The organism is Paraburkholderia sp. BL18I3N2 (assembly GCF_003001875.1).
Lineage (GTDB): Bacteria > Pseudomonadota > Gammaproteobacteria > Burkholderiales > Burkholderiaceae > Paraburkholderia > Paraburkholderia phytofirmans.
In genome coordinates, this window is record NZ_PVNC01000005.1 from 56,826 (window position 1) to 172,168 (window position 115,343).

Below are 115,343 nucleotides of genomic sequence, written 5' to 3' on the forward strand. Positions count from 1 at the left end.
AGTCGGCCGGCCACCAGTCCTGCGAATCGGTCATCAGCGCGGCGAGATCCTTCTTTACCGCGGCCAGATCGAGGGTTTTGAAAGCCTCGGCGTAGTTGAAGCTGCCGTCCAGCGGGTCCGACTTGCTGGAGTGCTGGCTCAGCAGATCCAGCCGCAGTTGCTTGGGCCACCAGTCGCGGTTCGTCGTGCCGCCGCCGGCGGCATGGTTGAACGGGCACTTTGCTTCGCTTGACATGCGCTATCTCCTTGTGAGGACGTACCCACTATTCGTTCTGTTGCGGCGTCTGTCTTCTATGGCGCATTGCACGATCCCGCGCCGAGGGCAGCCGGAACATTACCTAGTGGGCTCTTGTGAGTGTACTGGGTGTACCGCTGCGATTACATGACGCACATGCTTTCCATCCGATACGCATGTCGTGGCATGCTTTTGGCGAGGAGAGTTCGCGTCGTCGGGCCTGCTGCTGCAACTCAAAATATAGGTGAGACTCACCATCAATAGAATGAGATTAAGGCAATGCCGCCGATAGTACACGCCTATGAAATGCCGCGTGCTTTCGCTGCCATAGCGTGTGCTGACTGGCCCCATTGCTGGGGCGGCCGAAGAGGGTGGCGTCGCGGTAGAGGAGAAAACAGAGCTGGGCGGTTGACCGAAAAGTCCACCAGGTATCAAAGGCGGCGGAAGGCGGCGCTTATCCGTTCAGTTCGGCGACAAGACGGGTCAGGCGGGCAATGCGATAGCTGAACAGCGGCGCGTGCGGACAGTTTTTCAGATGTTCGACGCGATCGCGCCAGTAGGTGGGCGGGAACGGTTCACGCGACGCGCAGGCGATCACCCGTTCCAGATGAACGAGTTCGCTTTCGAAAATGTGGTGGTGCATTGATTTGAATCCCCGTGAATGGCTAGTGTGGTCCGCTCACGGCGTCGCTAACGATCTGACGCCGCGTAGGGTTGCAAAAAGCAGATTCCGTTCACGCAGTGGATCTGCGTGGTCATGCAATGCAAGAGGCCGCTGGTCTGACGATCCAGAAAAAAATCTGTCGGGATGGCCGGCCGTGCAATGCCGCCGGCCGAGGATTCGAATGCCCCGCGAAGGATCGGTGAATGCGCCGCGCGTGACGCAGCCTGATAAAAAAAGCAAGCCGCCGCTGCTTGTCCCGCAAGGGAAGGCAACGACGGCCGCACCCCGTGACAGCTCGCCTGGTACATAGCCAGACGGAGTCCGCCATTTCGCCGTGAGGCATCGCGACGATCTTCTCTATGGAAGCATTCGGTCGCGATGCGTCGACACACGACAGTCACAGCTACAACAACAGCACAGCCCTCTCTCGGTCTGTTGCCAACGACACCGCGTCGTTGGACTCGATCCGCGCGTCAATCATGGTTCGGATCACTAACCGAACGGCCTCGGTAAATACACCGGGGCCAGGGTTCGGCTACGTCGGCGATTCAGCAGTAGTCAGCACGTCGCCGGACGTGGGTGTGTCGAACGCTTTGCAGCGCGTGATCTTGTTGGTCTCTCAGGTTCCCCCGGCTTGTCGGACGGATTTGCTACATGTTCCGGAAGCCGCCTGTCCAGCTTGCTTATTCAGGCGACATTTCGTCTCAATATTTAAGCAATGACCGTGCCAAGCCTTTAAACCGTAGTCAGGTGGGCATGCAGGCGACTTTTGGACTGGCGATTGGTCAGTCTCGTCCATGCCTTGCCTCAAGATTGGACGATTTCGTCCAATTGACCGTATTGAGCATGACGAGGGGGCGCTTTCGTCCACATGGGGACGAAAGCGATGAGGAGGCGGGGGAGGTGTGGCACCGGGAGAGCGGAGGGATCCGGCGCGGTATGCTTGCCGCGCCGGACCAGCACGACGTGAGAAGCGCCCTACGACTGCAGACTGACCTTGCTATAAGTCAGCCGGCTGGGACGTACCTTCATCCGCACGAGCGAGACGAGGAAGCTGAAGCCGGCCTGATTCGGATCGATCACCGGCACATAAGCGCCGAGCGCCTCGGTGAGCAGCGTGGACACGCGGCTCGCGACGTCCACGAAACCTGTGCAGCCGAGCAGAATGGCCTGCGCGCCGTCGTCCTTGATCGCCTTCAATGCCGCCTCGAAGGTGCGAACGACCACCACGTCGACGTTGTCGAGCTGCGAGACCGGGCAATCGATCGCGCGGATCGACGCGAAGTTGTCCTGGATGCCGTAGGTCTGCGGATGACCGCGCTGCATCGCCAGCGTGCTTTGCAGGATCGTGATGATCGAGAAGCGCTGGCTGAGCGCGAGCGCGGTGAAGGCCGCAGCGGGAAAGCCGCCGATGATCGGAATATCGATCACTTCGCGCGCGGCCTCGACGCCGCACATGTCGAAGTCGGTCAACCAGATGCCGTCGAAGCCGTCGTTGGCGATCGCCTGCGCGAGTTCGACCACCGGCATGCCGTTCTGCAGCCAGTTCGTGCGGTTCTCGATATCGGGATGCCCCGTGGCGATATTGCGGATCTCGACCTGCACGTCCGATGGCAAGACCGGCGCGATGGCCTTCATGATGCGGTCGTTGTAGGCCGACGTGGCGACGGGCACGAGCACGCAGATGCGGATAGGGGAGTTCAAAGGCGCAGTCAAGATGCGTCTCCCTTACGTGCGGACTGCAGCGAATGGAGCGTTTCAAGCGGCACATACGGCCCGAGATAGCCGAGCGTGTTCAGCAGCTGCATGAAGCTGTCGAGAATCAGGCCGGGCTTGCGCAACTCGGCTTCGGCACGCCAGGCGATCAGCGTCACGGGGCGCTTGCCGATCACCGGGTTCAACGAACCGTCGTCCTGGAGCAAATCGCCGTTGCTGAAGATCGCCTGACCTTCGCCGCCGACGAAATACGCGACGCTGTCCGGCGACAACACGATCGGCTGCGGATTGGCGCTGTCCCACGCGAGCAGCGACTCGTTCTGATACAGCACTGTATAGGTCCGCGCGCCGGCCTGAATATGCACCTTGCCGACGTCGAAGCCGCCGCTCGTATCGACCTCGGCCGAAACGAGTTCGCCGGGCTCCGAGATGGCGCGCGCGGCGAGTCCGCAATGCTCGGCGAGATAGCCGATCATCTGCTGCGCGCTGCCGATCCGGCCGGCTTGCAACGCGCGCCCGAGTTCCAGCGCGCGCGTCAAGGTGCCATGAATCGGTGTGGCGCGGCGGATCTCGGCCGGCTTCATCACCCACATCGCGAGGCCGCCGAACTGGCCGAACTCGGGATCGGCGACGACCGGACGCATCATCTGCTCGACGATCGCCGACACGTCGCGTTGATGGGTCGGGCCGCCCTGATTGCTGTTGCGCGGCGTCACGTCGAGTTCGACGCACAGGCCTCCCTGGCTCACGAGAAACGCCGGGCGCGGATCGATCTCGGCGGCCGCGAAGGTGAGCATCGGCAGCGAGGGCACGGCGCGGCCGGCGCCGTCGGCGTCGATCACCGCGAGGCCGAGCTTCGCCGCCACCAGCGCCGCCACCGTGAAGCCCAGCGCGCCGCTTTCCGGCGGCATCACGTAGGCGAGCTTCGTCGATTGCGACGCGAGCCGGGCCTGGACGTTCTGCACGGCCGTCACGGGGCCGAGCGGATACGTCGCGGAGTTGATCGCTTCAGGCGCGCCGAGGTAGGCGACCATGACGGCCGCGCCTTCGGTGGCCTCGTCGACCGACACGACCTTGACCGTGTCGGTGGGGTAATAGTCGCCGGTCACGAAATGCTCGGCGAGATGCCGCGCGGATTCGATCGTGCCGCCGCCGCCGCTACCGAAGAACGCTGCTCCCAATAGCAGCGGTTCCAGATCTTCCCGGCGTAATTCATATGCCATTTGCGATTCCTTTACTGTCGAGGTTGAAAGACGCATCCAGCTGAAGTTCGGCAAGCAGATTCGCGGCGCTGGTGACGCGAGTCGTCGGATCCGTGGTCAGCGAGCGCAGGCCGCGCTCGAGTGTGTCGATGGCTTCGGCGCTGCGGCCGGTGGAGCGCAGCAGATCGGCGAGATAGCGCGCGGCGTCCACACGCGCCGGCACCGAACCGAACGCGAGCGCGGTGGACAGCGCGGTGCGCAGACCGAGTTCGGCGGCGTTCACGTCACCGAGCGCCCACTGCGCGCGCGCCCGGGTCACCAGCAGTTCGCCCAGATAGACGCGCTCCTGGCGGGCGAGGGTCTCGTCGATCGCGGTGGCGAGAATCGCCTCGCAGAGCTTCGCGCGGCCGGCGCGCAGCAGCAGTTCGCCGTGCTGCCATGTCTTGAACGAATAAAACAGCGCACCGCCATTGCACACGACATGGTTGTCGTAGCCGTCGAGCATCACGGTTTCGGCTTCGTCGGAATGGCCGAGCGCGCTGAGGTGGCAGGCGCGCAGCACCTGGCCGACGCCGCGATAGAACGCGAAGCCGTTCGCGATCGACACCGATTCGAGTTCGCTCGCGAGATGGCCGAGCCGGTCCACGTCGTCGAACAGGCAGGCGAGCCACGCGGCGCCCTGCAGGTTGACGGCATGAGCGAGCGCATGCGTGCCCGGTTCGGATGCGCGCAGGATCAACATCTCCATGGCGCGCCGCGCCTGGCCGAATGCGCCGATCTGATACGCGGCCAGCCCCTCGAAAGTCAACGCGAGGCTGGCGAGATCGATTCCCTGCGAGCCCGTACGGGTGTCGTTGCGCCCCACGCCGAGCAGGTTGCCGCGCGCGAGACAGGCCAGCGCTTCCTCGCTGTCGCCGAGCCAGAAGAGGGTGTTGGTCATCGCGACGTGGGCTTCGTCGAGCGAGACCCGGTCGCCGCCGTTCTGTGCGCGCTCCAGCATGTTCTGCGCGGTGCCGCGCGCCTGCTTGAGTTGGAGCGTCGTCAGCTGCGTGGTCCAGATGCCGAACTGGATCGCGGCGATTTCGGCGGGCTCGCAGACGCCTTCGCCGATCGTCAGCGCGGCGGCGTAGCAGGCGGTGGCCTCCGCATAAAGCCAGCCGTGCACGCTGCGCAAGCTCATGCCGAGCAGCCGGTAGGCGTCGAACTGCAAACGGCGCACGGCCTCCTGTTCGTGAGGCGTCTGAAGCAGGTCGAGGCAGCGGCGCAACAGTGGAATCGCTTCCGCGAACTTCGACTCCTCGATCAGCGCGCTCGCGTGTTCGAGGCACTTGCGCGCTTCCCGGTGATGTTCCTCGCGCGACTTCAGGCGCCGCTCGATGGTCTTGCGCCCCACGCCGAGCATGGTGGCGGCCGCGCTCTTGTTGCCGCTGGTGCGCTCGAGCGCGCGGTCGATCAGCAGGTCTTCGGCGGCGGCGAGCTTGTCGCGGCCTTCGAGCTGCAACAGCATGTCGGCGAGACTCGCGCGCGACACCGGCCCGCTGGTTTCGTTGGCGAGAAACGGCTCGAGCGAGTCGACATCGATCAGCGTGTTTTCGGCGAGCACGCTCAACTGGCTGATCAGATTGCGCAATTGCCGGATATGGCCCGGCCACGAGTGCTGGCAAAGCCGCCGGATGGCGGCCGGCGAGAACTCGAGGCGGCGCGCGTGTTGCGCCGCGAAGTGGGTGACGAGCGCCGGGATGTCCTCGATGCGCTGCTCGAGTCCGGGGACGGCGAGCACGAACACCGCGAGGCGGTAGAACAGGTCCTCGCGGAATAGCCCTTCACGCGCGAGTTCGCGCAGGTCGCGATGGGTCGCGGCGACGACGCGCCCCGCGAAATGCAGACTGTTGGATGAGCCGATCGGACGGAAGGTCCGCGTTTCAAGCACGCGTAACAGTTTCGGTTGCAACGCGAGCGGCAGTTCGCCGATTTCATCGAGCAGCAGCGTACCCTTGCCGACCTGCTGAAAAAGTCCCTGGCGGTTTTCGGCCGCACCGGTGAACGCGCCTTTCACATGCCCGAACAGTTCGGCTTCGACGAGATTCTCGGGAATCGCGCCGCAGTTGACGTCGACGAACGGTTGATCCTGGCGCTGGCTGTGCGCATGCACCCGCCGCGCGACCAGTTCCTTGCCCGAACCCGTCGGGCCGAAGATGAGCAAAGGATGATCAGTCGGGGCGACCCGATCGATCATCCGGACCAGTTGGCGAAACGCCGGGGCGCCGCCCACGAAGGCGCCCGAATCAGCCTTGTCGTGGGCAAACGGAACGACAGGGGGGTAACTCATTGCAAAGCACGCTCCACTTGAACCGCGCGTGGCGCCACGCGGAAATTGCCGTCGAAAGGACGGAGCGGACGGTCATGCATGGATCGCGTTTCCGGTGAAGTCTTCCGGATGCGTTGCTGTGACCGTCCGCCGCAAGAAGAGACAGAGTATGACGGCTTGTTGCCGATCTTGCCCTTTTCCAAATTAATCGTCGCAACCGCGCATTTGCGGATTTCGCCGCAATGTGTTGCGAGCCGTGCAGCGCTGTCCGGCGGGAGGCTGATGAAAGCTTGCGGCGCTGCCGCCGGTTCGGCGGCAGGCGGGGTAGATGGCGTGTAAGGGCAAGGCACGAATGGGTATCTGTGCGACGGCAAAAACGCGCCTGGCGGTTGATGTTGCGTTACCCGGATAACGGCGTCCCAGTCATGTTTCTTGAATAAAAGTGGGCCTGCGGGTCAGGCCGCCGCGCCTCGCAGATCCCTGATGTGTTGATAGACGGTGGCGCGCCCCATTCCGAGTACGTTCGCCACGTAATTCGCGGCGCTTTTCCCTTTGAACGCGCCCTCGGCCCACAACGCTTCGACCAGTTCGCGGCGATGGTCGCGAGTCAGGGAGTTCAGCGCCAGCTGACGCTCCTGCAGCCAGCTGTGAAGGAACGTGTTGATGCGCTCCTGCCAGTCGTCCTTGAACAGTTCCTCGGGTTGCTTCACCACGCCGGCGCCGGAAATGACGCGGTCGATCACGTGCTTCACGTCCTCGAATACCGCGATGTTGTAGTTCACGCACATCACGCCGATGGCGGTCTCGGCGTCGTCGAACAGGACCGTGCTGACGCAGCGCATCCGCCTGCCGTCCCAGTTGATTTTTTCATAAGGGCCGACGGTGCCGGACTCGGCCGTATGATCCATTTCTTCCAGCGCCGACTCGTCGCCGAGCTCGCGCTTGGACAGGTTGTTGGCTATGTAAGCAACGGTCTGGCTTTGCAAGTCATGAATGACGATTTCGACGTACGGGAAAAACAACAGCGCGATGCCGTCGGCGACACGGCTGTATCGATCCAGAAGCAGCCGGCGGGCGGCCGTGGTCTTGGTCTTTCGCATAGGGAGGGATGAAGTTCCGGTTTTCGGAAAGTCCGCAGCGTGTTGCGTCATGGTGCTGCAGGTCCGTGTGTTATCCGCCATTTTGCCATGGGCGGGACCTCGATCCAGCCGCGCGCACTGTCATGCATCCCGCTGCGTCAGGTGCCTGAAGAGTTCGAACGCGATGGCCACGTCTTCGAGTCCCAGTCCGATTGAGCGGAAAAACGCGTGCTTCTGATAGGACGGCTTTTGCGCGACGCCCGACACCAGTTCCGGCAAATCGGCCACCACGTTTTCCGCGGACCAGCCGTGTCGCTCCGCGGCCAATCTCATTTCCCCCGCGCTGGCCGGCGTGGTCTGCCGGTAATCGCAGTAGACGTCCATGGCGGGAATCCATGAAGGCGGAATTTCGTGGGCGTTCGCAGCGTTGGTGCTGATCGACGTGATGAGCGCCGGCTTGCCGAGCATGCCTTCGAGCAGCACCGGCGTGCCCGATGAGGTACACAAGGCCACCACATCGGCATCGCGCACGCAATCTTCAAGCGCGGTGCAAACGGCGGTGCGCTCGTCGAGGGCCGCGAGCGTGGCGCGCTTCGCCGCGTTGTCCTTGAGGTCGGGCGAAAACACCTGAATCGAACGCCAAGGGCGGACTGACGCCAGGTGCCGGAGATGCGCCTGGCCCACCGCGCCCGAGCCGATGATCGCGAGCCTTCGCGCATCGGTCGCGGCGAGGTGCTCGACGGCTAGCGCCGTTGCGCCGGCCGTGCGTTCGACCGTAAGCAGGCCGGCATCGCACCACATCAATGGCTGTCCGGTTTCCATCGACATCAGCGCGGTCCACGCGGTAATGACCGGCCTGCTCGGCGTGACGATATACGGCGACAGTTTCGCGCCGAATACCCTGGCGCTCGCCATCACGCCGAGATAGGTAATGAAGTCCCCCGCGCCGCCTGGAAATAGCGTGAGCGTTTGAGGCGGCTGCACGGCGGCGTCGTTGCCAAGCGCGCGAAACATCTGCGTCAACGCCTCGCGCACGTCGAGATGAGGCAGGGCTTGGCGAACGGTTTCCTCATCGACGATCAACGGAACGGCTTTGTCTGTCTTGCTCATTGGACTGCTCTCCACAACGTTGCCGGCCTGCGGCGTGGAAGCAATTCTAAAGTCAAAATGTCCAGTCTGGACTGTTATTTTGAAAATTGCTTGCTTTTACCGGAGTCCAGAATAGACTGTTGATCCAGAGAAAGCGTGAGGCCGGGTCGCTCCGGTGCCATCAGCGCCGTCTCGAAGCTTTGCAGTCAGCCGTCGTCCGTGCCTTCAATTCGCGATGCCCTCACCACACAGGGAGCCACCATGCTTCAGAAGCTTTCACTTTCCATTTTCGTCGCTGCTGCGTTGCTCGGTTCGGTCGGCACCGCCAGCGCGGAGACTCAAAACACCTTGCGTTTCGGCATCGAAGCCGCGTATCCGCCGTTCGAAAGCAAGTCGCCGACCGGGCAACTGGAGGGCTTCGACGTCGACGTCGGCAACGCCGTCTGCGCGAAGATGGGCGTCAAATGCGAGTGGGTGGAGAATGCATTCGACGGGCTGATTCCCGCCTTGCAGGCCCGCAAGTTCGACGCGATCAATTCGGCCATGAACATCACCGAAAAGCGCAAGCAGACGATCGCTTTCACGCGGCCCATTTATGTCGTGCCGATCGTGATGGTCGCGAAGCGCGGTTCGGGATTGCTGCCTGACGTGAAGAGTCTGCAGGGCAAACGCGTGGGCGTGCTGCAGGCGTCGTCGCAGGAAGATTTTCTGAAGCGCCATTGGGCGAATGCCGGCGTATCGATCGTCTCTTATGCCGACCAGGATCAGGTGTACGCCGACCTCGTGGCCGGCCGCCTCGATGCCGCCGTTCAGGAAGCGCAGACTGTTCAGGACGGTTTCCTGAACAAGCCCGCGGGTCACGACTATGCGATTGCCGGCCAGCCGCTCAGCGATCCGGCGACGCTCGGTGAAGGCACCGGTTTCGGCTTGCGCAAGGGCGACCGCGCGCTGGCCGGGAAAATCGATGCCGCGCTCGACGCGCTGAAGAAAGACGGCGCGCTCAGTGCGCTTTCGCAAAAGTACTTCAAACGCGACATCATCGCCAAATAAGGCGTTGTCGAACCGGTGCGAGCGGATTCGCACCGGACCTGTGTGCGTGCTGTCGCATGCATGCTTCCGGTCCCGCCAGGGAAAGCAGAGCGAGTGTATGGATTTCGATGTAATCGTGCTGGGTGCGGGGATCGTCGGCGTGTCGTCCGCGCTGCACTTGCAGGATCGCGGCCGCCGGGTGGCGCTGGTCGACCGGCGTGGTCCGGGTGAAGAGACCAGTTTCGGCAACGCCGGGCTGATCGAAAGTTCGTCGGTCGTTCCGTACGCCTTTCCGCGCAATCTCGGCACGCTGTTGCGTTATGCGCGCAATCGCTCGACCGATCTTTACTGGGACTATCGGGCGCTGCCGTCTTTTGCCGGCTGGCTCGCGCGCTTCTGGTGGGAGTCGTCACCCGAACGGCTGATGGCGGCGGCGCACGATATGCTGCCTCTGATGCGGCACAGCGTTGCAGAGCACGATGTGCTGATCGCGCGTGCCGGCCTCGAACAGCTAGCGAGCGACAAAGGCTGGATCGAGGCGTTTCGCACGCCGGCGGAATTCTCGCGGCAAGCGGCGGCGGCCGAAGTAACGGCAAGTACCTATGGGTTGCGTGTGACGACGCTCGACGCGGCGGTACTGGCGGCGCGCGAGCCCGGCGTCGCAGAGGGATTCTGCGGAGCGTTGCATTGGCAGGATCCGAAGAGCATCGTCAACCCCGGTGCGTTGACGAACGGCTATGCACGTCTGTTCGAGGAGGGCGGCGGCGCGCTGTTGATCGGCGAGGCGACGACGGTGAACGCGGAAGGCGGCGCGTGGATCGTGCAGACCTCGTCGGGCAGGATCAGCGCGAAAGAGGTCGTTGTCGCGCTGGGCCCGTGGTCGGATCGGGTGGTCGCGTCGCTCGGATATCGCATTCCACTGCGGGCGAAACGCGGCTATCACATGCATTACCAACCCACGAAACCCATGCTGTCGATGCCGCTCGTCGACTCGCAGCAGGGTTACGTGGTGGCGCCGATGCAAGGCCGCTTGCGGCTCACGACAGGCGTCGAAATAGCCCGGCGCGAGGCGCCGCCGACAGGCGTGCAACTGGAGCGCGCGGAGCGTACTGCCAGACCGACCTTCGGTCTCGGCGCGCGGCTCGACGAACAGCCGTGGCTCGGCTTGCGGCCGTGCACGCCCGACATGCGGCCGGTCATCGGGCCGGCGCCGCGCCATCGAGGGCTCTGGTTCGCGTTTGGCCACAACCATCATGGCTTGACGCTTGGTCCGGTGACGGGCCGTTTGCTGGCGGAGATGATGACGGGCGCCCAGCCTTTTATCGATGCGCGTCCATTCCGTCCCGAGCGGTTCCGCTAGATGTTCACCAACGGATTCACTGATTGAATAACAAAGGAGAGTGAGATGAAGATCAAGGACTTCGGCGTCGAACGCTGGATGGATCTGTACGAAAACCGGTGTACGTACAACCTGGCGGAAACCTGCGTGGAATCGCTGACGGTCGATCAGTTGCTGACGCTCGCGAACAAACAGGACAGCATTCTCGACGAGCTGCGCGGGCTCAAGCTGACCTACGGCGCGATCGAAGGATCGGCCCGCTTACGCGAGGCGATCTCGGCCATGTACGCGCGCCAGTCGCCGGAAAACCTGATCGTGACGCACGGCGCCATCGGCGGCAACGCGCTGGTGTACGAAACCCTGGTCGAGCCTGGCGACACGGTGATCTCGGTTCTACCGACCTACCAGCAACACTATTCGATTCCAGAGAGCTACGGCGCCGACGTGCGGATTCTGAAGCTGCGCGAAGAGAACGGGTTTCTGCCTGATCTCGCCGAATTGCGCAGTCTCGTCAATGACAAAACCCGGCTCATCGCGATCAACAACCCCAACAATCCCACCGGTTCGCTGATGGACGAGGCGTTCCTCGCCGAGGTCGGCGAAATTGCGCGTTCGTGCGGAGCGTATGTGCTCTGCGACGAGGTGTATCGCGGCACGGACCAGGAAGGCAGCGGTTATACCGCTTCGATTGCGGATCTGTACGAGCGCGGCATCAGTACCGGCAGCATGTCCAAAACATACTCGCTCGCGGGTTTGCGGCTCGGCTGGATCGCCGGCCCGAAGGATCTGATTCGTGCCGTGGCGATTCATCGCGACTACAACACGATCAGCGTCGGCATGATCGACGATCATTTTGCTTCCATCGCGCTGGAAAATCGTGCGGCGATTCTGGCGCGCAACCACGACATCGTGCGGACCAATCTGGCGATCGTGGACGCATGGATCGCCAAAGAACCGTCGATGTCTTATATCAAGCCCAAGTCCGGAACCACGGCGTTGCTGAAGTACGACCTGCCGATGTCGTCGCTCGAATTCTGCATTGAACTGATTGAACAAACCGGCGTGATGCTGACGCCGGGCAGTGCGCTCGACATGGAGGGTTATGTGCGCCTCGGGTATGCCAACAACCGCGACGTGCTCGAAACAGGGCTTGCCAAAATTTCAGGATTTCTCGCGAGGCGTCGAGCCTGATTCATTGCCGAGCGGGGCGTGAGGGCACTTACTCCTCGCACTTCACGTCCTGTCTTCGCACGGAGATGATGACCGGATACGTTCCGTGTTCGAGTTCCACGCGCGCGACGACGGACATCGTCTCACTGTCGATGTCGTCGTACACGCTGACCTTTTCATGCCGCAGGCTCGTGAGTCCGGTACAGCCGGACGCACGACCTTCGTCGGAAACCTTGCATTGAATCGGGTTGTCCGCGAGGAAGCGATATCGGTCTCTTTCCGGTGTCGCCAGATATTCGCGAAAGCTCTGCGCCGACCCGCCGATACCGGTGACATACCCAATTGCGCACTGCAGTTTGGGCGTGTCGCTGCTCCCGGATGTCTGCGCGGTCGCGGCCGTGCTTGCGGCAGCGACGAGCGCCACGAGTGTCGATGCGAGGAGATATTTCATGGCGCGAATCAAGGTTGTCCGATCGAAGTGCTGGATTGTAATGGCATCTCCGCAAGCATGCTCCGCTAGACGTTGAACAGCTCGCTGCGCGCCGCGTCCAGAATCATCGCGACAGCCGGATGGCTGATCCGGCGCTCGATAGAAATCGCAAAGAATTCCTCGACGATGGAATTGATCTGCCCGACCGTCGTGAGTTTGTGCTCGGCCTGCAACTGGCTTTCCAGTACCGTGGGCGCGAACAGCAAGCCGCGGCCTTCGCGAGCGAACGCCATGGTCATTGCGCCGTCGTCGAATTCGCCGACGATGCGCGGCGAAATGGCATGGGACGCCAGCCAGTGGTCCAGCTTGCGGCGCACCGCCGATTCCGTACCGGGCAGCAGCACCGGCAACTGACCGAGCGACAACGGGAAGCGTTTCTTGCCGCCCTGGATCAGCGCTTGCGCGCCGAAGCAACTGAGCGTGGATCGGCCGAGCCGGTGATTGAATGCCTTGACATTGACGTCGGCGGGAATGGGAGCATCCGCGATGATCAGGTCGAGGCGGTGCAAGGCCAGTTGCGCGAGCAGCGCATGCAGCTTGCCCTCGTGGCAGATCATGCGCACCGATACGGACGGGCTTAGCGCCGGCTCCAGCAGCCGGTACGCGATCGCCTTCGGCACCGAATCCGCGATGCCGACGCGAAACCGCGTTTGCGGGCCCGCTTCGTTCTCGCGCCGCACGGCGCTTTCGAGCTCCGAGCCTAGCGAGAATATCTCGTCGGCGTAATCGAGCGCAAGGCGCCCCGCGTCGGTCAGTTCGAGCGTGCGGCCGCTTTTCCTGAACAGCTTCTTATCCAGCGCTTCTTCGAGCAGTTTGATCTGGCCGCTCAACGTTTGCGGCGAGATATGCAACTGCTCGCCCGCCCGAACGATGCCGCCCGCGTGCGCCGCGACCCAGAAGTAATGCAGATGCTTAAAGTTCACGATTGCCCCACAGATTACGCAATGCTACGGTTTTCTCGAAGTATCGCTATAAAAAATACGCATTTTACGTTATCTCACGTTCAGGTAGATTGAGGTCTCGCCCAAGGGTTCATGTGGGCGGTTAACGGTAGCTGACGGAGGTGGCAGATGGCATCGGTTGCACAATTCCTGCGTTCAAAAGCGTCCCAGACGGTATGGTCGACCCAGGCATCCACTTCGGTTTACGACGCGGTCGCGATCATGGCTCACCGGCGGGTGGGAGCGCTCATCGTCGTCCATGAGGGGCGGGTGGCCGGCATCGTCACGGAGCGCGACTACGCGCGCAAGATCGCGCTAATGCACCGCTCATCAAGGAATACGCCGGTGCGCGACATCATGTCGACGACCGTGCGCTATGTCGGCCCGGAGCAGACCACCGAGGAATGCATGGCGCTCATGACGGAGTACCGGATTCGCTATTTGCCTGTCATTACGGAAGGGCAGGTGATCGGCATGGTGTCGATCGGCGACCTGATCAAGAATTTGATTGCCGAGCAGGAAGACACGATCCGGCAGTTGGAGCATTACATCCATGGCAACAGTGTTCAGGTCGGCCACCGTGGCTTTCAAACGCACTCACCAGCCGGTTTTGCGACCTGAGAAAAATTACTGTTCGTAATGTGTTCGGCGCGACGAGGCAGAGCGCGCGAAGCGGACAGTCCCCTGACTTATCAAAGAGGCTTTTTATGTACACGCAAATCATCAATCAACTTCGACGTGCTGCCGGTGCGGTGACGCGCGGGACGGCGGTGCTCGGTCTGGCAGGGCTCCTTGCTCTCGGCGCCGTGGCTTCGAACGATGCCGAAGCGAAGCGCGTGGGCGGGAGCCAAAGCATCGGCAGACAGTCGCAAACGGCGTCGCCGTCCGGGCCGGCACAGCGCAGCCAGCAAGCTCAACCGGCGCAGCAGGCCGCACAGGCGCCGGCTGCCGCGGCGGGTAATCGCTGGATGGGTCCGCTCGCCGGGCTCGCCGCCGGACTCGGCATCGCGGCGTTGCTGTCATCGTTTGGCCTCGGCGAGGGACTCGCGCAATTGATGTCCAACGCGTTGCTGATCGGCGCGGTGATTCTCGCGGGCGTCATGCTGTTCCGCTTTATCGCCAATCGGCGTCGTCCGGATCTCGCTTATGGGAACGGCGCCGCGAACCGGCAGCAAAACGGCGGCACGCCGTTTCTGAATCAAATGGGGCAAGCGCGGCCTGAAACGACGAATTTTCGCGGCTGGCCGCGTGCCGCGATGGGATCGGCCGCGGTAGCGGACACCGTGAAGGCGCCCGAGCTTTCGTCCGGCCCGGATCAGGCGGCATTTCTCGTATCGGCGAAGGCGATGTTCATGCGGCTTCAAGGCGCATGGGACCGCAACGAGCAGGGTGACCTGTTCGAGTTGACGACGCCGGAGATGTTCGCGCGTCTCAAGCAGGATCTGGAAACACGGGGCCGCGAGCCTAGCCACACGGAGGTGCCGCAACTCGAAGCCGAGTTGCTCAGTACCGAAAGCAACGCGGACGAGACGCTGGTCAGCGTGCGCTTCTACGGTCAGATTCGGGAAGACGATGCACAGACCGCGCAGCCGTTCCAGGAAATCTGGAACCTGGTGAAGCAGGCACAGGGTGACCAGGCGTGGCGACTGGCCGGCATCCAGCAGATCGACTGATAGCGGCATGGTTGAAGCCGGCGCGAAGAAGCGCCGGCTTTTTGCCGCTCATGCATTCCATTTCCTGTTTCAAAGAGCGGCGAGGAATGACCCTGCGACCGGCATCATCCAGACACTGAGGCGCGGCTGCTATCGATTGCCGCGACGCAATCGATCTCGATGTCGAAGCGCCCAGGCCACGCCGGCACATTGACGAAAATCCGCGCAGGCGGGTTCGCTCCGAAGAAACGCGCATAGATCGCGTTCACGGCCGGAAACGCTTCAACCGACGTGCAGTACACGTTGCATTTGAGCACCTGATCGAGCGATGAACCCGCCGTCTCGACGCACAGCTTCAATTGTTCCAATACCCGTTCCGTCTGCAGTTCGATCGGCGCGTCCATCACTTCGCCGGTGCGTGGATCGAACGGCGGAAAACCGGACACATAGATCGTGTCGCCGTGGCGGGTGACGGCGGAAGTCGGCGCTTTCCAGCGTTCGAGCCAGCTCGAAAGCGGTTCGACACGAATGATTTCACGGCTCATGATTCACTCCATGCAGAAAGGGCCGAGCGGTTTTCAGCAGTAGTTGCATCGACTCGGCACATGATCGATCTCCTGGTCTAAGCGTGGCAGCGCGCTGTCGCCAAGCGACTTCGGTTTCGACGACCGGAAAATCGACCTCGGTATTGAACACGTTATTCACGAAGTTGGTCAGCATGAATTGCGCCGCGAGCGCGATGATTTCGACGATGTTCGCATCGCTGAAACCGGCTTCGCGCACGGCGTGCAGATCACTTTCGGTGACCTTGCCGCGCGTCTCTATCAGCGTCTTCGCGAACGCGACAGCCGCGGCGGTTTTGGGCGTATGTGGCGACGAAATTGCTAGTGAAACAGGCATGTGTCATCCGCGGGAAGTGAGGCAATCAACAGATGTTTGAGCATGGACGATGATTGTCGCAGGTTTCCGGTGAACGCAATCGTGTGGCGCAGGCGGCGCAGCTGCGCGTGGACTCGCCAGGCGGCCCGCGCAATGAACAAACGGACGCGGGACCGAACTAAGACAGACATCGCTTAACCTGGCGCGGGCGGCTTATTCAGCATCCCGAACGCACCGGTAATTTATGTACCGCTCATTGAACGAAGTGCCCGCGGCCTCCAGAAGCTGGCAAGGAGTGGCAAATGGAAAACAAACTTCATACCACGCAGAATCGGCTGCCCGGAGATGCCGACCACGCTCGTTTGCGACGCGCTCAAGGAGCCACGCTTCGCACGCTTCTGTTTGTGGTCTTGTCGTGCTTCCTGAGCACGGCGCTTCCGGCGCAACCGCCGGCATCCGCCGATACCGGCCCGGCAAGCGCGACGCCGGCCCCACGCCATCTCGATCGCTCCGGCAAGACGCGCAAGGGCAAGGCGTCGTACTACGGTCGGGCGTTTTATAAAAAAGAAATGGCCGACGGTATGCCGATGAATCCGCAGTCCAACGCCGCCGCGAGCAAGACGCTACCGCTTGGCACCAAGGCCCGGGTCACGAATCTGAAAAACGGTAATAGCGAGGTGGTCGAAATCAGGGACCGCGGCCCCTATGTCAAGGATCGAATCGTCGACCTGTCACCCAAAACTGCGGACAAGCTCGGGTTGAAGAAAGACGGCGTCGCGCCCGTCGAAGTCAAACCGGTGGAAGTTCCGCAGGCCGACGGTACCGTGAAGCCGGGCGCAGGCGCACAGGAAAGCGAACGCGGCAGGTCGTCAGGCTACGCGCAGGATAGTCATTCGTTGCGTTGAGTGGACGGCACAACGACAACGCACGCTTATCGTTGTTCGGCTCGTCACTCTGACCAACGAGCGTCGAAAGAATCACGGGTCCGTTATCTGAGGCGAGCACGATCTGTCCGCCGCGCCACTGCACATCGAGCCAAACAGCCAGTGGCACGCAATTCCATTGCATAGAATCAGGTTACGCGCAGAACGCTTTCGGGCAACCCGATCGCAGCCGCGTTCGCGATCGAGCTTGCGCGTAGACAACGCGATTTCGACTAATCGTCAGGAGAATCGTCATGGCGACCTATGTGGTGCTTGCACAATTCACCGATCAGGGCATACGCAACATCAAAAACAGTCCGCAGCGGGCTGGTCAGGCGGCGGAGTTGGCCAAGTCCTTCGGCTGTGAAATGAAACAGATCTTCTGGACAGTGGGCAAATACGACATCGTCACGGTCATCGACGCACCGGATGAACAGAGCTTCGCGGCATTCGGCTATGCGCTGGGATCGGCAGGCAATGTCCGCACGCAAACGCTGCGCGCGTTTACGAAGGACGAATGCAGCGCGATTATCGGCAAACTTCCATAAAACAGGCCCTCATCCGGCACGTGAGCCGGTCTCTTTCCGCGACTTTTTCTCAGGAGATCACAATGAACGCAAAAACAGGCGACAGTGAAGCCGTACGCGCATTCGTTCAAACGGCCGAGCAGGCTGGCGAGTTTGTCTGGGTGATAACGTTGGTCGACTTCGAAGCAAAAAAGGTCAAACGGTCGATGGTTTCGGACGACAGGTTCGCCATGCGCGCCGCGGCTCAGGACGCCGGCGACGCTTATCTGAAAGGGCTGACGGAAGACCGATAAAGAGGCGCGGGAGCGCCTTGTTATCGCTCAGTGACAGCCCCCGCCTGCGAGGCGAGGGTGACTATACTTAAAGAGGCCGCCTCTGATTCAGGTTCGCCGGCTTCAGGTGAGAGAGGCGCCGGGCAGGATTTCGACGCGAGCCGGGCCAGGTCGCGGGGGGAGAAACGTATGTTCAAGCATCTGCTGGTGCCGATCGACGGCTCGACGCTTTCCGAGGCCGCCATTCAGATGACGGTAACGCTCGCCGCGGAAAGCGGAGCCAAAGTCACGGGCCTCCATGTCATTCCGGAGTTTCATGTCCTCGCGTATGGCACGGAGATGATTGCCGACAACGAGGATCGCATCATTCAGACCGCGCGACAGCGCGCGGATGACTATCTTCGCGTCATCAAAAAAGCGGCCGCGCAGGCTGGCGTGGAGTGCAATACGGTCTCTGAAAGTCGCGCCCATCCTTATGAAGCGATTATCAGCGTTGCAGCGCAACAGAACTGCGATCTCATCGTCATGGCGTCGCACGGTCGAAGCGGCATGAGGGCGTTTTTGCTCGGCAGCGAAACCCAGAAGGTACTGACGCACAGTTCAATCCCGGTTCTCGTCGTGCGGCAGTCGGCGCCAGGCGGCGCGCATCCGGCGCACTAGCCAGCTTGACGGACGAGGAAGGGCGCCAGCGCGGAAGTACGCGAGTCAATTCAATCGGCATCCTCATGGTTAGGATCCCGCGTTGAACCTCACCCCTTGCGGGCGGCGGTTCGTTGCTGGCGCAAAATCCTCACGAAGTTCAGTACGGTCGGCGACTTCTCGCGCTGTCGATGGATCAACGCGATACCCGTCGACAGCGGATTGCCCCGCAGTCCGTGATACGACACGCTTTCAACCTGGATCTGCCGGATCGACGCGGGAACCACCGCAACGCCGAACCCCGCCGCCACGAGATTCGCCGCCGATGAGATCTGCGGCGACTCCATGCCGATCAAGGGCGCGAAGCCGGCTTCACGGCAGGCGCCGATGATCGAGTCGTGCAAATCCGGGCCGATGGGGCGCGGAAAGAGGATGAACGGATCGTCCGCAAGATCCGCCAGATCGACGCGCCGTCGCCGGTTCAAGCGATGGTTTGCCGGCAACACCGCCAACATGTCTTCGTCGACCAATGGTTCGACTATCAGATCCCGGCAGTTCAACGGCATGCGCACCAGCGCGGCATCGAGCTGCCGGTCGGCGACTTTATCCAGCAGCAGCGAACTGTTGCTCTCCTCGCAACTGATCGACACACGCTCATACGCGTGCCGATAGCGCTGCATCGTCATCGCGACCGCCGGATGAAACACCGTCGAACCCGCGAAGCCGAGCGAGAGGCGCCCGGTCTCGCCGCGTCCCGCGTTCTGCACTTCGACGAAGGCCTGCTGCGCGTCATCCACGATACGTTGCGCACGTTCGCGAAAGAGTCGTCCCGCCTCGGTCAGCTCGACGCGGCGTGGATGGCGGAGGAACAGCGAGGTGCCGATTTCCCGCTCGAGCTTCAGGATCTGCTGGCTCAAAGGCGGCTGCGCGATGCCCAGATGAGTCGCTGCGTCGGTGAAATGCAGGTGTTCGGCGACGGCGAGGAAGTAACGCAGTTGGCGAAATTCCATATGTTTTTCGTCTCCAAATAGCGTCTTCAAGATATTGGACTAATGACGGCACTGATTTTAACCTTCGTGTCAATCCGATGCGCGCAAAGGCCGCAGCCGACAACGCTGGACAAGGTCGCGGCTCGCATCGATACCTCACGAGGAGAATCCGATGTCAGCAGCGCACACACCGTTAGCCACCGCCCGCCCCAATGTGGCCCACACTTTGATCGCGGAGCTACGCAGCATCGTCGGCAGGAAACACACGCTGACCGATGACGCCGCGACCCGCAGCTTCCGGACCGGCTTTCGCTTTGGCGCGGGCAAGGCGCTCGCGGTGGTGCGCCCCGGTACGATCGTCGAGCAATGGAAAGTGCTGCAGGCGTGCGTCGCGGCGAACGTGATCGTGATCACGCAGGCATCGAACACGGGCCTCACGGGCGGCTCGACGCCCGACGGCGACGACTACGATCGCGACATCGTGATCGTCAGCACGAGCCGCATGAAGAAAGTGTTTGTGATCGACGGCGGCAAGCAGGTCGTCTGCCTGCCCGGCGCAACGCTCGATCAATTGGAAAGGACGCTGAAGCCCCTTGGCCGGGAACCGCATTCGGTGATTGGCTCGAGTTGCATCGGCGCGTCGGTGTTTGGCGGTGTCTGCAACAACTCGGGCGGTGCGCTGGTGCAGCGCGGCCCGGCGTATACGGAAATGGCGGCATTTGCGCAGGTCGATGAAACGGGCAAGCTGCAGTTCGTCAACCATCTCGGGATCCGGCTCGGCGAGACGCCCGAGGATATGCTAGGCCGGCTCGAACGCGGTGAGTTCTCGGATTCCGATGTCCAGCACAACGCGGGCGCCGGGTCGGACCACGGTTACGCGCGCCATGTGCGTGAGGTCGATGCCGATACGCCGGCGCGCTTTAATGCCGACCCGCAGCGCCTTCATGAAGCATCAGGCTCGGCCGGCAAGCTGATGGTGTTTGCCGTGAGACTCGACACGTTCCCGATCGAACAGAACGCCAAGGTGTTTTATATCGGCACGAACCAACCTGACGAGCTCACCGAGATCCGCCGCCACGCGCTGCACGACTTCAAATTCTTGCCGATCTCGGGCGAATATCTTCATCGGGATGCTTTCGACGTCGCCGAAGAGTACGGCAAGGACACCTTTCTGGCGATCAATTATCTTGGCACGTCGCGCCTGCCCGCGCTGTTCGGATTGAAGAGCCGTTGCGATGCGTTGTTCGATCGCCTCGGCTTTCTCCCTTCGCATTTCGCGGATCGCGTCATGCAGGCCGCGAGCCGCCTGTTCCCGAGCCATTTGCCGGTGCGGATGAAACAGTATCGCGACAAATACGAGCACCACCTGATGCTGAAGGTCGCAGCCGAAAGCGTCGGCGAAACCCGTGCGTTCCTCTCCGCGTACTTTGGGAACGCCACGGGTGCTTATTTCGAATGCACCGATGAAGAGGGCAGAAAAGCGTTCCTGCATCGCTTCGCTGCCGCCGGTGCCGCGGTTCGCTATCGTGCCGTGCATACCCGCGAGGTGGAGAATATCGTCGCACTCGACATCGCATTGCGCCGCAACGATCGCGACTGGATCGAGACGTTGCCGCCCGAGATCGAGGAAACGATTGCCATCAAGCTGTACTACGGCCACTTCCTGTGCCATGTGTTCCACCAGGATTACATCGTCAGGAAGGGCAACGACTGCCTGGAGGTCGAACATAAAATGTGGACACTGCTGGACCGCCGCGGCGCCGAATATCCGGCGGAACATAACGTCGGCCATCTTTACCACGCGAAGCCGCAGCTTGCAGCGTTCTATCGGCAACTGGATCCTTGCAACTGCTTCAATCCGGGGATCGGGCAGACGTCGAAGTTCAGAAATTATCGGGAAACGGCGGTTTAGCTGAACACGGTTACTGCGAACTGCCCACGCCACTTAGCGACCGTTAAAGCAGCCGCAAGCCTCCGTCGCATTCGATGACAGCACCGGTCATGAAGGTGTTCTCCATCAGAAACTGAAGCACGTGCGCCACGTCTTCCGCGTGGCCGACGCGTCCCACCGGCAGCGTTTCCGCTTGCTGGCGGAACAGATCCGTCTTGACGCCGGCGGGGAACTTGTCCCACCACGCGGTATCGATCACGCCTGGCGAAACGGCGTTCACGCGCCGTGGCGCGAGTTCGCGCGCGAGCGTGCCGATCATGCTTTCCAGTGCGCCGTTGATCGCACCCAGGCCAGCGGTGCCGGGATTGGCGATGCGTGCGGAAATGGCGGTGACGAGTGTCAAGCTGCCGTCGCGACGGAGGGCCGGCAGGCCGGCCTGCGCCGCTTCGAGCTGCGGCCAGAGCTTGGCCTCGAAGCCGCGACGCAGCGCAGTCAGATCGAGCTCGTCGAAGCGGCCGCCGCCCTCGCCGCCGGAGAGCGTCAGCACCAGATGATCAACGGCGCCCACGCGAGCGAAGAAACGGTCGAGCGCGGCGCGGTCGTTGCAGTCGAGCGCTTCGCCGGCAACCTGCCCACGTCCTTCGATGCCCGCGAGTGCCTTGTCAAGTTTGCGCTGGTCACGACCGACCGCGACGACGTTCGCGCCGGCCGCGGCCAGACGCGAAACCGTCGCGAGGCCGATGCCCGACGAACCGCCCAGCACCACGACTTTCTGATTTTGCCATTCCATATCGCTGCTCCTGTAGATGAGGGGGGAGCAGGCCGAGCCGGCCATCCCATCGCACGTTGCGGCGCTCCCATGGCGATAGAATGCGTGTCAGACGCATATCATTCAAATCGTTCATTACGATGACCAACATCATTGAAAATGATTTCAGGCATTTCGACCTGAACCTGCTGCTGACGTTTCGCGCGCTGTTCGAGGAGCGTAGCGTCACCCGGGCGGCGCAACGGCTCTTTCTCGGCCAGCCGGCGGTAAGCGGGGCGCTCAAACGGTTGCGCGAGGCGTTCGGCGACGATCTGTTCGTGCGCACTTCGCGCGGCATCGCGCCTACCTCGCGCGCGCTCGAACTGGCGCGGCAGATCGAGCCATTTCTGCAATCGCTGCATCAGGTGCTCACGCAGCCACCCGTGTTCGACCCGGCGAGCGCGCAGCGCGTGTTCCGCATCGGCTTGAGCGATTCATTGGAGGTCCTGATGATGCCGGAAATCATGGATCGTCTGACCGCCGCGGCTCCCGGCGTGAAGCTGATCGCGCGGCCCACCGATTCGACGCGTGCGGCCGCGATGCTCGACGAAGGGGAAATCGAACTCGCGGTCGGCGTGTTCCCCGAATGCGTGCAATGGCAGCGGCGCCGGCCGCTGTTTCAATGGCGCTTTGTGAGTGTCTACAATCCGCGCCTCATCAAGACCCGCCGCAAACGTCTGACGATGGAGGAATTCCTGCAACATCGGCACGTGCTGACTTCGTTTAGCGCCGGCCTGCAGGGCTTTATCGACGAGCGGCTGGCAATGGAGGGGCTCAAGCGCGATGTAGTGTTCTCCAGCGCGAATTTCGCCACGAGTCCGTTTATCGTCCAGCGCACGCCTGCGATTGCCACGGTGCCGGACTTCATTGGCCGCGTCTGGCGCGACGCGCTGGATCTGGCGATGAGTCCGCTGCCATTCGACGTGCCGGGCTACGAGGTCTCGCTGATGTGGTCCGCCGCGCGCGACCAGGATCCGGGGCTCGCATGGCTAGCCGACGTGTTCGCGCAGGCGTTCGAAGAGAAGCGGAAAAGACGCGGCAGTCAGTGACGAATCCCGCGGCAAACGATGCCCACATCTGAGGATGGCCAACTCAGCGCAGTTTTATACGGTCGATTCGAGCGTGTCTGCCTGAGCTTTGACTGGAGCGCGCCACGCATCTTCCCGTCCTGAATCAAACGGCACATTCACACCTGTTATGCGAACTCGAAGCGCTTCGATCCATAGGCATCGGCTGCACGGCGCGGAAGTCGAGAATGTCTGCGGCGAGCACCTCTGCTCCGAGCGCCTTCAGCCTCTCCGACCGTTCGTCTTCCTTGCGAACCAGCGCCCGAACGTCGAAGCCTCTGGCCAGGAGAAGTTGCGTTGCGATACTGCCTGTTTGTCCGGTGGCACCGGAGATAAGAATCTTCGGGTTCATAGCAATGTCCTTCGGTTTGTCTGGATTGCGTCAGCGGTCAAAAGACGCCGGCGCGCATAAATCCAATGGCGCCGTCGATGAAAATGGGTTTCATCAACGGCACCTTCCGAACTTACTTGCCGTGAAGCAGCATGCCGAGCGGCTTGAGGGGGCCAACCGGCAGATACTCGAAGTCGAGATAACCAGCCGAGGCGAGCGGCATGGCGGCCACGGTCGCCTTTGCATCGTCCAGTGATTCGACGTTCATCAGGAAGACAACGCCGGGGTTTTCGTCGATGAAGTAGAACTGCTCGATCTTGCCTTCGAGGTAGAGATTCAGTGTGTGGGGGACTTCCTTCGGCATGATCTGTTGCCGGACGTCATCCGTAATTGGCTTTACGCCCTTTCCGATCGCAAACACTTTCATTCCAATCTCCTTGTCTGTCATGAATTGACAAGGGAAAGTCTAGCGACGGGAAGCGCGAAAGCGTACAGTCGTAAATGCCAACTTTATGGTCATTCACGCCATGCACCTTGTTGTACTTGCTCTTGATGGGGTCTTCGATACAGGATTCACTGCGTTGCTAGACGCACTCCGTATCGCGAATAGCTTTTCCGCACAGGAGGGAAAGCCGTTGCCTTTTGAAATAACCGTTGTGGGCGTGCGAAGAAAGGTGCGAACCAATGGGGGGCTGGTCATCCCGGTCGAAAATATCGCGCCGATGCTAAAGCCGGATTGGGTGGTCGTGCCCGCCCTGGGAACCTCAACCCCGGAGCTTCTCGTACCTGCGCTAGCGCGGCCCGACGTGAAGCAGGCCGTTGCGCATCTTCGGAAGTGGAATGCGATGGGCGCCAGGATCGCCACGTCGTGTATTGGTGTATTCCTGTTGGCAGAGACTGGCCTTCTCGATCACCGTGAAGCGACAACGACCTGGTGGCTTGCTCCACTGTTCCGGCAACGCTATCCCGAAGTGCAGCTTGAAGAATCCCGGATGCTCGTGCCGACCGACATTGGCGTCACAGCGGGCGCTGCAATGGGACACCTCGATCTTGCGCTTTGGCTCATCCGCAAGGTCAGCCCTGAGTTGGCAATTGTCGTCTCGCGTTACCTGCTGGCCGATCTCCGATCGTCACAGGCGCAATACATAATCCCTAACCATCTGGCGCATGCCGATCCGCTTGTGCTGCGGTTCGAGAGGTGGGCGAGGGAGCGTCTGAAGGACGGTTTTGCATTACAGGATGCCGCTGCTGCACTGGGGACCAGTGCCCGCTCTTTACAGCGGCGCTGCCAGACCATATTGGGTAAGTCACCCCTATCGTATTTCCAGGACTTACGCGTTGAACATGCACAATCGCTTCTGCACGGCGGTCTCGATCTCGAAGCTGCGGCCGCCGAAGTAGGCTATTCCGACGGAGCCACATTGAGCACTTTATTGCGCCGGCGAACTGGGCGCGGCGTTCGAGAGCTTCGCGCCGGCCTGCGCTGAGAGATCGAGGCGGCGATTCGTGCGGCCGGGCGGGCCGTCCTCTGCCGGACGGCGACTGGCGGCATGCGGACCCGTTCCAGACGCGCGGAGCTTCGCCGATCCAACGGCAGCATCCGGGGACCACCGGCCATCCGGGTGTCGTCGCCCCGGCCGGGAGCCCGACGCCGTGGGCCGTTCCCAATGATGACGAGGCAGAGCCAGTGCGGGCCCGCAATCGGGCACGGCTGCCATGAGCTTCGCGCGGCCGGTCGACTTGTCGGCATTGGGATTGGTGATGACACGCGATGAGCATCGGGAGCGAGATGCTCACTTGCGGCGGACATACCGAAGGCGGGAGTTCGTCTGTACGGTAGCGAACGCTTGAAAAAGCTCGCTTCGCCTACCATCGTACGTGACAGTTCTTCACATGTCCCCCGGGAGCAATGATGGGAAACACGCTGAGCACGGATCAACAGGAGCCTGGCGCTAACAACACGCGCCAGCGCGAACCATCCCCTGAACGGCTACTCCAACTGGGCATGGGATTCTGGGCGTCCAAGACCCTATTGTCCGCAGTCGAACTCGGTGTGTTTTCGCGCCTCGCGACCGGTCCTCAGGACGCCGCGCAGCTCGCCGAGGCACTGGAACTGCATCCGAGACCGGCCCTTGATTTTCTTGACGCACTGGTCGCACTGAATCTGCTGGAACGCGAAGATGGGAAATACAGCAATACGCCAGACGCCGAGTTTTTTCTGGACGCGGCCAAGCCCAGCTACGTAGGTGGATTGCTGGAAATGGCCAACGCGCGGCTATATCCGTTCTGGGGTTCTCTGACGGAAGCCCTTCGCACGGGGCAGCCACAGAACGAGGCAAAAGCGGGTGGCAATCTTTTCGACGCGATGTATGGTGACGAACACAAACTACGGGGTTTCCTGCGGGCGATGAGCGGGGTCAGCCTGGGCGCGGCGAAGGCGATTGCGCAACAATTTCCCTGGCAGAACTACAGCACCTTCATTGATATCGGCGCGGCCCAGGGTGCGCTACCGGTGCAGGTCGCGCTCGCGCATCCCCACCTGCGCGGCGGCGGGTTCGATCTGCCGGTAGTGCGCCCTGTATTTGAAGAATACGTAACGTCGCATCGCCTGCAGGAACGGCTGCATTTCTATCCGGGCGACTTCTTCAAGGATCCCTGTCCGGCTGCCGATGTGCTCGTGATGGGACACATTCTCCACGACTGGGACCTCGCGCAGAAGCTCGAGCTCCTCGCGAAGTGCTACGCCGCGCTACCTGCCGGAGGCTGCCTGATCGTCTACGACGCGGTAATCGACGATGACCGCAGGCGCAACGCCTTTGGCTTGCTGATGAGCCTCAACATGCTTATCGAGACACCTGGCGGATTCGACTATACCGGCGCGCAATGTCGTGAATGGATGCAGAAAGTCGGGTTCACACAGGTACGCGTCGAGCCGCTCACCGGTCCCGATTCAATGGTGATTGGAACCAGGTAGAAACTCGCCGGGAAATCCGCAGGCATTCTCACCGGCGGGAACTGACGACACGGTACTGGTTTGGCGCGGCTGGTGCGTTGCGCGATATGCCGTCGTTTGCAACGTCGAATGTTCGACGCGGAGCAGCGGCTCGAATGGCCACGCGACTGCGATCTCGAACGACCGCTCCTGGCCGCCTAGGGACTGACGAACAGGAAAGCCACACAAGCTACGCGCACGTGCGCTTCTCCAAAGGTCGCCGCCCGCGCCCCAGTTCGGAGTTCCGCGCGAGTCGCCTGTCCAGCAGATACATTCCTCTCACCTGCATGCACAACGCAATGCACACTGAGGCCGATCTCACGCAGCCGCTTCGCTCTACTACAGCGTTGCAGTTGTGCCGGCTCAAAAAAAACACCCCGAATCGTCAGACAGGTGTCCAACTTTTCGGGGTGCAATTCAAACACCTATGGCGCTTTTTTGCGTCATCTACAACGCGCGTCGCACGTCGTAGCTAGTCATCACGATTTACATCGTGACAGTATCCGCCAGGTCCTTGAAGTCTTCGATCTGGTCGAAGTTCATGTATTGGTAGATCTTGTCACCGCTGGCGGTCAGCACGCCCATGTCGGCCATGTATTCCTCTTTGGTCGGAATCTTGCCCAGCCGCGAGCAGATTGCCGCCAGTTCGGCCGAGCCGAGGTACACGTTCGTGTTCTTGCCCAGACGGTTCGGGAAGTTACGGGTCGATGTGGACATGACCGTCGCGCCTTCGCGCACCTGTGCCTGGTTGCCCATGCACAGCGAGCAGCCCGGCATTTCGGTACGCGCACCGGCCGTGCCGAACACGCCGTAGTGGCCTTCTTCGGTCAGTTGCTTCTGATCCATCTTGGTGGGTGGCGCGACCCACAGCTTGACCGGAATGTCGCGCTTGCCTTCCAGCAGCTTCGACGCCGCGCGGAAGTGACCGATGTTCGTCATGCACGAGCCGATGAACACTTCGTCGATCTTCGCACCGGCCACGTCGGACAGCGTCTTCACGTCGTCCGGGTCGTTCGGGCAGGCGACGATCGGTTCATGGATGTCGGCGAGGTCGATCTCGATCACGGCCGCGTACTCGGCGTCCGCATCCGGCGACAGCAGTTGCGGGTCGGCGAGCCATGCTTCCATGGCCTTGATGCGGCGCTGCAGGCTGCGCGGGTCCTGGTAGCCCTGCGCGATCATCCACTTGAGCAGCGTGACGTTGCTGTTCAGGTACTCGATGATCGGTTCCTTGTTCAGGTGCACCGTGCAGCCGGCAGCCGAACGCTCGGCGGATGCATCCGACAGTTCGAATGCCTGCTCGACCTTCAGATCCGGCAGGCCTTCGATTTCGAGCACGCGGCCCGAGAAAATGTTCTTCTTGCCTTGCTTGGCGACCGTCAGCGTGCCTTGCTTGATCGCGTACAGCGGGATCGCGTTGACGAGGTCACGCAGCGTGACGCCCGGCTGCATCTTGCCCTTGAAGCGAACCAGCACCGATTCCGGCATATCCAGCGGCATCGTGCCGGTGGCCGCGGCAAATGCGACCAGCCCTGAACCCGCCGGGAAGCTGATGCCGATCGGGAAGCGCGTGTGCGAGTCGCCGCCGGTGCCGACGGTGTCGGGCAGCAGCATGCGGTTCAACCACGAGTGGATCACGCCGTCGCCAGGACGCAGCGCAATGCCGCCACGATTGCTGATGAAGTCCGGCAGCGTGCGGTGCGTCTTCACGTCCACCGACTTCGGATACGCGGCGGTGTGGCAGAACGACTGCATGACGAGGTCGGCGGAGAAGCCGAGGCACGCGAGGTCTTTCAGTTCGTCGCGCGTCATCGGGCCGGTGGTGTCCTGCGAGCCGACCGAGGTCATCTTCGGTTCGCAGTAGGTGCCCGGGCGCACGCCCTGGCCTTCCGGCAGCCCGCACGCACGGCCGACCATCTTCTGCGCGAGCGAGAAACCCTTGCCGCTATCGGCCGGCTGCTGCGGCAGGCGGAACAGGGTGGACGGCGCCAGGCCGAGCGCTTCACGCGCCTTGGCGGTCAGGCCACGGCCGATGATGAGAGGAATACGGCCACCGGCGCGCACCTCGTCGAACAGCACGTCGGACTTGACCTGGAATTCAGCGATCACCGCGCCGTTCTTCAGTGCCTTGCCTTCGTAAGGACGCAGTTCGACCACGTCGCCCATTTCCATTTGCGACACGTCGAGTTCGATCGGCAGCGCGCCTGCGTCTTCCATGGTGTTGTAGAAGATCGGCGCGATCTTGCCGCCGAGGCACACGCCGCCGAAGCGCTTGTTCGGGATGAAGGGGATGTCTTCGCCCGTGAACCACAGCACCGAGTTGGTGGCCGACTTGCGCGAGGAGCCGGTGCCGACCACGTCGCCGACGTAGGCGACCAGATGGCCTTTTTCTTTCAGCGACTGGATGAACTTGATCGGGCCGCGCTTGCCGTCTTCCTCCGGCGTGATGCCGGGGCGCGCGTTCTTCAGCATCGCCAGCGCGTGCATCGGGATGTCCGGGCGGGTGGTGGCATCCGGCGCCGGCGAGAGGTCGTCCGTGTTGGTTTCGCCCGTCACCTTGAACACGGTGATGGTCAGGCTTTGCGGCACCTCCGGACGGCTCGTGAACCATTCGGCGTCGGCCCAGCTTTGCAACACGGCCTTCGCGTTGGCGTTGCCCTTGTCGGCCAATTCCTTGACGTCGTGGAACGCGTCGAACATCAGCAGGGTTTTCTTCAGCGCCTCGGCGGCAACGGTGCCGACTTCCGCGTCCGACAGCAGTTCGATCAGCGGCTGGATGTTGTAGCCACCGAGCATGGTGCCGAGCAGTTCCGTGGCGCGAGCGCGCGAGATCAGCGTGCAGGCGGTTTCACCCTTGGCGACGGCAGCGAGGAAACCGGCCTTCACGCGGGCGGCTTCGTCCACGCCGGCGGGCACGCGGTTGGTGATCAGGTCGAGCAGGGTTTGCTCTTCGCCTGCGGGCGGGTTGGTGAGGAGTTCCACCAGCTCGGCGGTCTGCTGGGCGGTCAGCGGCAGGGGAGGAATACCGAGCGTGGCGCGTGCGGCTGCGTGAGCGCGAAAGTTTTCAAGCATGAAAGAACCTGCTGATGTTGGCGTTTCAGGGGATGGCATCCGGCCCGCCATGGCTGCGCCGGGTAGCGTTTAGGTGCAATTTTAAAGGTGACAAGCGCCTGCGGTCAATTATCTTATATCTTATATAAGAGTTGAAGGCGCGAGCGGAGGCTTCTGAACGGCCGGGAGACGGGGACTCCACGAATGATTTATCCGAGGACGCCCCGTCAGGATGAAGCTTTTCGCGCGCAGGCACGACGTGCCCCCGGTGATGGACGCCATGGTCGCGTGACGGGAGGTTTAAGCAAGGTCCATCCCCTTTCATACCAGCTCCATGCCGTGACGAAGCCTGGCGGGGGCGGTCGCGGGGGAGGTCAGAAATGAGAGCAATGCTCTTGAGGCATCTCTTGTCGGGATGCCATGCATATGGCAACCGAAAAGGTAGTGATGGTCTGCACTTCGGCGGGCAAAGAACCGATGACATCGATATCCGGCAGGTGCATCGACTCGCTCGATTGCTGGAAACCGAGCTCGATGTCCCCGCGCGCGACGAGCGTGCCGACCGGAACACCCGGAGGCGCCGGCACGATGCGCGGCGCAATGGTCTCGGCGATGCCCAGCGTTCGAAACAGGCGGGTTAGGTGTGAACCGCTCGGGCCCGTCGCGTAGCCGATACTACGCGCGGCCAGAATGGCGTCGCGCAACGCGGCTTCAGTGCCGATCGCGGGCCGCGGCGCGCCGGCTGTCACTGCAATCGCAACACCCACCCGAGATCAGGGTTTCCCCATGACCGCGGTCTCGCGACGCTGGGCCGTCGCACCGTGTCGTACGTGCACCCGGTTCATGCAACGATGCGCGGCTTCGGCGAACAGAAACGCGATCGCAATCAGCGCGGCCGCAACGAGACTCAGGTACTGCGCACCGGTCTCCCGCAGCACCGCGCCGCCAAGCACGCCGGAGCAGGCGAGCCCGATATATGTCGCGGTGTTGTTGAGAGCCAGCAGCAGAGGCGCCACGTCCGGTTTCAGTTGCACCAGCCGATGTTGTTGCGGGACGATCAACCCCCATCCACATATGCCCCAGATCGTGAGCGCAACGATGGTGCTGAATACATGCGCGGATGCCCACGGCAACGCACAAAAATTGATGATGGCAAGCCACAGCATCGCATTGATGATGTGGCGGCTCCTGAACCGGTCCACGAGGCGGCCGGCGAGAAGATTGCCGGCCGTCGCCGCCACGCCCCACAACAGGAACATGCCGGCGAGAATGCGTCCGTCGCCGTGCGTGACACGTTGCAGCACCACGCCCGCATACGTGTACACCATAAGGAACCCGCCGAAGCCGAATAACGAAGTGAGCAAGGTGAGCGTTATCCGTGCGTCGCGAACCGGTGCAAGCCGTTCTCGCAACCTCACGGACGCAGGGCGGGGAACGGATGGCAGCATCGTCCAGACGCCGATCATCGCCACCGTCCCGAGCAGCGTGACGAACCAGAGCGTCGTTCGCCAGCTTCCGAATCCGCCGATAAACGTGCCGATCGGCGAGCCGAGCGCGGTCGCCCCCGTCAGTCCAGCCGTTACCGCGGCCAACGCACGGCCGCGTTTTTCGGGCGGAGCAAGCGCGGAAGCAACGCCCAACGCAGTGGGCGAGAACAGCGCCGCGCCGAAGCCGGACAGAGCCCGGCTGAATAAAACCCAGTGCAAGTCCGTGGCGAGCGCGGTGAACATGTTGCCGGCCACGAAAATGCCGAGCGCGGCAACCAGCAGGAGCTTGCGCGGCCAGCCGCCCGCGAGAGCCGCCATGACCGGAGCGGCCACCGCGTAGGTCAATGCGTAAAAGGTGACCATCAGCCCCGCAAGGCTGACCGATGTGTTCAGCGACGCGGCAACGCCTGGCAGGATACCGGCGACGACGAAGTTGTCGGTGCCCATTGCGAACATGCCCACGGCCAGTATCAGTAGTCGGCGATCCATACAAAGTTCTCGTGGTAAGCGGTTTGAGGTTCAGTCCGAAGACGCGCGTCGCAATCTGACTGACACGCGATCGCGGCGTCGGGCCGACCGGCTCTGTGCGCCGGAACGGTATGGATGGAGAATAATCGCCGTTGACCGTGTCTCAAATGTCATATATACAAACGATTCAGGACATGCCTTGGGCAAGCTATGCACACGATCGGCTTCGTTGTATTTCCAGATTTCTATCTGATGGGCTTTGCGGCAGTGACGGCCTTTGAACTGGCGAATGTCGTGCTCGAAGAGCCCGCATATCAAGTGACCTTGCTCTCCGAAGAGGGCGGACTCGTGTTGTCCTCGGCGGGTATCCGCGTGGAAACGCAGCCGTTCTCCGACGCCGCGTTCGACACCGTCATGTTCGGCTCCGGCGTCGAGATCGACATCGTCTCGACCGCATTGACTGCGTTCGTCAGGCGCGCTTTGACAACGTCGCGGCGAGTCGCGGCGCCATGCACGGGCGCGTTTATCCTCGCCGAAGCAGGGGTGCTGGACGGGCGCCGGGCGACGACCCATTGGCGTTTCGCCCATGACCTGCAGCGCCGTTTCCCCAACATAGCGGTCGAAGAAGACCAGATCTTCATCGTCGACGGACCGATCTGGACGTCGGCCGGCATGACGGCCACGATCGACATGGCGCTCGCCATGATCGAAGGGGATCACGGCCAGGACGTTTCCCGCGCGGTAGCCCGCAAGCTGGTCGTCTATCATCGCCGCGCCGGCGGGCAATCGCAGTTTTCCACGTTGCTCGACCTGGAGCCCAAATCCGACCGTATCCAGAAGGCTATCGATTACGCGAACGCCAATTTGCGCAATGCCTTGACCGTCGAGGAATTAGCCGACGTCGCCGGCCTGAGCCCACGCCAGTTCAGCCGCGCTTTCAGTGCCGAAACGGGGCAATCCCCCGCCAAAGCTGTCGAACATTTGCGGGTCGAAGCCGCGCGGCTGTTACTGGAAAAAGGGCGTTTATCTCTGGATGTGATCGCGAACGAAGTCGGCTTGACGGATCGCGAGCGAATGAGGCGGGCGTTCCTGCGGACCATCGGGCAGCCGCCTCAAGCGGTCCGCCGCTTCAGCAGGGAAAGCCGTGGGCCGCTTGGGGACGCCCGCCAATAAGCGCGGGGTCCCGCGCGCGATGAACTACAGCGAGCGCTCGATCGCCTGTCCGAGCAGATCCAGGCCCAGGTCGATCTCATCCTCGTGAACGGTCAACGGAGGGGCGATCCGGAACACGCCGCCCATGCCGGGCAATTGCACGATGTTCATGCTGAGCCCCAGCTTCATGCACTCGCGGGTGATCTTCGCGCCCAGCCCATCCGCCGGCTCCTTCGTGCGGCGGTCCTTGACGATCTCCATTCCCAGCAGCAGTCCTCGGCCGCGAATATCGCCGATGCAGTCGAAGCGTTCCATCAGATCCAGCAGGCCGCGTTTGAGTCGCGCGCCCATCAGGTTCGCACGCGCGACCAGACCCTCGCGCTCGACCACATCCAGCACCCGCAAACCGACGGCGGCAGGAAGAGGATCGGACACGTGGGTCGTATAGAACAGGTAACCCAATTCATGGGCGCGCTCCTCGATCTGCGCGGATGTCACGACGGCCGCGAGCGGCAGACCGGCGCCCAGTGTTTTCGATAGCGTGACAATGTCGGGCGTGACGCCGTCGCGCTGACAGGCGAACATCGTGCCCGTGCGGCCGACGCCAGTCTGCGCTTCATCGAGGATCAGCAGCATGCCGCGCTCCTCGCATTTGCGCTTCAGGGCCGCCATGTAGCCTTCCGGCAGTTCGATGATCCCGCCGGAACTGAGGATCGGCTCTGCAATGAAAGCGGCCAGATTGCCGCTGGACTGACGATCGATCAGATCGAACGCATAGTCCAACTCCGCCAGATAATCGTATTCGCCATGGCGCTCGAAACGCGGCCGGTACAGAAACGGTGCGGGGATCGCGAAGGAGCCGACCGCGGCTGGACCGACGCCTTTGCGACCGGCGCTATAGGTGGCGGATGCCGCTGCCCCCGTCATGCCGTGCCATGACTGCGCAAACCCGACGATTTCATATTTGCCCGTGACCAGCTTCGCCATGCGAATGGCGGCCTCGTTCGACTCCGCGCCCGTACTGAGCAACAGCGCGCGGTCGAGTCCGTCGGGCGTGATGTCGGCGAGCCGGGTCGCCAGGTCCACCACCGGTCGCGACAGCATGCCGCTGAAGAGATGGTCGAGCTTGCCGGCGTATTCGTTGATGACCGAGACGATTTCCGGATGGCTGTGTCCCAGCACCGCGCTCATCTGGCCGGAGGTGAAATCCAGAATCGCGCGGCCGTCCGCGTCGTACACGAAACTGCCCTGGGCGCGCTCGATGATCATCGGCTCGAAGGTGCCGCCGTAGCGGATGAGGTGCTGTTTGGCGTTGCGCCAGAAAACTGCATCATTGTTTCGCGACACTTGCTTCTCCTTGACGGCTAGCGGGAATAACTTGCAGTCTAGATGGCGCTCTGGTTTCATAGAATCGAATAGTTCTTATCGAAGATAGAAGCGGGCCTAATACCTTGAGTCTTTCACTCGAAATCGATCTGCTGCGCTCGTTTACCGTCGTCGCCGAAGTTCGTGCGCTCAGTCGCGCGGCGAACCGCATCGGCCGGACTCAGTCGGCGCTGAGCCAGCAGATGAAGCGCCTCGAAGAGATCGTCGACCAGCCGTTGTTCCAGCGCACGGGTCGCGGGGTGGTGCTGACGAATCCCGGCGAACGCCTGTTGATTCACGCGCAACGCATTCTGCGGCTGCACGACGAGGCGATGGCCGATCTATCCGGCAAAGGGCTGTCGGGCACGATCCGCTTCGGCTGCCCGGACGATTACGCCGCTGTTTTCCTGCCGCATTTGCTGCGTCAGTTTTCGAGCCAGCATCCGCATGCACTGGTCGAGGTGATTTGCGCCCCCACGCCGCGCCTGCTCGAACAACTGGAAATGCATGCGCTGGACCTCGCCATGATCTCGTTGCCCGACGACCCCGCAAACGACGACATCATCCGCCGTGAGCCGCTGGTTTGGGTCGGTTATCCGGGACTGGATTGCGCCCATTTCGATCCGTTGCCGCTGGCCCTTTCCGATCCGGATACACTCGACCATGTGGCAGCCTGCGAAGCGCTGCAACGCGCAGGCAGGGCGTACCGCATCGCTTATGCGAGCAGCAGTCTTGCCGGCCTCACGGCCCTCGTGCGTTCGGGGCAGGCCGTCGCCGTTATCACGCAAACTGCCGTCGCGCCGGATCTCTCCGTACTCAACGGCGACCCCGCGCTCCCGCCTTTGCCCACCATAGGCATTACGCTGAAGTTCGAGCGCAAGCGCCCGTCCCATCTGATCACGGTATTCGCGGAGCACATCCGGTTGACGTTGCCGTTGCTGTGATCGACCAGGCTCGCGCATGGAGCGTTGCGCGGGTTCACGGTGGCGAGAACGAATTGCACTCCGAACGAGGCGAAACCGCGTTCGCCGTACGACTGCCGCGCAACGGGCAGCGATTCGCTGTCGCGCCTTTTCAATGCCTGGCGGCGGGCACGTAAATAACGCTCCCATACCTGCGAACGCATCCCGGCAATCGGACTCGCGTGGTGGCCGCTTCGCTTCTCCGGCTTCTCCGCAGAACCATGGTGCTGGCCTCGCACGGCCAGTTAAGCAATCGTATTTGCACAATGGGCACAACGCATGCTGAACAATCAGCGGCAATGCGTTGCCATGCACGGCATTTCCGCCGAGCATCCGCCAGAGCGTCCGCTCTGAGAGCCGGACGCCCACCGTTGGGTGCGGGCAGCCATTCGGTTGCACTGCTGTCCGGATTGATCCATGGTCGCACGCGATTCTGGACGGGTACAAGGACATAACAGGTCCATGTCTGCGCCCGCACGGAGTTGCTTCGGCCAATCACCGGAGAAGTCGCATGTTCATCCATAACAAACGCCTCCAGTACACCGTGCGCGTCGCTGCGCCGAATCCGGGTCTCGCGAATCTGCTGCTCGAGCAATTCGGCGGGCCCCAAGGCGAACTCGGCGCCGCCTGCCGATACTTCACGCAGGCGATCGGCGAAGACGATCCTGGCAGAAAGGATCTGTTGTTCGATATCGCAACGGAAGAAATGAGTCACCTGGAAATCGTCGGCTCGATCGTGGCGATGCTGAACAAGAGCGCCAAGGGTCAACTCGCCGAAGCCGTGGACGCGGAGGCAGAGCTCTATCGTTCGATGACGGGCGGAGGAAACGACTCCCACACGACCGCGTTGTTATACGGCGGCGGCCCGGCTCTGACCAACTCGGCTGGCGTGCCCTGGTGCGCGTCCTACGTCGACACGATCGGCGATCCTACGGCCGACTTGCGCTCGAACATCGCCGCCGAGGCTCGCGCGAAGATCGTCTACGAACGCCTGATCAACGTCACCGACGATCCGGGCATCAAGGAAACACTCGGCTTTCTGATGACACGAGAAATCGCCCACCAGAAATCGTTCGAGAAGGCTCTGCATTCGATCCAGCCGAACTTTCCGCAGGGCAAGCTTCCTGGGGTGCCGGAATACACGAGCGTGTACTACAACATGTCGCAAGGCGATGATGCGCCGCGCGGGCCATGGAACGAAGGTCCGGATTGGGAATTCGTCGAGTCGCCGGAGCCGGCCGTGGATGGCGGTGATGGCCTCGCCACCGTCAACGTGTCGCAACGTGATGTGAAAGTGTTGCAGGCAATGGCAGCGAGAACCGCGTCGGATGCGGACTCGGATCCGACGACAGGCGCGGACCTCGGTTCGGGCCAGACTGTTTGACGTGGTGCCATGCGCCGTACGCATGAGTTGATTTTTTTAATGAATTGGTAAGGCCGGACGAATTACGGTCGAATGGCGGGCGCTGCGCGCCGGATGCGGTTCCGGCAGCGGAGCCCGCCGCTCATTCGTTAAAAAAGTCATGAAAGGAGAAACATGAAATCCCTGCTTGCAAGCCTGACCATTGCGCTGCTGGCTATCTCGTCCGGCAACGCGATCGCGAAGGAATGGTCGACCGTGCGGTTCGGTGTCGACGCGAGCTATCCGCCGTTCGAATCGAAATCCGCCGACGGCAAGCTGGTCGGCTTCGACATCGACCTGGGCAATGAAATCTGCCGCCGCCTGAACGCGAAATGCATGTGGGTCGAAAACGCGTTCGACGGAATGATTCCCGCGCTCAAAGGGCGCAAGTTCGACGGCGTGCTGTCGACCATGTCGATGACGCCGGCGCGTCAGGCGCAGATCGCGTTTTCTTCGAAGGTATTCCGTATCCCGACCCGTCTCGTCGCGAAGAAAGGCTCGACGATCACACCCACGCCGGAAGCGTTGAAGGGCAAGCGAATCGGCGTAGAGCAGGGCTCGATCCAGGAAACCTATGCGAAGACTTATTGGGAGCCGGCCGGCGCGGTGATCGTGGCTTACCAGGATCAGGATCTCGTTTACTCGGACCTGATTGCTGGCCGCATCGATGCATCGCTGCAGAATGCCGTGCAAGCTGACGTCGGTTTCCTGCGCACGGCGCGAGGCAAGGACTTTGCGTTTGCCGGCAACGCGCTCTACGACGCGAAGACGCTCGGAAGCGGCACCGCGATCGGTTTGCGCAAGGAAGACACCGACCTGAAGGCGCAGATCGACAAGGCGATCGCCGAGACACGCGCGGACGGCACATACGACAGGATCGCGAAAAAGTATTTCGACTTCGACGTGTACGGCCAGTGAATGCGGCGGCATTCGCCAAGGCCGGAATGTCTTGCCCGACTCATGCATGAAGTGTCCGCAACGGGTGCGGCTCCGTACTGACATCTCATACGGATTCGGGCATCCTGAAGGTCTCGCACGCCGCGCAATATGACTGATCGGTAGCGAGACATTCAGATCGTTGCCCGCGTTGAAAACGCTATAGATACGGCGGAACGGAGAGCGAATTGGACGATCCTTTCAACCTGCAGCGCTTTGTCGACGCGCAGGATCCACTCTACGCACAGGTCTGTGACGAGCTGCGCGACGGGCGTAAGCGAAGCCATTGGATGTGGTTCGTGTTTCCACAGATCCAGGGGCTTGGGACGAGTGCAATGGCGCAGCGGTTCGCGATTTCGTCGTTGGCCGAGGCCGATGCTTATCTACGCCATCCGGTACTGGGTGAACGGCTGAGGCAATCGACCGAATACGTCAACCTTGTCGAGGGTCGTTCAATCGAGAACATTTTCGGGTATCCGGATTATCTGAAGTTTCATTCGTCGATGACGCTGTTCGAGCGCGCGGCGATCGACAAAGCGCCTTTTGCTGAAGCGCTCAGGAAGTATTTCCACGGCCAAGGTGATCCACTAACGTTGGAGCGCTTGTAGCAAGTGGTTACCAGCGTGGCGCAGGCATGGCGCGTCCCGCGTTGATTCAGCCTGGCGCCGACACGCACGGCTGTGCGCGTTGCCACGGCGTCAAAGGCCTTAAACATGATGCACACTTGCAGGCTCGACATGCCACGTGCGGTTCGAGTCAGCTACGCGTACGCCTTTTCTTTTTGGGTTTCGGCGGTGCGAGCGCAGCGGTCCAGAAAGCGGTGGTCCCGCGCTTTGCCGCTGCCGTCGCGTGACCGCGCGCTGAGCCCGCCACTGCGTTGGCTCCGCTCAGCCACATGCTGAGAAAGGGGTTCTTTTTCATCCACGGATTTTTCATGTCGGGCCCGATCGAATAAGGGTTGTCCAGTTCGTCCCTGACGAAGATCGCAACGGGCATACCTGTCGGGCTGCGATCGCTGCATCGGTGCAAATCGAGCGTGGAATTGATCTTGTCGAAACCTAAATGGGGAAAACGTGCGCGCGAGACGGCAGCCGTCGGCGGAGATCGCTTCGCAGACCGGCTGCGACTTGAATACGCCAGTTGTACATTCGTGCACTCGCGCATCGCGCCGACATCCAAGAAGTTCCGCTAATCGCTTCGGCAGCTCTCGCGGCGAGTGGCATATCGTTTGCTAAGTGACAAAACGTCAATACGTCGGTTGCAACGTTTGAAACGATGAAGGCGGCGCGTGGTCGAGCGCTTGCTTATCCGATACTCGTTGGTCGTTTGGATTGAGTCAGGCGTGCAAGTCGGGCGCGAAGATTCCGAGGAAGAGCGATAAGTAAGGGATGGCGCGCAGCCCCCGCGCTTTGCGAAGGAGGGTGTACTGATGACGAACAGTGAATCAGTCGAACAAACCGGCGGATGTGCGTGCGGCGCGGTGCGATTTCGCGTCACCGCGACCCCGCGGCGAGTGTCGATATGTCACTGCATGACATGTCGGCGCATACATGGCAACGTGTTTGGCGGTTACGCCATGTTCGAGCGTGGCGCCGTGGAGTGGTCCGGTCCTACACAGGCGTGGCAGAGTTCGCCCGGTGCGCGAAGGCATTTTTGCCCGACATGCGGGTCGGTCGCGTTCATGGAATACAACGACAGTGACGAAGTGGATCTCCCGCTTGGAGCCTTTGACCGCGTAGGCCTGTATGAGCCGAGCTACGAGCTTTGGTGTTGCCATAAAGAGCCATGGCTGCCCGCCGGGGTGCGCGCCGAATATGACGAAGACAGAGTATGACTATGACGCCTGCTCGATACGAGCGGCAGTAGTTTTACGGCGCGGACGCCACGGTCGCCGACCGGTGACGAATTCGGTTCGCTTGCTTTGACTAGCCGGCAGGTAGTCCGGCCGCAATGAGGTATCGGTTGCCGAAGCGCAATTCATGCGGATGCAATTGAAAACGACGGATTAACGCCGGCGGGCGGTTCTATCCTTGCCGAACGATTTCAACCGACAGCGGCATGAAGTTTGCACGAGAAGACCTGCCCGACCTTCTGGAGCCAGTCATGACTACACAACACGCCACGCCTTCGTCAACTGGCGAACTCGATACCGTTCCAGACACATCGAGCCCTGCATACGCCGGCCGTCATCCGTTGACGCGCCTGTTCGACCGCTTTGCAAGCCTCGTTACGCGGTTTGCCGGCTCACCGGCTGCATTCTGTCTTGCCGTACTGACGGTCGTCGCCTGGGTCGTCACAGGGCCTATCTTCCATTACTCGGACGGATGGCAGCTGGTCATCAACACAGGCACCACCATCGTCACCTTTCTAATGGTCTTTCTGATCCAGCAGAGTCAGAACAAAGACAGTGTCGCGTTGCACCTGAAGTTGAACGAACTGCTTTCCTCGCATCGGCCCGCGAATAACAATCTGATCGGCATCGAGGACGCGTCTGAGGAAGAGCTCCGAAGACTCGCGGCAGCTTACCTGCGTTTGTCCACTCAGTCTGCCGCTTGCGCTCAAGGTTCGCCCGCGAAGGGCGGCACGGTGGAGGAACCGGCCGGGCAGACCGTCGAGAGTTGACATCGAACGAGTCGGCGGATAAGTGTCGCGCGTGATGATGCGCCGAGTTTGACGCCCGCTTCGATGAGCGGGCGTTAAGGATCGACGATGAGTCACTCGCTCACTGAGGTAACCGCATGGCTAAGGCTATTCGATCACATGGCGGCCTGAAAGCCGGACTGCGCCTGTTGGCCAGCGGCACGACGCGCTCCGCAAGCGCACCAAGCGAACCCCTTCGGACTAGAACAGCGGGTGCTCGTGCGGATACAGCGCCGTCCTGAGGGCAAAGCCACCGAGGACAACGAAGATGACCGCGGCCAGAATGTGGACCGCCTTGGTCGGCAGACGGTCGGCAAACTTGTGTCCGAGATAGATGACGGGCACGTTGGCCAGCATCATGCCGAGCGTGGTGCCGGCGACCACTCCGAAGAATTCGTGAAACCGCGCGGCCAGAGCGATCGTGACAACCTGCGTCTTGTCGCCCATTTCAGCGAGAAAGAACGTCAGCGCAGTGGTGCCGAACACTCCCATCGGATGCGTGGTCGACACCGCCTCGGCGCCGTCGAGCTTGTCGGGAATCAGAATCCACACAGCCATGACGGCAAATGACGCGACGACTGCCCAGTTCAGGATAGTCGGACTCAGAACGCTGGCAAGCCATGCGCCCAAAGCGCCGGACGCAGCATGATTGATGAGCGTTGCGACAAAGACGCCGAGAATGATTGGAATGGGTTTGCGATATCGGGCGGCCAGCACCAGGGACAACAGTTGGGTCTTGTCGCCGATTTCGGCTAGACCGACCACGCTGGTCGAAACGAGGAACGATTGCATAGGTTGTGAGCCGGGCCGCGCAGTACGTACGCGATGACGCGCATTCCGGCGACCCGGTCAGGTCGGAATGCGAGTCATCGGTCTTGCCAGGCATAGTGCTGTGCGCGCCATGGCGGTCTGTCGACCACCAAGTATGTTGACGGGCACCCTCGAGCATTGCGGTCGAGGCGGCTACTCCCCAATGAGAGCGGCGATTCTACATTGTCTCGGTCGAGTAACGCAAATCGTCAGCTTTGCGGAAGCGGGTGCGTTCAGATCTCACGGCCTCTGCTACGGAAGAATGCACGACGCTGTTTCGCGCGCGCTCCTGTGGTTCAAGCTGCAGCCTTTGTGCGGGGGACTTCGTCACGGAACCGCCCTGACGCAAGGTGGCCTCTCACATCATGCCGCCGGTGCTCCCAATGCCGCCGACTCCGGTGCCGCCCGTGCTGTTATTCGGCGACGTAGCAATCGGATGTGCCGCCCCGGTTCTGGCCATCAGCGCGACGGCGGCGGCGTCCGGTTCGCCGTTGGCGTCGATCGCGCCGCGGGCGAGGAGCGCTTCGAGATCGCTGTCCTCGCCAGGTTGGCCGGCAGCGAATGCCGTAGTCAGGAAATTGGGCGCGGACAGCGTGACACCGTACGTTTGCTGCAGATTCTGCACGACCGCGGCCTGCGCAGTCAGAACGTCGGCCTGATTCGCCAGCACTTGCTGGAACTGTGAGTTCACCGCGAAGCCGGCGATGAGGCCGGTTTCATTCGTGCCGAGTTGCGCCGCCAGATACGACACCAGCAGATCCGTCTCCGGCGTGACGTTGTATGTGCCGCCGGCGAACGCAACGGAATGCAGCATCGTTACACCCGAGGTCGCGGCGATCATGCATGGCATCACGGCGCCGAGGGTCGCGTGGAAGTTTCCGTTCGCATCCGCTGCAACCGACAGCGAACCCCGCGCGCAGTCGATGTTGATCGTCGCGTTCGCCAGTGCCTTGCCCGTTGCCGCCGTGCCGGCGATCGAAACCATCGACGTGCCGCTGCCGCTGCTGCCGCCACCACCTCCGCAGCCCGCGAGCCACACGACGCCTGCCATCAGCAGCGTTACGCCGGCAGGTCGAATGAAATGCTGCTGTCGAATGTTCATCGAAGTCTGCCGTTGAATCGGACATGCTGTCTAAACGATCCGGCGTCACCGCCTATTCCATCTTTCGCGCAAACCTTCACTTCACACGATTGGAATAGAGCGGCCCCGCCGGGCGTTTATTCGGGGTATTGACGCTGGGTCTTTCGAGTCCGGCATCAGGGCGGGTAGATGCAAACCGCAACCCAGTCATGAACGACGACACCAACCGCGGGAGGCGAGGCGTGGGCAGTATGGATTGGCGGCCGCTATCGGCGTTTGCCGACAACGAGCTGTGCGCGTCGGAGCGCGCGGCCACGCTCGTCTGGCTGACGACCGACCCCGAGGCCGCCGAACGCGTAGCCGATTACCGCGCGCAAAAAGCCGCGCTGACGGCATTGTTCCGGGAGCCGCGAGACGACGCGCGTTGTATCGTCGTATGCCGCCTCGCGCCGAGGTGGCGGCGGGCTGGCCTTGCCGCCTCCTGCATGGCGATGGGCGTGGCGCTCGGCTCGTCATCCGCCTGGGTGTCGGCGAAATTCGCGGCCGATACACCCGTGTTCGTGGAGCGCGCCGACCTCGCTTTCGCGGTGTACGCGCCCGAGCAACGCCACCCCGTGGAGGTCGCGGCGCTGCAACGCGATCAGCTGGTCAACTGGCTGTCGCGGCGCCTCGATCGACGCTTGTCGGTGGCTTCGCTCCGGGAATATGGGTATTCGCTGATCGGCGGTCGCCTGCTGCCCGGCGAATCCGGACCTGCCGCGCAATTCATGTATCAGAACGGCCGGCGCCCGGCTCGCGATGTACGTCGAAGCGGTTCCGAAAGATGCGGCGGCGTTCCGTCTGTTTCACGACGGTGATCGCAGCACGTTCTACTGGGGCAGTCAGGGAACGGGGTGCGCGCTGACCGGTCAACTCTCCGAGGCCCAATTGCGGCCCATGGCGATCGACGCATGCAGCACGCTCGGGCAATCCTTCAAACGCCGGTAAACCAGCACGGATCAAACCCATGACGTTTTGCGGGTCTGGCATTTCCGATCATCCGGTACGCCGGCACATGCTGCCTGCCGCGCGACGCCCCGCAATCGCGCGGATGTTGCTGTATGTGCTCGCATTGACATGCCTGGTTGTCTCGGCGGGCGCGTTTGCGCAACCGGGCAGCCCGACGGCACCGGCTTCGTCCGCCACATCGGCGGGATGTGCTGGTGCGGGCGCGTCGGATACCGTAAATGCGGACATCGACGAGTTCCGCTGTCTCACGGCTCGCGAACAGGCGACGTCGTTACGCACGCGGATCGAAAACCACTCGATACTGACGCTGACCGACGATCAGATCCTCGCGCTGATGGACGCGATGAAGCCCGATGCCTTCGTCGAGTACGCGAAGTCCGGGATGATTACCGACGACGCCTACGAATACAGCATGTTCCGGCAGGAGCGCATCTCCGGAAGATGGCCGGAGCGGCCCGATCACATGGTGATCCGATATCAGGAAAGCCCGCGAAGAGTCTACGCAAAATGGCTGCCGGACGGCGCCCATGCGGGGCAGGAGATTGTCTACGACGAGACCACGGACCCCAACAGCATCGTCGGCCATCTCGGCGGCCGCTTGCATGTCGTGTCGGGCAAGGTCGCCGTCGACGGTCCGTTCGCGCACGCGCAGTCCCGCCATAGCGTCCGGGATCTGGGCTTGCAGTTCATCGCGCGCACCGTCGAGCACGATGCGCGCAGTTTTCGTGAAGAGGGCCTCAGCGAAAAGCCGAGCCGTATCGAACTCATGAACGCGCACGGCACGCGGTTGCTGGCGTGGACATGGACGGCTCCGTCAGGACCGCCCGCGCATTACGCACCGCGTGTGCGGCTGCTGTTCGATCTTCAGCACACGTGGCCCAGCGGCGAAGCCGCCTGGGACGAGCAGGGCGGCCTGCTGGAGCTGATCCGTTTCGAAGACGTCGAACCGCGCCACTGGAGCGAATTGGTTTTCGATCGCAGTAACCCCGAATATGGTTTCCGTTGACAGCGCGCGCTGCTAGGAAAGTTCACACGAGCGCTGCTTCCTCGCCTTCGTCAATCGTCCATTAATATCTTTTCCGACCTAATCGTGCCGGAAAAATATATTGGACGTCTTACGCGTCCTCTCGCACTATTCGTACCTTCCCAGCCGCGCGCGCGTGTCATTGCCTGCCGCCATCCGCGGGCAATCGCTGCGCCGTCGCTGTCCGCAAACGGCGCATCGGCCAGTCTGGGCACAATTCCAATTTGACGACCCCAATACCTGAGGATACAGATGCCTGATTATCGATCGAAAACTTCGACCCACGGCCGCAACATGGCCGGCGCGCGCGCCTTGTGGCGCGCCACCGGAATGAAGGACGGTGATTTCGGCAAGCCCATTATCGCGGTGGTGAATTCGTTCACGCAGTTCGTGCCGGGCCATGTGCATCTGCGCGACATGGGCGCACTGGTCGCGAAGGAAATCGAAGCGGCGGGCGGCGTCGCCAAGGAATTCAACACCATCGCCGTCGACGACGGCATCGCCATGGGTCACGGCGGCATGCTGTATTCGCTGCCTTCGCGCGAATTGATCGCCGACTCGGTGGAGTACATGGTCAACGCGCATTGCGCCGACGCGATGGTCTGCATCTCCAATTGCGACAAGATCACCCCCGGCATGCTGATGGCCGCCATGCGCCTGAACATCCCCGTCGTGTTCGTCTCCGGCGGTCCGATGGAAGCGGGCAAGGTCAAATCGCCGACGGACGGCCAGGTGATCGCCAAGATCGACCTGATCGACGCGATGATCAAGGCAGGCGACTCCCGCGTAAGCGACGCCGAAGTGGCGGAAATCGAGCGCAGCGCCTGCCCGACGTGCGGTTCGTGCTCGGGCATGTTCACCGCGAACTCGATGAACTGCCTGACCGAAGCTATCGGTCTGGCGCTGCCGGGCAACGGTACGATCGTCGCCACGCACGCCTGGCGCAAGGGTCTGTTCGAGCAGGCCGGCCGTCTCGTGGTGGACCTGTGCCGCCGCTACTATCAGGAAGACGACGCCTCGGTCCTGCCGCGCAGCATTGCCAGCAAGCAGGCCTTCGAGAACGCGATGGCGCTCGACGTCGCCATGGGCGGTTCGACCAATACCGTGCTGCATCTGCTGGCCGCCGCGCAGGAAGGTGGCGTCGATTTCACGATGTCCGACATCGATCGCATCTCGCGTAAGGTGCCGTGCCTGTGCAAAGTGGCGCCCGCCACCGACAAGTTCCATATCGAAGACGTGCATCGCGCCGGCGGCATTCCCGGCATTCTCGGCGAACTGGCGCGCGCGGAACTGCTCGATCTGTCGTGCGGCAACGTGCATAGCGGCACGCTGGGCAACGCCATCGCCAAATGGGACGTCGCCGGTGGCGCGGGCGAGGAAGCGCAGAAGTTTTTCCGCGCGGCGCCGGGCGGCATTCCGACCACGGTTGCGTTCAGCCAGGAAGCCACGTTTGCCGCGCTGGATACCGACCGCAACACCGGTTGCATCCGCAGCAAGCAGAGCGCCTATTCGAAAGACGGCGGCCTTGCCGTGCTTTACGGCAACCTCGCGGAGAAGGGCTGTATTGTCAAGACCGCCGGTGTCGATGAATCGCAGTGGATTTTCTCCGGGCGCGCGCGCGTCTTCGAGAGCCAGGACGACGCCGTCGAAGCCATTCTGGGCGACAAGGTCGTGGCGGGCGACGTGGTCGTGATCCGCTACGAAGGCCCGAAGGGCGGTCCCGGCATGCAGGAAATGCTTTACCCCACGTCGTATCTGAAGTCCAAGGGATTGGGCAAGAGCTGCGCGCTCTTCACCGACGGCCGCTTCTCGGGTGGTTCGTCGGGGCTGGTGATCGGGCATGCGTCGCCGGAAGCGGCTGAAGGCGGCACGATCGGCCTGGTGGAAGAGGGCGATGTGATCGAGATCGACATTCCCAACCGCAAGATGCACCTGGTCGTGTCGGACGCGGAATTGGCGCGCCGTCGCGAAGCCATGGAGGCCCGCGGCGACAAGGCCTGGCAGCCGGCGAATCGTGAACGCGTGGTGTCGCAGGCGTTGCAGGCCTACGCCGCGCTGGCGACCTCCGCCGATCGTGGCGCGGTGCGGGATCTTTCGCAACTCAAGCGCAAGTGATGCGGGACGGCTCTGGCGCTCGCTGTCGGGCGGCCAGGGCCGGAAGGGATCGATAGGCAGAGAAGTGTCTATCGATCCTCGCGCTGCCCATCGAAATCAGCCTCACTTTCCCTCAGGCTTGGAATCGTCCCAGTTCATGCGGTGGCGATCCACCGTTTCGCGATGGCGCGCATCGTCCTCGGTGTGGAGGTAGAGGCTGGTCGTGTTGAGCGACACGTGGCCCAGGTTGTCACGGATCGTGCGCAGATCCACACCGCCATCCGCTTGATGCGAACCCGCGGTATGCCGAAGCCAGTGCGCCGAGGCTCGCTCCAGTTCATCCGCCCGATCGGAGAACTCAGCGCCTTTCGAGCGCAACCACCTGGCCGCATTGCCAAAAATGCTCTTGATCGCGTCGTGAATGGCGGAACGGGACAAACATCGGTTACGGCCTCTGAATGGAATGACCAAGGGCGTTTCTTCACTGCGAGTGGGCAGCGGCGCCAAACCATTTTCTGTCCGGTAAAGCCGCATTTCCTGAATCAGTTCGGGCGAGGCGGGGACAATGCGCTCCTTGTTTCCCTTGCCGAGCGTTTCGAGCCACCACTGATCCTTGCCATCAGCGCCTAGTCGCCGGGAAAAGTCCCCCATTTTCCCGCCCGCGACTTCAGATATGCGCATGCCCTGAAGATAGAAAAGCGTCGTCAGCCAGCGGCTGCGGGCGTAATAGGCGCGCTCGTCAGCGGTCTCGCGCGGCAGTTGTTCGACAAACACCTTCACTTCATCCCACAGCGACGTAGACAGGTAGCGCGTTACGCGCGGCGCGGAGCGTTTGGCGCGCTGTCGAAGCAGCGCCATGGGATTGCCTCGCAGATAACCGGCGTTGACCAGCCAAGTGAACATCGCATTCAGGATGATCAACGCCTGACGCTGGCTTGCCGGCGACAGCGGCCCGTTGAACGGACGCCAGCGCTCGTCGCCGCGGGGAAACTTGCCGCCCGTGCTCGACACCCAGCGAGCCGCCGGCTGCGGATCGACGAGAAAGCCCTTGAACATCAGTAGGTCCTCATGCGTCAGCGACGACAGCGGTTTGCCGAGTTGCACGACGGCCCACAGCAGCAGCCGCTCAGCTTCCTTGCGGTAGTTGTCGAACGTTGTTCTGGTGTCGGCGTAATTCGAAAGCCAGGCGCGCACGGCGTCGAGATCGTTGGTGGCCGACAGTTGCGAGCCGCCGGCAACGCCACGATTGGTGCCGTCGCGACCGTCGAGAATTTCGGGAACGACGAGCGATTCGACGGGCTGAACGGTGACAAGTTGAGCATCAGGCACGGTTTTAGAGGTCCCAAAGGCAAGGTTCGATGCGAAAAGCGTCTAATACCAACTAAACGACATTATAGTACTAATGTCGTGTAGTAAATAGTGTAAAATTGGTTATTTAACGTTATACGTTGTATTATCAACACATCAGGACAAATCAGCCGCCAAAGGACTCCCATGCCTCTCGAAGCCGAAATTGAAGCGCTGCGCGAACGCGTCCCGGACACGCAGGAGCTCTACCGTGAGGTTTGCGCGCTAATGTTCTTCCGTTACGGAGAAACGCCGACAGCGAACAAGCTCTATCAACTGGTTCGCAAAGGCAGCATGAGCGCGCCGGCGAAAGCCTTGCGAGACTTCTGGACGGAAGTCCGGGACAAGACGCGGGTCGATGTCGGGCAACCGGATTTGCCAGCCGAAGTCGCGACGGCCGCCGGCGAATTGGCGGCGACGCTTTGGCGGCTATCCGGCGACGCGGCAAATGCGGCGCTGGAAGCCTTCAGGCAGGACGCCCAGCGCGAAATTGCCGAGGCACGCGAACGCGTACAAGGGTTGGCTGCAGAACGCGACACTGCGCTCGCTGCCGCCGAGCAGGCATCCCGTGACACGGCCGACGTCAGGACTGAAAACGCGAAACTGCTCGCTCGCCTGGTCGAACTGGAAACCGCCAGAACCATGCTGACCGAGCAACTCGCGCAGTCCAGAAAGGAAAGCGCGGCCGCCTCGACGGCGCTGTCCGACGCCAGACGGGAATTCGCCGACGAATTGAGCAAGCTGCGTGTCATGCACACTCAGAGCGAACAGCGCCTCGCCGCGACTGAAAAGCGGGCGCTTCTCGAGATAGACAGCGAGCGGACGGCCGCGCGCCAGACGCGGCACGAGCTACAAGCCGCCCTCGATCGGATGGCCGAGGCTCAAGCCACGTATCAGGTGGAGCGAGACCAGCTGCGTGATGCCCTTACTGCGGCGAAAACACAGTTGGCGACGTCGCTGACACGTTGCTCGAACGTCGAAGGAGAATTGGCGTCGCGGCAAATTGCGCTCAACGAACAGATAGCGGCGAGCGAACTCCTTCGCAAAAAGCTCGAAGCGCTGTCTCATCAACTGGTGGAAAGCGGGCGCCCCGCTGCTACGCCCTCACCCTCTCCTCGCCGTCCCTCTTCAGCCAGAAGGCGGAGCGTGCGCCGCGATCTGAAGTTCACGGAAACGGCAGCGGTTCGCAGGTCGACCGCCGAAGGCCAGTGAAATAACTGGCGCCGCATGTCGCGCGCAGGGCGCGCTCATCGAACACCATCCTTGACGATTACAACCTGCAATACCGCGGAACGGGACTTGCGACAGGCGAAGCAGGAATACGCGACGAACGGCGGGAGCGCACCGCTGCATCGCCGGGAACGTCGCCGCTTCTAATCGTTTTCAAGGAGAGAGTGATGGCCGACACCGTTGGCGATTTCATCATCGAACGGCTCCATGCCTGGGGCGTTCGCCGCATCTACGGTTATCCGGGCGACGGCATCAACGGCGTCTTCGGGGCCCTCAACCGCGCCCAAACCGAAGCCCGCAAATATCGCAAAGACAAAGACAACGAAGCACCGGCTCCGATCGAATTCATCCAGGTCCGTCACGAGGAAATGGCTGCCTTCATGGCCGCGGCGCACGCGAAATTTACCGGCGAGCTCGGTGTGTGCATCGCCACCTCGGGGCCCGGCGCCTCGCACCTGCTTACCGGTCTGTACGACGCGCGGATGGATCACATGCCGGTCCTCGCCATCGTCGGCCAGCAAGCCCGCGCGGCCCTCGGCGGCCATTATCAGCAGGAACTCGACCTCGTCTCGATGTTCAAGGACGTCGCCGGCGCCTTCGTCGAACAGGCCAGCGTTCCCGCTCAGGTTCGCCATCTGGTCGACCGTGCCGTGCGCGTTGCGCTCTCCGAGCGCAAGGTCACCGCTATCGTGCTGCCCAACGATCTGCAGGATCTGCCCTACGAAGCGCCCGGCCGCAAACACGGCACGCTGCATTCGGGCGTGGGCTACCGCGCGCCGCGTCTCGTGCCCTATCCCGACGATCTCCAGCAAGCCGCCGATGTCCTCAACGCTGGCAAGAAAGTCGCGATCCTCGTCGGCGCCGGCGCTTTGAATGCCACCGACGAAGTCATCGCCGTCGCCGAAAAACTCGGTGCCGGCGTCGCCAAGGCGCTGCTCGGCAAAGCCGCCCTGCCCGACGATCTGCCTTGGGTCACGGGTTCGATCGGCCTGCTCGGCACCAAGCCGAGCTACGACCTGATGACCGAATGCGACACGTTGCTGATGATCGGTTCGGGCTTTCCTTATGCAGAGTTTCTACCGAAAGAAGGTGCGGCCCGCGGCGTGCAGATCGACCTTAAGGCCGACATGCTGAGCCTGCGTTATCCGATGGAAGTGAACCTGGTCGGCGACAGTGTCGAAACCCTGCGCGCGTTGCTGCCGCTGCTCGAAGAAAAGCCGGACCGCGCGTGGCGCAAGAAGATCGAAGGCTGGACCGCCGACTGGTGGAAGACGCTCGAGAAGCGCGCGCATCAACCCGGCAAGGACGCGGTCAATCCGCAGCGCACGGTGTGGGAGTTGTCCAAACGCATCCCCGCCGAGGCCATCGTCACGAGCGATTCCGGATCGTGCGCGAACTGGTACGCCCGCGACCTGAAGGTGCAGCGCGGCATGATGTGTTCGCTGTCCGGCGGACTCGCGTCGATGGGCGCGGCCGTGCCGTACGCGATCGCCGCCAAGTTCGCCTTTCCTGAACGGCCCGTGATCGCGTTGGTCGGCGACGGCGCAATGCAGATGAACAACATGGCGGAGTTGATCACGGTGTCGAAGTACTGGAAAAACTGGGCCGATCCGCGCTGGATCTGCATGGTGCTGAACAACGGCGATCTCAACCAGGTCACGTGGGAGCAGCGCGCGATGGAAGGCGATCCCAAGTTCGAGGCATCGCAGGATATTCCCTCGGTGCCCTATCACAAGTTTGCCGAATTGATCGGCCTGAAGGGCATCTATGTCGACGACGCCGAGCAGATGGGCGCGGCATGGGACGAAGCATTCGCCTCGAATTGCCCGGTGCTCATCGAAGTCAAAGCCGATCCGAATATCGCGCCCTTGCCGCCGCATATCACGCTCGCGCAAGCCAAGGCGTTCGCGTCGACCTTGATGAAGGGCGACCCGGACCAGGGCAACGTGATCGTCGAGACGGCCAAACAGGTGCTCGGCGCGGTGCTGCCCGGCCATCACGACAAATAGACAACGCGTCATGACGGCTCGGCCGACGCCGCCGTCTTTTATGTGAGGTAGACCATGAAGCACGCCGCTCAACAGACCCCGGACGATGCCGCCGAACACCAAGGGCATCGCAAGCCCCTTTCTGACGAATCAGCCAGGAGCGACGCGTCACTAAAAGACACCGCTCAAAGCGCGCAAGACGCAAAGGAAAAGCGGCGGCATCCGGCATCGGAGAACACGCTCGACTCGTCTCAGGACAAAAACCCGATTCCTCCTGATTCGGTAAAAAAGTGAGCCGCGCACGCTGATAAGCGATCGCGCAATTGCCGACGCTACATGCATGCCTTCCACGGCCGCTATTTGTGCAAGGCATGCCGCACCGCGGACACGTCACGAGTCGTGACCGGTTCTGCCGCATTGCCCCACGTGTTGCGGATGAAGGTCAGAACGTGCGCGAGTTCGCTATCGGTCAGTTTGTCCGGAAAGGCTGGCATCTTGCGCGGCTCAGGACCGCCATCCGTGCTCGGACTGCCCCCGCCCTCAACGAGCAGACGTACCAGCGAGGTCGTTTGCGGAGCGAGCACGGCCGGATTGCCCGCAAGGCGCGGATATTTTTGCGGTACGCCCGCGCCGTCCGACTGATGGCAGCGCGCGCAATACGCTGCATAGATGCCCGCGCCTGGCCGTTCGAGTTCACCTGTTTTCAGCGCCTGCACGCTCTGAAGCGCGCCCCGCGAACCTGCATTGAAGTGCCCGCTCTGAGCGCGCGGCGGCAGGCTCTTCAGATAAGTGGCGATGGCCGCGAGGTCGGCATCGTCGAGATACTGCGTGCTGTCTTCCACCACTTGAACCATGCTGCCGAACGTGACCAGGCCGCCGCCGTGGCCGTGCTTCAGGAAAGCGGCGATATCCTCCGCGGAGCTTCGGCCCAGGCCTGAACCGGCGTCGCCTGTGAGGTTCGGTGCGAACCAGTGATCGTTGGTGCCGCCGGTCAGATAAAGCGGACTCGCCTCGGTGTAGCCGCGTTCTTCATAAGCCGGCCCGCGTGGCGTGTGGCACGCGCCGCAGTGTCCCAACGATTGCACGAGATACGCGCCGCGATTCCATTGCGCGTCGCGCCCTGCTTCCGGCTTGAAGCGCTCGCCCGGCACGAATGCCCAGTCCCAGAACATGAGCGCCCAGCGCTGGTTGAATGGGAACGGCAACCGGGTTGGCGGAGCCGGCGTGGCCACCGGCCGCACGCCATGCATGAAATAAGCGTAGAGCGCGTGCATGTCGTTATCGTCGATCTTAGCGAACGATGGGTACGGCATCGCCGGATAAAGCCGCTTGCCGCCTCGCGCAACGCCGTCGCGCAATGCACGTGCGAAGTCGTCGTAGCTGTAGAGACCGATACCTGCCTGCGGGTCTGGCGTGATGTTCGACGAATTGATCGTGCCGAACGGCGAGCCCATGCCGAGACCGCCGGCGAACGGTGCCCCCGGAATCGGCGCCGTGCCGGGCCGCACGACGCGTGGCGCGGCCGTATGGCAGCCTGCGCAGTCGGCGGCCTTCGCGAGATAGGCGCCGCGCGCGATCTGTGCGGCGTCGGCCGACGTTGCGCTGCCGAATGCGGCGCCTGCTACGGTGTAGCTGGAAGCAGGCGCGCCGAGGGTCATGGCGAGCATCGCGGCGGCAACGCGTGGGCCATGCCGAAGCCATCGCCTATGCGGGCCTTCGCGGCGTAGTGAAACAAACGGATTACGCGCGCGCATCATCACGACCACTTGCACGGCGACACGAGCGCCAGTGCGATATCGGTTGCAATCAACGCGAACAGAAACAACGCACTGCTCATCGCGGCGATGCGTGTCAGGAACACGTCGAGTCCGCTGCGCCTCCGGCTTGCGCCGCCCGAGGCGCCCTCTTTCGCTGCTTCGAGACGACGAACGTTTCGCCAGGCCGTCAGCGCGCCAAACGCGCCGGCCGCGAGACATAACGCGCTAATGACGACGAGCGCTGGCCTCATCCACGGCAGTGCCGGCGACGCCAGCGGCTGGTCGAGTGGATAACAACTCTGCGCGGCCAGCGTCTCAGCGATGACCGTCTGTGCGAGCCATGCACACGGCGCGACCAGCAGGCCGACCAGCACATGTCGCATGGACACGGCGGACGATTCGCCGCTCAGCGGCGGCTTCATGCTCCCGGCCATGACAGATTCCGAAACAGGTAAGGCGTCAGATACAGCGTGCTGAAGATGAACAACCACACGACGTCGACGAAATGCCAGTACAGGCCGCCGATGGTCAGCGCCGCGCAGCGTTTCTCGTCGAAATAGCCCAGTGCGGTCCACAACAGCAAAAACAGCAACACGACGATCCCAACCACGACGTGCGCCATATGGAATCCCGTGATGGTGAAATACAGCGAGCCATACAGATGCGTCGTCAGCCCATACGGATGATCGTGCCATTCGAGCAACTGAATGCCCACGAATACGATACCGAGCAGGACGCCCAGCGCCATCGAGGCCACGGCCCGCCTCAAGCGCCTGCGCCTCACACAGCGCTCGCACAGCCAGACGAACACGCTGCTCGACAGCAGAATCGCCGTGTTCGTGATGCCGAGGCCGAGCTTCGGCAGGCCTTCAGGCGGCCAGCGCTGCGTACTCTGCGAGGCCAGATAGAGATATGAAAAGATCAGGTATCCGAACAACGCGCCTTCGGTTGCGATCAGCGTGAGGCAGCCCCACCAGCCGCCCGAGCGTTCGCCCGCGCTGCCGATCGGCAAAGGCTCGGCCGGTTGGGCGGACGTTTGGGTCAAATTGGCGGCGTCGCTCATGTCAATCTCCCCCCGCGTCATGAACGGTGGCCGGTTCGCGCTGGATCAACGCACGTTCGGGCCACAGCCAGACGATGATCGACACTGCACACCCCATCAGCGTCGCGCCGGCAAATGTCCACGCGCTCATCGCGAGTCCCGCGAACACCAGCGTCGCGAACACCGCAAGCCAGAACGGCGCGTACGAATCGCCCGGCATCTTCAGGATCACGTCGGGATTCGCTTCGAGAGCGCTCGTACCGAGCGCCTCGCGGCCTTGCGCGAGCAGATAGCCTTCATGGAGTTGCGAGCGCGCGTGAAGCGTGCCGCCCGGCTCCTCGATGCGGCCTTCCCATAGCGGATGACGGCTCGCCAGCGTCGGCACTACCGCGAAGTTGTACGGCGGTGGCGGCGAACTCACCGACCATTCGAGCGTGGGCGCGTCCCAGGGATTGTCGCCGGCCGGTTTGCCGCGTTTCAGGCTGACCAGCAGATCGATCATGAAAATCAACACGCCCGCCGCGAACAGAAACGACCCCAGCGACGTAACGAGATTCACCGTATTCCAGCCCATGTCGGCGGGATACGTATAGATGCGTCGCGGCATGCCGAGCAGACCTGCGATATGCATCGGAAAGAAGGCGATATTGAAACCGGCGAACAGCACCCAGAAACCGAACTTGCCGAGCCGCTCGCTCATCATCCTGCCGGTGAATTTCGGAAACCAGAAATAGATGCCGCCGATCACCGGAAACACGTTGATGCCGAGCAGCACGTAATGCAGATGCGCGACCACGAAGTACGTGTCGGTGAGCTGCCAGTCGAACGGCACAGCTGCGGTCATCACGCCGGATACGCCGCCCACCACGAACAGAAACACGAAGCCTGCGAAAAACAGGAACGGCACGCGAAACACCGGCCGGCCGGTCCAGATCGTCGCGATCCACGCGAAGGTGGCGACCGCGCTGGGAATCGCGATCACCATGCTGGCCGCGCCGAAAAACGACAGCGCGAGCGCCGGAATCCCGGTCGCGAACATATGGTGAATCCACACGACGAAACCGATCACCATCGTCGCGACCGTCGAGAGCGCCACGGGCCCATAGCCGACCAGCGGCCGCCGGCAGAATACCGGCAACGCATCGGAGACGATGCCCATAGCCGGCAGCACGACCGCATAGACCCACGGATGCGCAAAGATCCAGAACAGGTGTTGCCAGAGCAGCGGACGCCCGCCGTTCAGCACGTCGAAGAAGTGCGTGCCGATGCGCCGGTCGAGCCACAACAGGAAGAACGCCAGGCTCACCGACGGCACCGCCAGCAGATTGCCGCCCGACGCCGTGAGCGTGCCCCACACCAGCACCGGCATGCGGTCCAGCGACATGCCGGGCGCGCGCATCCGTAGCAGCGTGACCACGAAGTTCATCGAGCCGACCGTTGTAGAGATGCCGAGCAGCACCATGCCGAGCGCGTAGACATCGATATTCGGACCGGTGCTGTACTCGAGCCCGGAGAGCGGCGCGTAGTTGAACCAGCCGGCATCCGGCGCCTGTCCCGTCGGAAAACTCGCATACAGGAAGATGCCGGCAAACAGGAACACCCAGTACGAGAGCGCATTCAAACGTGGAAAAGCCATATCGCGGGAACCGAGCACCAGTGGCCACAAATAGTTCGAGAAGCCTGACAGCACCGGCAATGCGTACAGGAAAATCATCGTCACGCCGTGCATCGTGAAAAGCTGGTTGTATTGCTCGGGCGTGAGAACTGTCGCGTTGGGCCGCGCCAGCTGGATGCGCATGATGAGCGCTTCGATGCCGCCCATCAGCAGGAAGATGAACGCGGTCACCAGATAGCGCAGACCGATGGTCTTGTGATCGACCGTCGAGAGCCAGCCGCGCCAACCCGGCGGCGCTTCCCAGATCTCGCGCAGACGCTTTTCTTCGGCACTGCCGGGCGTGACGCGGCCGTATTGCGGCGTGCGCGTGAGTGGCATTGCCGCACCGTGTACCGCGGCTTGCCGTGCGCCTGGTGTCGAATCTGGCCTCGCGTGGTCGGACATTGAAAGACGCTCCCTGATTGCCGCCTAAGTTTTCAATGCAGCGTGGCCAGATAGGCCGACAGCGCGGCGGCGTCGCCGGCACTCAGCGCGATGCTCGGCATCAGCGCCTCGGGTTTGATCGACTGAGCGTGCTGAATCCAGTCGAGCAAATGATCCGGCGTATTGGTCACCGCCCCCGCCGCGATCAGGCGGCGCGAATTCAGGTGCGTGAGATCGGGCGCTTGCAGACCGTCCGCATCCGTGCCGCGAATCGTGTGACAGCCCGCGCAGCGCTCGGCGAACAGACGACGGCCCGCGGCGACACTGCTGTCGGTCGCGGCTACCGCCGGTCGGCCCTGCGCGTCGCGCCACGCGCTGAAATCGGCAGGACTCTGCGCGACCACTTCAAAAGCCATGTGCGCATGCTGGGCGCCGCAGAACTGTGAGCATTGCCCGCGATAGATACCCGCTCGATCGGCCTGGAACCATTGCTCGTTGGTCTGGCCGGGGATCGTCTGCGTTTTGCCCGCGAGTTGGGGCACCCAGAAAGCGTGCACGACGTCCGCGCTTTTCAACGCTATCTTCACGGGCTCGCCGACGGGAATGTGGATCTCGTTGGCGGTGCTGAAGTTGCGCGCCGGATTGGGATCGTCGGCGTAGTCGACTTTCCACCACCAGTCGTACGCGGTCACGGTAATGCTCAGCTGTGGATGCGTGGCAGGCGTTGCAACCGACTCCAGCGTGATGAGGACATAGACCAGCATCGCGAGCAAGGCCACCGACGACACGCCCGTGCCGATGTAAATCCAGCGCATGCCGCCGGCTTCGGCATCGAGCGAGTCGCTTGCCGCCGCAGGACGCTTGCGAACGATCGCGGCGATCAGCAATCCTGCAATAACGACTGTCACGGTGACCGAAATAGCCGCCATCGCCCAGCCTAAACGCATGGTCGGCGCGGCGGCCGGTCCGGCGGCGTGGAGGAAATAGTTGAGCGGCGCGATGTGACTGGCTTGAGCCCTCGCGGCCGCCAGAGTCAAAGCGACGCGAGCAATGCCGACAAGAGCGCGCTGGGCAATAGCTGTCGTCGATCGCATCCATGTCTCCTCATGGCCCCCGCCGACGGACCCGAAATCGAAATGCCGCGCGTAAAACGCTGCGCTGTAGTAAGGACGCGGTAGCAAATGTCGGGCCGCACCGCGACGCCGCCAGCGTCCCGACTGGCGATGCGCACCGTTCACGAACCGGTTTGAATGTGCTGTCAACTATTTGCAAGGCACACCCTTCGCGATCTGGTCGACGCGCACGAAAGCTCCCATGCTTGCTCGCTCGTGCAAATGAACCGATCGAAGCCAGTGGCGTCTGAAGCTAGCGCTCGCGGGTGTCCTCTGCCGAAAATTACTGGGCGACGCATGGGCGGACGCTGTAGCGCGGAGCGTGACCCGCGCCACGGTTTCACCGCCTTAGATGATCGGCGCCCCGCCCGTCACCGCGATGGTCGCGCCCGAGATATAGCTGGCTTCGTCGGAGGCCAGCATCACATAGGCGGCGGCCAGCTCGGCGGGCTGACCCGGGCGTTTCATCGGCACCTGCTCACCGAATTTCTCGACCTTCTCGGGCGGCATGGTCGACGGAATCAACGGTGTCCAGATCGGCCCCGGCGCGACGCAGTTCGCCCGTATGCCCTTCTCCGCCAGCAATTGAGCAAGGCCGCCAGTGAAATTCTGAATCGCGCCTTTGGTGGTCGCGTAGGCGATCAACCCCGGATTGGGATGATCCGCATTGATCGACGACGTATTCACGATCGACGCACCGGGTTTCATGTACTTCACCGCGGCGCGCGTGATCCTGAACATCGCGCCGATGTTGGTATCGAAGGTCTTGTCCCACTCTTCGTCGCTGATGTCTTCGAGCGACGGATAGCTCATCTGATAGGCCGCATTGTTGACCAGCACGTCGAGCCGCCCGAACGCCTCGACCGCTCGCTCGACGATCTCCTTGCAATGCGCCGGGTTCGTGATGTCGCCCCGCAGCAGTAACGCCTTGCGGCCGGCGTCCTCAACCCAGCGCGCGGTTTCGCGTGCATCGTCGTCTTCGTTGAGGTAAGCAATCAGCACGTCGGCGCCCTCGCGTGCGAATGCAATGGCGACCGCGCGGCCAATTCCGCTATCGCCGCCGGTAATGATGGCGGCCTTGCCGGCGAGCCGTCCGGAGCCCTTATACGACTTCTCGCCGTGATCCGGTTGCGGTTTCATGGGCGCGGTTTGCCCGGGCGTCTGGTCCTGCTGCTGGTTCGAAAACGGTGGCGTGGGACGTTGCGTGTCGGTCATGACAATCTCCAAAGCGCGAATGGACATACGCGGCGCACTAAAAGCACGCGGCGGCTTGCCTGGATGCAGCAACGTTCGGGCCCGCGCGCGTCGGCGCGCATCGACTTATCGAGCCCGGCTTCGATGGCGGCCTCGCCGATCGCCAGCAAGCCGGCGCTGGCCGCGAAATAAGCGGCGGCGGCGCTACAAGCGCGCGCCGTGAATTGCCGTCCGCCGCGAACCCTGCGCGCGGATGGCAGAAAACGGCGTATCACTGGCACGCTTTGCCGGTCGATTGCCACTCATCCCGACACGGCTCCGACGGATACTTGGACATCCCCGGACAGTGCTCACAGCGAACGAATTCACACCGCTGCATGGACATTGCCCGAACGACACGAAGTCCATCGCCTCACGAGGCACTATCTTTGTCCAGGAGAAATTCGATGAGTACGACCATTGCCGGCATTCACATTCCAGACAGCCGTCTCGCAAGAGCCGCAACCGATCTGGTCCGCGACACGGAGAACGATCTGCTGTTCAATCACTCGCGCCGCGTATTCCTGTGGGGTGCGCTGACTGGTGCGCGCCGCAACCTCGCGTACGACCCCGAGTTGCTGTATATCGGCGCGATGTTTCATGACATGGGCCTCACGCCGGGCTATGCCAGCAAGACAGATCGCTTCGAAGTCGACGGCGCCAATGCCGCGCGCGACTTTCTCAAGAGCCATGGCGTCAACGAGTACGACATCGAACAGGTCTGGTTGGCGATCGCGCTTCACACCACGCCGGGCGTTCCGGAGCATCTGAAGCCGGTGGTTTCGCTGGTGACCGCGGGCGTCGAAATGGACGTGCTCGGCATGCGGTATCACGAATTCGACGACGCACAGCGCGTCAGCGTGGTGGCCGCGCATCCGCGCGAGCAGGACTTCAAGAATCTGATCATCGACGCGTTCGCGCAAGGCACGATCAGCAAACCCGAAACCACGTTCGGCAATGTCAAAGCCGATGTGCTGGAGATGAAAGATCCCAGCTACAAGCGGCTGAACTTCTGCAAGATCATTCTCGGTTCGGCATGGGATGACAGCCAGCCGGGTCACGTCCATCACGCGGGATGCAATCACGGAGCCGCGGCGGAATAACGGTCTGCGCAAGACGGCCGGCGCGTTGCGGGCCAGCCGATGCAAACTCAAAGGCGCGCCAAACGGAAAACCGGTGGCGCGCCGTTTTTGCCGGCTCGGCAATATTTCAGTTTGCGATTACGAGTCTGATTTCAGGAGCTATCCGTCGGTCGCGGCGTCAGCATCAGCGCCAGCACCGCGACGCCGAGCACCAGCGAGATTCCGCCATATAGCATGGCATTGCGAATCTCGAACAGCACACCGTGAATGACCGTCGCCATGCCACCCAGCGCGACGAATACCGCAATGGCCGCGAATACGATCCGACGTTCGGCGCGAATCATGGCGCTCTCCCGCAAGACGTTAGTGCCGTAAGACGCACAGGAACAACGGAAGACCTCGAACGCACGGTGTTTTCATGCCAACAGCTGTTGCGCGCGACGCTCGGATCTTCCGCTCGGGTCACCGCGATGAGCCAGCTCGCTCACATATCGACGGCGCCTGTCGGAACGCTTGCATCGGTTCGACTTGAACCCGTTGCAAGCCGGTTTATAAGTTTGTTTGTAAGTCGGTCTATCAGCCGCCTATCGGATTTCAGCCATGACGCTCACGCGCGTTTTCAGCTGGAGATCTGAATCTATCGTAGGCGGCGAACAGACAATAGTAAATACGGGTAACCATGCCGCTCGCCGCCTGTGCCGCCTTCAATGACCACCCGCTCCCGCCGCCGCGGCCGAACTGGAGCGATCCGGTTTCGTCACCCAGATCAGCGGGATGATCAATACGAAGATCACTGCCGACAGCCAGAAGATATCGTTCAGTCCGAGCATGGCCGCCTGGGCATTTATCGAACGTTCGAAGAACGCCATCGCTTGGGCGTGACTGCCGCCCAAAGTATTTTGCAGCGCATCCAGCGCGGCCGTGTAAGTCGGATTATTCACGCTCGTCTGCTCGGCCAGTTGCGAGTGATGCAGGATCGTCCGGTCGTTCCATCCCGTCGAGGCCAGCGACGTGCCCACCGCGCCGGCGAACACCCGCGCGAAGTTCGACAGGCCCGCCGCGGCCGGAATCCGGTCGGGCCCGAGGCCGGACAGAATGATGGCGGTCAGCGGCACGAAGAAGAGCGCCATCGGGATACCTTGCAACAGCGTCGGCAAAACCAGCGTCCACGTATCCACACCGGTGGTGTAGTTCGAGCGCATGAAGAATACGCCGGCGAAACCGACGAAAGCCAGCGTCGCCAGCACCCGCGCATCGGACTTCGGCATGATCTTCGCCATGACCGGCGCGAGAATGACGGCGAAGATGCCAAGCGGCGCGGTGGCCAGACCCGCATCGACGGAACGGTAGTTCAGATACTCCTGCATCCACTGCGGCAACAGCACGAGGTTGGAGAAAAACACCGCGTACGCCACCGAAATCGCGATCGTGCCGCCGAGGAAATTGCGTTTGCCGAACAAGCGCAAATCGACGATCGGATTCTTTTCCGTCAACTCCCAGATCACGAAGAACGCGAAGCTGATCGCCGCGAACACCGTCAGGGCGATGATGACCGGCGAGTTGAACCAGTCGAGATCCTTGCCCTTGTCGAGCATGATCTGCAACGAGCCGACCCATGCGATCAGCGAGAGCAAGCCGACCTTGTCGATCGGCAAGCGCTTCGTCGGGGTTTCGCGGGTGCGGTAGATCGCCCACGTCACGCCGGCTGCGAAGAGGCCCACCGGAATGTTGATGTAGAAGATCCATGACCACGAGTAGCTGTCGGTAATCCAGCCGCCGAGCGCCGGGCCGGCAATCGGGCCGACCGTTGCGGTCATCGCCCACAAGGCGAGCGCGGTCGCGGATTTCTCTTTCGGATACGAGCCGAGAAGAATTGCTTGCGAGAGCGGGATCAACGGACCCGCCACCGCGCCTTGCAGAACCCGCGCGGCGAGCAGTACCGGCAGATTCGGCGCGATTCCGCACAGCCACGACGACAGCACGAACAACAGGATCGCCCAGACGAACAGCTTGATCTGCCCGACACGCTGCACGAGCCAGCCGGTCAACGGAATCGCGATGGCGTTGGCGGCGGCGAACAGCGTGATCACCCACGTGCCCTCGTCCACCGAGACGCCGAGATTGCCGGCGATCGTCGGAATCGCCACGTTCGCGATCGATGAGTCCAGCACGTTCATAAACGTGGCGAGCGCCACGGCAAGCGTCGCCAGCACCAGCTTGCCGCCGGTCAGTGGCGGCAGCGTGGCGGGCTGCGTCGATCCATTCATTTCATCACCTGTCGAGGAAGGCAAAACTATCTGACTTATCAGTTAAATGCGCGAAACAACGGCGCTCGGTGGTCGCAGGTTCAACCGGCCTTGCGCGCGGTGTTTTTCTGCGTGGGGCTCGCGGCCATTTCGTGCTTCGCCGGCATGTTCTGCTCGATGATCCGGGCGATCTCCGCGTCGGCTTCGTCGCCATATTGCGCGAATACGTCGGTGTGATACGAGGTGTTGGTCGCCGCGCCGAGTTGAGCGCCCGTTTCCTCGTGCGTGTCCACTTCGACATCCATCGACAGGCCAATGCGCAGCGGGTGCGCGTTCAGTTCATTCTGATCGAGCAGGATCCGCGCAGGCAGACGCTGCACGACCTTGATCCAGTTGCCGGTGGCGTTCTGCGCGGGCAGCGTGGCGAAGGCCGCGCCCGTGCCCGCCGAAAAGCCTTCGACCCGGCCGTGATACTTGACGCTGGAACCGTACACGTCCGCGGTGAGCGTGACGGGTTGGCCGATGCGCATGTGCCTCAGTTGGCCTTCCTTGAAGTTCGCGTCGACCCACACGCCGTCGAGCGGCACGATCGCCATCAACGGAGTGCCCGGTGCGACGCGTTGGCCGACCTGCACCGAACGGCGCGCGACGTAGCCGGTCACGGGCGCGGGCAAGGTGTTGCGCGCGTAGCTCAGATAGGCGTCGCGCACTTTCGAGGCCGCGGCCTGCACGTTCGGGTGCTGTTCGATCGAAGTGCGGTCGGTCAGCGCATGGTTGGCCTCGGCCTGCTGACGCGCGGCGTCGAGCGCGGCCTGCGCGGAGCTGACGGCATCGCGGGCATGGGCGATGTCCTCGCCGGACACCGCGCCTGTTTCGGCCACCGCCTGACGGCGCTTCAAGTCGTCGTTGGCGCGGGCCAGATCCGACTGACGTTGCGCGACGGTTGCCGCGTAGAAATCGTTGTTCACATACAGGCCGCTCACCTGGCGCACGGTCTGGCCGAGCGTCGCTTCCGCATTCGACAGCGCGACCTTCGCGTCGGCGTTATCCAGGGTGACGATCGGCGCGCCCTGCTTGACGATCTGCGTGTCGTCGGCGTTGACCGCGACCACCGTGCCGCTCACTTGGGGCGTCAGTTGCACGAGGTTGCCGCTCACGTAGGCGTCGTCGGTGGACTGGTAGTAGCGGCCGCTCGTGTAGTAATACGCGCCGTAGCCCGCGCCAGCCAGCACGACCGTGGCGGCCAGCAAGGAAAGCAGCAGTTTGCGCTTCGTGGGAGCCTGCGCTTGCACGGGTTGATCCGCTTCCGCCGCCGTGCGGCTGGTTTTGATGGTGTCGCTCATGATGTGGGTCCTGACAGATTGGCAAGGTGTCGCGATAGCGCTTTAACGCGCGGCGGCGACGACGGGATTGGCGGAAGCGGCTGGAACCGCGGCACCGCTGCTGGCGACTGAAGCCGCGCTATCGACATAACCGCCGCCGAGCGCCGCGGCCAGCGCGATCTGCTGATCGCGCCGGTTCATCTTCAGATTCGCGACCTGCTGGTCGGCGGCGAGCGCCGTGGTGTCGGCGTTCAGCACCGTCAGCTGATTCGTGAGGCCGGCCTTGTACTGCACGAGCGCCAACTGATCGGCGCCACGGGCGGCTTGCTGGGCGGCTTGCGCGTCGGCGAGCTGCTCGTCCGTCGAACGGATTTGCGCGAGTTGCGTCGCCACTTCGGACAAGGCGGCGACCAGCGTCTGGTTATACGTGGCGACGGCGTAGTCGAAATCGGCATAACGCCCTTTCAATTGCGCGCGCAATTGACCGCCGTCGAAAATCGGCAAATGAATCGCGGGGCCGACCGACGCCGTGCGGCTCGCCGCCGTCAGAAAACGGCCGAAACCGAACGCGTCGAGACCGATCGCGGCGCTCAGGTTGATGTCGGGATAAAACTCGGCCTTGGCTTCCTTGACGTCGTGCGTGAGTGCGTCGACGCGCCATTTCGCCGCGACCAGGTCCGGGCGGCGGCTCACCAGATCGGCAGGCAGGTTGTCGGGCAGACGCACTTCGTCGCCCACGCCGAGTGTCGGACGCGCGATGGCGAGACCGCGGTCCGGCCCGGCGCCGAGCAAGGCGGCCAACTGATAACGCGTCGTGACGATGCTGCCGTCGATCGCAGCCAGCGTCGCGCGGCTGGTGGCGAGATTCGCCTGCGCGGTCTTGCGTTCCACTTGCGTGTCGAGGCCCGTTGCAATGCGCCCGGCGGTAATGCGGTCGATCTGTTCGCGCTGCGTGATTTCCTCCTGCGCGATGTCACGCAACGTATAGAGCCGTGCGAGCTGGTTGTAGTCGCGGGCCGTGGCCGAGGTGAGGGACAGCTTGACGACTTCCTCGTCGGCCTCGGTCGCCTGCAACTGCGACAGCGACGCTTTCAGCGCTTCACGATTTTTGCCCCACAGATCGAGGTCGTAGGACGCGGACAGCAAGCCCTTGTTCTCCGTTTGCCACGAACCGCCGTACGGCGGCGGCACGAGCGCCGTGCCCGAATACTGCTGGCGCGTCAACGAATAGTCCGCGCCGACTTTCGGCAGGGTGCTCGCCTTCGCCGTGTCGCTGTACGCGGCGGCCGCGGCGACGCGAGCGCGGGCCTGCTCGACCGACGGGTTGCCCTTCAACGCTTCAGCGAGCAAGGCCTTCAGTTGCGCGTCGCCGAACTGGTCCGCCCAATCGGCGGCCGGCCAATGACCGTTGTCCTGCGGAATGCTTTGTTGAGTCGCGTAGGTCTGCGGCTGCGCCATCTGCTTGTCGCTCGAGATACCGGCGTAATTCGCGCAGGCGGACAAAACGGCCGCGAAGATCACCGTCACGCCGGTCTTCGCGATCCGCGAGCCGGCTATCCGTGGAATTAACTGTGGTTTCATTGTCTGACTTGTCAGATATAAGGTTGAAAAAATTGCCGCGAGCGTTCGCAGCCTGTTTGGCCGGCCTCGCCTACTCTGCGAGAAACTTGTTCAGCAGACGGCGCAACTCCTCGAATTCGGCTTTCGTAAACTTCCTCAGACGGCGGTTCAGCACCACCGGCGCGATCTCCGGAAGCCGCGCGGCGATGGCCTCGCCCTCATCCGTCAGTTTCAGGTTGACGACGCGGCGATCTTCGATGCTGCGCGAGCGTTCCAGCAGTCCCTTGATTTCCAGCTTGTCGAGCATGCGCGTCATCAGGCCCGTGTCGATGCCGAGCAGCCGCGACAGTTCGAACGGCGTGGTGGCGACGCCCCGGCGCATGGACAGCAGAATGCCCATCTGCTGACTGGTGATGTCCAGATCCTTCAGCGCGGCGTCCATTTCGTTGATCAACAGGTTGCGTGCTTTGTTGATCGAGAAACCCACGCTCAGCGTCAGGCTGAAATTGTCCGGCGTGTAGTGGTTCATTCCGTGCCCCTTTGTTCAGTGCGTTTAACTTTATCTGCAAAGTCAGATATTCTCAAGGGTCGCTTCCGGCACATGACTGTTTCATTTATGTGCCCTATTCCCTCCTGCATTGGGTGCCGGGGCCAATCAAAGTGGTCACCTTGAATTAACCAAAATCGGTCATTTCACAAAGCCAGTCGAGCATTTAATCTGCTCTCACGCTAAACCATCCAGTCACTCACGGAAGGACGGAAATCATGAAGATCATGCACGTCGACGCCAGCGCCAAGCGCGAGCGGTCCAACTCCCGCGCATTGAGCCGCTATTTTCTGGAACGCCTGCGCGAAAAAGGCGCGCAGTTCGAAGTCGATTATCTGGATGTCGCGATCGACACCCCGCCGCATGTCGACGAAGCGTTCGCCATCGCCACGTATACGGCCGCGCAGGATCGCACCCCTGCCATGAAGGCGACGCTGGCCGGTTCGGATGCGTTGTGCCAACGCCTGCTCGACGCCGATGCGTTCGTCTTCGCCATGCCCATGTACAACTGGTCGATGCCCTCCGCGTTCAAGGCGTTTATCGACAGCATCACGCGTGCGGGCCTGACCTATGTGAGTGCGCACGACGGCCGCGCGGTCGGTCAGCTTTCACGTCAGAAGGTGCTCTTCATTACGAGCCGCGGCGCGGATTTGCGCGCGGGTTCGCCTTGTGAAGGTATGGATGCGCTCACGCCTTCGCTGAAGGCTGCGTTCGGCTTCCTCGGCGTGGCCGATCCGACCTTTGTCGATGCCCAGCCGTTGCAGTTTGCCGATCCTGACGCGCGCGCTGAAGCGCTTCAGCGCGCGCGTGCTGAACTGGACGCGGTGGCGTCGAGCTGGGCGTCGTCTTCAGCGGAATCGAGCAATGAAACCTTTAACGCTTTGTCGGGAGTCACAGCATGAAAATCCGCACATTGATCGCGGCGGCCACGTTCGCCAGCTTCTCCATTCTCGGGACTGCGCACTGCGCATTCGCCGCTGAAGCTAGTGCGCCGCACGAAACAATCACGCCCGCGTTCACCGAGGCGATCGCCAACGTGCCGGGCAAGACGATGACGGCGCTCGTCGTCGACTATGCGCCCGGCGGCAAGTCGACGCCGCATCGGCACGGCCAGGCTTTCGTGGTCGGTTACGTGCTGTCGGGGGCGATCCGCAGCCGCGTGAATAACGGCGAAGAACGCGTCTACCATGCCGGCGAACACTGGACCGAGAAGCCCGGCGTGCATCACACCGTGAGCGAAAACGCCAGTGATACCGAACCCGCCAGGTTACTGGCGATTTTCGTGGCTGATACGAAAGACAAGAACCTGGTTACGTTTGATAAGAAGTAAAACTGCGACGAGGTGAACGTGTGATCGGCGAGCGGACTAGCGCGGGAGTTCTTACGCCCAGGTTGTCTGCTTGCCCGACTTCCCGGCGTCGCTTAAAACGCGCCTAGAACTTCGGATGGCATTCGAAACTCATCGACGACCCATGCTCCGTCAGTCCTTGCACGCCGCTGACGGTTTCCGTCGTCACGCTGGTCTGCATGCCGCGGCGCTCGCAGTAGTCGCGCGCCTCGCTCATTGCGTGCTCATGCGCGCGGGCCCAGGCGAGGCGTCCGCCTGTCGCGCTGGCCGCGACTGTATATGTATTGGCTTTGCTGGTGGCGACCACGTCGCTTGAACTGGCGCAGCCTACGAGGCTCGCGCACGCGGCCATAGCCGCGATAAAGGCACGCGCCCGTCCCGACAGTGCTTTTCGCGCCGTGAGATCGCCGGGTGCGTCGCCCCGTTCGGGTATGCGGCCTGAGACAGTGTTGAACATGTATCACCTGCACATTTTTGCGGATTCACCAATCGTGAAATTATCCGCAATCACGCGCAAGAGATCAGCCTCACCACCCGAAAACACTGTTGCGTGCGTCCGAACAATCCCCGCCCGGCCCGCGCGAACGGCGCGGCACGGACGTTGCTGACGGGTTTCGTATGAGCGCATCGCGGCTCGCTTCACGGAGTGTGCAGACATGCCCGATCAACGACCTGTTCCACCGAGACCCGCCCTGCCGACCGACGCGCGCGGCATGATCGGCAACATGAAGACCACGGCGCTCGTCTCGCTGCGCGGCTCGATCGACTTCATGTGCTTTCCGCGCATCGACTCGCCGGCGATTTTTGCCGGCCTGCTCGAACCGTCGCGCGGCGGCGCTTTCTCGATCGAACCCACGTTCGAAGGCGCCAACGTCAAGCAGATGTATCTGCCCGACACCAATGTCCTGCTGACCCGTTTCATGACGCCCGAGGGCGTGTGCGAACTGATGGACTTCATGCCCGTGCCCGAGGACGGCAGCGGCGCCGATGCCGCCGCGCCGCTGCCCAACTGCGTGATCCGCGTCGTGCGGGTCGTGCATGGGCGCATGGCGTTCAGGATGCGTTGCGAGCCGCGCTTCGACTATGCACGCGGCAAACACACGGCTCACGTCGATAAGAACGGCGCCGTGGAATTTCGCGCCGCCGCCAACGCTGGCATTAAAGGCGGCACGCAATTGCGCCTGAACAGCGCCTTGCCGCTTACGCTCGACCACGGCGCCGCGCACGCGGAATTCGAGCTGAGCCATGGCGAGACGGCCAGCTTTGTTTTCGGCGATGCCGAAGGCTTGCGCGAAAAGTCGTTCGATTGCGAAGCGGCGTTGACCGATACGATCCGCTACTGGCGAAACTGGTCGGCGCAATCCACATATCGCGGCCGCTATCGCGAGGTCGTGATGCGCTCGGCGCTGACCTTGAAGCTGCTGAGTTCCAGCGAGCATGGCGCGATCGTCGCCGCGCCGACCTTCGGGCTCCCCGAAGCGCTCGACGGTTCGCGCCGCTGGGACTACCGCTTCACGTGAATCCGCGACGCCGCGTTCTCCGTGTACGCGCTGCTGCGCCTCGGCTATACCGGCGAAGCGCGGCATTTCATGACATGGATCGCCGGACGCAGCCGGCAATGCGATTCGGACGGCTCGCTGAACGTCATGTACACCATCGACGGCAAGGAGCCGCCGGAAGAAACCGAAATCACGGCGCTGTCGAACGAGAACGGCGTGGCGGGCGTGCCGCTCGTCGGCAACGCCGCGCGCGACCAGGTCCAGCTCGATGTGTACGGCGCGCTGCTCGACGCGATCTATCTGTACAACAAGTACGGCGCCGCGATCTCGCACGACGGCTGGCGCGACGTCACGCGCACGGTCGACTATGTCGTCGAACACTGGCGCGAACCGGACCACGGCATCTGGGAGTTTCGCAACGGTCTGCGGCCTCTGCTCCATTCGCGGCTGATGTGCTGGGTCACGGTGGACCGCGCGCTACGTCTGGCGGAAAAGCGTTCTCTGCCTGCGCCGTTCAAACGCTGGTTCGACACGCGCGACGCAATCCACGCCGATATCCACGAGCACTTCTGGAACGAAGACCTGAACGCGTTCGTGCAGACGCCGGATTCGCAACGGCTCGATGCGTCCGCGTTGATGATGCCGCTCGTGCGCTTCATCGGCCCGACCGATCCCCGCTGGCTCGGCACGCTCGACGCGATCGGCAGCGAACTGAAAGTGGATCCGCTGATCTTCCGCTACACGCGCGGCACGACACTCGACGGTTTGCCCGGCATCGAAGGCGGCTTCAGCGCCTGTTCGTTCTGGTATGCGGAAGCGTTGGCACGAGCCGGACGCGTCGACGAAGGCCGCCTCGTGTTCGAGAAAATGCTCGCGTACGCGAATCACGTCGGCCTGTTTTCCGAGGAAGTGGCCACCAGCGGCGAAGCGCTCGGCAATTTTCCGCAGGCGCTGACGCATCTCGCGCTGATCAGCGCGGCGTATCAGCTCGACCGCAATCTCGACAAGGTTCACATTCCGTGGACCTGAACAGGCCGCATCGCTTGCACAGCTGACGGCGCAAAAATCTTCCGGAATCGGTTTTCAGCGTCTAGTCTGTAACGACATCATTTAAACCAGCCGGACGCTAAACCGGAGGAGACATCGATGGATCTCGAAGCACGCACCATGAAACGCGTAACGGTTCGGCTCGTGCCGTTCCTGATCCTGTGTTATTTCATTGCCTATCTCGACCGCGTCAACGTCGGCTTTGCTGCACTGCAGATGAACAAGGCGCTCGGCCTGTCCGCGAGTGCTTTCGGTTTCGGCGCCGGGATTTTCTTCATCGCGTATTTTTTCTTCGAAGTCCCATCTAATCTGCTGCTGGAGAAATTCGGCGCGCGCCGCTGGATCGCGCGAATCATGTTCACGTGGGGCGTTCTCGCGGGCGCGATGGCGTATATCCCAGATATTGCGCGCTTCACAGGACTCTCCGCCGCGCACGTGTTTTACGGCCTGCGGATTCTGCTCGGCGTGGCCGAGGCCGGCTTTTTTCCGGGCATCATCTTCCTGCTCACGCTGTGGTTTCCCGCTGCGTATCGCGGTCGCGTAGTCGGCTATTTCATGGCGGCGATTCCGCTGTCCACAGTGATCGGCGGCCCGATTTCGGGCGCTTTGCTGTCGATGGACGGCTTCGCCGGACTGGCCGGCTGGCAGTGGGTCTATCTGATCGAGGCCGCGCCCGCGCTGGTGCTCGCATTCGTCGTGCTCTCCTACCTCACCGACAAGCCCGCCGATGCCACCTGGCTCGCCGCCGACGAACGCGGCTGGCTGGTCGCGCGCCAGGCGCAGGAGCGTGCGCATCGCGAAGCGGTGCACACGTTCAGCGTGAAAGAGGCGCTTTTCAATCCGCGTGTGCTCGCGGTCGCGCTGATCTATTTCGGTGCGAATGCAACCAACTACGGGCTGAGTTTCTTCCTGCCGCAAATCGTCAAATCGTTCGGGCTCACCAATCTGCAGACGGGTTTCGTGACGTCGCTGCCGTATATCGTCGGCGTAATCAGCATGGTGTTCTGGGGACGGCATTCGGACCGCAAGCTCGAACGCAAACGCCATGTGGCGATTGCGCTGCTGGTGGCGGCAGGCGGCATAGCGGCGGCGGCCGGGCTCGACAATCCGGTGCAGAAGATGATCGCGCTGTCGATCGCGGGGTTCGGCATCTTCGGCTGCCTGCCGGTGATCTGGACCTTGCCGGCCTCGTTCCTGTCGGGCGCGGCGGCGGCGGGCGGCATCGCCGCGGTCAATTCCCTGGGCAATCTGGCGGGTTTCTTCGGACCGTATGCGATGGGCTGGATCAAGGACAGCACCGGCGGCTTCGGCGCGGGTTTGCTGTGTCTGGCGGGCGCGGGGCTGGTCGGGGTGGCGGCGGTGCTGTTGCTGCATCACGATGCTTCGCTTGAGGCATCGGCGGGGGTTTCGGATCGGGAGGTGGCGGGGACAGGCGAGGCGGCTCGGTCGTAGCGGCGCTGGCTGGGTGCGGGCGAAGCGAAGCGCGTCAGGTTACCGTGATGATGAAGCGTGGCGTGAGGGCGGCCGCGCCGGTGAAAAACAATGTGCGGCCCAGGCGCATCTGTGGAATGCGCCGCGCGAGTTCAGCCACACCATCGAAAAGCGCTGCCTCGGCTCAGCCGCGCGGCGCAACACCGCTCAAGGCGACCCGCGCCCGCCCGCCGACGTCTCCGGCAACGCGTTGGCCGGACTGCCGGCGTCCGGCGGCACCACATCGTCCGGCGTGGGCGTCGGCGCCAGTGCCGGTTCGCCGCCACCGCGCGCTTCACCGTCGACCGCCCCGCTCGCCGCCAGCGGCGCTGAACCCGGCGCGGGCAGCATCGGCGCCGGCAGCATCGGCGGCTGCGGCAAGGCGCGCGGCTCGGCCACCGCGGTCGACGCCGGCTGCGCAACCGCCGGTTGTTCCGGCACGGCAGCCGGCGGCCGACGCGTCGTCCCGCGCTGCACAACCGGCGCCTCCGGCTTGACCGGCGATCCCGCGAATAGATTCTGGAACCAATCGCGCAATCTGCCCGAGCGTTCGGCGAACCAGCCCGGCTCCTGGTCGGTGGCGAATTTGACGCGGCTGTCGACCAGCCTCGAACGCTGCGCGCGCTGGAAGAAATCGCCGACGATCGGCAGCGCGCTGTGCGCCCCCTGCCCCCAATAGTCGCTGCGCAAGGTCACGCGGCTGTCGTTGAAGCCGACCCACGCGCCCGCCACGAGCTGCGGATGAATCAGGATGAACCAGCCGTCCGCGTTGCCCTGCGTCGTACCCGTCTTGCCCGCGACGTCGCCGCGCACGCCGAAGCGGCTGCGAATGCTCGACCCCGTGCCGCGGTTCACCACGTCGCGCATGACGTCGATCAGCACGCGGTCGGTGTCGGCGGGCAGCTCCTGTTTCGGCGACACCGGCGCGAATTCGGCCAGCACCTCGCCTTTGCGGTTCTCGATGCGCGTCACCATCACCGGCTCGACGTAGCCACCGAGGTTGGCGATCGTGCCGTAAGCCGAAACCATTTCCTTCAGCGTGACGGGGCTCGTGCCGAGCGCGAGCGACGGCACCGGATCCAGTTCGCTGTCGCGCACGCCCATTGCGCGAGCGAGGCGCGCGACCTTGTTCGGCCCGACCGTCTCCATCACTTGTGCGGTGATGCGGTTGCGCGAGTACGCAAGGCCGTCGCGCAGGCTGATCTTGCGCTCGCTCGGCTCGTCCTCGTCGCTCGGACGCCAGATTTCGCCGCCTGCCAGTGGAATTTCCACCGGCTTGTCGACAAAGGTATCGGCGGGCCTGGCGCCCGACTCGAAGGCCGCCGCGTACACGAACGGCTTGAAGGTCGAGCCCGGCTGGCGCCGCGCCTGCTGGACATGGTCGAACGGATCCTGGCTGAAGTCGCGGCTGCCCACCCAAGCGCGGATCTGGCCGTTGCGCGGGTCCATCGCGAGAAAATCGGCCTGCACGCGCGTCTTGGACTCGCATACCGATTTCACGAGATCGCGGTCCGACGAGACGCGCTTGAGCGCGGCGTCATCGGAGAGGCCGGTGTCTTTGGCGGCGCAGTAGTCAGGCGTTTCGCGCAGGAAGGTCTGCAGCAGATCGCGGCCGTTCGAGCAGCCCGCGCGGGTGCCCCACGCCGCATTGGCGATGCCCTGCAACTGGTTGCCCTGCAAGGTCACGGCCTGAGTCGCCATGGTCTGCAGACGCGAATCGATGGTGGTGCGCACCACCAGCCCGTCGGCATACATGTTGTAGTCGTTCCGGTCCGCCCACGACGCCAGCCACTTGCGCAGCTGCTGCGCGAAGTGCGGCGCCGGTCCAGGCGGCTCGGTCTGGCGCTCGAAATCGATGCGCAGCGACCGGCGGCTCAACGTCGCATAGGCGGCCGGCGTCAGTTTTCCGTACTTGACCAACTGGCCGAGCACCGTATTGCGACGCTGCAGCGCCCGTTCCGGGTTCAGCACCGGGTTGTAGTAGCTGTTGCCCTTGAGCATGCCAGTGAGCGTTGCGCTTTCCAGCACATTCAGATCGGAAGCCGATTTGTCGAAATAGGTGCGCGCAGCCATCTCGATGCCATAGGCGTTGTAGAGGAACGGCACCGTGTTCAGATACGTCTCGAGAATCTCGTCCTTGCTATAAAGCGCCTCGATCTTGAAGGCCGTGATCGCTTCCTTCAGCTTGCGCGTAAGGGTCGGCGCGCGGCCGATTTCGTCAGGATAGAGATTGCGGGCGAGTTGTTGCGTGATAGTCGAGCCGCCCTGCCGGTCGCCGGAAAACGTATGCAGCGCGGCCGAAGCCGTGCGCCGCCAGTCCAGGCCCCAATGCTGGTAGAAGCGGTGATCTTCGGTGGCGATCAGCGCATTCACCACGTTCGGCGAGATGTCCTTGAGCTTGACCCACTCGCGGTTGGACGGCTTGAATTCGGCCAGCAGCTTGCCGTCCGCCGACAGGATCTGCGCCGGCTGCTCGATCTTGGCCTTGCGGATATCGCCGATGCCCGGTGTGAACGGAATCAGGATCAGCACGTACAGCACCAACAGCAGCGGAAGCGCCGCGCAAGCCTTCAGCACGCCACGGCGCGTAGGATGGCGCAGGTGCCACAGCGCCTGGGCGATGAGCGGGTTGGCGAGGGTCAGCCCTTTATCGAGGGCCGCCAGAAATGAGGGGATGAGGCGCTTCACACTAGCCAATCGTCGGACGGGAAAGGCGCAATCCTACCAAGTTGCGCGGCGGCGGCCGATTTTTTGCCCGCGGCGCGGAGCCGGCGTGCCGCCGGAAGCCAAACCGCCGCGGCGCGTTCGCAACCATCGCGGCCCAGTACGTGGCCCACTATAATGTCGCCAATTCCGACAAGAGGTGCTTCATGATCATCAAACCGCGCGTGCGTGGCTTCATCTGCGTTTCCACCCATCCGACCGGCTGCGAAGCCAACGTCCGCGAACAGATCGACTACGTCAAGGCACGCGGCCCCATCGCCAACGGCCCGAAGAAGGTGCTCGTGATCGGCGCATCCACGGGCTACGGCCTCGCCGCCCGCATCAGCGCGGCGTTCGGCTCGGACGCCGCCACGCTCGGCGTGTTCTTCGAGCGCGCCGGCAGCGAAACCAAGGCCGGCACGGCCGGCTGGTACAACACCGCGGCCTTCGAGAAATTCGCCACGGAGAAAGGCCTCTACGCGACCAGCATTAACGGCGACGCGTTCTCCGACGAAGTCAAAGCGCGCACCATCGAAGTCATCAAGCGCGATCTGGGTCAGGTCGACCTGGTCGTCTACAGCCTCGCCGCGCCCAAGCGCACGCATCCGAAGAGCGGCGAAGTGTTCAGCTCGACCTTGAAACCGGTCGGCAAGGCTGTGAATCTGCGCGGCATCGACACGGACAAGGAAGTGATCAAGGAAACCGTGCTCGAACCCGCCACCCAGAAAGAAATCGACGACACCGTCGCGGTGATGGGCGGCGAAGACTGGCAGATGTGGATCGACGCCCTGCTCGAAGCCGGCGTGCTCGCCGACGGCGCGAAGACCACGGCGTTCACCTATCTCGGCGAGAAGATCACTCACGACATTTACTGGAACGGCTCGATCGGCGCGGCCAAGAAGGACCTTGACCAGAAAGTGCTGGGCATTCGCGAGAAGCTGGCGGCCAAGGGCGGCGACGCGCGCGTCTCGGTGCTGAAAGCGGTCGTCACGCAAGCGAGTTCAGCGATTCCGATGATGCCGCTGTATCTGTCGCTGCTCTTCAAGGTCATGAAGGAGAAAGGCACGCACGAAGGCTGCATCGAGCAGGTCTACGGCCTGTACAAGGACAGCCTGTACGGCGCGGCGCCGCACATCGACGAAGAAGGCCGTCTGCGCGCGGACTACAAGGAGCTCGACCCCGAAGTGCAGAACCGCGTGCAGGAACTGTGGACGCAGGTGACCAACGACAATATCTACGAACTCACCGACTTCAGCGGCTACAAGACGGATTTCCTGCGTCTGTTCGGCTTCGAGATCGCGGGCGTGGATTACGAAGCGGACGTCAATCCGGACGTGCAGATTCCGAAGCTCGTGCAGGTTTGACGAAGCGCGGGGCCTTGGGTGGCCCCGCTTCGGGCTTGCGCCCGTTATACCGCTTTGCCGCCGTCCACTTTTCTCGACTGCGCCACGTAGCCGTCCACCGCGCGCATCACGCGCACTTCCAGCGCGGCGGCGTCACGCTCGTCGCGCTCGCCCGCCTGATCGACCATGCCGCGCACGATCGCCAGCAGATCGCGCGCGACGCGGTCCACATCGTCCAATTCGGGCACCTGCGTCTTTTCCGTCAGCGCACTGACCAGCGCCGCGTGGATCGTGTCGGCGATGCGCTGATTGCGCTCCTCCACCGGCAAGCGGCGCTCCTCCATATCGATGATGCGCGCCAGCACCGGCCTGCGCATCTGATGCGCGACGGACGCGCGCACCATCGCTTGCACGCAGTCACGCGAGTTCTCCAGTAAGGACGCCGCCTCGACGTCCGCCACCAGTTGCGCGGTTTCGCGTTCGATCAACGCCACGGTCAACGCGTCGCGATTCGGAAAGTATTGATAGAGCGAGCCGATGCTAACGCCGGCCCGCTCGGCAACCGCATTGGTCGTGTAGCCCTCGAGTCCGCGCGTCTCCAGAATGCGAGCCGCCGCTTCGAGCACGGTCTCGACGGTTTGCGCCGAACGCCGCTGAAGCGGCGCTTTACGGGGCTTCAGACGCTGCGTGGAAGCGGATTTGGCCATGTAGGAAATGCGAGTTTTAAATCTGAGTGTTCGCTCGTATTGGCTACGCGAAGAACGACGAGCGCGGCGTGCTGACGGTGGACTAAACGCGCCCACCGCGCCCCTTACGCGGTCGCGACCGACCTCAGCAGGGAAACGCCGCCTGAAGCGAACGGAGAATCGCAAGGCCGATCGGAAAATCGTCCGACAGGCCCGGGTGGTTGGTGAAGAACGTGTCGAGCAACGGATAGACGTTCTGGTTGCCGATGGCCAGATTTGGCGGCGGACAGAAGAGTGCCGGCTTCTTCTTCGACACCAGTTCGCCGTTCGCCCAGCCGAACGCGTTGATCGTGCCGGTGATGTACGCGGCGTAGATCGAGTTGTTATCGGCATGCGCCCATTGTTTGTACTGCGCGGCCGTCATCTCGGCGCTGGCATTCAGAGTGAAACACGCGGCCAGCAACGCCAGCGCAACTTTCGATACCCGCATCGTGGAACCTTCAATCGATGTCGCAAAAGTGGCCATTGTAGGCGAGTCAAGGCGCGCCGCGCAGCAGTGTGTGCGTGGGCTGGAATCCGTAAGCATCGCGTACGGACTGTTGTAAGCCGCGTGGATGTTTGTGCAAGCGTTACGGCGTACCGTTGCGGCAATACATCCGGTAGCCTTCGCGCGCGGCGAGACGCGCCATATACGCGTCAACCGCCGGCAAATCGCCATGTTGCAGCGGCGTTTCCAGCCAGCGGTTGATGGACAGCGCGAGCGGAATGTCCGCGAGCGAAAACGCGTCTCCGACGATGAACGCGCCGGTCTTTTGCAACTGGTCTTCGATCATGGCCATATGCCTCGCCCAGTTGGCGCACGACTGCTCGATCTGCGACGGATCCTGGTGTGCCGGAGAATGCCGGACCAGCGCTAGGAAGGCGTAACTCCAGGAACGGTTCAACTCGCTCGCCTGCCAGTCGATCCATTGATCGCAGCGGGCGCGCTCGCACGGATCGACCGGATATAACCACTCGCCGTGATAGCGGCCGGCCAGATAGCGGATGATCGGGTTCGACTCCCACAGCACGAACTCGCCGTCCTTGATGACGGGGACCATTGCATTGGGGTTCAGCGCGAGGAATTCCGGCACGTTGGTCGCGCGAAATCCGGAGCCCCAGTTTTCCTGTTCGAATGGAAGCGCGAGCTCTGCACAGGTCCACAAGACTTTGCGGACATTGATGGACGAGGTCTTGCCGAGTATTTTTAGCATGGGTTCAAAGCGTATCGATGGCTCGATGGAACTGACAGGCACAGTTTGCGCCGTGCGCACCAGGCCAACGCCGCTCAGTGCGACGCGACGAAAATCGACCCCGGCGCGGGCGGCGGCACGGCGAAGGATTTGCGCATCCGCTCCGCCTCTTCGACCGGACTGCGGCCGAACAGGCGCTTGAATTCGCGGCTGAATTGCGAGGCGCTTTCATAGCCCACCTGCACGCACGCGTGCCCCGCCGTCACCTCGTTTCTCACCATCAGCAGGCGCGCCTGATGAAGCCGCGTCGACTTCAGATATTGCATCGGCGACGTACGCGTCACCGCCTTGAAGTGCGAGTGGAAGCTGGGCACGCTCATGTTCGCTTCCAGCGCCAGCTGCCCGATGTCGAGTGGTTCGCGATAACACGCGTGAATCTTGCGGATCACCTTGGCGATCCGGGCGAACTGGCCTTGCGCGGTTAGCGCGGCGCGCATCGATCCGCCCTGCTCGCCGGTCAGCACGTGGAAGTAGATTTCACGCACCAGCGCTGGGCCTAGCAGCTCCGCTTCCAACGGCACGCTCATCGCTTCCAGAAAGCGCAACACGGTAGCGCTCAGCTTCGCGTCGAGGGGCGTCGACATCATGCCGCGCGGTTCGGCCGGCACGCCCGCGTCCCGCTCGTCGAGTTGCAGCATCAGATCGGCGGCCAGCTTGAAGTCGAGGCGGAAATAAATGGCGAGCAAGGGCTCGGCCTCGCTAGCTTCGGTTTCCATCGAGAACGGCACTGGCACTGAGACCGCCAGATAGTGCTGCGCGTCGTACACATAGACCGTCTCGCCGAGAAAGCCCCGCTTGCGTCCCTGGCAGACGATCACCACGCCCGGGTCGTACAGCACCGGCGTGCGGCTCAGCGGCCGGTTCGAACGCAGAAAGCGCACGTCGGGCAGCACGGTGAGGTTGTAGCCTTCCAGCGGCGCGAGATTTTCGAGCAAGGCCACCATGCGTTGCCGCGCGCCCGAATCCTGATGCTTGGGCTTCATTGTGGGCCCTGTCGAGATAGCTAAGCAGATTGCACTGTGCCACCGCCGTGCCGGAAAATCCATCCGTTCATAGGATTAGGCAATCAATGCAGACGACCCGGCATTCGCGCCCGGCCCTGCCGCTTCTATCATTCAGTCCTGGGCTGTTTCCGTCGATGCCATGCGTTTTCACCCGAAAGCGCCATGTGACGACGGACTAAATCAAGGAGTGGATCACCATGAGCAAAACGTTTCTGATCACCGGCGTCAGTTCCGGCTTCGGCCGCGCATTCGCGCAGGCGGCGCTCGACGCGGGCCATACCGTCGTCGGCACGGTGCGCAATGAGGCGGCGCGCGATGCGTTCACGGCGTTGGCGGCCGAACGGGCGCACGCGGTCGTGCTCGACGTCACGGATTTCGAGGCCATCGCGCCCGCCGTCGCCGCGATCACCCAAACGGTCGGCCCGATCGACGTCCTCGTCAACAATGCAGGCTACGGCCATGAAGGCACGTTGGAGGAATCGCCGCTCGACGACCTGCGCCGTCAATTCGACGTCAACGTGTTCGGCGCAGTCGCGATGATCAAGTCCGTGCTGCCCGCCATGCGCGAGCGGCGCTCGGGCCACATCGTCAACATCACGTCGATGGGCGGCTTCATCACGATGCCCGGCATTGCGTACTACTGCGGCAGCAAGTTCGCGCTCGAAGGCATCACCGACGCGCTCGCCAAAGAAGTAGCGGGCTTCGGCATCAAGGTCACGGCCGTCGCCCCCGGCTCGTTCCGCACGGATTGGGCCGGCCGCTCGATGGTCCGCGCGGGCCGCAGCATCGCCGACTATGACGCCCTGTTCGACCCGATCCGCGAGGCACGCGAGGCGAAGAGCGGCAAGCAGGCAGGCGATCCGCGCAAAGCGGCGCAGGCGCTGCTGGAAATCGTCGCGGCAAACAATCCGCCGGTCCATCTGCTGCTCGGCAACGATGCGCTCGACCTGGTGAAAACGAAGCTGGCGGCGCTCAACGAAGAGATCGAACAGTGGGAAACGCTGTCACGCTCGACTGACTTCGCCTGAAACAAAAGAAATTCAATCGAGCTTGCGAAATTGCGACGCGAGCGCGAGTTTTGTCCAGTTTTACAAAAAGAGAAAGCCGTGTCATGATTTGATCAAATCCCACAATACAAAAAATCCAGCTTTTCCGAAACAGGCGGCTCAGCGCGCTCCGTTGTCGAAAGCGCCTCGTGCCGCTGTCATCCACCGACTGGAGTCAACCTTGCAAAGCGACCTGCGCGGCGATCTGCGCGAATTCCTGGAACATCATCGGATTCATGAAGTGGAGTGCGTGATACCGGACATGACCGGCGTCGCGCGCGGCAAGATCGTGCCGAAGAACCTGTTTCTTTCGGAAGGCAAGATGCATATGTCAAATGCGCTGCTGATGATCACCGTCAACGGCGAATTCGCGAATTTCGAGCGCTTTGTCGGGCCGAGCGATCCCGACATGGTCTGCATTCCCGATCCGAACACCGTGCGGCTGGTGCCGTGGGCGATCGAACAGGTTGCTGTGGTGATTCACGATTGCGTCGGCCTGGACGGCAAGCCGATCGGCATCTCGCCGCGCGCGGTGTTGCGTCGTGTGCTGCGGCTTTACGAAGAGCGAGGCTGGCGCCCGGTGGTGGCGCCGGAGATGGAGTTCTACCTGATCGCGCAGAACAAGAATCCCCATGAACCGCTGCGCCCGCCGCTCGGCCGCGCGGGGCGCCACGAAGCGGGCCGCCAGTCGTTTTCGATCGACGCAGTCAACGAATTCGATCCGTTCTTCCAGGACTTGTCGCGCTTCTGCGAAATGACCCAGCTCGGCGTCGAAACGCTCGTGCACGAAGTCGGCGCCGGGCAAATGGAGATCAACTTTTCGCACGGCGACGCGCTCGATCTCGCCGACCGCGTTTTCCTGTTCAAGCGCGCGGTGCGCGAAACGGCCTTCCGTCACGGCATTTTCGCCACCTTCATGGCCAAGCCGATGGAGCACGAACCGGGCAGCGCGATGCATATTCATCAAAGCATCGTCGATCGGGAAAGCGGGCAGAACGTTTTTTCGCTGCCGGACGGCTCGGCGAGCCCGCTGTTTTTCAACTATATCGGCGGTTTGCAGAAATACATGCCGCAAGCCATGCCCATGTTCGCGCCGTACGTGAACTCCTACCGGCGCCTGTCGCGCTTCACGGCCGCACCGATCAACGTGCGCTGGGGTTACGACAACCGCACCTGCGGAATCCGCGTGCCGAACTCCGGGCCGGACGGGCGCCGGCTCGAAAACCGCGTGCCGGGCGTCGACGTGAACCCGTATCTCGCCATGGCGGCCACCCTCGCCTGCGGTTATCTCGGCATGGTGGAACAGCAGGAAGCGTCGGCGCCGATGATCGAAAGCGCCTACGACCTCGAATACGAGTTGCCGCGCGGTCTCGAAGACGCGCTCAAGGCGCTGTCGAAATGCAGCGAACTCGCCGAGGTGCTCGGCGACAGCTTCGTGCAGGCGTACTGCGCGGTGAAGGAAAAGGAATTCGAAACCTTCTCGCAAGGCATTACCGCGTGGGAACGCGAGCATCTGCAACTGCTCGTCTGAGCGCGGAACATGGAACACGGCCGATAACCCGATTGGAGAGCATGCAATTGCCTTTGGATACCCGTCACGGCATCAACTGGGCGCGCGCACAGGCGCTTGTCGAGCGTGAACGCCGCGCGTTCGTCGAGGCCATGCCGAAGTCGCGCGCGCTGTCCGAACGGGCGGCGCGCCACCTGCTGTTCGGCGTGCCGCTGCACTGGATGAACGACTGGTCGACGCCCTTCTCGCTCTATGTCGACGAAGCACGCGGCGCCGCGTTCACCGACGTGGACGGCCACCGCTACGCCGACTTCTGCCTCGGTGACACCGGCGCGATGTTCGGCCATTCGCCGGCGCCGGTCGCACGGGCGCTCGCCGCGCAGGCGCAACGCGGCCTCACGACCATGCTGCCGGGCGAAGACGCCGCGTGGGTCGGCGAAGAACTCGCGCGCCGCTTCGGGCTGCCGTACTGGCAGTTCGCGATGAGCGCGAGCGACGCCAACCGCTTCGCGCTGCGCTGGGCGCGCGCGGCGACTGGGCGCAAGCAGATCGTGATTTTCAACGGCTGTTATCACGGCACCGTGGACGACGTCTTCGTCGATCTGGTCGATGGCCGGCCGCAACAGCGCGACAGCCTGATCGGCCAGGTGCACGACCTGCTCGGCAGCACGCGCGTGATCGAATTCAACGACCTCGCCGCGCTGGAACACGCGCTGAAAGATGGCGACGTGGCCTGCGTGCTCGCCGAACCCGCGATGACCAACATCGGCATGGTATTGCCCGAACCGGACTACTGGCGCGAGGCGCAAGCGCTGATGCGCCGCTACGGCACGCTGCTCGCCATCGACGAAACGCACACTATCAGTTGCGGCCCCCGCGGCTATACGAAGGCGCACGGGCTCGAACCCGATCTGTTCGTACTCGGCAAACCGGTCGGCGGCGGCTTTCCGTGCGCCGTGTACGGCTTTAGCGCTGAACTCGCCGCGCGTGCGCAACAGGCCAAGCGCAGTGCGCCGCCGGGACACTCCGGCATCGGCACGACGCTCACCGCGAACATGCTCGCCATGAGCGCGATCCGCGCCACGCTGGCCGAGGTGATGACCGACGCGGCCTACGCGCATATGTTCGCGCTGGCCGGACGTATCGAGAGTGGACTGCGGGACGCGATTGCGCGGCACGGCCTCGCGTGGTGCGTGACGCGAGTCGGCGCGCGCAACGAATTCCAGTTCATGCCGACGCCGCCGCGCAACGGCAGCGAAGCCGGACGCCAGCTCGATCCGGAGCTGGAACTCGTCTTGCACCTTTACTTGCTGAATCGTGGCGTGTTGATCACGCCGTTTCACAACATGATCCTGGTCTGCCCGGACACGTCGGTGGAAGACGTCGACAAGCTGGTCGCCGCGTTTGACGCCTGTCTTGGCGAACTGATCTGAGTTGTGCCGACGCACCGGCTTTTTTTGCCCCTTTTTCCATGGGGTTTTGCCTCGAGCTTTATGAAAACTTCGCGCCATCACACGCTGCAGGACCAGACCTACGACACGCTGCGGCAGTGGCTCACGATCGGACGCTTCGTGCCCGGCGAACGCATCAAGATCCGCCACGTCGCCGCCGAACTCGGCGTGGGCGAAATGCCGGTGCGCTCCGCCTTGCAGCGCCTCGCGGCCGAATCGGCGCTCGTGAACGTGCCCAATTGCGGCGTGACGGTGCCGCATCTATCGAAGGAACAGTTCGACGATGTGCTGCGCGTGCGTCTGATCCTCGAAGGCCAGGCCGCCGAACTCGGCGTGCCGCATCTCACGGCGCATGATCTCGACACGCTGGAAAAACTGAACGCGCAGATGGCGCAGGCGTTGCGCTGCGCCGACGCCAAAAGCTATCTCGACGCCAATGAGGCATTCCACCTGATTCTGTACCGGGCGGCCGGGTCGCCGCTGCTGCTGGAGCTGATCGAAACCGTGTGGCTGCAGGTCGGCCCGATTTCGAATCTGCTGTTCGGCGAGGCGCTATTCGCCGATACGCTCAACGACGCGCACGACGATCTGCTGAATGCCGCGAAAGCGAGCGATGCGGCCGGCGTGCGGCGGGCGATCGAGCGTGATCTGAATCATGCGGCGATGTGTTTGCGCGAGCAGTGCCTGTGACCGCGCGACGGGTAATCTGACGCAAACTCGCGCGGCTGGCGGCGATGCGATTGCGAGCGCTTTACCACGAGGCAATCACTTGGTGGGTTGTGTGCGCGAGCGAACACTGGAACGCTAATCCGCCAACCTTCTATCTGCCAAAGCGGTCTGACAATCGGCAATGACTTGCCGAACGAGCCGGGCCTGAGGATCGAGTTCATCGGTATCGAGAATCTCCTCGACCGCATCTCTCGCCCAGTCCGCCTCGACAAACTGCGCGTGGCGCCGCGCGATCTCCACCGCGGTGGCGCTCAGCTTGGCGACCGTCAGCCAGTCGGCCTCCCGCGCCCGGCGATCGAGCCACTTGTGCGCGGCCTGCACGTGGAACGCCGCGTCTGGCCAATCCTCATTCAGGTAATAAGCGCCAAGACTCCCGCATGTGAGCCAGCACAACAGCTCCAGACGGTCCCGTGGACTCAGATGATGGCGTACATCACTCATGGCGACGCTCGCTGCGGTGGATTGCGTTCCGGTGAGGACGGCGTGTCGCCGGCCCCCGCTTCGATAGAACAATATCACGCAGAATTCAAGCGCGGCAATTCCTGAGTACCCTGGCGCGGCCGCGCCGCGGCGGCACGGCAACCCGCTCGCGGGCCGCACCGCGCCTCGCTCGCAAGCCGGCGCCGCTAGCGGGTAGCGACGATGAACAGGCGCGGAAACGGCAGCAGCACCGTGCCGTCGGCGAGCGCCGGATAAGCCGCGGCGATCGCCTCGCGGTACCGCCCGAGGAAAGCGGCTTGCTCCGCGTCGTCGAGTTCGGCGAGGAACGGCCGCAGCGCGCTGCCCTTGAACCATTCGACCACCGCATCCGCGCCACCCGCGAGCGGGTGATGGTAGACGGTGCGCCACACGTCGACCCGCGCGCACAGCGGTTTGAGCAAGGCGTAATACCACTCTGCGCCGTAGCGCATGGTGCGCTCGACGCCTTTGAGCTTGTGCGCCCACGGGCCATCGACGGCAATCTCGCGCAGCAGACGGTGCGCGGGTTCGTCGAGGTTGTCCGGCATCTGCACCGCGAGGCTGCCGCCCGGCGCGAGCTTGCCGACGAGCGACGGAAACAGGCGCTCGTGGTCAGGCACCCACTGCAGCACCGCATTCGCGAGAATCAGATCGTAGGGGCCGGGTGCGTCCCACGTGGCGATGTCGCTCACGTCGAAGCGGAATTGCGGCAGGCGCTGGCGGGCCGCCGCGATCATGTCGGGCGAACTGTCCATGCCGCTGACCGCCGCGCCCGGCACGCGCGCCGCGAGTGTCTCGGTCGAGTTGCCGGGTCCGCAGCCGATGTCCACCGCTGTCTTCACATCCGCCGGCGGCACGGCCGCCAGCAGATCCCTGACCGGACGCGTGCGCTCGTTTTCGAACAACACGTACTGCTTCGCGTGCCAATCCTTGTTCGACGTCATCTGGGACTCCCTGTGTTCGAGGTGGCCGGATCGGTGACGGCCGATCTGAACTGCGCGGCATCTCAACCGATCCAATCCGTCCATTCTCGGCGGCGCGACGTGCGGAGTAAAATGAATTTATCATTCCGATTCCTCAATTTTACTGATGAAAATCGATACGCTCGGCGTTCAGGCGTTCGTCGCCATAGCGGATCGCGGCAGCTTCCAGAGCGCCGCCGATTCGCTGCACGTCACGCAAACGGCCATCACGCAGCGTCTGCGCAAGCTCGAAATCTACCTCGGCGTCACGCTGATCGAGCGGACCACGCGCTCCATGGCGCTCACCGAAATCGGGCAAGGGTTTCTACCGCAAGCGCGCCGCTTGCTCGGCGAACTCGCCGATGCGTTGGTCGAAATCCGCGAGACAGGCGTGGCGCGCCGTGGCGATGTGTCCATCGCCTGCGTGCCGACGGTCGGCGTGCAGTATTTGCCGCGTATTCTGCAGGCGTATTCGGCGCGTTATCCGCATAACCGCATCAGGATTCTCGATCACGCGTCGTCCGCGGTGGAAGCGGCCGTGCTGCGCCGGGAAGTCGAATTCGGCATCAATATCGCCGGCGAGCACCATCCCGATCTGGCGAGCGTGCCGCTCACGGAGGACCGCTATGTTTTGATTTGCCACGAAGATCATCCATTGGCAAAGCGGCGCCGCATCGCCTGGCAGCAGTTGCAATCGTATCCGCTGATCTTTGCCGGCGAGGTGAGCGGCAACCGTGCGTTACTGGACGTCGCGCTGGAGCCGAGCCAACTGGCGCTGCGCTCGTTCTACGAAGTGCAGCGCAGTTCCACGGCCGTCGGGCTGGTCGCGCAGGGCGTGGGCGCGGCGGTGGTGCCGGCGCTTGCATTGCAAAAAGGCGCGTATCCGACGGTGCGGACCGTCGAACTCACGCAGCCGGCCGTGTCGCGCACGCTCGTGCTCGTGGCGCGCAAGACCGCGCACTTGTCGCCTGCCGCGCAGGCGCTCTACGACATGATCCTCGAGCAGGCGACGTTCAAAGGGTGAATTCAAAAGTTGTGCCGCAACCCCACAACCACCGAGACCTGCCGATCGGTATCCGAATTCACCGCGTTCGGAATCTGCGCGAGGTTCTCACTCGCGCCGGTCACCGGATCGACCCCTAACCCGGCGCCAGAAGACTTCTGCCCAATCGCCACGGCATAAACGGCAGTCCGTTTCGACAAGCTATACACCGCTCCGAGATTGATCTGATGCACGCGGGTCGAGCCGCTTCCGCTCGGCTTCACATCGTTGAAGATATAGGCGAGCCCAAGCTGCAAATCCGGCGCAAGCGCATAGGTGGTGTTCAACTCGGCGATTTCGAATGAAACATCGGCGCCGGCTGGCCGTGCCGCGCTCGCAAAGTACTGGCTCTGCGACAGCCGCGTGTGCGTATAAGTCACCGCCACGTTCGCCTTGCCGAACGAATACGAACCCCCTGCCCCAAAGATCCGCACCTTGCTCGCATCCTGCAGAAGACAATACGACGCGTCCGCGTTCGCACAACTGAAGTCGCCGATATAGCTGCTCGTACCACCCAGCGCCGCCTGCAACGGCTGATTCAACTCCAGATACCCCGCGCTTAGCGACAATGGCCCCTGCGCGTAATTCGCCGCGAGCGCCCAACCCTTGTTCTGCGAAAAATTCCCCGCTACTCCGCCGAGGCTGAACAATCCCCCAACCGTGAGTCCGCCAAAGCTCGGGCTGATGTATTTGATCGAATTGTTGAAGTTGAACGCCTCGTTCAAGTTATCGACGTCGCCGAAATGCGAGCCGTACAGCGTCGCCCAGTTATTACTCGATGCATACGCACCCATGTAATCCGAGAACGGATCGTATTGACGGCCGAACGTCAGCGCGCCATACGTCGCGTTGTTCACACCGACCCACGCATTGCGATTGAACAGCGTATTCGATTGAAGCATCGCGCCGCTGCCGATCAGAAAGCTGTTCTCCAACGCGAAGTTGACCGTCGTACCGCCGCCGATATCTTCCGTGCCCATCAAGCCCCAGCGCGACGGCACCAGATTGCCGCCTCCGAGTTGATAGTTCGCGTGTCCGTTGGTGCTGCCGTTGGCGAGCGTCGTCTGCTGATTGCTCGTGTAGATGAGGCCGGCGTCGACCGTGCCGTAAAGCGTCACCGAAGATTGCGCGTGCGCGGCCATCGAAAGGCCGAACGCGGCCAGCGCAAGCGCCGAGCGCTTGACGAAAGTGTCTGCCATGATTGTCCTGTCGAGAAGTGAGGTAGCGGGTTGTCGCGCCGGGTTGGCGCGATTGGCGCGGTTCTGTCTTATTGGCCGAAGCGTGCGTAGATATCCGGGCGCTTCTTGCGCAGGATGAGACCGATCAACACGCCGACCAGCGCCACCGAGAACACGATCCAGGGAAACGATTTGACGATCGGACTATCGGAGCCGCTGAGCGCGTCGAGATTGCGCACCAGAATCACGCCGATATACAGCAGGCCGAGGCCGCCCACCAGCGGCGCAACGAACGAATGCCATACGCGCGTGTCCCTGCGCGTCTTTCGGAAGAACGCGATCACCGAAAAACTCGTCACCGCCTGCAACATCACGATGCCGATCGTGCCGAGCGCCGAACTCCAGCTGAACACAATGTTGAACACGTCGCTGCCTGCCGCGATAAAGAGGCCGAGCAACACGCACACGGAAAGCGTCTGCAGGTAGCTCGCCACATACGGCGAACGATATTTTTCATGCACTCGGTTGAGGACCTGCGGCAGGATGCCTTCGAGACTCAGCGCATGGATATAACGCACCAGCGTGTTATGAAACGACAACAGGCTCGCGAAGATACTGCTGAGCAGCAGGAAACTCATCACCGTCGTCACTGCATTGCCCAGATATTTGCCGGACTGAATGAACCAGAAATCGCCGGGCTGTTTGGTCGCGACCGTGACCACATCGGCGAGGCCATACGCGCACACGATCGTCCATGTGACGAAAGCGAAGAACACGAGAATCAGCATCACGGACACGTACGTGGCGCGCGGCACCGTCACCTTGGGATCGCGACATTCCTTGCCGTATATCGCGGTCGCTTCGAAGCCGATGAACGAGGCAAACGCGAACATCACCGCAATGCCGAGGTGGCCGCTGAACACATGCTGCGGCGTGAACGGTGCGAGCGTGAGCCCGTTCGGTCCGCCGCCATGCGCGACGATCGCGACGGCGAGCACCAGCAGAATGCCCAGTTCGAGGCACATCAGCACGCCGAGCAGGCGGCTATTCAGATCGATACCGCGAATGCCGGTGAATTGCACCACGGCGACGCAAATCAGCGAATACCCGTACCAGGGCAACGCGGTATGCAGGAGCGGCGAGAGGATCACCGTGCAGAAGAAACCAAACAGGCCGTACAGCGCGATCTGGATGAACGTGTACGACATCAGCGCGACGAGCGCTCCCGCCATGCCCAACGGCCGCCCCAGTCCGGCGGTGATGTACGCGTAAAACGCGCCGGCGCGAACCACGTGCCGGCTCATCGATGCAAAGCCCACGCTGAATATCAGCAGCACCGCGCCGGCGATCACGAACGCGCCCGGAATGCCCGCGCCGTTGCCGAGACTGATCGCGGGCGGCACCGCGCCGAGCATGCCGGTCAGCGGCGCGGCCGCCGAAATCACCAGGAATACGATCTGCCATAAGCCCAGCGTATTGCCTTTCAATTCCACGGGGTTCTCCGCGTCGACCGCTCGGGTCGGAGAATAGGGTTCACTCATTGCAGCCTCTGTTGTGTTGGCTAGTCTGGGACTCGCCTGAACCCTGCACTGCTGATCCAGACGCTCACTCGACCGATCTCCAATGCTTCGGTGTGAGCGCATGGTAGGTAGCTAAAAAATAAAGCGACTTCGCGAACCGCGCCAAATTTTCGATAATTTGCGCCAATGCGGGGAAGCCCGAATGCGGCCGTTTTCGGCGGATATTTAGGAACCGAAACTATTCTCGCGCAATGCTTTCACGTTGAAAGAATGCGCGGACACGTCACGGGTTATTTTTCTTCCAGCTACGCGCGGCGCGCCACAAGACGGTGGCATCCGCGTAACCAACAGCGCGCGCAATCGCCGCATTGGTGAGTTCTTCCCGTTCGAGCAGGCCTTCCACACTGCGCTGCCGTTCCTCTCGCACGATCTGCCGCACGGAAGTGCCCTCTTGCGCAAGGTGCCGCTGCAAAGAGCGGTGCGAGAGACCGAGGTCCTTCGCGATGTCGGCGACGATCAGTTTTTCGCGCGCTAGCCGCCGCGTCACCAGATCGCGAACCTGCTCGGCAATGCTGTGCGGCATCGCGTCCCGCGCGATCAGATCGGTGGCGTGGCGCTCCATCATGCGCGCCATTTGCGAGTCGGCGCTTTTGAGTGAAGCGTCGAGATCTTGCGGACGCAGAATCAAGCCGTTGAAAGGCTGCTGAAAGCGCACCGGCACACGAAAGATGCGCGCATACGGTTTGAGATCGGCGGGGGCGGCATGTTCGAAATGCACTTCGACCGGATTCCACGCCGCGCCGCGCACGAGCCGGACCATATGGCACATGGTCGACAGGCTGTATTCCGCATCCTGCCGGCGCGGCCAGATTTGCGGACTGGCGATCTGGTAGGTCCAGATCGGCCATTCGTCGTCGCGCAGCAGTTCGCAGGTCGTGGTGTTTTGCCACGACGCAAGCGCGAGCACGAACTTGCGCATGGCCGCGTTCAACGTGGGCGATGAGAGAAACACCAGACCTGCAGGCCCGAGTTCCGTCAATTGCACTTCGCTGCCTAAACGCAGGCCGAGCGCGGATTCGCCAAGTACCTCCGCGGCACGTTCGAACGCCGCGACATAGCGCGTAAGCGGCAGGATTTCATATGGATTCGACAGGAGCTTGCGGCTCATGCCGAACTCCTCCAGCAGCGCGTCGCATTGCGCGCCCGATGCATCGAGTGCGCGCACAACCGGCCCCATGACCGCGGCGCGGATCATCGGGAAACTGCCGTTGAGCGTGACTTTTTTCATGCTGAGCGTCTCCTCTCCAGTCTCCGCTGATGGTGGCTCCAGTCCTTCCTTCTGGCGCACTTTATCGTTCATTTGGCGCGATACGCAAGCGCGAAAATATTATTGGGTTCCTACGATTTGCCATCGACTCAGCGTTCGCCGCGCCTCGTTCACCTCGCGAGCACGCTGTCCGGTCCAGCAACTTCTTACGGGAATCCTATGAACACGAATGCCACGAAAGCCGCTCACGCCCCCGTTCATCCGCTCGATCCGCTGAGCGGCGCAGAAATGCAGCTCGCGTGCGATCTCGTGAAAGCCGCCGAGAAACTCGACTCGCACGCACGTTTTCCGATGGTCGAATTGCGCGAGCCGCCGAAAGCCGAAGTGATGGCATTCAAGACCGGCGAATATTTTTCGCGCACGGCCTTCGTGCTCGCGATCGATCGTACGAATGGCGCGACGATCGAATTCGAGGTGGACCTGAGAGAAAAGAAAATCGCCGCGCGCCGTGTGATGCCGTTCGGCGAGGCGCCGTACGGCCAGCCGCCCATCATGATCGACGACTTCATGAACGCGGAACAGATCGTCAAGAGCGATGAAGCCTGGCGCGTGGCTGTCATGAAGCGCGGCGTTAGCGAAAAGGATCTGGAACGCGTTCAGGTCGACCCGTTCTCCGCGGGCTGTTTCGACCGCGAGAACGAAAACGGCCGGCGTCTCGTGCGTTGCGTGAGCTACTACCGCGAGACGTTGACCGATAACGGCTACGCGCATCCAATCGAAGGCGTGATGGCCGTGGTCGATCTGCTCGAAAAGAAAGTAATCGAACTGGTGGACGACGGCCGCATCATTCCGATTCCGCGCGCCAAACACAACTACGACACACCGAGTCTCGGCGAACCGCGCAGCACGCTCAAACCGCTGTCGATCAATCAGCCCGACGGCCCGAGCTTCACGATCGACGGCTGGCATGTGAACTGGCAGAACTGGAACTTCCGCGTCGGCTTTACGCCGCGCGAAGGGCTGGTGCTGCATCAACTGTCGTGGGACGACGGCAAGAGCACGCGCCCGATCATCTACCGTGCGAGCGTCACGGAAATGTGCGTGCCCTACTCCGATCCGACCACTAACCACTACTGGAAAAGCGCGTTCGACGCGGGCGAATACGGTCTGGGCAAACTGGCGAACCAGCTCGAACTCGGTTGCGATTGCCTCGGCACGATCCGCTATTTCGACATTCCGTCAGCGGACGATTTCGGCAACCCGTTCGTGATGAAGAACGCCGTCTGCATGCACGAAGAAGACTACGGCACGCTATGGAAGCACTATGAATTCCGCACTGGCGTATTCGAAATGCGCCGCTCGCGACGCCTCGTGATCTCCTTCTTCGCCACGGTCGGCAATTACGATTACGGCTTCTACTGGTATCTGTACCAGGATGGCACGATTCAACTCGAATGCAAATTGACCGGCATTGTGCAAACGTCGGCCGTGGCCGATGGCGACACCTATCCGTGGGGCGGCATGATCACCGAGAACCTCGGCGGCCCGACGCACCAGCACTTCTTCAACGCTCGCATGCACATGATGGTGGACGGCGAGCGCAACACGGTGACCGAACACGAATTCGTGCCGCGTCCCATGGGCGAGAACAATCCGTACGGCAATGTGTTCGATACGACCCGGCGCGTGTTGAAGACCGAACGCGAAGCTGCCCGCAACGCGAATGGCCGCACAGGCCGTTACTGGAAGGTCAGCAACCCGAACGTGAAGAATGCCGGCGGCGCGAATCCGGGCTACAAACTGGTCGTGAACGACTCGCCGCTGATGCTGGCCGACGAACGTTCGAAGGTGCGTCAACGCGGCGGCTTTGCCACGCGTCACGTGTGGGTTACGCCATTCGATCCGGCTGAGCGCTATGCAAGCGGCGATTATCCGAATCAGCATTCGGGCGGCGACGGCCTGCCGCGCTATATCGAAGCGAACCGCAACATCGAGAATGAAGATGTCGTGCTGTGGCACAGCTTCGGCCACACGCATGTGTGCAAGCCCGAGGACTTCCCGGTGATGCCGGTGGAGTACGCCGGTTTCATGCTCAAGCCAAACAACTTCTTCTCGGCCAACCCAACGATGGACTTGCCGGCCGAGCGTGATCTGAACAGCGTCGAAGACGGCAAGTCCACGGATCATGGCTGTTGCAAGCACTGATCCGCTCATGCCTCGTGCGCGGCACGCCGCTTTGACACGCATGCTGAGCGCGAGTGCGGCATGCGTGTGCCTCGCGGGCGGAGGCGCTGCGCTGTTGATGCAGGCCGGGCTCGGCCGGCACGCCACCGAGTTATGGACGAGCGCGCTGATGCTGGCGGCCATGATGAGCGTGCCGCTGTTGACGTCGCGCTCATCGGGCCGAACCACGCTGCTGGCGAGCGCCGCGACGCTTATCGTGACGATCGGTGCGATGAATAGCGTGCCGGCGTATTTGACTGGTTCGGCGCATGGCATTGCGATTGCCGTGCTGATGATCGCGGCGGGCGTCGGCATGTTGCTCAATGGGCTGCACGCCAACGCCGAATCGCGTCACTATGTGGATCGCGGCATTAAGCAAGATCCCGATTCGATCAAGGTGGCGACACCATCAACTGCAACGGCTCTCCTCGCCTTGCTCGCAGGACTATCCAGCGGCAGTCTCGCCCGCTTCCAGCTCTTTGCAATCTGCGGCGTCAGCGGCGCACAACCGTTCTGGCAAATCTCGCTTTCGCTTGCAGCCGTCTGCGCGCTGGCATGGATCGCCGAGCGCTCGCGCGGCAATCGCGTGTTGATGGCGCTGTATATCGCGCGCGCGACGCTGATCGGCACGCTCGCGGCGAACGGCAACCCCGCGCTCGCGCCACTCGCGGCAGCGGTCTTTCTGATTCTCGACTGCCTGACGATTCCGGCGCTCGTCAACTTGCGCGGTAACTCGACCAGCGTATTGAGCGCCAGTTGCCCGGGCATTGCGCATCACATCGGCATGGTGCTCGGCGCGGCGTTATCCACGACCCCCTACTTTTTCGGCGATGGATTCGTCGTGCTGTACGCATTAAGCGCGACGGCGAATGTGATCTGTGCCGCGTCGTTAGCAACGCGTTGGCGCGCAAAGCAGCACATCCACCCGCACCTGAACCCATACCGCCGTCACACGAACCCTTCCGGCTAGCGCCACGGCCACTCAACCCCAACGGAGACGAACCACCATGACCGAACACAAGCTAGCGGCCGCATTGCCGCACACCATGTTCATCAACGGCGAAAAAACCGGCAGCGCCGCGGGTAAAACCTTTCCGGTCTTCAACCCGGCCACCGCTGAAGAGATCGCGCAGATTCCCGACGCATCCGAAGCGGATATCGATCACGCGGTCAGAACCTCGAAGGCGGCCTTCGAATCCGACGCCTGGCGCAGAATGCCGCCGGCCGTCCGCGAGGGTCTGCTGCTAAAACTCGCCGACCTCGTCGAGCGGCATAGCGACGAACTCGCCACGCTGGAAACGCTGAATCAGGGCAAACTGATTGGCTTCTCGAAGATGCTGGAAGTGGCGGGCAGCGTCCAATGGCTGCGTTATATGGCTGGCTGGGCCACCAAGATCGAAGGCAGCACGTTCGATCTGTCGATTCCGTTCCCGCCGGGCACGCGCTACAACGCATCGACCAAACGCGTGCCCGCCGGCGTGGTGGCCGCGATCGTCCCGTGGAATTTTCCGCTGCTGATGGCGGTATGGAAAATTGCCCCGGCGCTAGCCTGCGGCTGCACCGTGGTGCTAAAACCCGCTGAAGAAACGCCGCTGACGGCAATCCGTCTCGCCGAACTCGCGCACGAAGCGGGTTTCCCTGCCGGCGTGTTCAACGTGGTGACCGGCCATGGTGAAACCGCCGGCGCGGCGCTCGTGCGGCATCCGCTGGTGAACAAGGTCACGTTCACGGGATCGACCGAAGTCGGGCGCATCATCGGCCGTCAATGCGCGGACGATCTGAAGCGCGCGTCGCTCGAACTGGGCGGCAAGAGCCCGGTGATCGTGCTCGACGACTGCGATCCGCGCAAAGCGATCGAAGGCGCGGCAGGCGCGATCTTCTTCAACCACGGCCAGGTTTGCACGGCGGGCTCGCGCCTGTATGTGGCCCGCTCCATCTATGACGAAGTCGTGCAAGGCATTGCCGCCGTCGCCGACGGCATCACGCTCGGCTCCGGTTTCGACGCCGCGACGCAGATGGGTCCGATGGTCTCCGCGCGGCATCGCGACAAAGTGGCCGGCATGATCGCGCAAGGCAAGGACGAAGGCGGCGAGATTTTGTCGCGCGATGCGCGCGTGGAACGCGAGGGCTACTTCGTGCGTCCGACGGTGATCGCCAATCGCGCCTGCAAGCCGCTTGCCGTCGTCAAGGAAGAGGTGTTCGGCCCGGTGCTAGTCGCCATGCCCTATGACGATCTGGATGAAGTGCTGGCTCAGGCGAACGCTTCCGAGTACGGTCTCGGCGCGAGCGTCTGGACCAATCAGCTCGACAAGGCGCTGCGGCTCGTGGACGGCATCGAGGCCGGAACGGTGTGGGTCAACACGCACAACATGGTCGACCCGGCGATGCCGTTCGGCGGCTTCAAGGCGTCGGGCATCGGCCGCGAACACGGCAAGTCGATCATCGAGTCCTATACGGAAACCAAGTCGGTCTGTATTGCTTATTGACGCTGCAACGCCTGTGCGGCGCATCATGGGCGCCGCGCAGGCAAACCAGTAAAATGCCGGGACATCGCGCCGCTGCGCGCTCACTCCCGGTCGAACATCTTGAAACGCAAAATGCCCGCGCTGAATGCGCTGAAAGCCTTCGAAGTCGCCGGCCGCACGGGCAGCTTCACCCGCGCCGCGGAACTCCTCAACGTCACGCAAAGCGCGGTGAGCCGGCAAGTTCGGCAACTCGAGGCGCAATTGGGCGAGACGCTGCTGCAGCGTCACCATCATCATCTGGAACTGTCGGCTGCCGGCCGCGTTCTTCTGCAAGCACTGCAGCAATCCTTCGACCGTATCGAACTCACAGTGCGCGGCTTGCAGGAAAAGACCCATCGCAATCGTCTGCGCATCAATGCGCCGCCCACCTTCACGAGCCGCTGGCTGATGCCGCGCCTCGGCCGCTTGCGTGACGCGCATCCGCAACTCGAACTGAGTCTGTCGACGCGCGTCGACGACAACCTCGCGGAATCCGGCGTGCTCGACTGCGCAATCCGTTTTGGGAATGGCGAGTGGGAAGGTGTCGAAAACCGTCTGTTGATGAGCGAGCGGCATATCGCGGTGTGCTCGCCCGCCTTGCTCGCGCGCCAGGCGGGCAGCGCGGCAATCGATCTGAATCAGTTCACGCTGTTGCATGTGCTCGCAAGCGCCGATCAGCGCTACCTCACCTGGCAGCATTGGCTCAAAGCAGCAGGCATTGAAAACGTGGATACGCGCGGCGGTTATGAATTCGATCTGCTCGATCACGCGATTCGCGCGGCAATCGACGGGCTCGGCGTGACCATCGCCGACCGTCACATGATCGCGCGCGAACTGGCCGAGGGCCAACTCGTGCAAGTGTTGAACGTGCACGTGGACGGGCATCAATCGTACTGGTTCGTGACGCGCGCCGAACAGGACGAACTGCCGCACGTCGCGCTGTTCCGCGACTGGCTGCAGCAGGAAATCTGGTTGAGCGGACGGGCGCTCGATGCGTCGGAATCGGCGCCTTTGAGCGACGCCGGTTGAAGCGTGAGTTACCGGATCATGCCGCCGCGGCCATCTCCGCGGTTACGGGCCGAAACGCAACTTCGCTCGCGGCGTCCTCGAGAATCATGTCGGCGCCCTTCTCCGCCACCATCATGGTCGGCGCATTGATATTGCCCGACGTGATATTTGGAAAGATCGACGCATCGACCACCCGCAAGCCCGCGATACCGTGCACACGCAATCGCGCATCCACCACCGAGCTGCGCGGGTCGTCGCCCATCGCGCACGAACCGCACAGGTGATAGATCGACCCGGATTGCTCGCGGAAGTATTGCAGGAAGCCTTCACGCGTATTCACCTGCGGCCCCGGCGAGATTTCCTCGACCGTGATCGCCTTCAACGCCGGCGACGCCATCACCTTGCGCACCAGTTCGCAACCCTGGATCACTTCGTCGACGTCCTTCTCCGTGGTCAGCGCGTTGATGCGGATCTTCGCGGCATCTTCGGCGCGATTCGACGCGATCTCGATCGAACCGCGGCTGGTCGGACGGCACGGATTGAACGCTAGCAGAAAGCCCGAGTACGGTTCAGGTTCGAGATTCGCTTTGTTGCTCTTCGGAATCCGGTACGACAACGGATTGAAGTACAACTGCAGATTCGGCTGTGTTTGCCGATCATTGCCTTTGAAGAAGCCGCCCGACTGGTTCACGCTCATCGCAAGCGGCCCCTTGCGCGTCAGCAGATATTGCAGACCGAGCTTGAGCTTGCCGAGCAACGGCCGCATCTCGTCGTTCAGCGTCTTCATGTTCGCGCGATAGTAGAAGCTCACGCACAAATGGTCTTGCAGATTCTGGCCCACGGCGGGCAGTTCCTTGACCATCGCGATGCGATGCTTCGCCAGCAACGCGCTATTGCCCACGCCGGAGAGTTGCAGCAGTTTCGGCGAATCGACCGCGCCCGCCGACAGAATCACTTCGCGCGTCGCCATGAACTGCCGCGTGGTGCCGTTCTGCGTAACGCTCACGCCAATCGCGCGTTGGTTGCCGTCGAATAGAACGCGGCTTGCCAGCACGCCGCGCTCGACAGTGAGGTTCTTGCGCGACAGCGCCGGGTGCAGATACTCGAAGCTGCTCGACGAGCGCTGGCCGTTGCGCGTATTCACGTCGTAAATGCCGGCGCCTTCGAATTGCGCGCCATTGAAGTCGTCGCTGCGTCGATAGCCGGCCTGATCACAGCCTTTCAGGAACACGTGGCAGATCGGATGCACCGCGTCTTTCATCGGCGAAATACGGATCGGTCCGTCGGCGCCGTGATAGTCCGTATTGCCGAGCGGATGCGATTCGAGCTTGCGGAAATACGGCAGCACGTCGCGAAATGCCCAACCTGTATTGCCGGCGGTGGCCCAATCGTCGAAATCATGCGGCTGGCCGCGCACGTAAATCATCGCGTTGATCGAGCCCGAGCCGCCCTGCACCTTGCCGCGCGGACAATAGATCGGCCGGTTGTCGAGTTCTTTTTCCGGCTCGCTGTAGTACATCCAGTTGTAGGTTTCGTTGTAATACGTCTTGGTGAAACCCACCGGAATCTTGAACCAGAACGAGCTGTCCTTGCCGCCTGCTTCGAGCAGCAGCACCGAGTATTGGCCCGACGCCGACAGGCGATTGGCGAGAATGCAGCCCGCCGAACCCGCGCCGACGATAATGTAATCGTAGTTCATGCTCTATATCGCCAGACGGCGCTCAATCCATTGAAACGTAGTGGTGAAACCCGCCAGATGCAAGGCGCACTCAACCCTTGGCCGGTGCGAGATCCTTCACATCGGCCGGTTGCGCCGCCATTTGCAGATGCAAACGCTCGCCGGTGTACGGCGTGCGCTGCCTGACGACTTCCATGTTCAGCTCGACGCCAAGGCCTGGTTCCTGCGACGGAATGATGTAGCCGTCTTCCCATTGAATCGGCTTCTTCAGCACGGCCGCATGAAAACCGTCCCACGTGCCGATGCTTTCCTGAATCAGGAAGTTCGGCGTGCACGTCGCGAGCTGGATGCTGGCCGCCGCGCCGATCGGCCCGTTGTACAGATGCGGTGCGATCTGCGCGTAGTACACCTCGGCCAGCGTCGCGACTTTCTTCGCTTCGAGCAAGCCACCAACACGCGCCACGTTCAATTGCAGAATCGACGCGGCACCGGCTTCCAGCAGCTTGAAGAATTCGTACTTGGTGGTGAGGCGTTCACCCGCGGCGATCGGAATGCTGGTGTGCTGCGCGACCTGCGCCATCGCGCCTTCCTGGCCCGGCGGAACCGGCTCTTCGAACCACAGCGGATCGTACTTTTCGAGGCGTTTCGCGAGCCGGATCGCTGACGAAGGCACCATCTGCCCATGCGTGCCGAACAGCAGATCCGCCTTGCTGCCGACTGCTTCACGTACACGGCGGCAGAAGGTTTCGCAACGGTCCAGCACTTCCATCGACAGTTGATGGCCAGAATACGCCGTGTACGGTCCGGCCGGATCGAACTTCACGGCCGTGAAGCCGCGCTTGACGTTTTCAAGCGCGCATTCGGCGGCCAGATCGGGATCGTCGTAGTCGTACTCGCCGCGGCTGTTCCTCGGATACAGATACGTGTACGAACGCAGGCGTTGATTCACCATGCCGCCCAGCAACTCGTACACCGGCTTGTTAGCCGCCTTGCCGATAATGTCCCAGCACGCCATCTCCAAACCGCTGACCACGCCCATCATCGTCAGATCGGGGCGTTGCGTGAAACCGCTCGAATACGCTTCGCGCCAGAGCCGCTCGATGTGATGCGGGTCCTTGTCGAGCAGATAGCGGCCGAATACGTCGTCGATGATGTGGGTCATCGCCTTCGGATGGAACGTCGCTGAATAGATTTCGCCGACGCCTTCAATCCCGCAATCGGTCTTGAGCTTGACGAAGATCCAGTACATGCCGCCCACGTGCGGCGGCGGTACGGCGACGATATGCGTTTCGAGCGAGACGACTTTCATTTACGCAACCTCTTTTCTATTGAGCATGTTTCTCAGTGCGAGCCCGGCAAAGCCGCCGAGCGCCGCCATGACGGCCACATAGCCGAAGTAGAGCTGGTAGCCGAAGACGCCCGGGAACGTCTGCGTCAGATAGCCGTTGATGAGCGGCAGGAACACGTCCGGCGAATAGCCGAGCACCGAGATCAGGCCGATCGCGAGACCCATCGTTGTGACCGGAATATTGCAGCGGTCCAGCAGCGACCAGTACAGGCCGCGAATCGCGTAAGTCAGAATGCCGATGAACAGCACGAGGAACACCAGCAACACGTGGCTCGAAATACGCGGTGCCGCCATCAGACCCAACAGCGACAGCGCGGCGAGAAAGAGTGCGATCACGAGCACCGACACCTTCGAATAGCGATCGCCGAGAAAGCCGCCGCCGATGCCGCCGATCGGGCGCATCCACAGCTTGAGCGTGGTGATCGTGCCGGCCATCACGACCGTGAGGCCGATTTCGCCTTCATGCAGATAGGCGGAGAAACTGTAGGTCGCCCAGAACACCTGGTAGCCGCAGAACACAATGGCGGCGACCAGCCAAAGTTCGGGAATCTTCGCGAGCGTCTTCAGATCGATCAGCACGTTGTTGCGTTGACGCGCGGCGCGATTGGCGGCCGCGTCTTCAGAGCCCTGCGGGTCCTTGACGAGCGCAAGCACCACGCCGAGCACAATGCAAAGAAACGCGTACATGTAGACCACCAGCTTGAAACCGGCCGCGACCGGTTCGCCTTTGGTCTGCGTCATCCATGCGAACAGCGTGATCGCGACGGTCGCGAGCATCGCTTCGATCAGGCCGCGTCCGCCGTCGAGCAAGCCGAAGAAACGGCCCTGCTCATGCGCGCCGGCAATCATCGTCACGCGTTTGATGACAGCGGCCCAGAACGTCAAACCGGTCGACAAACCCCAGCCGCCGAAGATCATCATCAGCATGGGGAAAGAAGGCGCGGTCGAATACCACAGCCCGAGCACGCCGGTGGCGATTAGAGAAAAACAGATCAGCAAACGCGGCGCGATACGGTCCGCGAGCCAGCCGCTCGGCAGATAACTCAACAGAAAGATCGTGCCCAGCGACGAATACAGGTAGCCGAGCTGGCTATCGGTGATGTGGAACACTTCGAGCATCGTCGGCTGATACACCTGCCGCAGATACAGAATCGGATAGATCGCGCCGGCTGCGATCACCAGCAGGATGAGCTGGATATAACGCTGCGTCTTGCTGTTTTGCAGGGCGGCCTCTTCGTCGCGTAAGGCGAGCGAAGCATCGGTTCGAACGGGTTGGGATGACACGTGAGCGCTCCTCAGAGACACAGCGCCGGCCCATCGGGCCGCCCGGTCTCCAATATGTTTTGTTATGGACTGGCAGCAGAATCGCTGCGCTTTTCAGGTTGCAAGGCAGACACGCGCGATCGTTTTTGACGTGCGGCGCGTGCCGGTTCAGCTTCAGTACTTCATGACCACGAGACGGGTCTGGGTGAATTCGAGCATGCCGTGCTTGCCGTCGTCGCCGCCGAGGCCCGAACGTTTCCAGCCGGCGTGAAAGCCCTGATACGGATCGGCGGGCGTACGGTTCACGTACAGTTCACCGGCTTCGATGCCGTTGGCGATCTTCATCGCGCCGCGATAGTTCTCCGTATACAGCACCGACGACAGACCGAATTGATGATCGTTGGCCATCTCCAGCGCTTCGTCGAGCGTGCGGTATTTGACGACCGGCATGATCGGACCGAAAGTCTCTTCCTGGATGATTTCCATGTCCTGACGGCAGTTCGACAGCAACGTGGCCGGATAGAAGAAGCCTCTACCTTGCGGCAGCTTGCCGCCGGTTTCGAGCGTGGCGCCCGCAGCGACCGCGCGCTCCACCATCGCGTGAATCGATTGGCGCGACGCGTCGTTGACGAGTGGCCCCATCAGCGACGGCTGCTCGCTGCGATCGCCGCTTTCCACCGCGCTCATGTGCTTTTTCAGCAGCGCAACGAAGCGGTCATGCACGCTTTCCTGCACGTAGACGCGTTCGATCGCCGTGCACAACTGGCCGCAATGCGTGGTCTTGGACGCGACCAGATGGCGCGCGGCTTTCTCGAGATCGGCATCGGCCTCGATGATCGCGGGCGTCTTGCCGCCTAGTTCGAGCGACGGCTTGGCGATGTTCGCCTTGCAATAGTCGAGCACCTTGCGGCCCGCGCCGACGCTGCCCGTCAGCGTGATCATGCCGACCTTGGGATGCGTGCAAAGCGCCTCGGCGGTGGCGTGGTTCATCGCGAGAATGTTCACGACGCCGGCCGGCAAACCGGCCTTCTCTACTGCCTTGGCGATTTCGAATGCGGAAGTCGGCGTGTTGTTGCTCGGGCGCACGACGACCGTATTGCCGGCAATCAGCGCCGGCGCCACTTTGCGCATGAACGTATAGACGGGATAGTTGAACGGGATCAGACACGCGACCACGCCCATCGGCTCGCGATGCAATACAAGGTTTTCGTCGGGAGTATCGCTCGGAATCACTTCGCCTTCGATGCGGCGCGCCCACTCTGCGTGATAGCGCGTGATCTGGCCGGCGTAGATCGCTTCGTTGGTGGCATCGGCCACGCTTTTGCCCGACTCCAGCGCGAGCGCCGCGCCGATGGCGGGCGCGCATTCGGTCAGCGCATCGGCGAGCTTGTGCAGATAGACAGCGCGCTCGGACGACGGCAGCTTGCGCCAGCCCTTTTGCGCGACGGCGGCGGCATCGACAGCGGCGATGACTTCGGCATGGGTGGCGCCGGTGACATGGGCGATCACGGCCTCGGTGGCCGGATTGCAAACGGCGATGATCTCGCTGCTAGCGGTGTCAGTCGCGGGTTCGATGAACCGGCCGTTAGCAAAATTCCGATCGAGTCGCATGGTCGTCTCCTGAAAAGCATGTGCGAAAAACACGTTGCCCTCGGCTATGGCCTTCATGCCAAAGGTGCATGAACGGAATTTTTCTCCGGGTCACTGCCCGCCACAAGCGAATAATTCGCGGGACAAACATTCGAAAAAATCACGTTTATCCAGGGATGTGCCTCATTCGCGATTCGCAAATCGAATAGCAGAATCCGGGCTTTGCCAAAAAGCAGCGGGCTGTAGACGCGTTCGGAATGGACCGGCGCGTTCGGTCCGCTCACTACCAAGGTCTGGAGCTCATGATGAAAAAGAACCGCATTGCTACCACCGCATTCGCCGCACTCGCCTCGCTGGCGGCGTCGCCGGCTTTCGCTCAAAGCAGCGTCACGCTGTACGGCGTGCTCGACGAAGGCATCGACTACACCAACAACGCGGGGCACGGCGCGGTCTGGGAAATGGCGAGCGGCTATGCGCAAGGCAGCCGCTGGGGCATGAAGGGTTCGGAGGATCTGGGCGGAGGTCTGAAGGCCGTGTTTCAACTCGAAAACGGCTTCGACGTGAGTTCGGGACGGCTCGGCCAAGGTGGCCGCATGTTCGGCCGCCAGGCGTATGTGGGTCTGAGCGACGGCCGCTTCGGCACGGTCACGCTCGGGCGCCAGTACGATTCCGTGGTCGATTATCTCGCGCAGACCACGGCCAACGGCAACTGGGCCGGCTACCTGTTCGCACATCCGTATGACAACGACAACACCGACAACTCGTTCCGCCTCGGCAACAGCGTGAAATACGCGAGCCCGGAGATGGCGGGCTTCCAGTTCGGCGGCGCTTACGCTTTCAGTAACGACACCAACTTCGCGAACAACCGCGCGTATAGCTTCGGCGGGCAGTATGCGAACGGCGGCCTGCTGATCGCGGCGGCGTATATGCAGGCGGACAATCCCGGCGTGGGCTCGACCGGCGCGATTACCGCCAACGACGCGAGCTTTATCGCGGGACGTATGCGCGTGTTCGGTGGCGGCATCAACTACACGTTCGGCTCGGCGACGGCCGGTTTCGCCTACACCAACTCGAACTACAGGAATCCGACGGGCAACGGCTATATCGGCGTTCCGCTGGCCGCGCCGGGCGTGACGTTGAATACGCTGAAGTACCAGAACTTCGAGCTGAACGGCAAATACCAGTTCACGCCGGCGTTTTTCGTGGGCGCGCAGTACGTGTACACGATGGAAAACTACGATGCGTCGTCAGGCAGCGTGAAGCCGAAGATTCACTCCGTGGGTTTGATGGCGGATTACAACCTGTCGCGGCGCACCGACGTGTATGTGCAGGGTGAGTATCAGAAGGTCGCCGGCGATTCGACTCACTCGATTCTCGACGACGCGTTTATTCCGGGTGTGCAGGCGCCGTCGTCGACGGGCACGCAGGTCGCTGTCCGGATTGCGTTGCGGCATAAATTCTAAACCTTACTCCTCAACTGCCGCCTTCAACCTCGACAACGCCTGATCCCACTGCCGCGAGATCGCGTCGAGCGCGCTGCGTGCTTCGTCGAGATGGGTGGGCTCGAATTCCCATAACCGTTCGCGGCCCACTTTGACGTCGCGCACCAGACCCGCATTGGCGAGCACTTGCAAGTGCTGCGTGACGGACTGCCGCGTGATGTCCGTTCCCGCAGTGAGTTGCGCGATCGACATCGCGCTGCCCGCGCACAATACCGCGACCAGACGCAGACGTGTCTCGTCGCCGAGCGCCGCGAAAATCGCCGCGGAACTACGCAGCGCCGCCGCCTTCAGCGGCACTCCGCCAGACGTCTTCTTAACCCTTGGCGACATGCCGTTCGATGTTGGTCATCTGTTCATCCCACCCGCCGCTATTCATACGGAATGCTTCTTCGCGGCGGCCGGGGGGAAGTTGATCGAAGCCCGACTCGACCACGCGCAACAAGGTGCCCGATTCGACCTCGGTCAACTCGAAGACAACCAGGGTAGTCGGCTCTTGCGAATAGTCCGCTTTGATATCGACCGCGGCAGGATGCCACCGCCACGAAAGATGGTGCTCGGGCTCGACGCGCTCGACATGCACATCCATGACGAGATACTCGTAGCCGGGATAGGTAATGTTGCCCTGCACGGACTGGCCGGCCACGAAATGTTTACCGGTGAGATCCACGCCGAACCAGTTGCCGAATTCCTCGGCATTGGACAGCGCGCGCCAGACTCGAGAGCGCGGCGCCTCCAGCAGAATCTGTTTTTCGATGCGATCGGTCGATGTGTTCATATGCAGCCTCCTGTCGACCAGAGTTGGCGCTTTAGCGCTTACTCTGGTCCCGTGCAACGTAGTTGCCAACTGCATATTAGGAACGCTCTAACCAACATGCAAGTCATTGCCTGCATATTTTTTCACGGCGATTTTTCTTCGGATCGAGAGCCCGCCACCCCCCTACTTCTCTTCCGGTTCTCGACTTTTGAACAGCCGCGCGCTTAACAGAATGGCCAGCGCGATCGCCACGCTGAGAATCGCCGTCGCCTCGCGCCCGAGCCCCGCCGCCACGCCGACGCCCGCGGTGAGCCACAAGCTTGCCGCCGTCGTCAGACCGCGCACCTCGCGCTCGGCGCTGAGCTTGATGATGGCGCCCGCGCCCAGAAAACCAATCCCGGACACGAGTCCCTGTAAGACCCGGCTCATATTGTCCTGCGAGAAACCGGCCTGCAGCGGCACCACTACGAACAGCGCCGCGCCGACCGACACCATCATGTGCGTGCGCATGCCGGCGTCACGACGTGACATCTCACGCTCGAAACCGAGGATGCCGCCGAGTATCAACGCCAGCCCGAGGCGCATCAGGACCTGAGTGACGTCGGCCGCGCTGCCGAGATCTGAGAACTCTCCCCGGGCGGTTGCCCACACCGCGTGCCACCAGTTGCCCATTACATTTGCCCGACGTTCTGGAAAACGCCAAGCATACGACAATAAAGCCGCACTGCGTGCCTCATCCGGCCGACGTTTTCTTCACGAACGCGCTCACAACGGCCTCCAGTTCCTTCGTGATCGATGTCATCACACCGGCCACCACGGCGAACTCGCGGCCGGTCACATGCGCGCGGCTCGCCACGATCTGACCGTTGAACGAGACGATGTGCGCTTCTTTCGCGATGGCCTTGATCCGCTCGATCAACTGCTGCTGCTCTTTCTTCTGCAATCGCGCTATGCGCCGGCTTTCCTGTTCATAGACAGCCGTGACGCCGTGCAGATGCGTGAGCAGCGGATCGACGGAATCGACCAGGGCCTTGAGTGCATCGCCCGCGCGCGGCGAAGCGCGCCCGATCGCCTCCAACGCCGTCGAAGCCAGCGCGATAAAGTCCGCGATCTTCCCGGCGACATTCTCGCGGCCATGAAATGCCTCGCGCAACGCTGGCGAAAACAGACCGGGCAAGCCATCGCGGCCTTGAATCAACACCGTATGACTTTCGGTAAATGTGTTCAGCGTGTCGCGCGCGATCGCCAGCGCGCCGTCGAACTGTTGAAGCGCCAACATCGCTTTCAACGCGATGCGCTGCGAAAGCATCCGCTGACGCCCCGCCATATTGATCAACGAGCTCAACACCTCGCTGGAGACGTCCGCGTCGGACGGCGGTGCGTGAACCCGTTCTGTCGTGATGCTCATCTTGACTTCTTATGATTATTGATCGGCCCCGTCGCACGATCCGCACCGCCGCGTCAGCGTGGCAGCCGGATCGCCCGCGTTACTGCATTACTCCATCGCTCCATTACTCCGTTGCGTGCGCGTGCATCACACCGGTGTGCATCGACCACGCCATCCACGGACGGCGCAGCGCGACGATTGCGACGAACGCGCAGGCCGCCAGCGCGCCGAACGTCGCGAAGCCCATCTGATAGCTGCCGGTGCTTTCCTTCGCGATGCCCATCACGACAGGCAGATAGAATCCGCCGATGCCGCCTGCGGCGCCGACGATGCCCGACATCAGACCCGTGCGGCCGGCCCAGCGATGCGGCACCAGCTGGAAGGTCGCGCCGTTGCCGAGACCGAAGGCCACATACAGGCACACCAGCAGCGTGATGCCACCGGCCATTGCCGGCATGGCCGCCGCGAACACGAAGTCGCACAGCGAGATGATCGCGAGCAGGAAGGTCAGCGCACGCACACCGGACACCTTGTCGGCAATCAGGCCGCCGAGCGGGCGCACCATCGCGCCGGTCGCGGCGAGCAGCGCCATGAAGAGGCCCGCGTCGATCTTCGAGAGCTGATAGAGGTTGGTCAGCAGCAGCGTGACATACGAGGACATACCGACGAAACCACCGAACGTAATGCTGTACACCAGCATGATCGCCCACGTGTCACGCTCGGCCAGCACCGCGCGATAACGCTTGGGCAGCACCGCAATCGCCAGCAGAGCGCCGATCACCGGCAACAGTAGCACACCCGTTTTGCCGGAGCCGAACATGCCGGCTTCGACGAGCAGCACCAGCACGATCAAGCCGACTAGCGTCACCGCAAAGCTGCCGAATGCGCGCAGCACGTTGCCCGTTTTCACGCCGGAGTCGTTGGCCCAGAAATACAGCGTAATTGCGGCGATCGCGAGCAACGGCAGAGCGCCGCCGGCGGCCATCTGCCAGCCGTAGTGCGTCGCCAGTTGCGGGAACAAAAAGCCGTCGAGCACCGCGCCGATATTGCCGGCCGCGGCGAGGCCCAGCACGAGGCCCTGCACCTTCGGCGGATAGTTGCTGCCCGCCATCGGCAGCGCCACCGCGAAACTGGCACCGCCCACGCCGAGGAACACGCCGAGCACCAGCAGCACCGTGTACGACGGCACGGACGGCAGCAACGGCAGCACGATGGTCGGCACCGCTGATAACAGCACGCCCATCAGCGCAATGCGCTTGCCGTGCGCGGATTGATACAGGTTGCCGAGTGTCACGCGCAGAATAGCGGCCGACAGCACCGGCACCGCGACCAGCAAACCCTGTTGCGCGGGCGTCATCGCGATGCTCTTGCTGATGAACGGTGCGAGCGGTCCATACAGGACCCACACGGTAAAGCCCGTGTCGAAATAGAGGAAACACGCCACCAGCGCGCGCCAGTCCCCACTCTTTAGGGAGCTCATCAGGTTTTTCATCAGATATCCTTACAAAACTGATTTTTAGACTATCCAGCAGATCGCGCTACGCGCCACGCACCGGAATGATCACGATGTTGATAACCGGCATAAACATGCAACCTCCATGCCATGCGGCCTCTTCTTTGAAGCTGTACTCCGTACTCTTTGAAACCTTGAAACCGTGAGCGCGCTCGTGACGCTGAAAACCGCGTGATGATCAATAAACGTCGCGTGCGTAGCGCTTTTCCTGCGCGAGACGGTTCACGTATTCGAGGGCTTTCTCATCGCTCATGCCGCCGTGACGGGCCACCACTTCCTTGAGCGCCGCGTCGACATCCTTCGCCATCCGGTTGGCGTCGCCGCATACGTAGAAATGCGCACCGTCTTCGAGCCACGACCACAGTTGCGCACCCTGTTCGCGCATGCGGTCCTGCACATACACCTTGTCCGCCTGGTCGCGCGAGAAGGCAACGTCGAGCCGGGTCAGCACACCGGTGTCGCGCATCGATTCGAGTTCGTCGCGATAGTAGAAATCGGAAGCGGCGTGCTGCTCGCCGAAGAACAGCCAGTTGCGTCCCGTATCGCCGCGCGCACGCCGCTCGTGCAGAAAGCCGCGAAACGGTGCAACGCCAGTGCCGGGGCCGACCATGATCATCGGCGTATCGGAACCATGAGGAGGACGAAAGTGTGCGGACTTCTGCACGAACACAGGCACGTTGACATCGCCCGCGCGGTCGGCGAGAAACGTCGACGACACGCCTTTGCGATGACGGCGGCCATTGCTGTAGCGCACCGCGGCGACGGTCAGATGAACTTCGCCCGCATGTGCTTTCGGGCTCGATGCAATCGAATAGAGACGCGGCTGCAGACGCTTGAGCATGCCGGTCAATTCGGCGGCCGTGAGGCTCACCGGAAATTCGTGCAGCACGTCGGCGATCTGCTGGCCCCACAACCACTGCTTGAGGTCGGCCTTGCGCTCGGGCGACAGCAGATCGCGCAGCGCGCCGTTATCGCTGCGCGCGGCGACGAACGCGAGAAGATCGGGGCTCGGCCGCGCGATCTCGTAGTGCTTACCAAGTGCATCGGCAAGACGCATTTCGCCTACGCCCGCCACGTTCACCGCGGCATCCGCGCTCACGCCGCTCAACGCGATCAATTCGTCGACCAGTTCCGGGCAGTTGCTCGGCCAGACGCCGAGCGCATCGCCTGCTTCGTATTCGAGTCCTGAGTCGCCGGTACTCAGCGAAAAGTAGCGCGTGTCTTTCGCCGCGCCCTGCTTGTTCAGGCGCAGATTGCTGACGAGCCGCGACGCGGCCGGCCGCGTTTTGGTCGCCACCGTGCCCGGCACCACCGCGTTGATCATGCCGCCCGGCGGCACGGCGTACAGCGCGGCATCCTCTTCCTTGATGCGCACGATGACGCGTTCGAGCCACGCATCCGCGCTTTCCTGATACTCGCTATCGCAATCGACGCGCTCTATCAGGCGCAGCGCCCCTTGTCCGGCAAGCCGCTCATCGAGGCGGCGGCCGTGGCCGCAGAACTGGTCGTAATTGCGATCGCCGAGCGCCAGCACCGCGAAGCGCACGCCGTCGAGGCGCGGCGCGCCCTCGGCGTTCAATTGCGCCCACAAACTTTGCGCGTTGTCGGGCGGATCGCCATCGCCGAAGGTGCTCGTCATCAGCAGCGCGTATTGGGCTTTCGCGAGCGTCGACGCCTGATAATCCGCCATGCACGACGTGCGGATTTCAAAGCCCGACTCCATTAAACGCGTGGCGTAGCCTTCGGTCAGCGACTCGGTGTTGCCGGTTTGCGAGGCCCACAACAGTGTGACCTTCGGCCGTGCGCGCACAATCCGCACGCCGGACGACGCGGGTGATGTTTCTGCATTCGTTGCGCCGTGCGGCGATGTCAACGCAGCAGCCGGAGTGGTCGCAACGCGGCTATAAAGACCGGCCAACAAGCCGTCGACGTAAAGACGGTTCGCCGCATCGAACGGCGCGCTTGCAGGCAGAACCGGCACGCGATCGATATCTTGCGCTTCCGCCGAACGCAGTCCATTCACGAAGCCGGCCAGATAGACGCGCTCCTGATCGGTAAGTGAAGGCGCGGGTGTCGGCGGCAACTGCAACAGGCTGGTGAGTGCATCGATACGGGGCATATCCAGATCCTCGGCGCTTGCCGATACGGTGTTGGCTGGCGCCGCGCTTGCAGCGACCGCAACGGCTCCATCAGCCAGCGATACATCGTCGTCATTCAGGAAAGGCTCGACGCGCTCGACCGCCACCGGGCTCAACGCCACAGCGCAAAACTTGAGTTCGGGCTGCTGCGAGACCGGGTCGATGGCGTCGCTCGTCACGGCGTTGATGCACAGGTCGTCGCCGAAAACGTCGTTCCAGTGCATCGGCGCAAAGCACTGCCCCGCGCTCACGCGCTCGGTCACGACAGCCGGCAACACCGCTCGGCCGCGGCGCGAGCGAATCTCCACCGGGTCTTTTGCCTTGATGCCGAGCGTGGCGGCATCTTCGGGATGAATCTCGACGAACGGGCCAGGGTTCAGCTTGTTGAGCATCGCGACCTTGCCGGTCTTGGTCATCGTGTGCCACTGATGCTGCAGGCGGCCCGTATTCAGCACGATCGGAAACTCACGATCCGGCAGTTCAGCCGGCGCGGCGTAGGCGCGTGCGAAGAACATCGCCTTGCCGCTCGCCGTCGGAAACACGAGCCACGGACGGCTGCCGTCGGGCCGTTCCTTGAGCGTTTGACTCACGCCGTCGTTGAGGTAGCGAACTGGATTGCGATCGGCGGAATCATCCGATGCAAGCGGCCATTGCAACGGCGTTTCCTTCAAACGGCGGTGGCTCGCGCCGCGCAGGTCGTAACCGGTTTTCGGATTCGACGCGCGGGTGATTTCCGCGAAGACTTCCTCGGCGCTCGCGTAAGTGAAAGCATCGGCGAAACCCATTTCACACGCAACGCGCGCGATGATCTGCCAGTCCGGCAACGCGGCGCCCGGCGGTTCGATGCCCTTCTGCATCAGCGTGAGATTACGTTCGGAGTTGATCATCACGCCTTCGGCTTCGGCCCACAGCGCGCCGGGCAACAGCACGTCGGCGTAGCGGTTGGTCTCGGTGTCGAGGAACGCGTCCTGCGCGATCACGAGTTGCGCCGCACTCAATCCGTCGATCACGTTCTGACGATTCGCCACGCTCGCCACCGGATTCGTGCAGATGATCCAGCACGCCTTGATCTCGCCCGCCGCCATGCGCGTGAACATATCGATCGTGCCGTTGCCGACTTGCGGCTTGAGCGAGCCCTTCGGAATGCCCCACAGGTCTTCGATAAACGCGCGGTCTTCTTCGACCAGCACCGAGCGCTGACCCGGCAGGCCCGGGCCCATGTAACCCATCTCGCGGCCGCCCATCGCATTGGGCTGGCCTGTCAGCGAAAACGGGCCGCTGCCGCGCCGGCAAATCTTGCCCGTCGCGAGATGCAGGTTGCAAATCGCGTTGGTGTGCCACGTGCCGTGCGTGCTCTGATTCAGGCCCATGGTCCAGCAGCTGATCCACTCTTTGGCGGTGCCGATCATCCGCGCGGCCTGGCGGATATCTTCGACAGCGATGCCAGTGATTTGCGCGACGTTTTCCGGCGTGTAGTCGGCAAGAAACGCGGGCATCGCGTCCCAGCCTTCGGTGGCGTCGGCGATAAAAGTGGCATCCGTATGGCCGTTTTCGTGCAGCAGATTCAGCAGGCCGTTGAGCAACGCGAGATCGGTGCCCGGCTTGATCTGCATGAAGAGATCGGCCTTCTCCGCCGTGGTGTTGCGGCGCGGATCGACGACGATCAGTTTGGCGCCTGCCTTCACGCGATCCATCATGCGCAGGAAGAGAATCGGGTGACAGTCGGCCATATTTGCGCCGATCACGAAGAACAGGTCGGCGTGATCGATGTCCTCGTACGATCCCGGCGGACCGTCCGCGCCGAGCGACAGTTTGTAGCCGCTGCCCGCGCTCGCCATGCACAGGCGCGAATTCGATTCGATGTTGCTGGTGCCGACAAAACCCTTGGCGAGTTTGTTGACGAGGTACTGCGCCTCGATCGACATCTGCCCGGAGACGTAGAACGACAGCGCGTCGGGCCCATGTTCATCGAGCAGGCCGCGCAAGCGCGCCGCCGTGGTGCTGATCGCCTGCGCCATCGGCAGTGGCGCCGGGTCCTGGCCGCGCGCGTGACGCACGAACGCGTCTTCGAGACGTCCCGACTTGCGCAACGCGACGTGCGCCGACTGGCCCTTCGTGCACAGCCGTCCGAAATTGGCCGGATGCTCCTTGTCGCCGGAGATCTTCACGACCTGACCGTCCTCGACGTGCAGCACCATGCCGCAGCCAACGCCGCAGTAGGGGCACACGGTTTTTACGTTAGTGGAGGACATGGCGAGCGACGTCGTTAAGAAAAAATTTAGCGGTTCAAACCGCGACCCACACCTGGCCGTTTTCCACTCGCGCGGCAAACGCGCCGACGGAATGCGCCGGTGTTTCGAGGCACTCGCCGGTGCGCAGATCGAAGTGATGCTTGTAGATCGGCGAAGCGACCACGATGCGTTCGCCGAGGCTGCCGATCAATCCGCGCGAGAGCACCGCCGCTTGCGAGCCCGGATCGAAGTTTTCGATCGCGTACACGATCGGGTCTGCGTCCCCGTTGTTCACGTGAAAAACCGCGACCTGTTCGCCGTTGACGAGCGCGCAAACACCCGTGTTGGGCACGATGTCGTCGAGCGGGCAAACCGGCGTCCAGGAGCGTGGCAGGCGATCGTTGTTCATGGCGGAAGTCCTCGGTGAATGGTGCGGTTCAATCAAACGGTTTCGACGACAACGGGGATCGCGGCGAGCTTCGAACGCCGTTCGGCGGGCGTGGCCGGACGGATCTGGCCGCGTTCCTCGACGAACGCAACGTTGCTGTCCGCTTCGGCGCTGTTGACGAAATGACGGAAGCGCTTGCGCGTTTCGGGATCGGTGACGGCTTTCTTCCATTCGCACTCGTAGGTGTCGACCACGTGCTGCATCTCCGATTCGAGTTCGTCGGCCACGCCGAGACGATCGTTGACGACCACATCGATCAGATAATCGAGGCCGCCTTCGAGGTTCTCGCGCCACACGCTGGTGCGTTGCAGACGGTCGGCGGTGCGCACGTAGAACATCAGGAAACGGTCGATGTAGCGCACCAGCGTTTCCTTATCGAGGTCCGACGCGAGCAGTTCGGCGTGGCGCGGTTTCATGCCGCCGTTGCCGCACACATAGAGATTCCAGCCCTTCTCGGTCGCGATGATGCCGACGTCCTTGCCTTGCGCTTCCGCGCATTCGCGAGTGCAGCCCGACACGCCGAACTTGATCTTGTGCGGCGTGCGCAGGCCCTTGTAGCGGTTCTCGATCTCCACCGCGAGACCCACCGAATCGCCGACGCCGTAGCGGCACCACGTCGAACCGACACACGACTTCACGGTGCGCAGCGACTTGCCGTACGCGTGGCCGGATTCGAAACCGGCAGCGATCAGCTCTTCCCAGATGAGCGGCAATTGCTCGACCCGCGCGCCGAACAGATCGACACGCTGACCGCCGGTGATCTTCGTATAGAGGCCGTATTTCTTGGCGACCTGGCCGACCGCGATCAAACCGTCGGGCGTCACTTCGCCGCCCGCCATGCGCGGCACGACCGAATAGGTGCCGTCACGCTGAATGTTGGCGAGGTAGTAGTCGTTGGTGTCCTGCAGCGAGGCGTGCTCTTTCTTCAGCACGAACTCGTTCCAGCACGACGCGAGCACGCTCGCCACCACCGGCTTGCAGATATCGCAGCCGAGGCCGTGGCCGTGCTTCGCGAGCAGTTCGCCGAAGCTGCGCACGCCTTCCACACGCACGATGTGATACAACTCCTGGCGCGAATACGCGAAGTGTTCGCAGACGTGGTTGTTGACCGCGAGGCCCTGCTTCTTCATCTCGGCCTTCATCACCTGCGTGACGAGCGGCACGCAACCGCCGCATGACGTGCCGGCGCTCGTCGTGCATTTCAAAGCGCCGATGTCGGTCGCACCCGCACAAACGGCGGCGCACAACTCGCCCTTCGAGACGTTGTTGCACGAACAGATTTGCGCGGAAGCGGGCAAGGAATCGACGCCGAGCGCGGGCTTCGCATTGCCGTCGGCGGCCGGCAAGATCAGGAATTCAGGCGATGCAGGCAGTTCGATGCGGTTCAACATCATCTGCAACAGCGTGCCGTATTCGGCGGCGTCGCCCACCATCACGCCGCCCAGCAGATATTTGCCGCACTCCGACACCACCAGCTTCTTGTAGACCTGCTTGCGCTCGTCGCTGAACTGGTACGCGCGGCTGCCCGGCGTGTTGCCGTGCGCGTCGCCGATGCTCGCCACGTCCACGCCCATCAGCTTGAGCTTGGTGCTCATGTCGGCGCCGGCGAATTCCGCAGTGTCGCCCAGCAATTGCTTCGCCACCGCGCGAGCCATGTCATAACCCGGTGCCACGAGGCCGAACAGTTGACCATTCCACAGCGCGCATTCGCCGATCGCGTAGACGTGCGGATCGCTCGTGCGGCACGCGTTATCGATCACGATGCCGCCGCGCGGCCCGAGCGTCAGGCCGCTCGCGCGCGCGAGATCGTCACGCGGACGAATGCCCGCGGAGAACACGATCATGTCGGTGTCGAGATGGCTGCCGTCGGCGAATTGCATGCGGTGCGTGCCTGCCTCACCGTCGACGATCGCCGTGGTGTTCTTCTGCGTATGCACCGTCACGCCCAGTTCTTCGATCTTGCCGCGCAGCACGCGGCCGCCGCCGTCGTCCACCTGCACGGCCATCAGACGCGGCGCGAATTCGACCACGTGCGTTTGCAGTCCCATGTCGCGCAGCGCCTTCGCGCATTCGAGGCCGAGCAGTCCGCCGCCCACCACCGTGCCCGTCTTCGAACGCGCGCCGCATTCGCGCATTGCTTCGAGGTCGTCGATGGTTCGGTACACGAAGCAATCGGCGCGTTCACGGCCCTGCACGGGCGGCACGAACGGATAGGAGCCGGTGGCGAAAACCAGCTTGTCATAAGGCAATGTTTCGCCCGTCGATACCGTCACGGTGCGCGCATCGCGATCGATCGCCACGGCCTTCGCATTCAGCTTGAGCAACACGTTCTGGCGTTCGAAGAAGCCCGGCTCGACCAGCGACAGATCGTCCGCCGTCTTGCCCGCGAAAAACTCGGACAGGTGCACGCGGTCGTAGGCCGGCCGCGATTCCTCGCACAGCACCGTGATGTCGAGTCCGTGCGCGGTGTCTTGTGCGAGGCACTCGACCAGTTTGTGACCGACCATCCCGTGACCGATAACGATGATTTTCATGACCGCGGTTTCCTCAATGTGCTGGTTGCGAGCGACGCCGTATGACATGTGGCGAAAACGATTCTGGAAATAAAAACGGCGTCCCGCGAACCCAGTCGATGACTGAATTCAGGGGACGCCGTTGTCCTGACCTGTCCTGCAGCGAGTACTTTGTGTTGCACTCGCGCCGGATCCACGTTGATCCGATGGCAAGGCTTAATGCAAAGCCTATGCCAGTTGTACGAAATGCCCGTGACGAGGCCGTGGCGCGGGGCTCTGCGGCGAATCGCACGCGTGTGCGGCGAAGCGGGCACACGACACGTTTTGATGCAGCGGGGCACATGGATGGTGCGACGCAGCACCCTGCGCGTGCGAGGTGCGCGCTCACGAACGGTGCGTGGCGTGGGTGTCGTCGGCGTTATTCGCGAGGCGTGGCAAGGCCTGCAGCGCGCCTGGCCAATGGATGGCGTAGTCCTTGCGTAAGCAGTGGCGAGTTCACGGCGGCAACGCGGCCGCCACGACACGCAGCACATACCCGTGGGGGCGAAACACAACGCTGTGTTTCACCGCGCCTGAAGCGAAGCGCGCAGAGCAGCACACCAGGCAGTAAATGGACAACGGCGTCCCCTCGTGATCATCACGAGCGGACGCCGTTTTTTATTGGGCGCCGGCGCGACAGCGATCACCGGCCGATACAGAAGCGAAGGACACCGTGATAGATACCGCGATGAACACAAACACCGGCAAGGTCACCTTATTGAGCGCCGGCCCCGGCGACCTCGATCTGCTTACGCTCAAGGCCGCGAAAGCGCTGGCCGCCGCCGATGTCGTGCTGCTCGACGACCTGGCAAACCCCGAGATCGTGACGCTGGCGCCGCAAGCACGGGTGATTCGCGTCGGCAAACGCGGCGGCTGCCGCTCGACGCCGCAAGCTTTTATCGAACGGCTGATGCGGCTCTATGCGCTCAAGGGCTTGCACGTGGTGCGGGTGAAAGGCGGCGAAGCCCTATTGTTCGGGCGCGCCGGCGAAGAGCTCGCGGTCTTGCGCGCCGCCGGCATTCCGGTGGAAATCATCAACGGCATCTCGTCCGGGTTCGCGGCTGCCGCGGGACTCGGCATTTCCCTCACGCATCGCCGCCATTGCCATGGCGTGAGTTTTGTCACCGCACATACGGAGGATCACGGCGAGCCGGACTGGGCTGCGTTGGCCGCGACGCGCACCACGCTGGCGATCTATATGGGGATGCGGCGGATCGATAGCATCGCGGCAGCGCTGCTGGCGAGTTTGCCGGCCGATACGCCCGCCGCCGTCGTGCAATGGGCCGGTGGCAGCAACGAACGGCGTTTGCTGAGCCGCCTTGACCGGCTCGCTGCGGATGCGACGAGCGCGGGCTTCGGCAGCCCGGCAGTGATTCTGGTGGGCAGCGCGGTCGGCGAGAGCGTCGAGCGCGTGTGGGCAGGTGTTAACGGGCGGCGCGACGAAGTGGCCACAATGCAAACCGACATGCCGAAGGCGCGCGAGGCAATCGCGCAGGCCGCGTGATGAGCCGTCTGCGCGCTTTTCAGGCTGCTCAAGCTGAAACGCCCGTAGGCAGACTCGCGACGAAGCACGGCTGGAGCGCGATCAGCCCGGCGAATACTCCGAACATGCACAAAGTGCGTGGATTCGAGACCTCGGCCGGATTCGGGTCGATCGCGCAGAGATTACCGAAATAGCTGCCGTCGGGAAGAATGATCGGTACGGAAATACAACTGCCAGCTTGTAGATTTGCCCCGTGTGCCGGCCGTAATTAACCGGGTGCGTGTGGAAATGGTTGGTGACGATCGAAGCCCGCGCGGCGCGCGACTCGAAACACAGCGTGGTGTGCAGACCGAGACCTGCCGCCGGGACTTCAAATTGCTCACGTATCTATCAGGACCACAACCTGAGGGAAGTCAGATGGCCCATCACCCAGCCGCACGCCTTCTGATCGCCGACGACGACGCCAATCTGCTGGCCGCCTACGTTCTCTACTTCAGCGCGCATGGTTTCGAGATCCGGACCGCGCGCAACGGCCTCGATGCGCTGGCTCAATACTGCGCGTGGCATCCGCAGGCCGCGTTGCTGGACGTCGAGATGCCGCGTCTGGACGGGCGCGCGGTGGCGCGACGAATCCGCTACGTGGGCGATATTCCGCCGCCGACGCTGGTCGCGGTCACCGGGCTCGAACGCGCCGAGGAAGTAAGCAAATCGCTGCGCTCGGGCTTCGACCATCATTTCGTCAAGCCGGTGCCGATGCCGGTGATTCTGGCGGCGTTGACCGCGCGCGTCCGGCATTAGCCGGTGTTGTCCACCGAGGTGTCCTGGGTTCGCGCGCAACTCCCGCGCCTGAAGCTTTGACTGGTGTTTAACCGCGCTTTACCCCATCATCGCCGTCAATCGCCGAAGCCCAGTTCCGCTTCCACAGTCTGCCCCACGCGCAGCCACGTCCCGGCGCCGCTCGCGACCAACGCGTTGTTGCCGAACGTGATCGCTCCGTTTCGCTGCGGATTCGCCCGATAGACGCTCATCGTGTCGCTCGGCTCGTTCGGCCAGTCCGGATCGGGCGCGCCTTTCGACTGGTCGATGGTCGGCATCGGACAGCGCGTGCACGGCTTGACCAGTTGCAGTTGCGCGCCCCCGCCCGCTTCTCCGTCGACGCTCAGCGTCTCCACATAGTCCTCCTCATACGCGTCGAGCCCCGTCAGCACCACGTTGGGACGGAACCGGTCGATCGGAACCGACGGCGCGCCCTTGCCGTTCAGGCGCGTGTTCAGATCGTCGAGCGACGCCTGGCCGATCACCAGCAGCGGAAAACCATCGGCGAAATGGGTGGTCGCGCCGCCCACGCTCTGCGTGTAGTCCGGATCGACAATGCGCTCGCGTTCAGGATTAAAGCGCAAGAGCCGCGCGGGCACGCCGAGAAACGTCGAGAACCACGCGGCGCATGCGTCGCCGGTGTCGAGCCCGTAGGCCATGTCGCGCCAGACCCTGGTCTCTACCGCGGGCGGCGCCGCGAGCCGCGCGCTTTGCAGCGGCGTGCGCAACTCGCTCATGCCGGGCGCGCGGATCACGAGATCCCCGGCGCCGAGTTCGACCTTGATCAGCGCCATGCGCGGATACGCGCGCTGCGTGAGCATGGCGCCGGCCGGGTCGGTGACCATCCAGCAGCGGTCGTATTCGAGGCCCGTGGCAAGCAGCCGCGCCTCGTTGAGCGCAATGCCCGCGCAGGATTTGATCGGATAGACGAATAGTTCGCTGATGGTCGGCATGGGGTGGGTGTGCACGTGGGGAGCGTGCGAATTCTTGTGTTTGATGCCTGATTGTAAAGCCCGAGCCTCTCTTCGTTCCAGACGGAATATCGGCCAAATGAACCGCCGAATACCGGACCTGTCGATGCCGCCGTTTCTTCCGGCCGCGCTTGGACGTAAAATCCCCAAGCAAAGCGCTTG

At 62.6% G+C, this 115,343-nt stretch carries 101 protein-coding genes, 2 pseudogenes and 1 riboswitch (1 of these 104 only partly in view); of the genes and pseudogenes, 45 read left to right on the forward strand and 58 right to left on the reverse strand.

Features of this window, described 5'->3' with window-relative positions; all coding sequences use genetic code 11:
- From katG to B0G75_RS15810, 5 genes are all read right to left on the reverse strand, one after another.
- Positions 1–235 carry the start of a catalase/peroxidase HPI gene (katG, locus tag B0G75_RS15790; protein WP_106307043.1) on the reverse strand. The gene continues 2,027 nt to the left of window position 1, outside the view, so the window shows 235 of its 2,262 coding nt (coding positions 1–235); the start codon lies at positions 233–235; its stop codon lies off the left edge, out of view.
- Positions 236–689: 454 nt separating this feature from the next.
- Entirely contained in the window at positions 690–878 is a 189-nt protein-coding gene (locus tag B0G75_RS15795) for a hypothetical protein (protein WP_012433079.1), read from the reverse strand.
- Positions 879–1,877: 999 nt separating this feature from the next.
- On the reverse strand, positions 1,878–2,603 hold the full coding sequence (locus B0G75_RS15800) for an aspartate/glutamate racemase family protein (protein WP_106307998.1): 726 nt from the start codon (positions 2,601–2,603) through the stop codon (positions 1,878–1,880).
- Between the two features lie 8 nt (positions 2,604–2,611).
- Entirely contained in the window at positions 2,612–3,838 is a 1,227-nt protein-coding gene (locus B0G75_RS15805; protein WP_106307046.1) for a DUF917 domain-containing protein, read from the reverse strand.
- Positions 3,828–6,146, reverse strand: coding sequence for a sigma-54-dependent Fis family transcriptional regulator (locus B0G75_RS15810; RefSeq protein ID WP_106307049.1), 2,319 nt, complete (start codon positions 6,144–6,146; stop codon positions 3,828–3,830). Before B0G75_RS15810 ends, B0G75_RS15805 begins: the two co-directional genes overlap by 11 nt.
- A gap of 78 nt (positions 6,147–6,224) precedes the next feature.
- Here B0G75_RS15810 and B0G75_RS15815 point away from each other — a divergent pair, with 78 nt between their 5' ends.
- Entirely contained in the window at positions 6,225–6,464 is a 240-nt protein-coding gene (locus tag B0G75_RS15815; protein WP_106307052.1) for a hypothetical protein, read from the forward strand.
- A gap of 116 nt (positions 6,465–6,580) precedes the next feature.
- Here B0G75_RS15815 and B0G75_RS15820 read toward each other — a convergent pair whose 3' ends face one another.
- Both B0G75_RS15820 and B0G75_RS15825 read right to left on the reverse strand, forming a co-directional pair.
- Positions 6,581–7,225 (reverse strand): PAS domain-containing protein, encoded by a 645-nt coding sequence (locus B0G75_RS15820; protein WP_106307056.1) that lies wholly within the window; start codon positions 7,223–7,225, stop codon positions 6,581–6,583.
- A gap of 120 nt (positions 7,226–7,345) precedes the next feature.
- Positions 7,346–8,314, reverse strand: coding sequence for an ornithine cyclodeaminase family protein (locus B0G75_RS15825; protein WP_106307059.1), 969 nt, complete (start codon positions 8,312–8,314; stop codon positions 7,346–7,348).
- Positions 8,315–8,554: 240 nt separating this feature from the next.
- Between B0G75_RS15825 and B0G75_RS15830 the strand changes: the two genes are divergently transcribed.
- From B0G75_RS15830 to B0G75_RS15840, 3 genes are all read left to right on the forward strand, one after another.
- Entirely contained in the window at positions 8,555–9,343 is a 789-nt protein-coding gene (locus B0G75_RS15830) for an ABC transporter substrate-binding protein (protein WP_106307062.1), read from the forward strand.
- Positions 9,344–9,440: 97 nt separating this feature from the next.
- Entirely contained in the window at positions 9,441–10,682 is a 1,242-nt protein-coding gene (locus B0G75_RS15835) for an FAD-binding oxidoreductase (RefSeq protein WP_106307065.1), read from the forward strand.
- 45 nt (positions 10,683–10,727) lie between these two features.
- Positions 10,728–11,852, forward strand: coding sequence for an aminotransferase (locus tag B0G75_RS15840; protein WP_106307068.1), 1,125 nt, complete (start codon positions 10,728–10,730; stop codon positions 11,850–11,852).
- A gap of 28 nt (positions 11,853–11,880) precedes the next feature.
- Here the strand turns inward: B0G75_RS15840 and B0G75_RS15845 are convergent, their stop codons facing one another.
- Together B0G75_RS15845 and nhaR are read right to left on the reverse strand one after the other, a co-directional pair.
- A complete protein-coding gene (locus B0G75_RS15845; RefSeq protein WP_106307072.1) occupies positions 11,881–12,282 on the reverse strand; it encodes a hypothetical protein in 402 nt (133 codons plus the stop codon).
- A 65-nt stretch (positions 12,283–12,347) separates the two neighbouring features.
- Positions 12,348–13,244, reverse strand: coding sequence for a transcriptional activator NhaR (nhaR, locus tag B0G75_RS15850; RefSeq protein WP_106307075.1), 897 nt, complete (start codon positions 13,242–13,244; stop codon positions 12,348–12,350).
- A 147-nt stretch (positions 13,245–13,391) separates the two neighbouring features.
- Here nhaR and B0G75_RS15855 point away from each other — a divergent pair, with 147 nt between their 5' ends.
- Together B0G75_RS15855 and B0G75_RS15860 are read left to right on the forward strand one after the other, a co-directional pair.
- On the forward strand, positions 13,392–13,883 hold the full coding sequence (locus tag B0G75_RS15855; protein ID WP_106307078.1) for a CBS domain-containing protein: 492 nt from the start codon (positions 13,392–13,394) through the stop codon (positions 13,881–13,883).
- 86 nt (positions 13,884–13,969) lie between these two features.
- Positions 13,970–14,935: a Tim44 domain-containing protein gene (locus tag B0G75_RS15860; protein WP_106307081.1), complete on the forward strand. Its 966-nt coding sequence runs from the start codon at positions 13,970–13,972 to the stop codon at positions 14,933–14,935.
- A 104-nt stretch (positions 14,936–15,039) separates the two neighbouring features.
- Here the strand turns inward: B0G75_RS15860 and B0G75_RS15865 are convergent, their stop codons facing one another.
- Together B0G75_RS15865 and B0G75_RS40695 are read right to left on the reverse strand one after the other, a co-directional pair.
- Complete coding sequence (locus B0G75_RS15865; RefSeq protein WP_106307084.1) at positions 15,040–15,459, reverse strand: RidA family protein; 420 nt, start codon at positions 15,457–15,459, stop codon at positions 15,040–15,042.
- Complete coding sequence (locus B0G75_RS40695) at positions 15,449–15,814, reverse strand: carboxymuconolactone decarboxylase family protein (RefSeq protein WP_181309281.1); 366 nt, start codon at positions 15,812–15,814, stop codon at positions 15,449–15,451. The genes B0G75_RS15865 and B0G75_RS40695 overlap by 11 nt, the downstream gene beginning before the upstream one ends.
- A 281-nt stretch (positions 15,815–16,095) precedes the next feature.
- Between B0G75_RS40695 and B0G75_RS15875 the strand changes: the two genes are divergently transcribed.
- The 4 genes from B0G75_RS15875 (at position 16,096) to B0G75_RS15890 (ending at position 18,175) form a co-directional block, all read left to right on the forward strand.
- Entirely contained in the window at positions 16,096–16,698 is a 603-nt protein-coding gene (locus tag B0G75_RS15875) for a septal ring lytic transglycosylase RlpA family protein (protein WP_258194499.1), read from the forward strand.
- A 272-nt stretch (positions 16,699–16,970) separates the two neighbouring features.
- Positions 16,971–17,264 carry a GYD domain-containing protein gene (locus B0G75_RS15880; RefSeq protein ID WP_106307087.1) on the forward strand — a complete coding sequence of 98 codons (294 nt, stop codon included), beginning with the start codon at positions 16,971–16,973 and terminating at the stop codon, positions 17,262–17,264.
- Positions 17,265–17,326: 62 nt separating this feature from the next.
- Entirely contained in the window at positions 17,327–17,536 is a 210-nt protein-coding gene (locus B0G75_RS15885) for a hypothetical protein (protein ID WP_106307090.1), read from the forward strand.
- Between the two features lie 168 nt (positions 17,537–17,704).
- Entirely contained in the window at positions 17,705–18,175 is a 471-nt protein-coding gene (locus B0G75_RS15890) for a universal stress protein (protein ID WP_106307093.1), read from the forward strand.
- Between the two features lie 89 nt (positions 18,176–18,264).
- On the opposite strand, the gene B0G75_RS15895 is transcribed toward B0G75_RS15890, so the two are convergent.
- Entirely contained in the window at positions 18,265–19,164 is a 900-nt protein-coding gene (locus B0G75_RS15895; protein ID WP_106307096.1) for a LysR family transcriptional regulator, read from the reverse strand.
- A gap of 151 nt (positions 19,165–19,315) precedes the next feature.
- On the opposite strand from B0G75_RS15895, the gene dld reads away from it, so the two are divergent.
- Positions 19,316–21,055 carry a D-lactate dehydrogenase gene (gene dld, locus B0G75_RS15900; RefSeq protein WP_106307099.1) on the forward strand — a complete coding sequence of 580 codons (1,740 nt, stop codon included), beginning with the start codon at positions 19,316–19,318 and terminating at the stop codon, positions 21,053–21,055.
- Positions 21,056–21,098: 43 nt separating this feature from the next.
- Here dld and B0G75_RS15905 read toward each other — a convergent pair whose 3' ends face one another.
- Positions 21,099–21,824, reverse strand: a complete 726-nt coding sequence (locus B0G75_RS15905; protein ID WP_106307102.1) for an SDR family oxidoreductase — start codon at positions 21,822–21,824, stop codon at positions 21,099–21,101.
- 119 nt (positions 21,825–21,943) lie between these two features.
- On the opposite strand from B0G75_RS15905, the gene B0G75_RS15910 reads away from it, so the two are divergent.
- Positions 21,944–22,891: a LysR family transcriptional regulator gene (locus B0G75_RS15910; RefSeq protein WP_106308005.1), complete on the forward strand. Its 948-nt coding sequence runs from the start codon at positions 21,944–21,946 to the stop codon at positions 22,889–22,891.
- 124 nt (positions 22,892–23,015) lie between these two features.
- Here the strand turns inward: B0G75_RS15910 and B0G75_RS15915 are convergent, their stop codons facing one another.
- Both B0G75_RS15915 and B0G75_RS15920 read right to left on the reverse strand, forming a co-directional pair.
- Positions 23,016–23,261, reverse strand: coding sequence for an NmrA family NAD(P)-binding protein (locus B0G75_RS15915; RefSeq protein ID WP_106307105.1), 246 nt, complete (start codon positions 23,259–23,261; stop codon positions 23,016–23,018).
- 112 nt (positions 23,262–23,373) lie between these two features.
- Positions 23,374–23,667: a hypothetical protein gene (locus tag B0G75_RS15920; protein WP_106307108.1), complete on the reverse strand. Its 294-nt coding sequence runs from the start codon at positions 23,665–23,667 to the stop codon at positions 23,374–23,376.
- 100 nt (positions 23,668–23,767) lie between these two features.
- On the opposite strand from B0G75_RS15920, the gene B0G75_RS15925 reads away from it, so the two are divergent.
- Positions 23,768–24,727: a GlxA family transcriptional regulator gene (locus B0G75_RS15925; protein WP_106308008.1), complete on the forward strand. Its 960-nt coding sequence runs from the start codon at positions 23,768–23,770 to the stop codon at positions 24,725–24,727.
- Between the two features lie 425 nt (positions 24,728–25,152).
- The gene (locus tag B0G75_RS15930) at positions 25,153–26,214 is read left to right on the forward strand and encodes a methyltransferase (protein WP_106307111.1); all 1,062 of its coding nucleotides are present in this window, start codon (positions 25,153–25,155) and stop codon (positions 26,212–26,214) included.
- 504 nt (positions 26,215–26,718) lie between these two features.
- Here B0G75_RS15930 and acnB read toward each other — a convergent pair.
- The 3 genes from acnB to B0G75_RS15945 all read right to left on the reverse strand — a co-directional run bounded on the left by acnB (position 26,719) and on the right by B0G75_RS15945 (position 31,259).
- Positions 26,719–29,304, reverse strand: coding sequence for a bifunctional aconitate hydratase 2/2-methylisocitrate dehydratase (acnB, locus tag B0G75_RS15935; protein ID WP_106307114.1), 2,586 nt, complete (start codon positions 29,302–29,304; stop codon positions 26,719–26,721).
- A 353-nt stretch (positions 29,305–29,657) separates the two neighbouring features.
- Positions 29,658–30,050 (reverse strand): substrate-binding domain-containing protein, encoded by a 393-nt coding sequence (locus B0G75_RS15940; RefSeq protein WP_258194500.1) that lies wholly within the window; start codon positions 30,048–30,050, stop codon positions 29,658–29,660.
- A 6-nt stretch (positions 30,051–30,056) separates the two neighbouring features.
- A complete protein-coding gene (locus tag B0G75_RS15945; RefSeq protein ID WP_106307116.1) occupies positions 30,057–31,259 on the reverse strand; it encodes an MFS transporter in 1,203 nt (400 codons plus the stop codon).
- Positions 31,260–31,448: 189 nt separating this feature from the next.
- Between B0G75_RS15945 and B0G75_RS15950 the strand changes: the two genes are divergently transcribed.
- Positions 31,449–32,411, forward strand: a complete 963-nt coding sequence (locus B0G75_RS15950) for a GlxA family transcriptional regulator (protein ID WP_106307119.1) — start codon at positions 31,449–31,451, stop codon at positions 32,409–32,411.
- Between the two features lie 24 nt (positions 32,412–32,435).
- On the opposite strand, the gene B0G75_RS15955 is transcribed toward B0G75_RS15950, so the two are convergent.
- Entirely contained in the window at positions 32,436–33,737 is a 1,302-nt protein-coding gene (locus tag B0G75_RS15955; RefSeq protein WP_106307122.1) for an aspartate aminotransferase family protein, read from the reverse strand.
- A 104-nt stretch (positions 33,738–33,841) separates the two neighbouring features.
- Between B0G75_RS15955 and B0G75_RS15960 the strand changes: the two genes are divergently transcribed.
- The 4 genes from B0G75_RS15960 (at position 33,842) to B0G75_RS15975 (ending at position 37,663) form a co-directional block, all read left to right on the forward strand.
- A complete protein-coding gene (locus B0G75_RS15960) occupies positions 33,842–34,699 on the forward strand; it encodes a LysR family transcriptional regulator (RefSeq protein ID WP_106307125.1) in 858 nt (285 codons plus the stop codon).
- Positions 34,700–35,228: 529 nt separating this feature from the next.
- Positions 35,229–36,101, forward strand: a complete 873-nt coding sequence (locus B0G75_RS15965; RefSeq protein ID WP_106307128.1) for a manganese catalase family protein — start codon at positions 35,229–35,231, stop codon at positions 36,099–36,101.
- 153 nt (positions 36,102–36,254) lie between these two features.
- Positions 36,255–37,037: an ABC transporter substrate-binding protein gene (locus tag B0G75_RS15970; RefSeq protein ID WP_106307131.1), complete on the forward strand. Its 783-nt coding sequence runs from the start codon at positions 36,255–36,257 to the stop codon at positions 37,035–37,037.
- Between the two features lie 206 nt (positions 37,038–37,243).
- Positions 37,244–37,663 (forward strand): DUF1810 domain-containing protein, encoded by a 420-nt coding sequence (locus B0G75_RS15975; protein WP_106307134.1) that lies wholly within the window; start codon positions 37,244–37,246, stop codon positions 37,661–37,663.
- Between the two features lie 148 nt (positions 37,664–37,811).
- Here B0G75_RS15975 and B0G75_RS41365 read toward each other — a convergent pair whose 3' ends face one another.
- Positions 37,812–38,234, reverse strand: a complete 423-nt coding sequence (locus B0G75_RS41365; RefSeq protein ID WP_258194502.1) for a hypothetical protein — start codon at positions 38,232–38,234, stop codon at positions 37,812–37,814.
- A 250-nt stretch (positions 38,235–38,484) separates the two neighbouring features.
- Here B0G75_RS41365 and B0G75_RS15985 point away from each other — a divergent pair, with 250 nt between their 5' ends.
- Positions 38,485–38,889, forward strand: a complete 405-nt coding sequence (locus B0G75_RS15985; RefSeq protein WP_106307137.1) for a GFA family protein — start codon at positions 38,485–38,487, stop codon at positions 38,887–38,889.
- 269 nt (positions 38,890–39,158) lie between these two features.
- Positions 39,159–39,677, forward strand: a complete 519-nt coding sequence (locus B0G75_RS15990) for a low affinity iron permease family protein (RefSeq protein ID WP_106307140.1) — start codon at positions 39,159–39,161, stop codon at positions 39,675–39,677.
- Positions 39,678–39,896: 219 nt separating this feature from the next.
- Here the strand turns inward: B0G75_RS15990 and B0G75_RS15995 are convergent, their stop codons facing one another.
- Positions 39,897–40,487: a TMEM165/GDT1 family protein gene (locus tag B0G75_RS15995; protein WP_106307143.1), complete on the reverse strand. Its 591-nt coding sequence runs from the start codon at positions 40,485–40,487 to the stop codon at positions 39,897–39,899.
- Positions 40,488–40,492: 5 nt separating this feature from the next.
- Positions 40,493–40,679, reverse strand: a riboswitch (yybP-ykoY riboswitch).
- A gap of 184 nt (positions 40,680–40,863) precedes the next feature.
- On the reverse strand, positions 40,864–41,607 hold the full coding sequence (locus tag B0G75_RS16000; RefSeq protein WP_106307146.1) for a hypothetical protein: 744 nt from the start codon (positions 41,605–41,607) through the stop codon (positions 40,864–40,866).
- A 188-nt stretch (positions 41,608–41,795) separates the two neighbouring features.
- Between B0G75_RS16000 and B0G75_RS16005 the strand changes: the two are divergent.
- The 3 genes and pseudogenes from B0G75_RS16005 to ilvD all read left to right on the forward strand — a co-directional run bounded on the left by B0G75_RS16005 (position 41,796) and on the right by ilvD (position 45,733).
- Positions 41,796–42,573, forward strand: a pseudogene (locus tag B0G75_RS16005) (anti-sigma factor family protein).
- A gap of 19 nt (positions 42,574–42,592) precedes the next feature.
- A complete protein-coding gene (locus B0G75_RS16010; RefSeq protein ID WP_106307149.1) occupies positions 42,593–43,600 on the forward strand; it encodes a DUF1571 domain-containing protein in 1,008 nt (335 codons plus the stop codon).
- A 270-nt stretch (positions 43,601–43,870) separates the two neighbouring features.
- Positions 43,871–45,733, forward strand: a complete 1,863-nt coding sequence (gene ilvD, locus B0G75_RS16015; RefSeq protein WP_106307152.1) for a dihydroxy-acid dehydratase — start codon at positions 43,871–43,873, stop codon at positions 45,731–45,733.
- Between the two features lie 102 nt (positions 45,734–45,835).
- Here ilvD and B0G75_RS16020 read toward each other — a convergent pair whose 3' ends face one another.
- The gene (locus tag B0G75_RS16020) at positions 45,836–47,041 is read right to left on the reverse strand and encodes a tyrosine-type recombinase/integrase (protein WP_106307155.1); all 1,206 of its coding nucleotides are present in this window, start codon (positions 47,039–47,041) and stop codon (positions 45,836–45,838) included.
- Between the two features lie 165 nt (positions 47,042–47,206).
- Here B0G75_RS16020 and B0G75_RS16025 point away from each other — a divergent pair, with 165 nt between their 5' ends.
- The 3 genes from B0G75_RS16025 (at position 47,207) to B0G75_RS40210 (ending at position 50,571) form a co-directional block, all read left to right on the forward strand.
- The gene (locus tag B0G75_RS16025) at positions 47,207–48,271 is read left to right on the forward strand and encodes a DNA-binding protein (protein WP_106307158.1); all 1,065 of its coding nucleotides are present in this window, start codon (positions 47,207–47,209) and stop codon (positions 48,269–48,271) included.
- A 185-nt stretch (positions 48,272–48,456) separates the two neighbouring features.
- The gene (locus B0G75_RS16030; protein WP_106307161.1) at positions 48,457–50,298 is read left to right on the forward strand and encodes a thiamine pyrophosphate-requiring protein; all 1,842 of its coding nucleotides are present in this window, start codon (positions 48,457–48,459) and stop codon (positions 50,296–50,298) included.
- A gap of 54 nt (positions 50,299–50,352) precedes the next feature.
- Positions 50,353–50,571 (forward strand): hypothetical protein, encoded by a 219-nt coding sequence (locus B0G75_RS40210; RefSeq protein ID WP_146142519.1) that lies wholly within the window; start codon positions 50,353–50,355, stop codon positions 50,569–50,571.
- 62 nt (positions 50,572–50,633) lie between these two features.
- Here the strand turns inward: B0G75_RS40210 and B0G75_RS16035 are convergent, their stop codons facing one another.
- The 6 genes from B0G75_RS16035 to B0G75_RS16060 all read right to left on the reverse strand — a co-directional run bounded on the left by B0G75_RS16035 (position 50,634) and on the right by B0G75_RS16060 (position 57,441).
- Positions 50,634–51,935, reverse strand: a complete 1,302-nt coding sequence (locus B0G75_RS16035; RefSeq protein ID WP_106308012.1) for a cytochrome c — start codon at positions 51,933–51,935, stop codon at positions 50,634–50,636.
- A 98-nt stretch (positions 51,936–52,033) separates the two neighbouring features.
- Entirely contained in the window at positions 52,034–52,468 is a 435-nt protein-coding gene (locus B0G75_RS16040; RefSeq protein ID WP_106307164.1) for a hypothetical protein, read from the reverse strand.
- Positions 52,453–53,097 carry a cytochrome c oxidase subunit 3 gene (locus B0G75_RS16045; protein ID WP_106307167.1) on the reverse strand — a complete coding sequence of 215 codons (645 nt, stop codon included), beginning with the start codon at positions 53,095–53,097 and terminating at the stop codon, positions 52,453–52,455. The genes B0G75_RS16040 and B0G75_RS16045 overlap by 16 nt, the downstream gene beginning before the upstream one ends.
- Position 53,098: 1 nt before the next feature.
- Entirely contained in the window at positions 53,099–55,135 is a 2,037-nt protein-coding gene (gene ctaD, locus B0G75_RS16050; RefSeq protein WP_181309282.1) for a cytochrome c oxidase subunit I, read from the reverse strand.
- Between the two features lie 32 nt (positions 55,136–55,167).
- Positions 55,168–56,208, reverse strand: a complete 1,041-nt coding sequence (gene coxB / locus B0G75_RS16055) for a cytochrome c oxidase subunit II (RefSeq protein ID WP_106307174.1) — start codon at positions 56,206–56,208, stop codon at positions 55,168–55,170.
- Positions 56,209–56,574: 366 nt separating this feature from the next.
- Positions 56,575–57,441: an SDR family oxidoreductase gene (locus tag B0G75_RS16060; RefSeq protein WP_106307177.1), complete on the reverse strand. Its 867-nt coding sequence runs from the start codon at positions 57,439–57,441 to the stop codon at positions 56,575–56,577.
- A 425-nt stretch (positions 57,442–57,866) separates the two neighbouring features.
- Here B0G75_RS16060 and B0G75_RS16065 point away from each other — a divergent pair, with 425 nt between their 5' ends.
- Entirely contained in the window at positions 57,867–58,562 is a 696-nt protein-coding gene (locus B0G75_RS16065) for an HD domain-containing protein (protein ID WP_106307180.1), read from the forward strand.
- 131 nt (positions 58,563–58,693) lie between these two features.
- On the opposite strand, the gene B0G75_RS16070 is transcribed toward B0G75_RS16065, so the two are convergent.
- The 5 genes from B0G75_RS16070 to B0G75_RS16090 form a co-directional block, all read right to left on the reverse strand.
- Positions 58,694–58,885: a DUF2964 family protein gene (locus B0G75_RS16070; protein WP_106307183.1), complete on the reverse strand. Its 192-nt coding sequence runs from the start codon at positions 58,883–58,885 to the stop codon at positions 58,694–58,696.
- A gap of 360 nt (positions 58,886–59,245) precedes the next feature.
- Positions 59,246–60,808, reverse strand: coding sequence for a DHA2 family efflux MFS transporter permease subunit (locus B0G75_RS16075; protein ID WP_106307186.1), 1,563 nt, complete (start codon positions 60,806–60,808; stop codon positions 59,246–59,248).
- 80 nt (positions 60,809–60,888) lie between these two features.
- On the reverse strand, positions 60,889–62,130 hold the full coding sequence (locus B0G75_RS16080) for an HlyD family efflux transporter periplasmic adaptor subunit (RefSeq protein WP_106307189.1): 1,242 nt from the start codon (positions 62,128–62,130) through the stop codon (positions 60,889–60,891).
- A 42-nt stretch (positions 62,131–62,172) separates the two neighbouring features.
- Positions 62,173–63,690, reverse strand: a complete 1,518-nt coding sequence (locus B0G75_RS16085) for an efflux transporter outer membrane subunit (RefSeq protein ID WP_106307192.1) — start codon at positions 63,688–63,690, stop codon at positions 62,173–62,175.
- A 70-nt stretch (positions 63,691–63,760) separates the two neighbouring features.
- Positions 63,761–64,198 (reverse strand): MarR family winged helix-turn-helix transcriptional regulator, encoded by a 438-nt coding sequence (locus B0G75_RS16090; RefSeq protein WP_106307195.1) that lies wholly within the window; start codon positions 64,196–64,198, stop codon positions 63,761–63,763.
- Positions 64,199–64,434: 236 nt separating this feature from the next.
- Between B0G75_RS16090 and B0G75_RS16095 the strand changes: the two genes are divergently transcribed.
- Both B0G75_RS16095 and B0G75_RS16100 read left to right on the forward strand, forming a co-directional pair.
- Positions 64,435–65,118: an FMN-dependent NADH-azoreductase gene (locus tag B0G75_RS16095; protein ID WP_106307198.1), complete on the forward strand. Its 684-nt coding sequence runs from the start codon at positions 64,435–64,437 to the stop codon at positions 65,116–65,118.
- Positions 65,115–65,546, forward strand: coding sequence for a cupin domain-containing protein (locus tag B0G75_RS16100; protein WP_106307201.1), 432 nt, complete (start codon positions 65,115–65,117; stop codon positions 65,544–65,546). Before B0G75_RS16095 ends, B0G75_RS16100 begins: the two co-directional genes overlap by 4 nt.
- A gap of 103 nt (positions 65,547–65,649) precedes the next feature.
- On the opposite strand, the gene B0G75_RS16105 is transcribed toward B0G75_RS16100, so the two are convergent.
- Positions 65,650–66,021 carry a hypothetical protein gene (locus tag B0G75_RS16105; protein WP_106307205.1) on the reverse strand — a complete coding sequence of 124 codons (372 nt, stop codon included), beginning with the start codon at positions 66,019–66,021 and terminating at the stop codon, positions 65,650–65,652.
- Positions 66,022–66,220: 199 nt separating this feature from the next.
- Here B0G75_RS16105 and B0G75_RS16110 point away from each other — a divergent pair.
- Both B0G75_RS16110 and B0G75_RS16115 read left to right on the forward strand, forming a co-directional pair.
- Positions 66,221–68,092: pseudogene (locus B0G75_RS16110) on the forward strand (glycoside hydrolase family 15 protein).
- 117 nt (positions 68,093–68,209) lie between these two features.
- On the forward strand, positions 68,210–69,562 hold the full coding sequence (locus B0G75_RS16115; RefSeq protein ID WP_106307208.1) for an MFS transporter: 1,353 nt from the start codon (positions 68,210–68,212) through the stop codon (positions 69,560–69,562).
- 186 nt (positions 69,563–69,748) lie between these two features.
- On the opposite strand, the gene B0G75_RS16120 is transcribed toward B0G75_RS16115, so the two are convergent.
- Complete coding sequence (locus B0G75_RS16120) at positions 69,749–72,268, reverse strand: penicillin-binding protein 1A (RefSeq protein WP_106307211.1); 2,520 nt, start codon at positions 72,266–72,268, stop codon at positions 69,749–69,751.
- A gap of 182 nt (positions 72,269–72,450) precedes the next feature.
- Between B0G75_RS16120 and fabV the strand changes: the two genes are divergently transcribed.
- Positions 72,451–73,647 (forward strand): enoyl-ACP reductase FabV, encoded by a 1,197-nt coding sequence (gene fabV / locus B0G75_RS16125; protein WP_012433018.1) that lies wholly within the window; start codon positions 72,451–72,453, stop codon positions 73,645–73,647.
- Between the two features lie 44 nt (positions 73,648–73,691).
- Here the strand turns inward: fabV and B0G75_RS16130 are convergent, their stop codons facing one another.
- From B0G75_RS16130 to B0G75_RS16145, 4 genes are all read right to left on the reverse strand, one after another.
- Positions 73,692–74,333 carry a TetR/AcrR family transcriptional regulator gene (locus tag B0G75_RS16130; protein ID WP_106307214.1) on the reverse strand — a complete coding sequence of 214 codons (642 nt, stop codon included), beginning with the start codon at positions 74,331–74,333 and terminating at the stop codon, positions 73,692–73,694.
- Between the two features lie 124 nt (positions 74,334–74,457).
- The gene (locus B0G75_RS16135; RefSeq protein WP_012433016.1) at positions 74,458–74,802 is read right to left on the reverse strand and encodes a hypothetical protein; all 345 of its coding nucleotides are present in this window, start codon (positions 74,800–74,802) and stop codon (positions 74,458–74,460) included.
- A gap of 139 nt (positions 74,803–74,941) precedes the next feature.
- Positions 74,942–75,565: a glutathione S-transferase family protein gene (locus B0G75_RS16140; RefSeq protein ID WP_106307217.1), complete on the reverse strand. Its 624-nt coding sequence runs from the start codon at positions 75,563–75,565 to the stop codon at positions 74,942–74,944.
- Positions 75,566–75,639: 74 nt separating this feature from the next.
- Positions 75,640–76,587: an AraC family transcriptional regulator gene (locus B0G75_RS16145; protein ID WP_106307220.1), complete on the reverse strand. Its 948-nt coding sequence runs from the start codon at positions 76,585–76,587 to the stop codon at positions 75,640–75,642.
- A 218-nt stretch (positions 76,588–76,805) separates the two neighbouring features.
- Here B0G75_RS16145 and B0G75_RS16150 point away from each other — a divergent pair, with 218 nt between their 5' ends.
- From B0G75_RS16150 to B0G75_RS16165, 4 genes are all read left to right on the forward strand, one after another.
- The gene (locus B0G75_RS16150) at positions 76,806–77,636 is read left to right on the forward strand and encodes an oxidoreductase (RefSeq protein ID WP_106307223.1); all 831 of its coding nucleotides are present in this window, start codon (positions 76,806–76,808) and stop codon (positions 77,634–77,636) included.
- 211 nt (positions 77,637–77,847) lie between these two features.
- Positions 77,848–79,185: a glutamine synthetase family protein gene (locus B0G75_RS16155; protein ID WP_106308015.1), complete on the forward strand. Its 1,338-nt coding sequence runs from the start codon at positions 77,848–77,850 to the stop codon at positions 79,183–79,185.
- A gap of 53 nt (positions 79,186–79,238) precedes the next feature.
- A complete protein-coding gene (locus tag B0G75_RS16160) occupies positions 79,239–80,597 on the forward strand; it encodes an aspartate aminotransferase family protein (RefSeq protein ID WP_106308017.1) in 1,359 nt (452 codons plus the stop codon).
- Between the two features lie 60 nt (positions 80,598–80,657).
- The gene (locus B0G75_RS16165) at positions 80,658–81,305 is read left to right on the forward strand and encodes a GntR family transcriptional regulator (RefSeq protein WP_106307226.1); all 648 of its coding nucleotides are present in this window, start codon (positions 80,658–80,660) and stop codon (positions 81,303–81,305) included.
- Between the two features lie 114 nt (positions 81,306–81,419).
- Here the strand turns inward: B0G75_RS16165 and B0G75_RS16170 are convergent, their stop codons facing one another.
- Together B0G75_RS16170 and tam are read right to left on the reverse strand one after the other, a co-directional pair.
- Positions 81,420–81,785: a hypothetical protein gene (locus tag B0G75_RS16170; protein WP_106307229.1), complete on the reverse strand. Its 366-nt coding sequence runs from the start codon at positions 81,783–81,785 to the stop codon at positions 81,420–81,422.
- 185 nt (positions 81,786–81,970) lie between these two features.
- Entirely contained in the window at positions 81,971–82,747 is a 777-nt protein-coding gene (gene tam, locus B0G75_RS16175; protein WP_106307232.1) for a trans-aconitate 2-methyltransferase, read from the reverse strand.
- Between the two features lie 145 nt (positions 82,748–82,892).
- Here tam and B0G75_RS16180 point away from each other — a divergent pair, with 145 nt between their 5' ends.
- A complete protein-coding gene (locus B0G75_RS16180; protein WP_106307235.1) occupies positions 82,893–83,789 on the forward strand; it encodes a LysR family transcriptional regulator in 897 nt (298 codons plus the stop codon).
- Positions 83,790–83,791: 2 nt separating this feature from the next.
- Here B0G75_RS16180 and B0G75_RS16185 read toward each other — a convergent pair whose 3' ends face one another.
- The 3 genes from B0G75_RS16185 to B0G75_RS16195 form a co-directional block, all read right to left on the reverse strand.
- On the reverse strand, positions 83,792–85,006 hold the full coding sequence (locus tag B0G75_RS16185; RefSeq protein WP_106307238.1) for a porin: 1,215 nt from the start codon (positions 85,004–85,006) through the stop codon (positions 83,792–83,794).
- 68 nt (positions 85,007–85,074) lie between these two features.
- Complete coding sequence (locus B0G75_RS16190; protein ID WP_181309283.1) at positions 85,075–86,526, reverse strand: APC family permease; 1,452 nt, start codon at positions 86,524–86,526, stop codon at positions 85,075–85,077.
- 262 nt (positions 86,527–86,788) lie between these two features.
- Entirely contained in the window at positions 86,789–87,793 is a 1,005-nt protein-coding gene (locus B0G75_RS16195; protein ID WP_106307244.1) for an AraC family transcriptional regulator, read from the reverse strand.
- A gap of 198 nt (positions 87,794–87,991) precedes the next feature.
- Between B0G75_RS16195 and B0G75_RS16200 the strand changes: the two genes are divergently transcribed.
- The 4 genes from B0G75_RS16200 (at position 87,992) to B0G75_RS16215 (ending at position 93,528) form a co-directional block, all read left to right on the forward strand.
- Positions 87,992–89,977, forward strand: a complete 1,986-nt coding sequence (locus B0G75_RS16200) for a primary-amine oxidase (RefSeq protein WP_106307247.1) — start codon at positions 87,992–87,994, stop codon at positions 89,975–89,977.
- Positions 89,978–89,984: 7 nt separating this feature from the next.
- Positions 89,985–90,965, forward strand: a complete 981-nt coding sequence (locus B0G75_RS16205) for a hypothetical protein (protein ID WP_106307250.1) — start codon at positions 89,985–89,987, stop codon at positions 90,963–90,965.
- 37 nt (positions 90,966–91,002) lie between these two features.
- On the forward strand, positions 91,003–92,481 hold the full coding sequence (styD, locus tag B0G75_RS16210; RefSeq protein ID WP_106307253.1) for a phenylacetaldehyde dehydrogenase StyD: 1,479 nt from the start codon (positions 91,003–91,005) through the stop codon (positions 92,479–92,481).
- A gap of 111 nt (positions 92,482–92,592) precedes the next feature.
- On the forward strand, positions 92,593–93,528 hold the full coding sequence (locus tag B0G75_RS16215; protein ID WP_012433000.1) for a LysR substrate-binding domain-containing protein: 936 nt from the start codon (positions 92,593–92,595) through the stop codon (positions 93,526–93,528).
- A gap of 16 nt (positions 93,529–93,544) precedes the next feature.
- On the opposite strand, the gene B0G75_RS16220 is transcribed toward B0G75_RS16215, so the two are convergent.
- The 4 genes from B0G75_RS16220 to aldA form a co-directional block, all read right to left on the reverse strand.
- A complete protein-coding gene (locus B0G75_RS16220) occupies positions 93,545–95,206 on the reverse strand; it encodes a GMC family oxidoreductase (RefSeq protein ID WP_106307256.1) in 1,662 nt (553 codons plus the stop codon).
- 70 nt (positions 95,207–95,276) lie between these two features.
- Complete coding sequence (locus B0G75_RS16225) at positions 95,277–96,494, reverse strand: mandelate racemase/muconate lactonizing enzyme family protein (RefSeq protein WP_106307258.1); 1,218 nt, start codon at positions 96,492–96,494, stop codon at positions 95,277–95,279.
- Entirely contained in the window at positions 96,495–97,817 is a 1,323-nt protein-coding gene (locus tag B0G75_RS16230; RefSeq protein ID WP_106307261.1) for a nitrate/nitrite transporter, read from the reverse strand. It abuts the gene before it with no gap.
- A gap of 153 nt (positions 97,818–97,970) precedes the next feature.
- Positions 97,971–99,407 (reverse strand): aldehyde dehydrogenase, encoded by a 1,437-nt coding sequence (gene aldA, locus B0G75_RS16235; RefSeq protein ID WP_106308020.1) that lies wholly within the window; start codon positions 99,405–99,407, stop codon positions 97,971–97,973.
- 284 nt (positions 99,408–99,691) lie between these two features.
- Between aldA and B0G75_RS16240 the strand changes: the two genes are divergently transcribed.
- Positions 99,692–100,849: a porin gene (locus B0G75_RS16240; RefSeq protein WP_106307264.1), complete on the forward strand. Its 1,158-nt coding sequence runs from the start codon at positions 99,692–99,694 to the stop codon at positions 100,847–100,849.
- Positions 100,850–100,852: 3 nt separating this feature from the next.
- Here B0G75_RS16240 and B0G75_RS16245 read toward each other — a convergent pair whose 3' ends face one another.
- The 8 genes from B0G75_RS16245 to nirB form a co-directional block, all read right to left on the reverse strand.
- Complete coding sequence (locus B0G75_RS16245) at positions 100,853–101,218, reverse strand: helix-turn-helix transcriptional regulator (protein ID WP_106307267.1); 366 nt, start codon at positions 101,216–101,218, stop codon at positions 100,853–100,855.
- A complete protein-coding gene (locus B0G75_RS16250) occupies positions 101,202–101,663 on the reverse strand; it encodes an SRPBCC family protein (RefSeq protein ID WP_106307270.1) in 462 nt (153 codons plus the stop codon). Before B0G75_RS16250 ends, B0G75_RS16245 begins: the two co-directional genes overlap by 17 nt.
- A gap of 162 nt (positions 101,664–101,825) precedes the next feature.
- Positions 101,826–102,314: an MgtC/SapB family protein gene (locus B0G75_RS16255; RefSeq protein WP_106307273.1), complete on the reverse strand. Its 489-nt coding sequence runs from the start codon at positions 102,312–102,314 to the stop codon at positions 101,826–101,828.
- A gap of 61 nt (positions 102,315–102,375) precedes the next feature.
- Positions 102,376–103,050, reverse strand: a complete 675-nt coding sequence (locus B0G75_RS16260) for a type IV pili methyl-accepting chemotaxis transducer N-terminal domain-containing protein (protein WP_106307276.1) — start codon at positions 103,048–103,050, stop codon at positions 102,376–102,378.
- Positions 103,051–103,153: 103 nt separating this feature from the next.
- Positions 103,154–104,521 (reverse strand): MFS transporter, encoded by a 1,368-nt coding sequence (locus B0G75_RS16265; RefSeq protein ID WP_106307279.1) that lies wholly within the window; start codon positions 104,519–104,521, stop codon positions 103,154–103,156.
- A gap of 199 nt (positions 104,522–104,720) precedes the next feature.
- A complete protein-coding gene (locus B0G75_RS16270; protein ID WP_106307282.1) occupies positions 104,721–108,932 on the reverse strand; it encodes a bifunctional nitrate reductase/sulfite reductase flavoprotein subunit alpha in 4,212 nt (1,403 codons plus the stop codon).
- 34 nt (positions 108,933–108,966) lie between these two features.
- Complete coding sequence (gene nirD / locus B0G75_RS16275; RefSeq protein WP_106281190.1) at positions 108,967–109,320, reverse strand: nitrite reductase small subunit NirD; 354 nt, start codon at positions 109,318–109,320, stop codon at positions 108,967–108,969.
- Between the two features lie 32 nt (positions 109,321–109,352).
- Positions 109,353–111,893, reverse strand: a complete 2,541-nt coding sequence (nirB, locus tag B0G75_RS16280) for a nitrite reductase large subunit NirB (protein ID WP_106307284.1) — start codon at positions 111,891–111,893, stop codon at positions 109,353–109,355.
- Positions 111,894–112,599: 706 nt separating this feature from the next.
- On the opposite strand from nirB, the gene cobA reads away from it, so the two are divergent.
- Both cobA and B0G75_RS16290 read left to right on the forward strand, forming a co-directional pair.
- A complete protein-coding gene (cobA, locus tag B0G75_RS16285; RefSeq protein WP_106307287.1) occupies positions 112,600–113,415 on the forward strand; it encodes a uroporphyrinogen-III C-methyltransferase in 816 nt (271 codons plus the stop codon).
- Positions 113,416–113,811: 396 nt separating this feature from the next.
- Entirely contained in the window at positions 113,812–114,192 is a 381-nt protein-coding gene (locus B0G75_RS16290) for a response regulator transcription factor (protein ID WP_106307290.1), read from the forward strand.
- A gap of 95 nt (positions 114,193–114,287) precedes the next feature.
- On the opposite strand, the gene B0G75_RS16295 is transcribed toward B0G75_RS16290, so the two are convergent.
- Complete coding sequence (locus B0G75_RS16295) at positions 114,288–115,163, reverse strand: MOSC domain-containing protein (RefSeq protein ID WP_106307293.1); 876 nt, start codon at positions 115,161–115,163, stop codon at positions 114,288–114,290.
- Positions 115,164–115,343: the final 180 nt, after the last annotated feature.

Coding starts and splice junctions, on each gene's coding strand:
- B0G75_RS15795 (WP_012433079.1), bottom strand. CDS start 878: ATGCACCACCACATTTTCGAAAGCGAACTCGTTCATCTGGAACGGGTG.
- B0G75_RS15805 (WP_106307046.1), bottom strand. CDS start 3,838: ATGGCATATGAATTACGCCGGGAAGATCTGGAACCGCTGCTATTGGGA.
- B0G75_RS15810 (WP_106307049.1), bottom strand. CDS start 6,146: ATGAGTTACCCCCCTGTCGTTCCGTTTGCCCACGACAAGGCTGATTCG.
- B0G75_RS15815 (WP_106307052.1), top strand. CDS start 6,225: ATGGATCGCGTTTCCGGTGAAGTCTTCCGGATGCGTTGCTGTGACCGT.
- B0G75_RS15820 (WP_106307056.1), bottom strand. CDS start 7,225: ATGCGAAAGACCAAGACCACGGCCGCCCGCCGGCTGCTTCTGGATCGA.
- B0G75_RS15825 (WP_106307059.1), bottom strand. CDS start 8,314: ATGAGCAAGACAGACAAAGCCGTTCCGTTGATCGTCGATGAGGAAACC.
- B0G75_RS15830 (WP_106307062.1), top strand. CDS start 8,555: ATGCTTCAGAAGCTTTCACTTTCCATTTTCGTCGCTGCTGCGTTGCTC.
- B0G75_RS15835 (WP_106307065.1), top strand. CDS start 9,441: ATGGATTTCGATGTAATCGTGCTGGGTGCGGGGATCGTCGGCGTGTCG.
- B0G75_RS15840 (WP_106307068.1), top strand. CDS start 10,728: ATGAAGATCAAGGACTTCGGCGTCGAACGCTGGATGGATCTGTACGAA.
- B0G75_RS15845 (WP_106307072.1), bottom strand. CDS start 12,282: ATGAAATATCTCCTCGCATCGACACTCGTGGCGCTCGTCGCTGCCGCA.
- B0G75_RS15855 (WP_106307078.1), top strand. CDS start 13,392: ATGGCATCGGTTGCACAATTCCTGCGTTCAAAAGCGTCCCAGACGGTA.
- B0G75_RS15860 (WP_106307081.1), top strand. CDS start 13,970: ATGTACACGCAAATCATCAATCAACTTCGACGTGCTGCCGGTGCGGTG.
- B0G75_RS15865 (WP_106307084.1), bottom strand. CDS start 15,459: ATGAGCCGTGAAATCATTCGTGTCGAACCGCTTTCGAGCTGGCTCGAA.
- B0G75_RS40695 (WP_181309281.1), bottom strand. CDS start 15,814: ATGCCTGTTTCACTAGCAATTTCGTCGCCACATACGCCCAAAACCGCC.
- B0G75_RS15875 (WP_258194499.1), top strand. CDS start 16,096: ATGGAAAACAAACTTCATACCACGCAGAATCGGCTGCCCGGAGATGCC.
- B0G75_RS15880 (WP_106307087.1), top strand. CDS start 16,971: ATGGCGACCTATGTGGTGCTTGCACAATTCACCGATCAGGGCATACGC.
- B0G75_RS15885 (WP_106307090.1), top strand. CDS start 17,327: ATGAACGCAAAAACAGGCGACAGTGAAGCCGTACGCGCATTCGTTCAA.
- B0G75_RS15890 (WP_106307093.1), top strand. CDS start 17,705: ATGTTCAAGCATCTGCTGGTGCCGATCGACGGCTCGACGCTTTCCGAG.
- B0G75_RS15895 (WP_106307096.1), bottom strand. CDS start 19,164: ATGGAATTTCGCCAACTGCGTTACTTCCTCGCCGTCGCCGAACACCTG.
- dld (WP_106307099.1), top strand. CDS start 19,316: ATGTCAGCAGCGCACACACCGTTAGCCACCGCCCGCCCCAATGTGGCC.
- B0G75_RS15905 (WP_106307102.1), bottom strand. CDS start 21,824: ATGGAATGGCAAAATCAGAAAGTCGTGGTGCTGGGCGGTTCGTCGGGC.
- B0G75_RS15910 (WP_106308005.1), top strand. CDS start 21,944: ATGACCAACATCATTGAAAATGATTTCAGGCATTTCGACCTGAACCTG.
- B0G75_RS15915 (WP_106307105.1), bottom strand. CDS start 23,261: ATGAACCCGAAGATTCTTATCTCCGGTGCCACCGGACAAACAGGCAGT.
- B0G75_RS15920 (WP_106307108.1), bottom strand. CDS start 23,667: ATGAAAGTGTTTGCGATCGGAAAGGGCGTAAAGCCAATTACGGATGAC.
- B0G75_RS15925 (WP_106308008.1), top strand. CDS start 23,768: ATGCACCTTGTTGTACTTGCTCTTGATGGGGTCTTCGATACAGGATTC.
- B0G75_RS15930 (WP_106307111.1), top strand. CDS start 25,153: ATGGGAAACACGCTGAGCACGGATCAACAGGAGCCTGGCGCTAACAAC.
- acnB (WP_106307114.1), bottom strand. CDS start 29,304: ATGCTTGAAAACTTTCGCGCTCACGCAGCCGCACGCGCCACGCTCGGT.
- B0G75_RS15945 (WP_106307116.1), bottom strand. CDS start 31,259: ATGGATCGCCGACTACTGATACTGGCCGTGGGCATGTTCGCAATGGGC.
- B0G75_RS15950 (WP_106307119.1), top strand. CDS start 31,449: ATGCACACGATCGGCTTCGTTGTATTTCCAGATTTCTATCTGATGGGC.
- B0G75_RS15965 (WP_106307128.1), top strand. CDS start 35,229: ATGTTCATCCATAACAAACGCCTCCAGTACACCGTGCGCGTCGCTGCG.
- B0G75_RS15970 (WP_106307131.1), top strand. CDS start 36,255: ATGAAATCCCTGCTTGCAAGCCTGACCATTGCGCTGCTGGCTATCTCG.
- B0G75_RS15985 (WP_106307137.1), top strand. CDS start 38,485: ATGACGAACAGTGAATCAGTCGAACAAACCGGCGGATGTGCGTGCGGC.
- B0G75_RS15990 (WP_106307140.1), top strand. CDS start 39,159: ATGACTACACAACACGCCACGCCTTCGTCAACTGGCGAACTCGATACC.
- B0G75_RS15995 (WP_106307143.1), bottom strand. CDS start 40,487: ATGCAATCGTTCCTCGTTTCGACCAGCGTGGTCGGTCTAGCCGAAATC.
- B0G75_RS16000 (WP_106307146.1), bottom strand. CDS start 41,607: ATGAACATTCGACAGCAGCATTTCATTCGACCTGCCGGCGTAACGCTG.
- B0G75_RS16010 (WP_106307149.1), top strand. CDS start 42,593: ATGACGTTTTGCGGGTCTGGCATTTCCGATCATCCGGTACGCCGGCAC.
- ilvD (WP_106307152.1), top strand. CDS start 43,871: ATGCCTGATTATCGATCGAAAACTTCGACCCACGGCCGCAACATGGCC.
- B0G75_RS16025 (WP_106307158.1), top strand. CDS start 47,207: ATGCCTCTCGAAGCCGAAATTGAAGCGCTGCGCGAACGCGTCCCGGAC.
- B0G75_RS16030 (WP_106307161.1), top strand. CDS start 48,457: ATGGCCGACACCGTTGGCGATTTCATCATCGAACGGCTCCATGCCTGG.
- B0G75_RS40210 (WP_146142519.1), top strand. CDS start 50,353: ATGAAGCACGCCGCTCAACAGACCCCGGACGATGCCGCCGAACACCAA.
- B0G75_RS16035 (WP_106308012.1), bottom strand. CDS start 51,935: ATGACCCTCGGCGCGCCTGCTTCCAGCTACACCGTAGCAGGCGCCGCA.
- B0G75_RS16040 (WP_106307164.1), bottom strand. CDS start 52,468: ATGGCCGGGAGCATGAAGCCGCCGCTGAGCGGCGAATCGTCCGCCGTG.
- B0G75_RS16045 (WP_106307167.1), bottom strand. CDS start 53,097: ATGAGCGACGCCGCCAATTTGACCCAAACGTCCGCCCAACCGGCCGAG.
- ctaD (WP_181309282.1), bottom strand. CDS start 55,135: ATGTCCGACCACGCGAGGCCAGATTCGACACCAGGCGCACGGCAAGCC.
- coxB (WP_106307174.1), bottom strand. CDS start 56,208: ATGCGATCGACGACAGCTATTGCCCAGCGCGCTCTTGTCGGCATTGCT.
- B0G75_RS16060 (WP_106307177.1), bottom strand. CDS start 57,441: ATGACCGACACGCAACGTCCCACGCCACCGTTTTCGAACCAGCAGCAG.
- B0G75_RS16065 (WP_106307180.1), top strand. CDS start 57,867: ATGAGTACGACCATTGCCGGCATTCACATTCCAGACAGCCGTCTCGCA.
- B0G75_RS16070 (WP_106307183.1), bottom strand. CDS start 58,885: ATGATTCGCGCCGAACGTCGGATCGTATTCGCGGCCATTGCGGTATTC.
- B0G75_RS16075 (WP_106307186.1), bottom strand. CDS start 60,808: ATGAATGGATCGACGCAGCCCGCCACGCTGCCGCCACTGACCGGCGGC.
- B0G75_RS16080 (WP_106307189.1), bottom strand. CDS start 62,130: ATGAGCGACACCATCAAAACCAGCCGCACGGCGGCGGAAGCGGATCAA.
- B0G75_RS16085 (WP_106307192.1), bottom strand. CDS start 63,690: ATGAAACCACAGTTAATTCCACGGATAGCCGGCTCGCGGATCGCGAAG.
- B0G75_RS16090 (WP_106307195.1), bottom strand. CDS start 64,198: ATGAACCACTACACGCCGGACAATTTCAGCCTGACGCTGAGCGTGGGT.
- B0G75_RS16095 (WP_106307198.1), top strand. CDS start 64,435: ATGAAGATCATGCACGTCGACGCCAGCGCCAAGCGCGAGCGGTCCAAC.
- B0G75_RS16100 (WP_106307201.1), top strand. CDS start 65,115: ATGAAAATCCGCACATTGATCGCGGCGGCCACGTTCGCCAGCTTCTCC.
- B0G75_RS16105 (WP_106307205.1), bottom strand. CDS start 66,021: ATGTTCAACACTGTCTCAGGCCGCATACCCGAACGGGGCGACGCACCC.
- B0G75_RS16115 (WP_106307208.1), top strand. CDS start 68,210: ATGGATCTCGAAGCACGCACCATGAAACGCGTAACGGTTCGGCTCGTG.
- fabV (WP_012433018.1), top strand. CDS start 72,451: ATGATCATCAAACCGCGCGTGCGTGGCTTCATCTGCGTTTCCACCCAT.
- B0G75_RS16130 (WP_106307214.1), bottom strand. CDS start 74,333: ATGGCCAAATCCGCTTCCACGCAGCGTCTGAAGCCCCGTAAAGCGCCG.
- B0G75_RS16135 (WP_012433016.1), bottom strand. CDS start 74,802: ATGCGGGTATCGAAAGTTGCGCTGGCGTTGCTGGCCGCGTGTTTCACT.
- B0G75_RS16140 (WP_106307217.1), bottom strand. CDS start 75,565: ATGCTAAAAATACTCGGCAAGACCTCGTCCATCAATGTCCGCAAAGTC.
- B0G75_RS16145 (WP_106307220.1), bottom strand. CDS start 76,587: ATGAAGCCCAAGCATCAGGATTCGGGCGCGCGGCAACGCATGGTGGCC.
- B0G75_RS16150 (WP_106307223.1), top strand. CDS start 76,806: ATGAGCAAAACGTTTCTGATCACCGGCGTCAGTTCCGGCTTCGGCCGC.
- B0G75_RS16165 (WP_106307226.1), top strand. CDS start 80,658: ATGAAAACTTCGCGCCATCACACGCTGCAGGACCAGACCTACGACACG.
- B0G75_RS16170 (WP_106307229.1), bottom strand. CDS start 81,785: ATGAGTGATGTACGCCATCATCTGAGTCCACGGGACCGTCTGGAGCTG.
- tam (WP_106307232.1), bottom strand. CDS start 82,747: ATGACGTCGAACAAGGATTGGCACGCGAAGCAGTACGTGTTGTTCGAA.
- B0G75_RS16180 (WP_106307235.1), top strand. CDS start 82,893: ATGAAAATCGATACGCTCGGCGTTCAGGCGTTCGTCGCCATAGCGGAT.
- B0G75_RS16185 (WP_106307238.1), bottom strand. CDS start 85,006: ATGGCAGACACTTTCGTCAAGCGCTCGGCGCTTGCGCTGGCCGCGTTC.
- B0G75_RS16190 (WP_181309283.1), bottom strand. CDS start 86,526: ATGAGTGAACCCTATTCTCCGACCCGAGCGGTCGACGCGGAGAACCCC.
- B0G75_RS16195 (WP_106307244.1), bottom strand. CDS start 87,793: ATGAAAAAAGTCACGCTCAACGGCAGTTTCCCGATGATCCGCGCCGCG.
- B0G75_RS16200 (WP_106307247.1), top strand. CDS start 87,992: ATGAACACGAATGCCACGAAAGCCGCTCACGCCCCCGTTCATCCGCTC.
- B0G75_RS16205 (WP_106307250.1), top strand. CDS start 89,985: ATGCCTCGTGCGCGGCACGCCGCTTTGACACGCATGCTGAGCGCGAGT.
- styD (WP_106307253.1), top strand. CDS start 91,003: ATGACCGAACACAAGCTAGCGGCCGCATTGCCGCACACCATGTTCATC.
- B0G75_RS16215 (WP_012433000.1), top strand. CDS start 92,593: ATGCCCGCGCTGAATGCGCTGAAAGCCTTCGAAGTCGCCGGCCGCACG.
- B0G75_RS16220 (WP_106307256.1), bottom strand. CDS start 95,206: ATGAACTACGATTACATTATCGTCGGCGCGGGTTCGGCGGGCTGCATT.
- B0G75_RS16225 (WP_106307258.1), bottom strand. CDS start 96,494: ATGAAAGTCGTCTCGCTCGAAACGCATATCGTCGCCGTACCGCCGCCG.
- aldA (WP_106308020.1), bottom strand. CDS start 99,407: ATGCGACTCGATCGGAATTTTGCTAACGGCCGGTTCATCGAACCCGCG.
- B0G75_RS16240 (WP_106307264.1), top strand. CDS start 99,692: ATGAAAAAGAACCGCATTGCTACCACCGCATTCGCCGCACTCGCCTCG.
- B0G75_RS16245 (WP_106307267.1), bottom strand. CDS start 101,218: ATGTCGCCAAGGGTTAAGAAGACGTCTGGCGGAGTGCCGCTGAAGGCG.
- B0G75_RS16250 (WP_106307270.1), bottom strand. CDS start 101,663: ATGAACACATCGACCGATCGCATCGAAAAACAGATTCTGCTGGAGGCG.
- B0G75_RS16255 (WP_106307273.1), bottom strand. CDS start 102,314: ATGGGCAACTGGTGGCACGCGGTGTGGGCAACCGCCCGGGGAGAGTTC.
- B0G75_RS16260 (WP_106307276.1), bottom strand. CDS start 103,050: ATGAGCATCACGACAGAACGGGTTCACGCACCGCCGTCCGACGCGGAC.
- B0G75_RS16265 (WP_106307279.1), bottom strand. CDS start 104,521: ATGAAAAACCTGATGAGCTCCCTAAAGAGTGGGGACTGGCGCGCGCTG.
- B0G75_RS16270 (WP_106307282.1), bottom strand. CDS start 108,932: ATGTCCTCCACTAACGTAAAAACCGTGTGCCCCTACTGCGGCGTTGGC.
- nirD (WP_106281190.1), bottom strand. CDS start 109,320: ATGAACAACGATCGCCTGCCACGCTCCTGGACGCCGGTTTGCCCGCTC.
- nirB (WP_106307284.1), bottom strand. CDS start 111,893: ATGAAAATCATCGTTATCGGTCACGGGATGGTCGGTCACAAACTGGTC.
- cobA (WP_106307287.1), top strand. CDS start 112,600: ATGAACACAAACACCGGCAAGGTCACCTTATTGAGCGCCGGCCCCGGC.
- B0G75_RS16290 (WP_106307290.1), top strand. CDS start 113,812: ATGGCCCATCACCCAGCCGCACGCCTTCTGATCGCCGACGACGACGCC.
- B0G75_RS16295 (WP_106307293.1), bottom strand. CDS start 115,163: ATGCCGACCATCAGCGAACTATTCGTCTATCCGATCAAATCCTGCGCG.